Below are 115,343 nucleotides of genomic sequence, written 5' to 3'. Positions count from 1 at the left end.
AGGGTTTGTTTTCTCGCTCCACTCCACGGGTGAGTATTCAAGATCACTTCGTTCATTTCGACGACGGACACTTTGATACCAGAAGTAAATATTGGAGCAATAAAAACCACGTCGATGCCATTATTGAAAAACTTTCTGACAGTAACCATCGCCATGTAATGCTATATGCACACGGCGGCTTAAATAGCATAAAAGCTTCGGCTAAACGCATTGCTGCCATGAAAGACACCTTTCTTAAAAACGATATTTACCCCATTCACTTCATGTACGACACGGGTATGCTAGAAGAACTCAAAGATATTCTGGGCTTTAAGAATAAAGAGATTAGCAACAAAGTTGGAGCCTTCACTGACTACACCGACCGCATACTAGAATGGTCAACACGTAAAGTAGGCGGCGCCCTGTGGCGAGAAATGAAATCAGACGCTTGCACGCCTTTTACCCGTACCACATCAGATGGTACGTATTTCCTAACGCAATTGGCCGCCTACTTGAAAGACAATTCAGATATTAAGCTGCATGTCGTCGGTCATTCGGCAGGCTCTATTTTTCATGCTCACAGCCTATCTAGGCTGTGTAAAGTTGATGAAAACATAACGATTAAGAGTCTGCATTTACTGGCTCCAGCCATTAGCTACCCCTTGTTCAACGAAAAGCTCTCTGCGCTTATAGAAGGGAAACACATTGAATCGACCACGGTTTACAACTTATCTGAAGCGTTGGAAAAAGATGACCACGTAGCGCGCATTTACCAGAAGTCGTTGCTCTATTTAGTATCAAATGCGTTTGAATCCAAACCAGAGATGCCCTTGTTAGGTATGGCTGTGTTTAATCAGCCGCTGCCTAACGTGACGTTTAAGTACAGTGAGGGGAAAGAAGGTGAACCCACCGCTGCCACATCCCACGGCGGCTTCGATAGCGACGTAGATACCATGAACTCGGTACTTTCAGACATCACTGGCGACTCACCTAAATATCCGTTTACAAAGGCAATACTGGATTATTAAGTCCTGCTGGTTTTAAGGCAATGCAAGGGAAGTGAAAGTGCTTTTTTCGCGATTTAGCCCTTAGCTATGACGGGCTAAATCGTTCGTGCAATGTTAAGCAGCTAGCGTTAATTACACGTTATCATGCTTGAAGCGATAAACCTTCTCTAGAGGGGGTGTAAGCTTGCAAATAAGCATTTTGAATTCGGCCAATCCGTGTTTGCATCGCATTAGACTCATTTGCCTGAAAGCCTTGTGTGTCTGCTGATGAAGATTGATTATCTAACACCATATTCGCAGTGGAATCGGTTGTGGTGCCTATATTTGTATCGGGCTGCACAGCTGCCCCAGTGTCTGCGACAATGCCATTGCTTTGTGCTGAGGTAGAACCTGCTGAAGCCGTTTCTGTTTGGCCTTTGGCAATCTCGCTACGGGCCTCTGTGGCTTTTTGAGAAGCCTCTGCAGCCACTTTTAAATCTTGTGATGAAGGTTCAGCTGGTGCGAGGGCGGCTGCGCGCACTTGCTCCATTTTTTTCAGCGTTTCTTCAGGCGTTTTTTCTTCTGAAACATCAATCGACACTTCGCCATCGGTCACATAGCGTTTATTGTCAGGGCCTGTAGTGTATTCATATTGCGGAGCACCGGCGTACTGACCGCCTGTTGAAGCATGCGCTTGCTCGTGAACCCTCACTTCCTGATCCCGGGCTTTTAACTGCTCAATTTCAGCAGCGTCTTGTTTCTCTTGCTGTTCTTGTTGCCTGTCTTGCGCGCCCTGCTTGCCTGCACTCTCATCTTGCGCATTATCTTTCTGTTGCCCAAATACGTTTTGAAAGGCAGCTTGAAGTTCTGTTTGTACCTGAGGGCGTTCGTAAGTAACCGGCGCTGGCGGCTGGCCGGGGCTCTTCGCTTTATCGGCTTCTGACCCCAAGCCTTTTTGAGAAGCCCCTTGCTGGGAATCTGACGCTTGGGGAATAGTTTCACGCTGCACGTTATCTCTACGTGCAGACTCTGTATTTATGTTCGCCGTGGGATAAGCAATGGCGTTAAGGATTGGTGTAACGATATTCACCGTAACTGCTCCGCCTACGCAAGCACGTCTATGATGGTACCAAGCATCTCATCGGCAACACCTAGTACTTTGGCAGAGGCTTGAGCATTACGTTCGTTTACATTGAGCGCGATTAAGTCGTCAGTGAGACGCGTGGAGGTAGACGTTGAACTCGATGACGTGTTTGTCGTGTCGGTATTGGTCGCAATAGGTTGAGCGGGTGCTACCGCATCCTCAGCAGTTCGCTGAGCAATATTTGATGCTGCCTGCGAAATTCCATCGCTGGCATTTTGTAAACCATATTGAGCCGCTGCAAATGCAGAGCCTGCACCTAAACCATCAATACTTGTCATACACTACCCCTAACCTCTCATGTGCAATTATTAACCAATTTCACACAAATGGAAAGACATGTATCACACCCTGTCATTAACTTATTGTAAGCAGGCGATTTTTATTAAGCTGTCAAAGATAAGAAAAGCTTCAAACTATCGGCAAGCCGCGGTTTGAAGCTTCATGTCATCGCTCTATTACGACGCCTTTTGCTGGTAAACGCCAGCGGCAAAGCGAAATAAAATGTCAGCAGTTTGCTGAGGATGTGAAATAAACGGCGCATGCGACGCATGAGGCAGAACAACGGTATCAGCCTGCGGATGTAGCTCACATATACGATCTATTCCGCTGGTCGGCACTAGACTATCCAACCTGCCATACAATCGTAATGTGGGTGTAGTTATTCGCCCCACGTCTTGACGCATGTCTTCAGTAGACAATATGCGTAAACCTTTCTTAAGCGCTTCCTCGGCGGGATCTGGGAATTGGGTTACCTGTTCTCTGATCGCCTTAATATCCTGCTTTGCCGTTTCGCTGCCCATCGCTTGAATTGCCAAAAAACGTTCCAGTGTTTTCTGATAGTTCTTTTCAAGCTGAGTCTCGAACATTGAAAGTAAATCGGCAGCAATACCCGGCCAACAAGGCCCTGCTATAAATCGAGGTGTTGAAGCAATCGTTACCAGTCCGGTAAGTTTTTCTGGTGCTAACAGCGCTAATTTTTGGGCAACTAGGCCACCTAATGACCACCCAACCAACACACACTGGTCTGGCAGTTGGTTCGCAATGGATTGAGCCAATGTTTCCACGTTATACGGTGACGGGACGAACTCTGCATTTTCCCCAAACCCAGGAAGATCTATGGTGGTGACGCGAAAATTATCGCTTAAATAAGGAATAAAGGATGTGAACGCTCCGCTGTTCATACCCCAACCATGAAGAAATACCACATCTACGCCTGTACCCTGAGTACGGGTGACAAGCTCGCCGTTTGTATGCAAACTTTCCATTTACACCTCCTTAGGCAGTCACGTGTTTTTGAGGCAACACGAAATAATGAAAACAAGTCGACGTTCGACAATTCAAGGAAGTTGATGGAATCAACACTATGAACCTTTCATGCTTGCTATGTTATCAGGCAAGTCCTACGCCAGTATGTCACTGGTGTGAAGATGACATATTTTTTTTCGATGCCACGTTGCACGGAAGTAACTTACTTCAATATGGCCCTGTGGCAGGCCACGTCAAGCATAGCCACTATGACGCGTTACGCGTTTTGGGACTTCATACGTGGCCAATGTCATCGCTGGTTCACCAGTTAAAGTTTACGCATTCCCTTACGGCAGGAAAAGTATTAAGTAACTGGTTTGTCCATAAAATGCGACAGTGCACTTTATCAGTGCCCAATGTGCTGCTTCCGGTGCCAATTAGTGCATGGCGACTTGCTACACGGCACTACAATCAGGCTACGCTTCTGTGTGAAAGCATAAGCAGTGAGCTGAATATTCCAGTTAACCAGTCGTGGGCCAAACGACGGGGCTTTAGCGTGCAGCATCACTTATCCAAAATGGCGAGAGCCGAAAACGCAAGCCGTGTATTTAGCCTATCGACGCAGTGTATCGATGATGAGATAGCAATAGCGCAAGGTAATAAAGATGGCAGCAACTTCAGCGTTGCAATTGTCGATGACGTACTCACCACCGGCGTGACCGTGAATACATTGAGTAAAAGGCTCAAAAAACGCTACCCAAATTTACACATTCAGGTGTGGGTCGCGGCATTTACGCCACCACCTAAAAGCAGTCTGTATCAGAAAGCCTAGTGATCAGAAGCGGTGATACTGAAAAGCGCGGCATTCGCCGCGCCTTTCAAACTGATTTAGCGAATAAAATGCGATTGGTAGATTGCATTGGCCAGCATCTTGTTCGTGCCATACCAGTACCCTCTAAACTGTGTATTGTCGGTAAAGCCAATGACAACGCCGCGACCCATTTTTTGAGTCGTCACAGCAGTTGATTCAGCCATTAGCGCAACCATTCTTTTGTCACTAAACCCAGCCATGAGAGGCTCATCAGTGTAGCGCGCAGGCGTTATAAAGGGTGAACTACTAGCCTCCACTATCATATTATTGGTTTTAAACATGGGTAGCGTGTCGTCATCATAGCCGTAGAACAATGGATGAGTATTGTCGATATTCGCTTCAAACACAGCGCCAGCCACCAACTTTCTGGCGTATAACGAAGCGCCATCTTTATAGCTGAGTTCGCTTTCATCGAACGCGTTATCAATACTCTCTCGACTAACAATTTCTACGTCTAACCATTTATGTTGAGCGAAATAACGCAACGCGGATTTCTGCCCCACGATCACGCCACCGGCTTTCACCCACTGTTCAATTTGAGTTCTTTCACTTTCGGTAAAGCGATATCCACCGCTAGGGAATAAAAGGTGCGTATAAGTAACGCTCGGATCATTAAGCGCGCTTGTCAGATGTTGTTGCTCAACAATACTGGCAGCCAGCCCCACTTTTGTGTCGAAATAGTGCCATATTTCACCTGCTTCGTATTCACTGGTGCCTTCGCCGCCCACTATTAACACCTGTGGCAAGGTAACAGGTGCCATGCTCCGGCTACCCAAATCGTGCCCAGTGGGTGTTAACCCACTGCGCAAACTAAACACAGGCACCTGAAGTTGCTGTTGCGCATCGCGCAAAATGGCCGCCAAGTTTTCTGGCTGACCCAGCCCTTTCGGTACAACTATGCTGCCAGGCTGAAGCTCAATGCTGTTGCCATCGTATTTAATAGCGGAAAACGCTTCTTCACTACTACGCACCTTAACGCCAGCTTCCAATAACGTTTGCAGCATGGCTGGCGCATAGTACTGCTGCCATGAAAACGCATACGCGTATGCGTCCGGGTGAATATCATTAAGTGCGGGTTGTGCAAGTGCGGTGCTGTCGCTAAGTTTTAGGCTTCGCGCATCGCCCCTATCTAGAGGCGCGTAATCCAAATTGAAAGCCAAAGCCAAATTCCACGTTGATACATCGTAAAACGTGTTGTTCTCAAACGAGGTTTGGGTAGAGAAAATTGACTTTACTAAACGGTATTGAGGCTGGTTTGAAGGAATATAAATCGCGCTACCTGCACCATAGCGAACTTTGCTTACCTCAACATCTTTCGTTAACACCTCGTAATTAATATGATGCTGTTCAAGCAATGCAACAAATGCGTTAAAGCGAGCTGTGTCATTCGATGCACTAACAACAAAACCTACCTGCTCATCCTTTTCAGCCAGTGACTTTGTGCTCTTAACAAAACCCGATTGATAATCGAGAATAGCAGCCTTATTTGCCAATGCGCCTCTAAAAGTGCTTAAAGACGTAGTAATTTGATTTGCTATGGTGTCTTTGAAGGCAAGCTTGCCATTAATAGAGTCCTGAATGTGGCCCCGTGAGCTTGCTTGCTCAAAAAGAATACCCACACTGCCGTGTAAATCTGGGTAGGTCGAGCCTTTGCCTGCGTAGAAATCGTCAAACGCTTCTTGGGTAAAATAGAGCTCCCCTTGCTCATCAAACGCGGCAGCATGATACTGGGCAAGCGCTTCAGTTAGCGTTACGTTCTCATCAGGCGTCAGTGGATTTTTACGCGAGCGCACACCAGGCTGGAAAAAATAGGTGCTGTCTGTCCCCATCTCATGAAAATCGGTGAGGATATGTGGGCGCCATTTATGAAACTGTTTAATTCGCGCCTGCGACTCTGGGTGCGCCAGCAATAGCCAGTCGCGGTTTAAATCAAACCAGTAATGATTTGTTCTACCTGACGGCCACCCCTCATCGTGTTCACGATGTCGACTGTCAGAAACCAGCTGCTTGCCCTTGTGCATATTTGCCCACTGAGCAAATCGAGAAAGCCCGTCGGGGTTGAAAGACGGATCAAACAGCACAATATTGTTATTCAACAAGGCATCAATTTCTTTACCTTCAGCCGCGGCCAAATAATAAGCCAACGCAAGTGAAGCATTGGTTCCGGAAGGCTCGTTACCGTGAATACTGTAGCCCATGTAGAAAATAAGGGGAGCATCGCTACCTACTTTCTTGCCGCTTTCCATTGCATCAATGTGTTGCTGCCTCATCGCCTCAATATTGTTTCTATTTGAGGGCGCTGTGATTGTCAGTAGCAGAAGTGGGCGGTTTTCGTGAGTACGGCCGGTTTCTTCAATGGTGATACGGTCAGACTTCTCGGCAAGTAGTTTCATATAATTGACGACTTGGTCGTGACGCACATGCCACTCGCCAATGTCGGCGCCTAGTATCGATTCAGGCGTGGGAATAGCTGGGTTGTAGGATACCGTGTCAGGTAAGTATGCTGTCACCGGCTGCCCGCCTACATCAGGTGCAATAGTAACAGTTGAAGCAGAGGCGGGTTGTGCTAATGATTTCTGACTGGCTGTTGCCCCAAAGGCGATGGTACCAAGGGCTAATAATGAAACGAGTGAGAATGGATTCTTTTTGGCGGTGTAATGCAATTTCGCGAACATAGCGCTTCCCGTCTTGTTGTTATGGTTGAGAATAGTGTCGATGTGCACGCCTCTCAACAAATTCGATTCACTGGAATAATTTATTTAATTAATACCTGACTGTTTTACTCAGGTAAATTTGATACAATAATCCAAATTTCAAAATATGTAGGACTTGCTGATGATAACTATATCAGAAGAAGCCCAGGCTCACTTCGTAAAACTGTTGAGTAAACAAGAGTCTGGCACGAATATTCGTGTATTCGTCGTAAATCCAGGCACTTCGTCGGCTGAGTGTGGCGTGTCCTATTGCCCACCAGACGCGGTTGAAGAAACAGATACCCGTTTGCCATTTAATGGTTTCGATGCGGTCGTAGATGAAGAAAGCGCGCCTTATTTAGAGGAAGCGGAAATTGACTACGTTACCGATCAAATGGGCTCACAGTTAACCTTAAAAGCACCTAATGCAAAAGCGCGTAAAGTGTCTGACGACGCACCATTAATTGAGCGAATTAACTATATGATTGAGTCGGAAATCAATCCTCAGTTAGCGAGCCATGGTGGCAATGTTGTATTGACAGAACTGACTGACGATGGCTATGCCATACTTCAGTTCGGCGGCGGCTGCAATGGTTGCTCAATGGTAGACGTAACGCTTAAAGAAGGTATTGAGAAGCAAATGGTTGAGCAATTCGCTGGCGAGCTTAAGGGCGTGCGCGATGCGACTGAGCACCAAGCGGGTGAGCACTCTTACTACTAAGCGTAATATTGCACTTGCTTAAGTGTATATCTCGATAACTATCTCATGCTAAAGCAAGACATTCACAAAAGCTGGCAACGATTCAAAATAGGTCTATCTATTTTCGTTGTCGGCGTCTTGCTGTTGTTTACCTTAAGTGAACTTCATATCACGCTGCATTACCTGAGCCTTCTTATATTATTTGTCGGTTTCGCTATCGCCATGTTGGGTTACTGGGGAATTTTTATTCAGCGTTTTTCGTTTATAAAAAACAAAAAGCCACCGCCTAAATTCTGATTTCTTCCGGCTCTACGCCATACCTTCTTGCCCTATTCTTTATGTAAGCCAGTCTGATTGAACTCAGTTTTACCCATACGCCATACTCTACATTGCGCAGCTGTCTCCCGTTCATTTATGTTCGCCTAGCGCTCGTCTCGGGTTATAGGTAGATTAGAGGTTGCGCAAAGTGCCTAACAATATGAAAAGGAGCTGTGGTGAATACAACAAAGAAGCTGGGCCTGCTTGGCGGAATGAGTTGGGAATCAACGGTCAGTTACTATCAAGCCATAAACCGTGGTGTAAACGCTCGACTTGGCGGCCTTCACAGCGCACCGCTGATAATAAGCAGCGTTGACTTTGCCCACATAGAGCAGCTTCAGCATAAAGGAGAATGGGATAAAACCGCCGATATACTGATCCGCGAGGCGAAGCACTTAGAAACTGCGGGTGCAAAAGCCATATTAATTTGTACCAATACCATGCACAAAGTAGCAACAGACATAGAGCAGAAGATCACCATTCCACTTATTCACATTGCCGACGCTACGGGGTGCGTGTTGCAACAAGATAGGGTTAAGAAAGTTGGGCTACTGGGCACCCGCTTCACCATGGAACAAACCTTTTATACATCACGCCTTAAAGAGATTTTTGGCATTGATGTTGTTACTCCAAATGCCCAACAACGAGACACGGTTCATAACATTATTTATGAACAATTATGCAAGGGCGTGATTTGTGTTGAATCCCGTAACGCGTATATTGACATTATAAATGAACTGGCGGCCGAGGGTGCTGAAGGCATCATTTTAGGCTGCACAGAAATTGCCTTATTAGTTCAACAACATCACACCAAAGTTAAGTTATACGATACTACCGCTATCCATGCTTCAGCTGCGGTAGATTTTGCATTGGCTCCCTAAAGCGTTAGCAAAGGGTAAGTAGCGAAACACACATAACCTAACTTTGATAAAAGGGAATTGGCCCTACTATTTTCAGAGGACACAGCTATGTTTAGCCACGTAATGATTGGTGCGAACGACCTTGAAGCATCAAAAAAATTCTACGATGCTATTTTAGGAGTATTAGGATACGAACCAGGCGTTTTTGATGAATACGGACGGGTTTTTTACTATACGCCGAAAGGTATTTTAGCGCTAACAAAGCCGATTAACGGAGAGGCTGCCACACACGGTAATGGCACCACACTCGGCCTTGCCGCTCGAACACCAGACATCGTTGATGAATGGCATAAAGTAGGAAGCGAAAATGGGGGCGTGCCATGCGAGGACCCACCGGGTATTCGAGGCAATGGGGAACGCCAACTGTATCTTGCTTATCTGCGAGACCCAGCGGGCAACAAACTCTGTGCCACACACATCGTAAGAAAATAGCTGTAGTGCTGCCTGCTTAAATGATCACGCTCTTTTTGCAGGCTATTTGCTTTAAGCTGTCTATTTGGCCCAAAGCCCTTTGAGTAATAGCCCTTTGAGTAATAGCCCTTTGAGTAATAGCCCTTTGAGTAATAGCCCTTTGAGTAATAGCGCTTTGGGTAATGCCTAGTTAAGTCTACATATAAGCCCTAACCAAACGAAACTGCATAGGTGTTGCTGTCCGGCCGCTCAATATCCTAAACGGGTTTCGCCTTTTCTCTTCTTTGCACTTTGCACTTTGCACTTTGCACTATACATTGTTGCTAGATGAATTAACCTTGAACCAGAAAAAGCTCAGCTAACAGAGGGAATATGACACCTGAAGAAACTGGCAAGGCCTACGACACCATTACACACCTTTGGACTCGTCCTGAATTTAATCAGAAAAATGGGTTAACCGCCTACCAAAAAGCATTGTCATTTTTAGCGGACACCCCATCACAAGAGCCTGATACGGTGCCTAGCGAAGCGCTTGATAAGAGTGAAGCGCCTAATAAGGGAGAAGCGAGCAATAACGACAAACCAAAGAAACGAGGTTACGCACTAGACATAGGTTGCGGATGCACCAATCGTTTTGTGCCGATTATCGAAAGCGCAGGGCTAGCTTACGAAGGCATCGATGTTTCTAAAGATATGCTGGTCATTGCGACGTCCCAATTACCCGCTCATACCTTCTATTGCGCCGACGTGTGTACATTCACTATCCCCAAGCACTATTCGTTTATTAGCGCTTGGGATAGCTTTTGGCATATTCCCCTAACGCAGCAAGAGCCTTTGCTTAAGAAGCTAGTGGATCACTTAGACGATAACGGAGTGTTGCTTTTTAGCTGTGGGGGTACAGATGAAAGCGGCCAACACACAAACGAAGTAATGGGCCCAGAAGTCTACTACGCCTCGCTGGGGCTACATAGATACATAGAAATATTGATAGAAGCAGGCGGGTTTGTTCGTCACGTTGAATTCGATCAGCACCCTGAACTACACACTATTATCATTGTGCAAAAAAGAACTGCGCAAAAAACACAGTAGCAAAAAAATAGTACTGAATGATGCCCTAGAAAAACTGAGAGAGTAACCGTGCTCAGCACGCCTTCCCTAAGTAAGGTCAGCGAAGCGTTATAAAACACTAGCTTTGCGGTGTCGCCAGCTCACCGCGTTTATCTAAACGATAAAAGCTCCAGGCCAATGTCACACCGCGAGCAAGTAAAAAGGCAAGGAGAGCATACCAAAGGCTGACGTTACCCTGATCTTGCGTGAGATACCAAACGGGGAAATACACCCCTAACGCACTTATTATCATGGTATTTCTCATTGCGCTGGCTCGGGTAAGACCAACAAATACGCCATCGTACAAAAAACACCAATGCGCTAATAGAGGAAGTAATACCATTAAACCAAGATAAGGTAGCGCAGCTTTTACAATGTTACTATGTTCGGTAAGCAGCGCGATAATGGCCTCACCTCCAGCGAAAAATATCAAGCTATAAATAAGGGCAAAAATACTCGACCAGACTAACCCTTGGTAGGTGCGTCGTTTCACTTCGCTGCTGTCAGACGCCCCCTTGGCTTCACCGACCAGCGCTTCCACACCATAGGCTATGCCATCAAGTCCCAATGCAATAAGAACAAAGAACTGCATGAGTATGGCATTGACGGCCGCCGACGTTTCGCCGTAACGGGCACCTTGAATGGTGAGAAACGCTAAGCAGCCCTGTAATGCTAAGTTGCGCAATAGCATGTCACCATTAAGTTTCATCAGTACCTTCCGAGCTGCACGGTTAAACCACGATGCACTCACCGCCACACCGCCGACGCGCTTAAACGCCACCGCTAGCGCCATTATAGCCATGGTATACTCAGCGATAACACTGGCCAGCGCCACGCCAGCTACAGACAAACCCAGCCCGAACACAAACACTACATCGAGTCCCGCATTCAATAAATTTCCCACAATTTGAATAGCCATGACGCTGCGCGTTTTTTGCTGCCCTACTAACCATCCAACTAATGCCAGATTAAGCATGGCAGCTGGTGCGCCCCATACCCGCGTCGAAAAGTAGTCTTGAAGATGCAGGGCAACTTCACTGTTTGGCTGAGTTAAAGCTAAGCCTATAGACAAGATAGGAGATTGAAGAGCGAGTACCACAGCCCCCAACACTAGAGCAACCGCCACCGTTTGCCACAGCACTTTTGCTGACTCTAATGTATTGTTCGGTGAGCCTTTAGCTTGTGCACTCAAGCCTGTTGATGACATGCGAAGAAACCCGCACACCCAGTATATTTGCGTTAAGATAAGTGCGCCCACCGAAGCCCCTGCAAGCATGGCTGGTAAAGACATGTGTCCCAAAACCGCGGTATCCACCAAACCTAATAGAGGCGTAGTAATATTCGCTAAGATCATGGGAAGCGCTAACGCCAACAGACGGGAATGGTCGTCAAAAAAGGAGCGCTGAGTTAGTTGAGCAGGGGACATAAATGATCTCAGTAGGGGTTAATTTCGCTATATACTATCAACCTATGCAGCGGCATAAGTGAAATGCGTACCAGCTTGACCATGTATAAGATTGGCCAAGTCGCATTATTTGGAGTTTACCATGCTATTGAATTTGATTAGGCACTCAGTGGATGATGATATGAAAACCAACAATGTAATTCAAAATAGAACGACGAGTCGTACGCGTTTGAAGATCTTATCTTCAATGCTTGCGGGAATTTTCAATGTTTTGTTGGTCTCACCTAGCATTGCTTCAGGCTCAGATGCAAACCCTGTTGCTGATGCGACTTCCACTACAAAGGAACAAAGTGGTAGTAACATCGACTCTAGTGTGAGCACCACGCCTAACGCCGCCATTTTGCTTTATCACCATGTGTCGTCTTCAACACCAGCCAGTACCAGTATTTCGCCTGAAGCCTTTAAATCGCACATGGAATACTTGGACGCACACCACACTGTTGTTTCGCTTCAGGACGTTGTTTCTGCGATACAACACAACACTACACTGCCAGAAAATGCGGTTGCGATTACGTTTGACGATGGCTACGCAAACATTTTAGACAATGCTCACCCAATACTGGCTGACCTAGGTTTTCCCTATACCGTGTTTATCAACCCTGATGAAATTGGCGTAGGTCCTAAGCAGCTAACATGGGAGCAAGTTATTGCTATGCATAACGATGGCGTTGTTTTTGCCAACCACACGCTAGACCACCTTCATATGCTAAACGGTGAGCAAGCAATGGGCGAGCGCGCATGGCTGGAGAAAGTTTGGCAGAACGTAGAAAGTGCTGAAAAGAAAATTGAAGATAAACTGGATATTAGCCTTAAATATTTAGCGTACCCGTTTGGTGAATACAACACGGCGCTCGCTAATAAGCTCAAAGCTGAAGGTTACATTGGGTTCGGGCAGCATTCCGGGGCTGTGGGCCCATCTAGCGACATGCAGGCACTACCGCGCTTCCCCGCGGCCGGTCCTTACGCCAATTTGGCAACGCTAAAGACCAAGCTTAATAGTCTTGCCATGCCAGTGACACAAAGTTCACATAAAGACCCTCGTATGACAGCGCGAAACCTGTCATCGCCCATTAGTTTAACGATAGACAGTGACGATGTTCGCCTTACACAAGTAAATTGTTTTTTCGGCGGCGACCCTATCGAGACTAGCCTAGAAGAAAATGTGCTTACGTTTACCCTTGATGAAACCCTTCCAGTAGGACGTTCACGTGTGAATTGTACAGCACCGTCTAATGCGCAATCAGGGCGTTATTATTGGTACTCTACGCCCTTCTTTGTGGCAGATGAAGACGGCAATTACCCAGACTAGGGCATGCCGATAAAGCACATCCAGGCTTGAGCGCGAGCGCATATCGATTGGGCTCGCGCTTATATAAGGAAACGTTTACCTATACAGGTTTAGAAAATCGAATAAAGCCTTTATTTATCGACTCTTCCACAAAACTATGGCGCTGATAGAAACGAATGGCTGGCACGTTCGACACTTCAACATCTAGTACCACTTTACGTTTATTCAGTTTTTCTGCTCGCGCTTGCATAGCATCTACCAGTATCGTTCCCACGCCCGTTCGACGGGCACTTTCTTCAACAGAGAGATGGCCTATCATGAGTTCGGTATTAGTAGGCGGCGTAAGATTGATGGCCACGGTCTGATTGCGCATGAGCACTGTCATAGCCTCATCGAGGGTAAAGTACGATGTGATGCTATCAAGGGTCGCCCTATCAAATGTTGCACCGAGTTTGCTGTGCCAAGAGGTCACAACACCGAGTACTTCGTCACCGCTACACGCCACCCAATGATTCTTAAAGCCATATTGCCCGCCACCGAGTTCCCATGCATGAGACAGGTAGCCCTCAGCTGTTTTATTTTTATTTTGTCCAAAAATAGACGTTAACAAAGACTGCGCCGCATTCAATATAAGCGGCGTAGTTTGCGCAGCATCAGATGCTACACCTTGCCTTATTTTGATTTCCATATTACTGCTTCGAGATTATTATTGGCATATCAGCCAATATTTGCTGGGAATCACTTATCGATAGCTTTCCTGGCTCTCTTTTTGGTTTGAATCTTCCTATCACCCTAGCTTCAGGGTCGACAAGTACGACAGATGCACTGTGATCAACTAAATAGTTGGGGTTATCGGTACTTTCAGCAATGGCATACATCATTCCTAAATTACGTACAAACGGGAATAGCGCCTTGTGCTCTCCAGTTACGGCAATGAACTCCTCATTAAAATAGCTCACATACTCTGAAAGTCTTTCAATTGAATCGCGATTTGGATCAACGGATACAAAAACAATTCGAATAGGTTTGACACTATTTAATGCTTTTAGTTCAGGATATATACCGTTCAACTCAGCCATGGTAGTTGGACAAATATCGGGGCAGAAGGTATAGCCCACAAATACTAAGCTCCACTGCCCTTCAAGCGACGAATTATCAAACACTTCACCTTCATGAGATGTAAGTGAAAACGGTGATAATGCTCTCGGCTCTGGGTAAGTCTGAAAGTATTCAGGCTGACTTTCGACATTTGGGGGCGCGATATACAGCGCCCCTACGATGCCTGCACATAGCGCTAAAAATGCAACAAGGCCGACGGTAGTTCGTTGATTCATAAACTCAGTGGTATGTAGTGATCTAAGAGTAATACGACAAACAATACCATGAGATGAATAATTGAAAACCTAAAAGTTTTCATTGCAGTTTGTGGCTCTGCATCGAATTTTAACTTTAATGCATAGTATAAAAACCCAATGTTAAGCACACTTGAGCCAATCAAATAAATGAGATCGCTCATGCCTGTAAGGTAGGGCAGCAAACATACCAGCCCCAACAATACTGTATACAGCAACACTGACGTTTTCGTAAATGACACACCGTGGGTTACCGGCAGCATGGGCACCTTCGCTTTGGCGTAATCTTTTTCTCTATGAATAGCGAGCGCCCAAAAATGCGGCGGCGTCCAGGTAAAGATAATCAGCACTAAAAGCAGGGCATGGGCATGTATTTCCCCTGTAACCGCGGTCCAACCTAGAAGCGGTGGAGCAGCCCCTGCTAAACCGCCAATCACGATGTTTTGCGGTGTCGCTCGCTTTAAATACATCGTGTAGATAAACGCGTAGCCTACTAGACTTGCTAAGGTTAACCACGCGGTTAGCATATTCACAAAAAGAGCTAACACTACAAATCCAACCACACCTAAAACGCCTGCGAACCACAGCGCGTTGTTTACGCTAACCTTGCCTTTTGCGACGGGGCGATTAAAAGTACGCGCCATCACACTATCTATCTTATGGTCGACAACGTGATTAATAACGGCAGCAGACGCAGACAACATACCAATACCCAATAAGCCACAGATAAGTACGGTTGCGTTTACCCACGAAGGTGTAGCTAAACACATGCCTACTAACGCGGTTAACAGCAACAACATGACGACATTAGGTTTAGTCATTTCATAGTAATCTCGCCACGTGACTACATTGTGCTGACGTGAAGTGCGCGCATGTAAAGAGACCGATTTAGCCATGGAAACCTCCTGGAGCTTTAGGGAGAATATGAGAAGACGTTGACGCGTTTAAAGGGTCGTGCAAAGGCGCTTCGTGGATGCTAAATGCACCTGCACCCTGCAGTGGTTTCGAACTTGAGAATGAGCCTGTATTTCGTTTTTCTGTACCGAAGACGTTATCGCTTTCTAGTGCCAAAAATACGGTAAAAATGAGGTTGAGTAGGGAGAGAAGTAACACGGCTGCGACCGCGTTATGCATTACAGCGACAGCCAGTGGCAGCATAAAGATAATGTTGCTAAGTCCTAATGCCACTTGCGTGCACAATGCTACCAACATAAACGCACCCACATATTTTTGTTTACTTGTGGTGTAGCGGCTTACCAACACACTTATACCTAGTGCTAGCAAGTATAAAAACGTGATGACCGCGCCGAGCCTATGCACTATGTGCATGGTAACTCGTTCGCCATAATCGTGAGCACCAAACTCATAGTTGTCTGCATCAGGCACACTGAATGCACCTGCCAAATCAATTCTTTCCTGCCAACCGCTTTCACAGACCGGCATTTCCGTACAGGCCAACGCAGCATAATTGGCAGAAGTCCATCCACCAAGAGCAATCTGGGTAACAAGCACGCCAAGCCCAATGAAGGCGAAAAGTTTAAGGTTTCGCTGAAAGACTTTGGCTTGAGGTAAGTCGGTAATATCCTGATCATGCATAGCTGACGCTATGGGCGTTTGTTTAGTTTTCGACGCATCGCCTGCGGTGTTGCGCAAGCGGAGGTAGAGAATAAACAGGCAAGAGAGTACAGAGAAGCCCCCCAGCAAATGCCCCATAACTACGACGGGAAGCAGATTGAGCGTCACGGTCCACATACCAAGTGCTGCCTGGAAGATAATAAGCCCCAGCAGTAACAGAGGTAATTTAACGGGCGTGCCTTTGTCGCGCTGCCGAATAGCAATAATGGCAATAGCCAGTACACACAGCCCCAGCGTTCCTGCAAAATAGCGGTGAATCATTTCATTCCACGCCTTAAACGCCTCAACTGGACGTTCGGGAAAAGCGGCGTTGGCTTGTGCCACTTTTTCCTCACTCAAAGGCACGGTTAAATTACCGTAGCATCCAGGCCAGTCGGGGCATCCTAGCCCCGCGTCGGTCAAACGCGTATACGCACCGAGAATAATAACGACCGCCGCCAAAAAAATACTAAATAGGGTTAATTTTTTCATGGCCATTATCCTATACGCGATAATTTAAGGAGCTTTCTCATATCTGCAAGCATGTTGCGGCTTTCCATCACGGCGTCTTTTCTATCGTCTTTAATGTCGTAAAAGAGCATGGCGTTATTTTGCGTATCAACAATATAAACACTGCTAGAGGCGAGCGCCGTTGGTGTAGTAACGGGTAAGGTTTCGACAAAAGGGTAGTCTTCTAGCGCGGCTATCGCAGTTTGGTCGCTTGAAGCGGTAGTAACGACCACTGCTTGAGCACGGTCCGATTCTTTACCTAGCGCAAGCCACACTTGGTTAATGCTAAAAAGTGCGTTCTCGCACACTGCGTCACATTTACTTGGCATCACATACAACAAACGCCATTTAGGTTCCGCGTTTTCTAAAAGCGCACTCATGTCGATGGTCGGCGCGAGCAGCTGACCTTTATTTGTCGCGCCTTTAGTAAACCAATCGTTATCAAGTGCGAGCTTTGCCAAAACAACAGGTAAAACAAACACGGCTACCATAATAATTAATGTTTTTTTCGAAGCAGCATTACTCATAACTACGTCCTTTCTTACTAATTGCAAAGCCGCCAATGGCTGCAGCGGCAATGGCTAAACCAAACCATTGAACTGCATAGCCAAGGTGCTTTTCAGGAGACATTACGACGGCCTGATGTTCACGAATAAACGCGGGGTCAGGCGTGGTAAGGTGAAGAATAAAGGGTAAAAGTTTGCGCTCTAAGGCGTTGCTTAGTGCAGGGAATTCTATGTGTTGTACCAGCGCGGGGCTTTGCGACAAAGCCATGTTGGTTTCTTTCACTAAGGGGTTGTTACCCGGCACGCTAAGCACGCCGATTAATTCGCGCGTTTGGCTTGTAAAACTTATTTCCGGTAGCGTGCGCGTTAAGTCTGGCGCAGGCACCCAGCCAAAGTTAACCAAGAGCCACCCGACATTGGTATTTACCGGTACGATGACATCGAAACCTACCCGCTGATTGTGAATCTGATTATCTAATAGCAACACATGGTTAGCGTCTATTGCACCGCTGAACGATACGGTAATATCCCGAGGATCATCATGAGACAACGCCTCTTCTAAACTCAAGGTTCCATTACTTTGCTTTTGCGCTATGCTAGCTAAACGTTGTTGCTTTTGGACCATGCGATCAAGTTGCCAGTACCCTAAACCGCACATAATCGCCACACTAAAGCCCGTGAGTAACCAAGGAATAACGTGGCGAGTGCGAGAAAACATGATTATTTCGCACCATGCAAAATTAGAATAAAAACAGAGGTGAATATGTTGATAAAAATAGTCCTTGTTGCGTTGGTGCTGTACATGATTGTGAATTTGTTCATGGCGATGCGAATCATGATGAAAAATGACACATCAAAAGGGCCTATGAGTAAGTACATTGGTCGACGCGTGCTCACTTCTGCCGTCATTGTTATTATTATTCTTATCGCTATTGGTACCGGTCTAATTACCCCAAACCCAAGGCCTTACTGAGTTTGGGGCTCCCTTTTAAAGTACGTAAACAAAGATGTAGAGCATGACCCACACTACATCTACAAAGTGCCAGTACCAGCTCCCCGCCTGAAACGCGAAGTGGTTTTCAGGCGTGAAATGGCCTTTCAAGACCCTAAAAAACAATACAATTAGAATGATGGTGCCAAGGGTCACATGCATGCCGTGAAACCCTGTGAGCATAAAGAAGGTGTTGCCGTAAATGCCTGACTGAAGCGTAAGCCCCAAGTCGCGATACGCATGTATGTACTCTTCTACCTGTAGGAACAAGAACCCACATCCAAGTAAGATAGTGATACCCAGCATTAGGGTTAGCTGTTTGCGTTTGTTTTGCTCTAGTCCCACATGAGCGAAGTGCAGTGTAATAGATGAGATAAGCAAGATAACCGTGTTGATTGTGGGCAACCCCGCAGCACTCATTTCCTGTGTGGTAGTGCCGCCTGGCGTTGACACCAGCGGCCACATGGCCTCAAAGGTCGGCCATAAGACCTCATTGGTCATAGCGTTATTCGATGCGCCGCCCAGCCACGGAACGGAAATAAATCTCGCGTAGTAGAGGGCGCCGAAAAACGCAGCGAAAAACATCACCTCTGAAAAGATAAACCAGCTCATACCTTGTCGATATGAACGCCCCAGCTGATCGCTGTAAAGCCCTGCCATAGATTCATCTATTTGATTTTTAAACCAACCTACAAGCATAACGAGCAATACTGCTATCCCCGCTAAAAGGATATGACCGCCATAGCCTGTTTCACCTTTGGTTGCTTGCACCACATAATTGCCCGCACCTACGGCGATAAGAAATAGAGCAACGGCCCCTACGATGGGCCATGGACTTTGTGCGGGTACATAATATTTTTGGTATTCGTGATTCTGTACTTCGGGTTGCATTTTCTTCTCCTTACCCCTTCGGCCTATTCGCCATTTGATGGTGTTGAAGCCATAAAGGGATTCGGTGTTGTCGTTAGGTCACTGGCTCGCGCTGTGACGTCATAGAGTGTGTACTGCAAGGTAAAAAACGTAATTTCTTCAGGTAGCTGAGGGTCTACATAAAACTGCATGGGCATATAGGCTTCACTACCCGCATCTAATGGCTGCTGATTGAAGCAGAAGCATTCAGTCTTGTTCAGGTACAGTGCTGCCGTTCCGGGGGATACAGAGGGAATGGCCTGAGCTACGATATTGCTTGATGCAGGGTTTCTCACATAAAACGATACCGTATTAAGTTCGCCAGGGTGCACTTTCACGCGCTTGGTTTCAGCACGAAACTCCCAGGGCATACCGGTATTTGTGCGAGTAATAAACTCGACGGTCACTTCTCGCGACTCATCAATCTCAACCGATTGATAAACCGCAGCCGTGCCTTCGGTTTTTCCGTTAATTCCCGTAACGTCGCAAAATACGTCGTACAAGGGAACAAGGGCAAAGCCGAAGCCAAACATGCCAATGACAATAGCAACAAGTTTAATAACCATCTTGTTGTTTGCGCTTTGCTGTGACATCACGTGACCTCCGGGTAAATCCATAGATGAAGGTTGGTAAACGCTTACTTAGTCGTTTATCTCCCTCACCACCTGCAATGTGTGAATGTCATTCCCATCGGCTTTTGCCGGTTGAAAGGAATGACCTATTCACAACTCCACCTACCGTTACTTAACGACAGGTGGCGTTTCAAACGTGTGATAAGGAGCGGGTGATGGAATTTCCCATTCCAATCCTTCTGCGCCGTCCCAAACTTGCGCTGATACCGGCTCACCTTGCTTTTTGCATGCCTTGATAAGCAGGGCAAGAAAGATGAGCTGAGATAAACCGAATGCAAAACCACCCAGGCTTATCCATTTATTAAAATCAGCGAACTGCAATGCATAGTCAGGAATACGGCGTGGCATACCAGCCAAACCCACAAAGTGCATAGGGAAGAACAACACATTGACCGATACCAGTGAGCACCAGAAATGCCATTTAGCTAAAGCTGTGTCATACATTTTTCCCGTCCATTTAGGCAACCAGTAATACACCGCAGCCATGATGGAAAAGACCGCGCCAGTTACCAGTACATAGTGGAAATGGGCTACAACGAAGTAAGTGTCGTGATATTGGAAGTCCACGGGCGTGATCGCCAACATTAGCCCTGACAACCCACCAATGGTGAACAGCACAATAAAGGCAATAGCGAACATCATTGGCATTTCGAAGCTCAGTGAGCCGCGCCACATGGTCGCCACCCAGTTAAACACTTTTACACCAGTAGGCACCGAGATAAGCATGGTGGCAAACATGAAAAACATTTCCATGTACACCGGCATGCCCGTGGTGAACATATGGTGAGCCCATACAACAAAAGAGAGCAGCGCAATCGACGCCGTGGCGTAAACCATAGACGCGTATCCAAACAGCTGCTTTCGAGAGAAGGTAGGAACAATTTGCGAGATAATGCCGAAAGCGGGCAAGATCATAATGTACACTTCAGGGTGCCCGAAGAACCAGAAAATATGCTGGAACATAACCGGGTCGCCGCCACCAGCAGCATCAAAAAAGCTCGTGCCAAAGAACTTATCAGTTAACACCATGGTAACCGCACCGGCGAGCACTGGCATTACCGCAATCAGCAAGAATGCCGTGATAAGCCACGTCCATACAAACAGCGGCATTTTCATCCAGGTCATGCCTGGCGCACGCATATTAAAGATGGTCACAATCACGTTAATCGCACCCATAATGGATGAAATACCCATAATGTGAACAGAGAACACAAACAACGCTGTCGAATCGCCACTGTAAGTCGTTGAAAGGGGCGCGTAGAAAGTCCATCCAAAAGCAGGGCCGCCGCCTTCCATAAAGAGCGAGCTCAATAGAATGAGAAAGGCTCCTGGTAAAATCCAGAAGCTCCAGTTATTCATGCGCGGTAACGCCATGTCAGGTGCGCCGATCATCATGGGAATAAGCCAGTTTGCGAGCCCAGTAAAGGCTGGCATTACTGCACCAAATACCATGATAAGCCCGTGTACCGTAGTCATTTGGTTAAAGAAGTTTGGCTCTACAATTTGTAGACCGGGTTGGAATAGTTCAGCGCGGATCACCATGGCCATCGCACCACCAACTAAAAACATAATAAAGGCAAACCACAGGTAAAGTGTGCCTATGTCTTTGTGGTTAGTGGTAAACAACCAACGCGTTATCCCTTTAGGAATATGATCGTGGTGTTCATGGTCATCATGTAGGTGACCGTCATGAGGCGCAGAGGTATCTGGCGAAATAACTTCAGTTGCTTTGCTCATTGTCTGCTCCTAGTTTCCGTTTGCCACTGCGTTTACATCTTTGGCTTGAACCATATCGCCAGTTTTATTTCCCCAAGCATTTCGCTCGTATGTAATAACTGCGGCAATTTCCTTAAGACTTAGCATTTTTCCAAACGCTTGCATGGCCGTCCCCGACTTACCATGAAGCACTATGTCAATATGGCCCTGCTGATCCTCCAGCGCCATTTTGCTGCCTTTTAATGCCGGGAACACGCCAGGTAAACCTTCACCATTTGGCATATGGCAAGCAGCGCACGTTGCGTTGTATACTCGCTCGCCCTCTTTCATCAGTTCATCCATAGACATATTCATAGAAAGTAGACGCTGCTCTTCTTCTTTTGCTTTACGAACAATCTCTTCTTGTTCGCCCATCCACTTTTCAAACTCGGCGGGTTCTTTAGCAATTACCACAACCGGCATATAGCCATGGTCTTTACCACAAAGCTCTGCGCACTGTCCGCGATAAATACCCGGCTCATTCACCTTGGCCCAAGACTCGTTAATAAAGCCGGGGTTGGCATCTTTTTTCACGGCAAAGTCAGGAACCCACCAAGAGTGGATAACGTCGTCAGAGGTAATAAGAAAGCGTACTTTTTTCCCAGTAGGAATAACCAAGGGACGGTCAACTTCCAGCAGGTAGTTATCTGTTTTCTGAAATTTGTTTTCTATTTGCTCGCGCTGAGTGGCGAGTAAAGAATAAAACTCTACATCGCTATCCATGTACTTGTAATGCCATTTCCATTGAGAGCCTGTTACTAACACCGTCATGTCAGGCTCAGACGTGTCTTCCATAGCAATTAGGGTATTCGCTGCGGGTACCGCCATGAAAATAAGAATAAGGAAAGGAATAACGGTCCAAGCAATTTCCACCTTCACGTTTTCGTGAAAATTAGCTGGCTTGGCGCCACGGGACTTTCTATGTAGATACATTGAGGCGAACATCACGCCAAAAACTACAACCGCGATACCTACACAAATGAAGAACATCAACATATGGAGGTCGTATACCTGCCCACTGATGTCGGTAGCACCGCGTCTCAAATTAAGCGAAGAGGCTTCTTCGCTTGCTTCTTGCGCAAAAAGCAAAGGGGAAAAAAGCAAAATTGGTATACTAGAACACCATTTTGCGAAAACGGTCGTTAGTTGTTTCACTCAGCACCTCCGTAATGGCGTGGTCAAAGACGCTGATTAATTTGCGCGATGCCCTACCAAATGGTTTGCGAACGATTGACCCATAACCTCAACTTGTAAAACAAATTTAGAGTCATTGTTATTATTTTGTTAATCTCTGTATAAGAATTGCGCAATAATGTCGCGCCGTCTAGTCTTTTCTATTAAAAATTTAACGAAGTGGTTAATTTTTAATCATTTACTAAAATGGTCGCGGGGGATTTCACGTGCAAAAAGAGAAAGCCATTGCTGTGGGATGCCCTTGGAATCAAACAGGCATTTTGAACACGGGGTTAAAGTAAATGCTCGACTAACTAGTTAAGAAATCAATAAGTAATCGATGACTCAATGTCGATTTCAAACAAAATTCAAAATAAAAAATGGAAAATACTTGAAGCATTCATAGAAAGAATAACGTGAGTAATGATAAAAATAAGCGCGCAGAAAACCAACAGGTTTGCTAGGCAGGATAAAACCTAAGTTGGCAGATTGAAGAAAAAAACAGGAACAAAAGACATAAAAAAAGCGGCTAACGCGCCGCTTTTATACAAACAAGCTAAAATACTACATCCAGTCAGCGTTTCTGATCACACCCACCGCAATGCCTTCTATCGCAAAATGTTCAGTCGCTAAATCAACTTTTATTGGTGCAAACTCATCATTCTCAGCATGAAGCAATACTTCACGCCCGCGTTTCTCTAGACGCTTTACGGTGACGTCTTCATCTACACGCGCCACAACCACCTGACCGTTGTGAACATCAGTGGTGCGATGAACAGCGAGAAGATCACCGTCTAAAATACCAATGTCTTTCATGCTCATACCGTTAACGCGTAGCAAAAAGTCGGCATGGGGTTGAAACAGTGCAGGATCGACTTTGTAGTGCGATTCAACATGCTCTTGCGCCAAGATCGGCTCACCGGCTGCAACACGCCCAATTAACGGTAGGCCTTCTTCTTCTTGTGCGTCGTTATCAAGAGGGATATTGAGCTTAATGCCACGAGACGTACCAGGCAAAATTTCAATCACGCCTTTACGCGCCAATGCTTTCAAATGTTCCTCTGCTGCATTAGCAGAACGAAAGCCAAGCTGACGGGCTATTTCCGCACGAGTAGGCGGCATTCCCGTTTCTAACATGGTTGTTTTAATAAGTTCTAAAACTTCGGTTTGTCGAGCTGTGAGTGGGCGCATAAAAGACCTGTCTGTTCATACAGTTCCTGTAAGTATATACACCTAAAACTAAATAACAAGCACTTGCCGCGTCTTTTGCGATCTGCAATAGCCTACGACAAGTGCTTTCCTCTTATTTTACGAGAAGAGCCATGTTCGGGTTACTAATTTGTAACTCCAGCTCCCCATCACTATTTTGACGTGTGCGCATGCCTTCAACATTATCGAGCCCAAGTCCAGGGCTTTGCCACACCACATTGCCTTTATTATCAACCTCAACCACGCGATATGCGATGCTGTCATAATAATTGTACGAATAGTCATTCTCGTTAGGCTGGTAGATAGCGAGAATCGACTGATTAGACGACGTCGTTGGAACAGCCGCTATATACTGAGGGTAGAATGACGGTGCTATAGCGTCTTTGAGTTCTAATGCATCGCTCGCCACGTCATAAACATTGATGGTGTTGTAGTTTCTATTTAAACACGCAAATTCAAGTTCGCTATCACTATCAAAATTTACCGTGAGCAATTGGTCACAATTGGTTTCCAATTCATTCAATCCAACAAATTCACCATCCTGCATTTTATAGAGCTTGAGCGAACTATAGCCCCCAACAGCAAAATAATGCACACCGTCTTTTTCAGAGGCAGCAAGCGCATTAATTGAAAAATCGTTAATGATTGAGTCGATAAGCACCTGATTCTCGATATCAAACGCTTTAAGTCGATTGTTCTCAATAATAACTGCATCGGCGTAACTATCGTTATTTACGTCAATGGCTTCAATAAACGAAATTTCACTATTCTGATTATTGTTCAGTGTCCACTGAATAGCGTTATCTGTAAGTCTCACGACATTAAACGACGAACTATAATCCAGTGCCCCTATTAGTAACTCACCCACACCGTCATTGTTGTAGTCTGTAACGACCGGTTTGCTATAGTTATAGACATCTTCGCCAACCTCAGCACTTATCGCAAAGTTATCCTCTTTATCTACCGATAAAATCTGAATAGATGATTCGTAACTACTTGTATCGCTAACAAAGACGGCTCTTTCATCATTATCGCCATAAGGTGCCCAACCCGCGGCATGATATCTACTCGCGCGCGGCGCACCTTTTATATCTGATAAGGCATATTCACCGTTGGCATCTTGTTGCGCTACTAAAATTTGATTCTCACCAGTCCAAATAATGTCGTCCACATTGTCATTGTCTAAATCGTCAATGAGAAGTGACATGCCACTGTAAGTGTTGTGGTTAAGAGCCCACTGCTCAGAGATTTGTCCCGCTTCTAATGCAAAACCTCTAACTTGTCCCCACTGACACTCGGAGACAACCACTATTCCTTCTGTAGCTGGGCTTTCTTTACTATAGGCGATATCACAAATGTCACCATGTTCCGCCGTTGCCAAACTGCTTTTCGATACTGCTGAGTAGATTGAGATATCATTCCAACTATCGGCACCGATGATTTCATCTACACCATCGTTATTCATATCACCCAGCACAACAAATGCGTCGCTGAACCCGCTACCGTATAGCCATTGGTTGGCACCGCTTTCGATATCAAATACATAACCATTGTTCGTTACCATTTCTATCGATGCGTCGTCATCTACGTTACCAAAAGCAAGGTTATTGACGCTGTCAATATCGTACTGTTGCAACTGCTCACCTGTGCGAACATCTACAATGGCAATAGAAGTCGCATTGTAATATTCGCTCCCATATAAATAAGCAACTTCATCAACTCCGTCACCATTGATGTCGTAAAATAAGCCAGAAATAATACTATCTTCAATAATAAACACCGCTTCTGCGTTACTTTCGCGGTCTTTTATTACAGACAATCCCTGTTGAGTAAGAAGGTAGATTTCATCATTATTGTCACCATCAACATCTTGGGTATGCACGCTTCTAATTTCGCCTTTAGTTGGCAGTTTATACGGATACACATAGGTATTTTTAAGCGTATTGCCTTCTAGCGAAAATGCGCCCACGTTGCGAGCATTTACCGTGATAAGTTCACTTACACCATTGGTCGAAGCAATAGCAAAGCCGTGATTATAAATTGGTGTCATCACAGTAGTACGAGCATAAGCCGGGGCCTTGTCCGCATAAGAAGTGATTTCGAGCGTTTGTTGGGATTCAGTTCCGTCTAAGCTAGCGAAACTAAACATATAAGTTTGAGCGTTGAAAAGTTGATTCGCAGGTACATTCCAGGTCATCAGACCTTCCGCATTTAACGAAGCACCGGGAGGCGCTGAAATAAGCTCTCCCGCGACGTCATCGTCAACTCTGTCTGGGTCACTCATCGATACGGTAAACTCTACGTATCCGCCCGCAGTTACTACTTCAGGCATATTCGATGCAGTGAGCGTCATAGGAGAATTGCCGATCTCAACGAAAGTAGGCTGGGATTCAACAACGTTAATACCGTCTGACACCACCATGGTAACTTTAACTTCATCACCGAAGACTGCGCTGTAAGGTGGCAGCGTGGTACCATTAACATCGTCAAGGACTACACCATTTACATACCAGCGAAACGAAATCACCAGCTCTGAGTCGGGAGTATCTGAATCATGATAGTAGCCAGGCTCAACGGTGACTTCATCTGTGGTATAGACAGTCTCATAGGCATAGTAATAAGGCTGATTCACTACAGGAGGTACGGATATCGCATCGATATCTGAAAGCGCAAGGCCAGTATGATTTCCGCTGGCAAACGCTGTTAGATTATTAAAGTATACACCTACATCGTAAATATCATCGCCGTTGTTATCTTCGCCATAGCGAACTGCGCCATCAATAACGTCAATTCCAGCCGTTTTATCTCCTTTTACGACCAGCGAGCCAGATGACGAATAGGGAAGGTCGCCCTGATCAGAAGAATATGCAAAGTCCAATTTGCCTTTAGACGCAATGTAGATTGAACCATTAAGTTCAGACACGAAGGTGTTGTTTGTCACCCCTTCTGCTGATGTGCCACTGACCTTGTAAGTTTCACCATTGTGCGTGACAGTAAGATACTGCCTCGTCTCTTCATAAAACGTACCTGTTTGTGGGCGGTAGCGAAAATCAACACTTAAGTAGCCTTTTAATGTTGTGCGCACGCCACCGTCTAGCATAGACAAAGTAGTGAAATAAGACGTTACTTCGGAGCTGTTTTCACCTGCGTCAGTAATAACTAGCGAAAATTGTCCGTCATACCGAGTGGAGTCGTAATATTGAATGCACTGATCATAGTCTACAGTAATCGTTCCTTTACCCGTGTCTTCATCAAGCTTACCTGAGTATGTTACTGATCCTGATTCATAGCACTCGGTCGTACCTTCAACGTTGCCGTTCTCATCTAGGAAGGTGTAGATATCATATTGATCTACATAGGGTGAGCCACTTGTATTGTCACCAAAGAGCGTGATGTAAACCTCTTGTACTGCGCTGATATCCACAGTAGAGACTTTCGTTTCTCCACTGTAGTTCGCATCAGCATAGGTGGTTGCCGCCGAGTTTAGTCGTGACTCTGAGTAATCTAAAGGATTTGATAAAATTTCTAGTGCTGTCGGCTCAGGTGGAGGTGGTGGGTTTGTAGGTGGAGAAGAATCAGAGCCACCTCCACCACCACACGCAGTTAGAGCTAAAAGAGAAAAAAGGCCAGAAAAACCCAAGCGCGAAGTTTTCATACATCGTCCCTGATTTAAAAGGCATGTCGGCTTTTTAGTTAAAAGCTCAAAACAAGCCTAATTATTAAGTTTAATAAAATATTCGTTTTTTATAACTTAACTTTATCAATTCAGCAACAGCGCCTTGAGCGTATACGCTTATATTTAATGTAGGCGAAGCCACATACTATTATTATTCATTCCATACGACTTGGTTTCTGCCCTGCTCCTTGGCTCTGTACAGCGCCTTGTCAGCAAGCGATAAGAGGGCGCTGAAATCCGCCTCATAGGTGTCTTTAACAAATGTTGCGCCAATGCTGATCGATAAATTCATCGTGTCTGTCTTGTAGGTCACCCTTCCTTCTTCAACAGCAATGCGCAGTGCTTCTAGCTGCCTATGGATCTCTTCTTTCTTGTCACCTATCATGACTATTGCAAACTCTTCTCCTCCTAATCGAGCCACGACATTTGGCGCTTGATTATGTTTAGCTATTTTTCTCGCAACAGCAATAAGCGCCTGATCTCCAGCATCGTGACCGTAGGTATCGTTTACTTTTTTGAAGTGATCAATATCGACGATAGCAACACATCCACGACAATGTTGTTTTGAGAATGAGATGCACTCGTCAAGGAACGCGCGTCGGTTATAAAGGCCCGTTAAAGAATCGGTCATCGCCAAATGCCTAAGCTTCTCTTCAGCAACGGCTCGGGCTTCCTCAAGCTCTACTGCGTAGAACAAGCCAGCCAATGCATCTAAAAAGGGCTGTAGAAACTCAGCATCTTCGTCAGTGTAGGTATCAAACTTATTCGCTAAACCGACCATTCCCACTACTTTATCTTTCACTTTTATAGGTAGGCCTAAAAATCGGCTAATGCGCGGATGACCGTGCGGAACACCTTTGGAATTAGGGTGACTGTTTGGCGCATTACTAATGGTAACTTCTCCCGTTAAAATTGAGGTTCCAAAAAGGTTGTCGAAGTTACTAAAGTAGAGGTTTCGTTTTTTGTATTCTGCATATTGAGAAAAGCTACTGTTATCCCAAACAATTTCAGAAATCGCATGAATGAAAAGTCTAGATGAGCTACCGTCTCCTTTCATTTGGCCGACGAAGGCAAACTGGCTATCTGAGATATCTATGAGTTCGGCCAATACGGACTGACACGCCATCGTCAAGTCATTGTTTTGCAGATATGATGCCCGGGTTTTATTGATAAATTGAAGGAGCTGGGTTTTCTTTCTCTCATGCAGTTCGCTTTCCATTCGTTGCGTTATATCTCTATGAATACCAGCTATACGAACCGGCTTACCTTGGGCATCTGTCTCAACGGTTTTCCCATAACTTTCAACCCAAACCCAAGAGCCATCAGTGTGTTTCATGCGAAATGTGGTGTTAAAGACTTTGCTCTTACCAATTAGATGCATGTTGAGCTGCTTTTCAACTTTGACGTAATCCGCGGGATGAATGAGCTGTCTAAAAAAGCGGGAGCCACTGTCATAGTATTCATACTCAAGACCAACAATGTCGCACCAGCGCTTGTTGACTTGATTAACATCGGCGGCCAAGTTCCAGTCCCATGTTCCTAACTCTGAAGCCTCGAGTAATAAACGCATCCGCTGATTGGTTTTATTGAGCTTGTCTTCCACATACTTTTGGTCACTAGTGTCAAACAAAAATGCTTGAACCGAGTACAACATGCCGTCTTCGCGAAAATTTGCCGTTGATATCATGCTCACCCAAATAGTACGCGTTGGCGTCCTTATCTGAAGACGGCAGGTGTGCGTTTCAACACCTTCCATGTGGGCCTGCATAGCAAAGGTAAAATCACCCTCCGCCTCCTCAGACAGCACCTCACTCAATGCCACCGTTCCAGTGAGCAAATCTTGGGGTGAAACTCCCAATACACGCTCACTATTTTTCGAGATATACACCAGCCTCAACGACGTATCATAGCGCCACGTTGCCAACACAATAGGAGACTTCTCAATAAGCCCATGCTCGCGTTTAAGCGCTTCGTGTTCTCTTGAAAGCGAAATATGCTGACTAACCAAAGCACCTATTCTCTCTAAAACTTCTAAGTGTTTTGCGTCTATTTCTCTTGGCACGGTATCAATTAAACATACGGCACCGATTACCTGATCATTTATCTCGATCGGCGTTCCTGCGTAGAAACAAATGTGAGGTTCTCCGGTGACGAGAGGATTATGCATAAACCGTGGATCTTCTTGCGCGTTGCTAACAACCACCTGCTTGCGCTCTTCAACGACGTGACTACAAAACGCATGTTCACGAGTGACTTTAGAAAGAGTGGTTCCGTAGTGTGCTTTAAAGGTTTCTTCAAACTCTCCGACGACGCCAATGAGTGCGATCGGCACCTTGTATGCCTCTGCGAGCACCATCATTAAATCATCAAGATCTAACGGCACTTCGCTATTGAGCATAAAGTCATCAATTGTCTTTAACCGGCTTTGATCATCCACTACTGCTTGCTCATATTCATTTGCTCTTATAAAAGTAGTAACAGTCCGGCTGTACCGCAATTAAATACAGCTAATGTTACGTTCTCTGTATTCGAACCCATTATAGAAATGGCTGTGACTCACAAGAAAAGGAGAAGGGCGCTTTTGAACTTCCCATGTTATGGATAGTCATTACAGCATGAGAAGCGATGAAATTGGCTTGTCGCGAGATTGTGACGCGTTTGTGTTACACTTCACCCGTTTTTATTTCATAGGATTACATAATTCATGTCGTGGATGCGAAAAGCCCTTCTGTCGGTATTTCATTATCCTGTTAAGTTACTGGTTAAAGCCCACAGCATTCCAGTTAACGTTGAAACCGAATTAGGAATAGATAAAAGTAAACCTATCGTTTATCTACTCCCCACCAACTCAGTGACAGACCAACTTGCACTGAGAATGTCGACTAAAGCGCTAGGTTTACCTAGTCCTACAGAAACCCTCACATTAGCGGGGCGAGAGTATTCGTCGACCTTATTTTTACGCAAAACCCAGCCTCTTTTCCGTTCTTCGGCTAAAGATACGGGAATTGAAGACGTTTTTACTGACCTCTTTCATTTGCATAGAGACCATGAAAACCTAGATTTACAAGTTGTTCCTGTCTATGTGACGTGGGGCCGTGCCCCGGGTCGTGGTAAGCCAGGCTTAAGCGATCTTATTGCTGATAAAGCGGCGCCAAGTTGGCTTCGTAAGTTGTTCATTGTGCTGTTTTTGGGCCGCGACAACTTTATTAACTACTCTAAAGCCGTTTCTGCACGCGCGATGTCCAATCAACATGGTAGTGACCAAAGTATTGCACATAAGCTTGTGCGCGTAGCAAGCACTCACTTTCAAAGAAAGCGCCAAAGCATGACTGGCCCTACGCTGTTAGAGCGCCAAGAACTCAATAATAGTGTGTTGGGCTCTGATGCAGTGCGTCGCGCTATTGCTGAGGAATCACGAAGCAAGAAGGTGTCTCATGAAAAAGCGAAAGAGACTGCCCAAACCTACATCACAGAAATCGCGGCAGACTACCGCGAAGGGCTAATTCGTTTTGGCGACAGGCTACTTACCCGTATCTGGAACAAAATTTATAACGGTATTAGTGTAGGTCATGCCGATCGCATTCGTGAATTGGCGGCTAATGGTCATGAAATCATCTACGTACCGTGCCACCGTAGTCACATGGATTACCTATTATTGACCTACGTGATTTATCACGAAGGTATGGTTACGCCACATATCGCTGCAGGTATCAATCTGAACTTTTGGCCGGTTGGAAAAATGTTCCGTCGTGGCGGTGCTTTTTTCTTACGCCGCAGTTTTGCAGGTAACAAGCTCTACACAGCTGTATTCAGAGAATATCTAGAGCTGCTGTTTAACAAAGGCTATTCGGTAAAATACTATCCCGAAGGTGGCCGCAGCCGAACCGGCCGTTTGATCCCACCGAAAACGGGCATGCTAGCCATGACCATTCAAGCCATGCTCAAAGGCGTTAACCGTCCAGTTAGTATCGTGCCTGTCTATATTGGCTATGAGAACGTGATGGAAGTGAAGAGCTACTTGAACGAACTCAAAGGCTCTAAGAAGAAAAAAGAATCTAACCTTCAGGTGTTCTCAGCTATTCGTAAACTCAAGAATTATGGTCACGGATACGTGAATTTTGGCGAACCCATTGCGCTTAACCAGTTTCTTGAAAATCATGTGCCTAACTGGCGAGATTGTCGCGATGCCGAGCCAGAGAAAAAACCAGCGTGGCTGACACCTGCGGTTAACGAACTGGCCAATAATGTCATGACGCGAATTAACCGCGCGGCGGCATTAAATGGTATGGCGTTAGCGTCGTTATGCTTACTGTCTTCTAAACGACAGACCATGAGTGAAGCTGAGTTAAAACAAGCAATGGGCGATTTCATGGACTTGTTTAAAGCGGTACCGTTCAGCGATGATGCCACCATTCCAGATTCATCAGCGGAAGAGCTACTGCGCGATACGCTGAAATTAGGCCGCTTTGACGTAAAAGAAGACGATTATGGGCGTTTGATCAGTCCTCAACCAAAATCAGCGGTATACCTTACTTATTATCGCAACAACATTTTGCATTTATTCGCGATCCCAGGTCTTATTATGGCATCTATCTTCGCGAAGAAAGGCACCACGAAGAACAGTATTTTTCAGCTTATTGCGGCGCTTTATCCGTTGCTGCAAAAAGAACTGTTCTTGCACCTTACCCAAGATGAAGCGCTTGCGCATACTGATGCGCTTATAACAGCGCTACTAAACAAAGGATTGTTGCGTCAGGAGGGCGATGAACTGTTGCCGCCAGATGCACACTGCAAACAATTCCACTCAGCATGGCTGTTAAGCCGATGTATGCAGGAAACGCTTCAGCGTTACGCGGTGGTATTGACCATTCTTGATAAAGAAAAAGTGATTAGCCGAAGTGCGCTTGAGCGCGAAAGTAAGCAAGTGGCTGAACGCTTATCTGCTCTCTACGGGCTAAGCTCACCAGAGTTTTACGATAAGAATGTGTTGTCTAGCTTTATCAGTGCATTGAAAGAAAACCACTGGCTGGACTCTGAAAAAGATGGCAGCTTGAAGTACTCAGAAGAGTGTGAAGCCTTACGTGCTGACGTTATGGCCCTGATTTGGCCAGAAATGATGCAGCATTTGGAGAACGTTACACTAAACGCTTCGAATTAAGGCGACGCTAGCTGGCTGAATTTGCCAGCACTACGGAGCTTAGGTAAAAAGAGAAAGCCCATGCTACTGCATGGGCTTTTTATTGCGCGTCAATCTATCTAGGCAGGCATTGAAAATCCCCATACTTCATTGATAGATAGACGCTAGATAGTGCCGCTTCGTATCGCTCCCCGGTAAACCTGCGCTTAACGCGAAGCAATACAAAGCGAAAACGGGAGATAGGCTCGTTTCGCCTGTTTCGCTATTTAAACCTTCGCTGGTTGCGACAGGAAAAAACGATAGGCGGGGTTGTCTGTTACTTCTTCAACCTTATAGCCTAACTCAGCAACATGCTGGTTAAAGTCATCTCTACTTTCTGGTGCGATATCAAAGCCTGCCAATACCAAACCTTCTGCTGCGCCATGGTTGCGATAGTGAAATAGGGTAATATTCCACTGTTCACCTAACGTATTTAAGAAGTTCAGTAGCGCACCCGGACGCTCAGGAAATTCAAAGCTGAAGACTTGCTCGTTGAGAATAGTTGGCGGACGGCCACCAACCATGTGGCGAACATGGAGCTTCGCTAACTCATTATCGGTTAAGTTAACGCAGTCATACCCTTTGCTTTCAAGGTCGCTTTGCAGTGCCGCGAACTCTTGCTGCCCGCCTTTGAGCTTAACGCCCACGAAAATATGTGCTTCGCTCTCACTGGCATAGCGATAGTTAAATTCGGTGATTGCTTTTGCCCCAACGCACTCGCAAAACTGTTTAAACGCACCTTTGTTTTCAGGAATTTTAACCGCAAAGACCGCTTCTTTCTGCTCACCTAATTCACAGCGTTCAGACACATAGCGAAGGGTATGAAAGTTGATGTTTGCGCCACACAGAATGCCGCCTAACTTCTTACCTTTGAGGTCGTGTTGCTTAGCGTACTTGCGAATTGCCGCCACCGACAATGCGCCCGCAGGCTCTGCAATAACACGGGTATCATCAAAGATATCCTTAATTGCTCCGCATATTTCATCATTAGTAACCGTAATGGTTTCATCAATTAAACGATTACACAGACGGAAAGTTTCCTGCCCCATCACTTTAACAGCAACGCCATCAGCAAAAATGCCGACGCTTTCAAGCTCGGTAGGCGCGCCTTGCGCCTTTGCTTTAATGAAACAGGCCGATTCTTCCGACTCTACCGCAACGATTTTTATGCTTGGTTTTAGTTGCTTTAAGTAAACCGCAATACCAGCGGCTAAACCACCGCCACCCACAGCAATAAATAAGATATCGAGGTGTGGGTTTTGCTCTAGCAACTCTCGCGCGACTGTACCTTGCCCTGCAATGACATCGGGGTCGTCAAAGGGCGGAACAAAGGTATAACCGTGGGTCTCACATAATGCTTTTGCATGGCTACTTGCTTGATCAAAGCTGGTGCCATGCAATACCACATTTACGTTTTCACCGCCGAAGCGTCTTACTGCGTCTACCTTGATATCAGGCGTGGTTTCAGGCATGACAATAGTCGCCTGAATACCTTTCATTTTTGCACTGTACGCTAAGCCTTGCGCATGATTACCCGCCGAGGCGCCAATTACGCCAGCTTGCAATTGCTCGTCGCTTAGTGAGCAAATACGGTTATAGGCACCGCGCAGCTTAAAGCTTTTTACCGGCTGCTGATCTTCGCGTTTCAGAAAAATTTCATTGCCAAGCTCGGCTGAAAGCAAAGACATATAGGAAAGTTCACTTGCCACTGCTACATCGTAAACAGGGGCAAGTAAGATCTTCTTCAAATATTCATGATCGCTAACGTGTTCGGCTGCCATTACAGATTTTCCAGCTTAGTCACATCACGCACTGCACCTTTATCGGCACTGGTTGCTAACGCCGCAAAGGTTTTAAGTGATGTGGAGACTTCACGAACGCGATCTTTCGGCTTCCAAGGCTTATCACTGGCTTCCATTTTCGCGCGACGCTCTGCTAGTTCTTCATCGCTAATAGCAATATTGATACTTCTATTGGGGATATCTATTTCAATTTTATCGCCATCTTCCACTAGGCCAATGCCACCACCACTGGCGGCTTCAGGTGAGCAGTGACCTATAGACAACCCACTGGTACCGCCACTAAAGCGTCCGTCTGTTACCAAAGCGCAGTGCTTACCTAACCCTTTAGATTTCAAGTAAGACGTTGGGTATAGCATTTCTTGCATACCCGGGCCCCCGCGAGGACCTTCGTAGCGAATGAAGACCACATCACCGGCTTTTACTTCATCGCCCAAGATACCTGCTACCGCGTCGTCTTGGCTTTCGTAAATACGGGCAGTACCGTTAAATTTAAGAATAGACTCATCTACGCCAGCCGTTTTTACAATACAGCCATCTTCAGCCACATTACCGTAAAGCACGGCTAAGCCACCTTCTTGACTGAACGCATTCTCGATAGAGCGAATGCAGCCGTTTTCGCGGTCGTCATCGGCTTCATCCCAGCGACAATCTTGGCTAAATGCTTTTGTCGTGCGAATACCCGCAGGACCCGCGCGATAAAAGGTAATAGCGTCTTCGTTTTCAGGGTTAGTGATGTCCCACTCGCTGATAACGTCGGTAAGCGGTTTTCCTAAAACATGATTAACATCGGTGTTCAGCAAGCCAGCCTTATTTAGCTCGTTCAAAATACCCAAAACGCCACCCGCTCGGTGTACGTCTTCCATGTGGTATTTGGGTGTTGAAGGTGCCACTTTGCATAGGTGAGGCACTTTGCGAGACAATCTGTCGATGTCTGCCATAGTAAACGGCACTTCGCCTTCCATTGCCGCTGCTAACAGATGCAAAATGGTATTGGTCGACCCACCCATGGCAATATCCAAGCTCATGGCATTCTCAAAAGCCTTAAAGTTAGCGATATTACGTGGTAATACACTGTCATCATCGTCGCCGTAGTAACGCTTGCACAGCTCAACAATTTGTTTGCCCGCTTGTTTAAATAAACCTTCACGGTCGGCGTGGGTAGCCAGCATAGAGCCGTTGCCCGGCAAGGATAAACCTAACGCTTCGGTTAGACAGTTCATGGAGTTCGCGGTGAACATCCCTGAACATGAGCCGCAGGTAGGGCAGGCTGAGCGTTCAATTTCGTCGGTATCAGCATCGCTAACTTTGTCGTCAGCAGCCGCTACCATGGCGTCAACCAAATCTAGTTTAATAAGCTGGTCTGAAAGCTTGGTTTTACCCGCTTCCATTGGGCCCCCAGACACAAAAATGACCGGTACGTTCAAGCGCATAGACGCCATTAGCATTCCCGGGGTGATCTTGTCGCAGTTAGAAATACAAACGATGGCATCGGCGCAATGTGCGTTCACCATGTATTCCACTGCATCAGCAATGATTTCTCGAGATGGTAAGCTATACAGCATACCGCTGTGCCCCATGGCGATACCGTCATCCACTGCGATAGTGTTGAATTCTTTCGCCACACCACCCGCTTCTTCAACGCTGCGCGCCACTAATTGGCCGAGATCTTTTAGGTGAACATGCCCAGGTACGAACTGCGTAAATGAGTTCGCAATAGCAATAATAGGCTTGCCGAAATCAGAGTCTTTCATTCCAGTTGCTCGCCATAACGCGCGAGCTCCCGCCATATTTCTACCTTGGGTGGTAGTTGCTGAACGTAACTTGGGCATAAATCCTTCCCGTTAATTTAAGGTTCTAGGTTTTGGCGCTAGACCTTTTTGTGAAACTAAAAAACAGTGGTAAACCAGTAATGCTTTGGCTTAACTTCCAATACGCGCTGTTTTACTCAAAATTGCATGTCATACTGATGATGTAACACATCATCTAAGGTCGTTCAAAGCGAGGAGCAACAAAGCCTAACTGCTAACACATCAGTAGCGCTTTGTTTTATATGATATATTTGACATACAATACCTATATCCATTGGCATTGTAATTATGAAATGTTGTTCGTTAGAGGTTATGGCTTTACCTCATCACTCAATATCACGAACCGTAATATCAACAGTACGTTTCGATATTGGGCAAAGAAATAGCATGAAACATAAGGCCTGATCAAGTATTTTGCGGTAGGAATGGCGAGTTTTTAAGGGTAGTAAAAGGGTACAAGAAGATGTTTGATTGGTTTCATTGGTTAAACTTAGCGGGGGTTGCAGTGTGCGCAATTTCCGGCACCCTGATGGCCTATCAAAAGCGTATGGATGGATTTGGCGTGGTCGTGCTTGCCAGCGCAACCGCCATTGGCGGCGGAACACTGCGTGATGTCATGTTAGATGTCCCGGTCTTCTGGATTGCCGATACCGATTATTTATACACCACACTGATAGCCGCCTTTATACCCATTATCTGGCTGCGTATTAGTCCACGCTTTCCTTTTCACTATTTATTAATTGCCGATGCTTTCGGGCTGGCGCTTTTTAACGTAGTAGGCATAGAGAAAGCCTTGGCAAACGACACAGGCATGGCCGTGGCGGTTGCCATGGGCACCATTACCGGCGTGTTTGGCGGTCTGTTACGGGACGTTATTTGCCGAGAGGTACCGCTGGTACTCAACGGCGAACTGTATGCAATGACCTGTATTGCAGGGGGCGTGGTTTATGGAATAGGCATGCAAATGGAACTCGCCACACAGTGGTGTGGTATTGCGGCCCTTGTAACAACCGTACTGTTTAGGCTTGGCGCCATGCGCTGGCATTGGCAGCTGCCCGTTTTCTACAACGACCACCACTAGCACTAGCCTAAGTTTGCTGAGCAGGATCATTACATGCCAAGCGTTTTATGCACTCTCAGTAAATCCCATCGTTAGTACAGTTACATCTTATCCCGACTCTCTCTAAAGTTTACGCCGACTGCGTTGGCTTACATTTTTACCGCGCTGACACGTTTGCGTTTCATAACCACGAATCATAAGTATTCAGCGAGAGGAGGTTGTTTAGATTATGGGGATGGCTGTTGTTAAAACCTTTGCAGGGCAGGGCGTGGCAGCGCCAGAGGTAAGTGTAGAGATTCACCTAGCTAATGGTTTACCTGCTTTTCAACTGGTCGGCATGGCAGAAACCAGCGTTAAAGAAGCGCGAGAAAGAGTACGCAGCGCCCTGATAAACAGTGGTTTTGAGTTTCCCGCAAAACGAATAACCGTCAATTTAGCGCCAGCAGATATTCCCAAGTTTGGCGGGCGGTTCGACCTTCCCATTGCCGTAGGCATTTTAGCTGCGTCGGGCTACATCTCAGACATTAGCCTACTTAACATTGCCTTTGTGGGCGAGCTTGCATTAAACGGCGAAATAAAGCCAGTAAACGGGCTGATTCCTGTGGTAATGGCAGCTGCAAACGAAGATATTGCGCTCGTATATCCGGGGGATAATGACGTAGAGGCTGCATTGGTTTCTCACGCAACGCGCTATCCCGCTTTCGATTTACTGTCTGTTTATGAACACCTTACCGGCAACAAAAAGCTCGCCAAAGGCCAGCCGTTTACCTCACGGGCGCCTAACAAAACCTTAACAGGGTGGGATGACATTATCGGCCAAGAGCAGGCCAAACGAGCGCTTATTATCGCGGCAAGTGGTGCACATAATCTTTTGATGGTTGGCCCTCCAGGCACAGGCAAAAGTTTACTCGCCAGCCGAATGCTATCGCTATTACCCGATATGAGCGAGGAAGAAGCGTTGGAAGTGGCTGCCATTCACTCTGTGAAAGGCGAAAAACTGCATGCAGAGCGTTTTCTAACTCGCCACCTCCGCTCGCCCCATCATACTAGCTCTGCGGTGGCGCTTACTGGCGGTGGCTCAAACCCTGTACCGGGTGAAATATCGCTGGCTCATAATGGTATTTTGTTTCTAGACGAACTGCCTGAATTTGGGCGAAAGGCACTGGATGTATTGCGCGAGCCACTTGAAACCGGCGACGTGCATTTGTCTCGTGCTTCAGGAAGCGCCACATACCCCGCCAACTTTCAACTAGTAGCGGCGATGAATCCAAGCCCGACGGGTGATATTGATGATAACCGACTAACCCCGCAGCAACAGCTCAACTACTTGAACCGGTTATCGGGACCACTGCTTGATAGAATTGATATACAAGTCGAAGTGCCGCGCCTACCTGACTACGACCTGCCAGAGCGTGCCAATAGACCTGACGACTCGTTACACGCAACGCGAGAGCGAGTCATTGCAGCTCGTCACAAACAAGGGCTACGGCAAGGTAAGCCAAATGGTGCGCTGCACGCAGGTGAGCTTGCCGATATATGTCTGCTAGATGACGCTGATTTGCAGTTTCTACAAGCCGCTGCTAAACAGCTTAATTTGTCTATGCGGGTGTTTCATCGCACGTTAAAAGTGGCAAGAACCATTGCAGATCTTGAAGATGAGCACGCCGTATCGCGGGCGCACATTGCAGAAGCATTGGGCTATCGCGCCCTCGATAACCTTATTAAACAGTTGAGCACTAGCTAAGCACCAGCTATGCCTTAAACTTACCCACGAGTTTGCAAATTAAGCTGCATAAAGGCGTTTATAAGCGGCTCGTTTTGCTTATCCTGCAAGCAGCATAAACCTAAAGCATAAGGCTCAATATCTTCAACAGGTATTTGGGTTACAGCATTGGCCATACTGGAGTGATCAAGTACCACTTTAGGCACAAATCCCACGCCACATTCAAGTGCCACCATGCTCACGATGGCCTCGTTACCGCCGACATAAGCATACACATTTGGACGAATGCCATGCTCAGCAAACCAGTGGTAGGCAGTACGACGGGTTGGGCCAGTTTCAGGCATAATCACCTGATGTTTAGTCCAGTCCAACTGGCTTAGTTGAGTAAGTCGCCACTCTCTTGGGGCAATAAGTACCAAAGGCACATTATCAAGCGCGGTGAAATGCAAATCTGTCGGCATATCAGGGGTGTAGATAGCAATAGATAAGTCGCACTGTTTGCCTTTCACTTTTTCTATCGCAAGGGCAGGATCGCCGGTAATTAGGCGTATATCAACACCCGGGTGCTGTTGCCTGAACTGTCTAAGCATAGCGGGTAAGTGGCTTTGACTAGCGGTAACCGAGCAAAATACGCTGAGCTCACCCTGCAATGCGTCGTTATCTTCTTTTAAGTCGACCTTTAGCTGTTGCCAATCTTTCAGCGCTTGCTTTGAAAAAGACAGCAGCTTGTGCCCACTGTGGGTTAGCGCCACTTTGCGGTTATCACGTTTAAACAACGTGCAGCCTAACTCGTCCTCAAGGCGTTGAATAACCCGGCTTAATGTAGAAGGCGACACATACATGGCCTCGGCGGTAATGCCAAAATGTAGGCTGGTAGCTAGGTGATTGAACAGCTGTAGACTGCGAAAATCCATAAACATTTCACTTTATGCAATATTATCTTGCAAATATATCATTTTCCAAAACAAAAGAAATCTTTTAGTCTCAATATCAAGTCGTCATAGACGAGGTCTGTCAACACCAAGGTCGGTGTTTGATATTGACAAAAATGAATGTTGTTCGGAAATTTTTATGGCTAATTATTTCAACACCCTGTCACTTCGCCAGCAGTTAGATCAGCTTGGCCGCTGCCGTTTCATGGCACGCGATGAATTCGCTGACGGTTGTCAGTTCTTAAAAGGCAAGAAAATTGTCATTGTAGGCTGCGGCGCGCAGGGCCTTAACCAAGGCTTGAATATGCGTGACTCAGGGTTAGATGTTTCTTATGCGCTGCGTCAAGCAGCCATTGATGAGCAACGCGACTCATATAAGCGCGCAACCAGTAACGGATTTACCGTTGGTACTTACCAACAGCTCATTCCAGAAGCAGACGTAGTATATAACTTAACACCTGATAAGCAGCACGCTAGCGTAGTCGAAGCCGTTATGCCGCTTATGAAAGAAGGTGCAACGCTAGGTTACTCTCACGGTTTCAATATCGTTGAAGAAGGGCAGCAAATTCGTAGCGATATCACAGTAATCATGTGTGCGCCGAAAAGCCCGGGTTCTGAAGTACGTGAAGAATATAAGCGTGGCTTTGGTGTACCAACTCTGATTGCTGTACACCCAGAAAACGACCCTGAAGGTAAAGGTTGGGATCAAGCCAAAGCACTTGCAAGTGCAACGGGCGGTGACCGCGCAGGTGTACTTGAGTCATCATTTGTGGCTGAAGTTAAATCTGACCTCATGGGCGAGCAAACCATTTTGTGTGGTATGCAACAAGTTGCAGCGGTACTTGCGTTTGAAAAAATGATTGATGACGGTATCGAGCCAGGATACGCAGGTGCACTTATTCAGTACGGCCTAGAAGCTATTACTGAAGCACTTAAGATTGGCGGTGTGACTAACATGATGGACCGTCTATCAAACCCTGCAAAAGTGAAAGCGTTTGAGCTTTCTGAGCAGTTAACTGATTTACTTCGTCCGCTATTTGAAAAGCACCAAGACGACATCATCAGCGGTGAGTTCTCTCGCACCATGATGGAAGATTGGGCCAATGGCGATGCGAACCTGCTTAAGTGGCGTGAAGAAACCGGTGAAACCGCGTTTGAAAACGCACCGGCTTATGAAGGTGAAATCAGTGAACAAGAATTCTTTGACCACGGCATCTTACTGGTTGCCATGATCAAGTGTGGTGTTGAAGTTGCGTTCGACGTAATGGTTGAAGCCGGTATTTTACCTGAGTCTGCGTACTATGAATCACTGCATGAAACACCGCTTATTTCTAACACAATCGCACGTAAGCGTTTGTATGAAATGAACGTGGTTATTTCAGACACAGCAGAATACGGAAACTATTTGTTTGCTAACGCAGCAATTCCAATTTTGCGTGAGAAATTTATGCCTACCATTGATACCAGCGTTATCGGTAAGGGTTTAGCCGCTACTTCTAATCAGGTAGAGAACAAACGCCTTGTTGAAATTAACGAAGCCATCCGCTCACACGGTGTGGAATCGGTAGGTAAGACCTTACGTGGCTACATGACTGACATGAAGGCCATCATAGGTTAGGACAGTTTCTGTCGTTAGGTGCTTAACTAAGCCCTCTTGCCCGACCATTTTGGTCGGGCTTTTTTATGTCCGTAAGCCTGCTAATAAGTATCTTTCTTACGCAACTGACCTCTGCGACACGCCGATACACCTTCTAAATAGAACCTTCACGAACGCGCTCAGCATAGCGTACGGATACGTAAGATAAAGCAAAAAAGACGAGAAATCCCCAGCCGATAGGCATTAAATTTCCATTTAAGAAACTGTCGACGAACAGTGCAACAGGCACCGAGAAAAGGCTAGAAAATGAGCCAATTATGGCCGCGCCTAAACCTGCCATATCGCCAAGCGGCTGCATCGCCATGGCGTTTAAGTTACCAAACAGTATGCCCACAAAGAAAAAGCCTACAAACATAACCGCAACCGTAGGAATTAAAGGCGGCAAGCCGTCGTACGCCAACAGCAACACTAAATACACAACGGCAAACCCGTTAACCCCTTTAAGTGCAAAACGACAAAGCTTGCGCATCCCAAAACGCATTACCATTTTGCCGTTAAAGTAAGAGGCGAGACCAATTGAAAAAGCAAGCGTTGCAAAGATGTAGGGAAACCATTCACCTACGTTGTAAAACACAGTAAATATGGTTTGCGAAGCACTTAAATACGCCAAGAATGCGCCAAAAATACAGCCCATGGCAAAGGTGTAACCCATCACTGCTGGGTTAGTTAGAATGAACTTTGAAGATGCGAAAAACTGCGCCCATGAAAACTTTTTACGCCTTGCTCTTGGCAAGGTTTCCCCTTGACGAGAAAAAAACCAAATGCCGGCCATGGTAGCCACAATGAGAAACATAGTGAAAATATGGAACCATGAGGTCAACTCCATCACCGTTTGCCCAATAATAGGCGCCAACATAGGCACTAATATAAACACCATCATGATAAACGACATGACTTTTGCCATCGCATCGCCAACGTAAAGGTCGCGAATAATTGCCATAGAGGCTATTCGTGGCCCAGACACCCCAAATGCTTGAATAACGCGACCTACCAGCATGGTCTCCAAATTGGTGGCCATCATGCAAACAAATGTACCTAAGGCGAAAATACACAGGCCCACTAATATAGTTAAGCGACGGCCGCGGCTATCGGAAAAAGGCCCAAAGAACATTTGACCCAGTGCCATGCCTAAAAAGAACACGGTAACGATTAAGTGGGTTTGATGCGCCTCGGCGACCTGTAGTGACTCGCCAATTTGAATCAACGCAGGCAGCATAGCGTCAATGCTCAACGCGACAAGGGATGTCATCGTAGCCATTAGCGCAACAAATTCAACAAGGCCAAGCGCTGGCTTTTGCACAACTGCAGTATCCTCAGATACGCCATTAGAAGTCTGGGGCATAAAGTCTCGAATATGAAATAAAGTGGGGGAAATTAAAAAGGCGCGAAATTAACGCGCCTTGTTGAGTATACCTGAAACTTGGTTAAAAAGCCGCCAGCCAAGTAAAATCTTGTCGTAAATACTGGTGCATTTAACGGGTGTTACTCGGAAGCTGAAACGTTTGCCGTTGCAGCACGCGCTTTACTCGCTGGCTTAAGGTGTTGGTCTAAAAATGCATCCATTTCCTTAAAGAAAATATGACGATTTCGCTGAATAGACAAATTGTGGTCGCCACTTTCAAGCTCTACATACTTGTAGACCTTGTCGTAATCATCTAACTCGTCAGCCATGTAGCGACTATGAAGTGGAGGGACAACTCTATCTTCCTCTCCATGTACCAGCAAAATTGGCGTCTTTATCCCTTTCGCATTGTAGTAAGGCGAGCGCGCTTCAAGGTCATCATAATCATCCCCAATTTGGTTTTTCACAAATTCGTTGTTCAGGAAACGGCGAGAATGAATAATGACGTGTTTAAGTGAACTTACGCCAGCAAAGCTCACCGCACACTTAAACAGATCCGGGGTTTTAACAGTTGCCATCAGGGCGGCGTAACCGCCATAGCTAGCGCCCACAATACACATGTTGTCTTGCTCAGCGTGCCCCTGCTCTACCATCCAGTTTGCCGCATCGGTGATATCATCTTGCATAGCCAAGCCCCAGCCTTTCATTTGGCTTTGCGCAAAGCTGTACCCATACCCTCTAGAACCTCTAAAGTTAGGCCTTAGTACTGCATAACCTTTCGACGTAAAATACGCTGTCCAATAGTCGAAACCACTGAAATCTCTTGCTCCAGGGCCACCGTGGGGATGAATAATGGTAGGAAACGGGCCTTCGCCTTTTGGTAAAGTCAAATACGCTTCGATTTTGATGCCGTCTCTGGCTTCATAATCAATTAACGTATGCTCAGATAATTTTGCCGGGTCTATTTGAGCATATTGCTCAAAAAGCATCACTAACGTGCCTTCTTTACGGTCACCCAGCAAATAAACTCCTGGTAAGGTGTCAGACTCTGAATAAACAATATATGTTTGTTCGTCGTCGCTAAAGCTCACTAAGGTATTGTCGTAATCAGGAAGACCAGCATCGATACCATTTTGAAGAGCGACGTAACGTTCATCCCAATAATGTCGACCGTCATGGCGTACTCCTATTGCATCTCGGGTAACCGGTGAATAGATAAGGCTACCATTAACATCGTACCCTTCATCAGCATACACCTCTGTTCGCTCATTAGTAGTAAGGTTCAAGGTGTACAATGCACGGAAGTCTCCTTTATAACCTTTGAAATAAAGAATATTTGGGTCTTTTGCAAAGCCAACTGGGTATTCACCCTTGTCAGACATAGCGTTGTAAGCAAATAAGGTGCGCCAATCGTCTCCTTCTTTTAGAAAGACTTCTCGCTCCCCTGTATCGTAATCAAGCGAAACACCTATACGAACGTTATTTTGTTGGTCCGTCATCCAATCTCTAATGCGTTTTTTCCCGCGAATAATGCGACTTACGCCACCATCATTAACATTGATTTTGTAAACCGACGGCAGCCCCAACACCTCAGCGTCTAAGGCAATTAGAATATGTTCTGGATCGTCAGGCAGCCAGTCGATAACGTCATCGTGAAATTGAGGAATGTGGTTCGGGTTACCTGCTCGACGCTTTATTCTCTCCCATTCAACCAAGTTGAATGCACCGCCTTCACCGTCAAACTTAATGCTTAACAACCGTGTGTCGTGAACTTTCGTGGTGCCACGGCGGGTTTCGTAACGAGCGCTAACCACCAGCCGTTCATTGTTCACCCAGTTGTACCAGTTAATTTTTACGCGTTCATTGTCCGATCGCAGTAGGTAGTGCTTTTCACCCTTTTTTAAGTCGTAAGTGGCAAGCATGGCAAACGCTTCTTCTTGCTCAACGTTTTGAACAAAAGCGATTTTTGAGCCATCGGGTGACAGCGACGGAGTCCAATAAGTTGGCAAAGAACTGAATTTTTCGTACTCGGGTTCTGCCTTAGTTTGATCTGCGCCCAGTGTGGAGAAAGAGCAAACCAACAGTAGCAAAGTAACTAGTGTCGTAGGTAAGAGAGCCTTATTAGAAGACATAACATTCCCTTGTTGTTTTTTATTGTTAGTGGAACTTAGCTTAGGCAAAAAACTCAAAGTTAAGTTACACAGAGTATACTCACTCATGCCCAGATGTACAAAAACAAAGCAATGCTAGGCTCTATGTTCAGTGAGTGGATGTGCCAGATATGTTCTGAAGAAGAGCATTCTAGTCAGGAAAATACGTTGAGTGCATTCTATACCAATCCGCATAGATCATTACCCACTCAGCGAGAGTTAAAATGTTCGTAATCGCGGCGTGTTACCGCAGGTATAGTGGTCTACATCAAGGTGACACAACAAAGAGTACGGACATTTTAAACTCGCCCTTCGGGAAGGTCTGGCAAGCTTCCTAGCTTCATTCTGGGAATTTGAAAGGGAACAGCCACTCCTGCATTCCCACGCTTTGCTAGGAAACTTGCCAGCGCCTTCTGAGTGGGTAATGATCTATGCGGATTGGTATTATTTACCGACGTCAGCGCAATTATTTGATCTCTCGTCGTAGTTTGCGGATACAAATTGCAAATGTGGTATCATTAACCACAGACATAATATGGATTTTACCATCAAGCGGTAAGCTTCACAGCCCAGCGTTACCTTAAGGACTTAGCCTTTTCATGCCTTCGATTTGGAGCGGGCTTGCCAGTTTGCAAGACCATCTTTTCCGACAATTTATGTTTAGAATCACCAAAGCAGTCCGAGTTTTGGTGGGCAGTACATTGTGCACGCTAGTGTGTGCTCTCTTTACTTTTTCACATGCCCAAGACCCTATTTCCTATAACATTCAGGGCGTAGAAGACGACAAACTGCGTAATAATATCCGCCTGCATTTAAACAGTCTCGACGTGGAAAAATCGTTGCTTACTGACCCTTACTGGCAAGATGAAGTGGGTGAAACGGTAGCGACAGCGGTTCAACCCTATGGTTATTACAACAGCGAGACCAAGGTAAGTATTGAAGAGGGCGACAAGGTTACAGTGAACGTTGCTTTGAATGCGCCGCTTACCATAAATAAGGTTACTCGCGAAATAATAGGTGCGGGACGTGAAGATAAGGCTTTCAGAGAACGTTTTAATTCACTAAAGCTTAAAGAAGGCGACGTGTTAAACCAAACCATTTACGAGTCGTTTAAGTCGTCCATGTTTAACTACGCCTTATCTAATGGCTATTTTGATTATTTTTGGCAGGCGACGCGCCTCGACCTAGTGCGTGACGAAAAACAAGCAAACGTACTTTTGATTGCGCAAAGCGGGCCCCAGTACCAATTTGGAGAGCTAAAATTTATTGGCGATGACAAGGCGAAAGCCATCATTGAGCGGCTAAAGCCTTTTCAAACAGGCGATGCGTACTCTTCAGCAACACTTGCCGATTTCAACAGAAGCCTTAATCAATCTGGGTATTTTACCCGCGTTATTGCACGCCCGGTTGTAAGTGAGGCTGATGGTTTGCTGGTACCGGTTGAGGTATCGTTACTTCACAGACCCACAGACGCATTTAACGTTTCTGTTGGCGCAGCCACTGACACGGGCCCACGGGTTCGCTTGGGATGGGAGCGTCCTTGGGTGAATAGTAAAGGGCACTCTGTTTCATCTGATATTTTCATTTCAGCGCCAGAACAATCAGTGACTGCCGACTACCGTATACCTATGAGAAACATAACGCGGGATTACGCGAGTATAGAGGCGGGTTACCAATTTATAGAGTACAGCAACACTTCCTTTGAGAGTGAAACCTTATCTTTGTCTGCACACCGATACTGGCAACATGACAATTCACCATGGCAACACGATGGCTCGGTGACCTATCTACGTGAAACTTATGATCAAGGGGAATTGAGTACAAACACCACGTCCCTAGTATTACCCGGGTATTCGTTAACCTATCGCGATAAAGACAGTGAGCTCAACATTAATAATGGTACCTACCTTCAAATGCTCACTCAAATAGGCAAAGAAGGTTATGGTTCTGATATCGATTTTGCAAAGGCAGTAGTTGAAGCCACGCTTATCCGTACCTTTAACAATGTGCACAGAATAACCATACGCGGTGAAGCAGGGGTTATTAAAACCAATAGTTTTGATGAAGTGCCAACGTCGTTGCGTTTCTATGCAGGGGGCGATAAAAGTGTTCGCGGCTTCGATTATCGCGAAATTTCTCCGACAGCTGAAGTCATTGATCCAGAAACAGGAGAACTTATTGTTGACTCTATCGGAGGGAAGTACCTTGCTACATCGAGTGTAGAGTATGCCTATCAAGTGGCAGATAATTGGAGAGTGGCAGCGTTTGTCGATGCAGGTACAGCAACAAACGACACCAGCACAACGCTGACATATAGCGTTGGACCTGGTGTACATTGGCTTTCACCAATTGGTCCAGTCAGACTTTACGTGGCAAGAGGCTTTGCGCCAGACGAGAATACATGGCAGTTACACATTTTGTTGGGGCCTGAGCTATGAGAAAACGTACGCTTTCGGCTATTTTACTTTCACCGGTTCTTATATTGGTCGCGTTGTATGCCGTTTTGATAAGTCCTCTAGGCGGCCCTACCGTTAAGTTACTGGCCAACACGTTTGTTGAAAACCTTTCCATCGATGCCATTGACGGTGGGTTTGCTGACACACTAGAAGTGCATAACGTGGAGTGGGAAAACCCGCAATGGAAGGTGTCTGCACAATATGCCTACATTGATATTACCTGGCGTTGTTTGTTTGAGCCTAGAGTATGTGTCAATGAAGTCACGCTGGAAAACGCTACGCTTACACAGCGCTCAAACGCGCCTGCCTCTTCCGATGATGCATCTTCAGGTGGCCAGATTGAATTACCGCTGCCTATTGATGTTGGGTATTTAGCGCTAACGAATATCAAACTTGCTCTACTTACGACAACAGTAGAAATTGATGAACTAGAGCTGACCGATTTTGAAGGAAATAGCGACCTCATACTTGACAGCATAGCCGCAAAAGGTGTTCGCATTGCTCTGCTAAACCAAGATGAAGCTGCCAGCTCTTCACCGGCAGCCATGACCAATGCATCGGAAACTAATAGTGAGCAGCCTGCTCCCAAAAAAGAACAGGCACCAAGTACTGATAGCGCTTTGCCTACGTCATACTCACTAAGCTACGACGTCCCCGTACTACCAAATATAGCTACGCCTATTCCTTTGTCTCTTGGTACTTTTTTAGTAGAAGATCTACACATAATTCAAGGGGAGAGCAAACAACACATTTCACTCATCTCGCTGTTAGAGGCTCACTTTAAGGGCAGCGATGTCGCTATTGAAGAAATGACCGTTGTACATGAACAAGGTAAGGTGAAAGGAAAAGCGAGCGCAACACTTGACGGAAACTTCCCATTAAATGTGGCTATTAACGCGAAAACGAAGCTTGGTGACACACCACAAGAACTGAGTGTAGCGGCCGCGGGTGCGTTGGACGATTTAACGCTGTCAGTTGTTGCCAGAGGCGCGGTAACCGCAAATGCCAACCTAATGGCCAACATTCTAGACAGCAACCTTCCCATAGAATTCACTGCGAACTGGCAAGAACAAGCCATACCGACACTGGAAAACACTACGCTCAAAGAAGGACAGTTAACGCTTTCCGGCACCATGGGTGATTACGTACTTAAAGGAGCTGGCGCAGCTACATTGCCTGACATTGGCAATGTACCGGTATCGCTTGATGTGGTGCTGAAAAAGAACAATATTTTTGTTAATCAAGCCAATATAAACGCTTTGGAGGGGAGCTTAACCAACACAGGTACCCTTTATCTAAATGAAAGTATCGCGTGGGAAGGTAAGACAACGCTTAAGAATGTATCAGGGCGGCAATTCAGCACTTATGCGCCTGAAAAAATTAGCGGAGAAATAGACAGTATATTGCAATACTCTGAGCGCGGCGGATTACACATGAGCCTAAGAGATATGACTGTCTCGGGTATACTTCAGGGCAAACCGCTTCAGGTGAAGGGGAATGCGGTTTATGCTGGCCCCAGCGACTTATTCGTTACTAACGTCAATATCATTCAAGAACACGAGCAAGAGCGAAACACGATACGCGCCATTGCTCAAGTACTGAATAAGCGGCATTTAAATGCAAATATTGCGATAAACATTAACGCTATTTCAAGCCTATACCCAGAAGTGACAGGTGCGGTAAGTGGCAATATCACAGCCGCCGGTCCTTGGCAAAATCCAACTGCTAACGGCACACTCGCCCTATCTAATATCGCTGTGTCACCCAATTTAAATGCCTCTGCCGCGCAGCAAGGACCATTGAACGGCGAAATCAAAGTTAACGGTACCTATCGCGATCACACCGCAGATATTGACCTAGCTGTGCCCAACAATAATATTGGGCTGTCTTTAAAGGGTGCATGGACTAACAATCACTGGGTGGGGGAAATTAGTGATACCGCATTGAAGCTCGCTAATATGCAGTGGACGCTATCAAGCCCGTTCAGTGTAGACATAGGCACCACACCTATAACGGCTAAAATAGGTCAGCACTGTTGGACCTCTCGAAAGGAAGGTGAGCTGTGTATTTCAAACGTGAATTATCAACAAAACAAAGCCAGTTGGGATATCAGCGCGACGGCGCTGCCCATCGGGTTATGGGCGAACGAGTTAGCGCCTACTGTTGTTTCAAGTCCCTCACAGGCAACACTTACCGTAAAAACCAAAGGCAGTTACTCTGCTAACGACCCAATCGATGCCACATTTACTGCGTCTATGAGTTCTGCGCCATGGCAACTTGGTGAAACGCGCCCGCTAACGCTCACTATTAACTCCATAGAAACTAAAGGAGAGATAAAGCAGGGGCAGTTAGCATCAACATCTGTGATCTCAAGCCAAGATGTCGGGGATGCAACACTAACCTTGAATACCCGTCCTTTCGAATCGCGTATACCACTCGATGGTAAACTAGAGATGCAAGGGCTTAATGTTGCACCATTCAAACCCCTTTCCCCCGCTGTCAGAACCCTTACAGGAAAGTTAAATGGGAACGTATCGTTAAGTGGTTACATTGACGACCCTACGCTTAACGGTGAATTGACAGTTTCAAATGGCGCTATCGATATACAAGATACACCTGTGACACTGGCCGATTGGAATCAAAAAGTATCGCTTAATGGTCAAACCGCTGCACTAGACGGCACCTTCTTACTAGGCGGAGGAAAAGGGGCGTTAAAAGGCGAGTTAGACTGGTCATCCAACCCCAGTGCGACATTTAATCTAAAAGGAAACGGTTTCGAAATTCGTCAGCCAAACATTCGACTCAAGGTATCACCGAATATCGATATCGCCGCCACAAAAGAAAAAGTGGACGTGAGTGGCGAGGTAAATATTCCTTGGGCGAGAATTGAAATAGAGTCGCTACCTGAGAGTGCTGTTTCCCCATCAAAAGACGTGCACCTGCGTGGCGAACCGGATAGAGAGGAACCGCTAGATATCGTCCACGCTTCGGTATTGGTCAACATCGACAAAAACAAAACCGAAGAAGTAAAACTCGAAGCGTTTGGCCTTACTGCAAGTTTGTATGGTGGCATTCGCGTAAACACTCAACCTGCACTTGTGGGCTATGGTGACCTTCAAATTTTAAATGGTCGATACAACGCTTACGGACAACAGTTAATTATTCAAACCGGTGAAGTACAATTTAACGGCCCCATCGACCAGCCATTGTTACTGGTTGAAGCCATCCGCGACCCGGCTAAAACCGATGACGACGTAATTGCAGGTATCCGAATTGATGGCGCGGCTGACTCGCCAAGTATTAACCTGTTCTCTGAGCCTGCAATGGATCAACAGGGCGTATTGTCATATCTACTTACAGGTTCTGGACCGAACTCGGGCACACAAGATCCTAACTACGCTGCGCTGCTGGTAGGTTTTGGTTTATCCAACACCAAAACCCTGACAGGACAAGTGGGAAGCGCGCTAGGTATTGATGATTTTAGTTTAAGCACTAACGAAGATTTACTGTCGGTAAGAGGGCAGATAAACGAGCGATTATCTGTGGAATACAATGTGGACGTTGGTCTAAGTAACAACGACGCCAATAGCACGCTACGACGCAGACAACTACCGCCTGACTTGGCGGTAAAATATCAGCTTCTACCTAGTTTATATTTAGAAGCCATTCAAACCACACTGGAAGACCAATCTGAGTTCGCGTTAGACCTTTATTATGAGTTTTTCTTGGGTGATAACAGAACCCGTAGAGATAGTGATGAAGACGACAGTGAAGCTGAAGAGTCCAATGAAAGCGCAGAGCAAGATCTGAAAGATAATGTGAGCACTCCGAGCACAAGTAATAACAATTAAGCGCTCAAAGTCAAAACATCGTACTTTTGCACTCATGCGCCCTTAACGCTGCTGTGCCATCTTCTCAAGCGTTTCGAGTTGACGCTCAAAACGCTTTTGTCTTTTGCTCGCCCACACATACCACACTAGCATCACAACGCTCATGGACGTCATAACTATAGCCATCTTCATAACTTTCTCTGGGGTAAGCGCCCCATAAAAATAGCGCTCCACCAGAAAGGCACATCCAAATAACACTGCAGTCCATGTCGAGTGTTTAGTGATTACAGCAATCTTCACGTTATTCTTAATTTGCTTTATTAGCTGCGTTAGGTGGTCAGCGGTTTGAGTGTCTTTTGAAAATGCAGCCACTCTTCTTAACCACAGCTGATAAACAAGCAGGGGAAGAGCCGTGACCAGCATAAAAACAAACATCGCGTGGGCGACAAAAGTGAACTTTTCCCAAGTAACAACTAGCAAGTAGATCGCTGGGATAAACGCTAAGGAGTCAACCAACATATACCAGCGTTGCTTGGTTCGCTCGCTGCTTAAACTGGCTTTTACTTCCGAGAGGTTGATAGCCGTAACTGGCTGAGCTTGCCATAGCGCAGAAAGGCCATCATTTTGCGCATCGTCTACTGATACGGGCGGGTTCGTTTGATTCTTTTTATCTGAATTATGCATGCGGTTGCTCCTGCATGATACTTTGCTTGGCGCGCTTTAATATCACACCAACATGATTTTTAGTCAGACCACAGACGTCTGCAATTTCATCGTAACTTAAGCCTTCAAGAGAAAGCGTTAGCACTTGTCTTGACTGCAATGGAAGTGCCCGTACCGCGCGAAGTAGGCGTTCTAATGACTGGTGTTGACTAGACATTTCCTCTGGTGAGTGGGTAGTACTCGCGAACCCGTCAGAGCCCAAATCATCGTGGTCATATTGATGGGTATCGAGACGCTTCACTTGATTTGCTACGTGAGTAACTGCGCGGTTATGAGCTATCTTCAAAATATAGGTTTTCACGCTGCTATCGCCCTTAAAGCGAGACAGCCCCTGCCAAACGGCAATAGCAATTTCTTGCAATAATTCTTGCTGCATCGCTTCGTTTGCTTCATAGCTGTTGGCTACACGGCTCAATATTGCCCCGTATTGCGCAAAAACATCTTCAAAACCCTGCCCCAACGTCACATTCCTAATCACAAAAACTGTTGTTATTTTATTGTGTTACTTCTATCAGTCTGCCCCCACGAATTTTTATTACAAACTTTTTTCGTCAATGCTGTAATTTTTTTAAGCAGCAAACGACTAGTTAAAACAGTAAGTACAGTAACGTGCGTTTAGGGCATTTCCCTAAAAGCCTTCAACCTTGAAATTTGGATTAGGAAAAAATTATGTCTACGTTAAGTATAGTTTTGTTAATTGGCAGCCTGACGTCGCTTGTGCTTTTGGCAAGCTACTTAGACGCAAAATTTCAGTGGCGACTAAACGACTGGATGAACGGCGAGTGCAGCAACCCGTTCGTTAAAAGCGTGACCGACAAACAGCAGCAGCGTTTAGAGGAAAAAGATGCGCAGATTGAAGCTTTGATGGCGCGAATCGAAACCCTTGAAACCATTGTTACCGAGCCTGCTTACGAACTGAATAAGAAAATCAACGCGCTCAAATAAACGGTTTTACCAGCTCCTAGCTCGACACCGGTGGGCGACGCATAGAGCGGGGTACTTTCCCCATTGCAATGGCGTTGCCCACCAGCACAATGACCACCCCAACCACAGATAAAACGCTCCAGGTATAGCCTTCGAAAAAGGTGGAAATAACCAGTGCAACCATGGGGTATACCAAGACCACATATGCAGCCTTGTCAGCGCCCATTTGCTTTAACAGTTTCATGTACGCGCCAAACGCAAACACAGAGCCAAAGATAGCCAGATAAAGCAGCGACAGATAGAACTCGGTATGGGTAGGAATGACCAACTTACCCGGCATTGCCAGTGAGGTGATGAAAAGCAGCACCATGGCATAGCTCATGGCATAGAAGTTCATTTGGATAACAGGCGTACCCGAGGTCAAAATACGCTCGGAGATAACGTTACCTGTTGAGGCGCAGAAAAAGCTGACAAACGCTATAGCGAGGCCGGTAGCAAGCGCCGCATCCATGGAGACTTTGGAAAACTCCGGCACAAACAAACACACAATGCCCAGCAAGCCAAATGTAGCACCTATAACCACTTCTTTTCTTATAGGCTCTTTAAGCCACCAACGCCGAAGCACAACATTAATGTAGATAATACAAGAACTCATAAGGGCTAACAGCGCGCTAATTATGTGCGCTTGCGCCATATACAGCAGCGTATAATTTAAGCTGTATAAAAAGAGACCGACTGCGGCCATTTTCACATGAACATGTACCGGTAGCTTAAGCGGCAAACGCCTAATAACACAGTAAATCCCTAAACAGGCCGACGCCAATAAATAACGCAGCGCAATGGCAAACGTTTCAGAGGTATGTCCTATTTGGTAAGTGATGGCTATCCAGGTTGAGCCCCAAATCAGGCAGCACAGAGCAAATAAGGTTGCGTTATTCATAGCGGTGTTCTAGCCCTGGGAAGCTGATAAACAAGAAGATAAGTGGGCGGATAAATGGTCGATAGCACTATCTAGCAGTTTTTGCCTAGCGCCATTACCAATCCACGCATTATGCGGCGTTACCAGCAAGTTAGGTAGTGCCTCTTTAAGCAATATATGATCAACAGGCGGAGGCTCGACACTTAATACATCTAATCCCGCGCCACCAATTTGATTGTTTATAAGCGCATGATAGAGTGCCTCCTCATCAATCAAACCGCCGCGAGCCGTATTAATGAGAAAAGCGGTTGGCTTCATCAGCGACAACGTCTCGGCATTAATCAGCTTATCGGTGGCTTCAGTAAGCGGGCAATGAAGACTTACCACATCGGCATTTGGTAAAAGCGATGCAAGACTTGGACGAGGGTCGTCTTGTTTACCTGGGCGAGCAGCGATACTCACCTGCATACCCATAGCCTTAAACAATGCCTCTACACGCTTGCCAAGCTCGCCATGCCCAACAATTACCGCATGCTTACCCGCCAATTCCAACACGGGATGATTGTGTAAGCAGAAATGAGAAGATGCAGACCATGCTTGGTTGCGCATATCGCGCTGATACGTCACAAAATTGGTGGCCAAATTCAACGCCAAGGTCAACGTATGTTGAGCAACGCTATCAGTGCCGTAGCCCTCTACATTTTGAACGGTAATACCAGCCTGTTCGCAGTAATCACGGTCGATATTGTTCATGCCGGTCGCAGTTACACCAATATAGCGAAGCTGACTGGCCTGCTGTAAATCTTTGGCTTGTAGCACGACTTTGTTAACCAGCACAGCATCGGCATTTTTAATGCGCTCGGCCACATCTTCGGCTTGAGTTTGTTGATGAAGCGTAATACCTGCGCCGAGATTAGTTTGTAAGTCATCTAGTGACGAGGTATCAAGGCTGGGCAAATCCATGGTTTCGGCGTCTAGAAAGACAACCTGCTTTTGATTGCCGTTGCTCATCGTTTGTGATGCATTGTGTTTCGTCATTTTTGCCATGCTCTACATTACTTCCACAATCGACTCTAACGCTGTTTTCACATTAACAGGAATAGGAATGGCCTTGTCGGTTTTTCTATCTACAAACACATGCACAAATTGGCCGTGAGCCACGCGTCGCTTATTCTCTCCAGCATAAACTGATAGACCATAAGTCACTGAACTTCTGCCAATTTTGATAACGCGCAAGCCTACAAAAATGTCTTCAGGGTAGGCTGCCGGAGCAATGTACTGACACTGACTGCTTACCACATACGCCACGGATTGCCCGTTGTGTATATCTAGCCCACCTTCTTCAATTAAAAAGCGGTTTACCGCGGTATCAAAGAAACCATAGTACACAACATTGTTGATATGTCCGTACGCATCATTGTCTTGCCAACGCGTGGCGATAGTGACTTTGTAAGGGTAGTCGGCAAGTGTAGGTGTGATATCAGTCATGATCGTCCCTTAGTGAATAAATGTATCGCTTTGTTGTTGGCGCAAATAATGAAAATCGATGAACGACTAACGCCAATTAATGTTTAATGTGCGGTAGTCTATTGCAGCGATTCTTTTGGATAGCGCTATGAGTAAAGCACCATATCGTCACGGTGAATAGCAACATCCGTTGTTTCATAACCTAACACACTGGCAATTTCTTTCGACTTTTTCCCTTTTATAAGCGTTAAGTCTTTTGCGTTATACAGGCAAAGCCCCTTGGCAATAACTTCGCCTTGGCACACCACTTCAACAGCATCGCCTTGTTCAAACAAACCGACGACATCAACAATACCCGATGGCAGTAATGACGCGCCTTTTCGCACTAACGCCTCTTTCGCACCGCTATCAACGTCTATTCTGCCAGCGGTTTTAAGAGTATGGGTAAGCCACAGTCTGCGCGCGCTAGCGGGAGTGCTACTAGCATTGAATAGGGTTCCCGGCACTTTACCTTCAAGTAACGCATCGAAGGTTTCGCCTTTTCGCCCGTTTACAATAAGAGTTTGAATACCGCTACTGGTGCACTTGTCTGCCGCTTCAATTTTTGTGCGCATGCCGCCAGTTCCTACCGCTGTTCCAGCGCCGCCGGCAAGGCCGTAAATAGCGCTGTCTATTTTATCTACCTGTGGAATGAGTGTGGCGCTGGCGTCTTTTCTTGGGTCTGCGGTAAATAAACCGTCGATATCTGAGCAGATAATGAGGGTGTCTGCTTGGGCGACCAGGGCAGTGTAAGCACCCAAGTTATCGTTATCACCCACTTTGAGTTCGTTGACAGCTACGGTGTCGTTTTCATTCACAATAGGTAACGCATTGTGATTCAAAATTTCGCGCAAGGTATTTTTAATATTTACGTAGCGGGTTCTATCGCGTAGATCATCCGCCGTTAACAATACTTGTGCACAGGGAAAGTCGAAAAAGCGCTGCCAGTTGGCCATCATTAAATTCTGGCCAATCGCAGCCATGGCTTGTTTTTCTGCAATAGATGCGTTGTGACGAACCTTCACTTTGCTGCGGCCCGCGGCAACACTGCCAGAAGAGACAAGAATAATTTCTTTGCCAGCTTCGCGACTAGCAGTAATAAATCGAGCAAGAGACAGTAAATAACGCCCACTACACTCATTGCCTTCAGGAGCAATAAGCGCACTGCCAACTTTTATAACGGCACGTTGCCAATTAAAACGGTTCATAGGGGGAAGAAAAAAGAAAACAAGAGCTTAAGAATACGACAGTTAAAGCGCGAAACAAAACGATCTGTTACAGTTTTTTTGCGTTAAAACATGGTTAGTTTACGGTCAAAAAATTGGATTGTGACAGGCATACTTATATACTAGGCGGTGTTATCTTATAACAATTCTAACTTACAAGTTGCAAGGAACCTGCATGAGCACCGCAAAACGACACTTTTTCTGGCTAGCGCCAGTGTTGTCTATGCTGATTTCTCTTCCTAGTACCGCCGCTATTAAACAAACTAAAGGCGATTTCGAAGATAAATTCCGTCAGCTGGACGAAGTTCTTCCTACTCCAAACGTATACCGTAACGCCGCTGGTGAGCCAGGCCACCAATATTGGCAACAACAAGTAGATTACGATATTGACGTAAAGCTACTTGAAGACAAACGCCGCATTGAAGCAAGCGAAACCATTACTTACCACAACAACGCGCCAGACACGCTTAAGTACTTGTGGATCCAGCTTGACCAAAACAAATTCCGCGACGATTCAATGTCTGCGCTTACTACCACGTTTGGCGGTATCGGTAACCGCGGGCCGGGTACGCAAGCTGCTAGCGGCGATGCGCCAGCTAAGCTAAGCATGGGAGCATTGCGCCGTCAGCAGTTTGTTGACGACAACGAGCTGGGCTATACCATTTCTCGAGTTGAAGACAAAGCGGGCAATGACTTACGTCACACAGTAGTTGGCACCTTAATGCGTGTTGACTTGGCTCAACCGTTGAAGCCAGGCAGCAAAGTTACGTTTGATATCGATTTTGCGTTTAACATTGTTGAAGAAGACGCTGTTTCAGCACGTGCAGGTTACGAGCATTTCCCAGATGACGAACGTGAAGGCGGTAACGACATCTTCTTGCTAGCACAGTGGTTCCCTCGTCTAGCGGCTTACACCGACTACGAAGCATGGACCAATAAAGAGTTTATTGGCCGTGGCGAGTTCACGCTAGAGTTCGGTAACTACGAAGTAGATATTACGGTTCCGGCTGACCACATCGTATCGTCAACGGGTGTGCTTCAAAACCCGAAAGACGTGTTAACTAAAACACAGCGCGACCGTCTGAAAAAGGCAGAAAAAGCTGACCGTATCGTATTCATTGTTTCACCAGAAGAAGCAATTGAGAACGAAAAAGAAGGCACGACTAAGCTTAAAACCTGGACCTTTAAGGCAGAAAACGTACGTGACTTTGCATGGGCCTCTTCGCGTAAATTTGCGTGGGATGCGCGTGGTTATCAGCAAGGCGGTGACACTCAACCATTGGTAATGGCCATGTCTTTCTACCCGAAAGAAGGTGGCGAGCTATGGCAGAAGTATTCTACAGAATCAATCATCCACACCATGGATGTTTATAGCCGCTTTAGCTTCGATTACCCATACCCAGTAGCCCAATCAGTAAATGGTCCAGTTGGCGGCATGGAATACCCCATGATCACCTTCAACGGCCCGCGTACAGAGCTTCGTGACGATGGTTCACGCACGTACTCGCTTGCTGAGAAACGTTTCCTTATTGGCGTGGTTATTCACGAAGTAGGTCATATCTATTTCCCTATGACAGTTAACTCTGACGAGCGCCAGTGGACATGGATGGATGAAGGTCTGAACAGCTTCCTAGACGGCGTTGCCGGTCGCGAGTGGGATCCTACGATCCCTTGGGGCGTTGAGCCACGTGATATCACTGGCTATATGAAGTCTCAGACGCAAGTGCCAATTATGACCCAGTCTGACTCAGTACTTCGCCTTGGCCCAAATGCCTATACCAAGCCTGCAGTAGCACTTAATATTCTTCGCGAAACTATTCTTGGCCGTGAGCTGTTTGACTTCGCGTTTAAAGAGTACGCGCAGCGTTGGATGTTTAAACGTCCTACACCATCAGATTTCTTCCGTACTATGGAAGAGGCGTCAGGCGTTGACCTAGACTGGTTCTGGCGTGGTTGGTTTTACACCACAGACCATGTAGATATTAGCCTAGACAGCGTATACAAGCTTCGTTTAGACACTGAAGATCCAGATATCGATTTTGCTCGCGAGCGCGAAGCAGAAATGGAAAAACCGAAGTCACTTACCGACCTTCGTAATAAAGAAGAAGGCAAAAAGCTTTGGGTAGATCGCTTTGAAGATATCAGTGACTTCTACGACGAAAACGATCGTTACACCGTAACTAACAAAGAGCGCAACAAGTACAAGAAATTCTTGAAAGATCTTGAGCCTTGGGAGCGTAAAGCGTTTGAGCGTGCGGTGAAAGAAGACAAAAACTACTACGTGCTAGATTTCAGCAACAAGGGTGGGTTGGTGATGCCAATCATTCTTGAGCTAACGTTTGAAGACGGCACAAAAGAAGAAATGCGTATTCCTGCGGAAATCTGGCGTCGTACACCTAAAGCGGTAAGCAAGCTTATTGTTACCGACAAAGACAAAGAGCTGGTAAGCGTGACGGTTGACCCGCATTGGGAAACAGCAGACGTAGATGTGGAAAACAACCACTACCCCCGTCGTATTATTCCTTCGCGTATTGAAGCGTACAAGAATAAGCCGCGTAACACTTACGAGTACCGCGACCTTATGCACGACTCAAAGACCGAACTGAAAACCGACGACGAGGACAAAGATGACGAATAAGTTGTCTTTGGCTCGCTTGCAGCAGAGCGCTCATGCTCTGCTTGCAAGCGTAAGTGTATTCGCAATTACGGCTGCGCTATTAGTTAGCGCAATGTCGTACAGCACTGCAGCCCAAGCGCATCAAATAAAAGCAGCGATTACCACGGTACTGTTCAATCCTAGAACAGAAAATATTGAGGTGATGCACCGCTTTAATTTGCACGATGCTGAACACGCGGTTAAGGCGCTGTTTGACAAGCACGCAGATATTATGGACGACATAGAAACGCAGCAACAATTCGCTGATTACGTCGCCCACCACTTTGCAATTTTAAATGCAGCAGGCGAGCCATTAAAGCTTGCTGATGTTGGCTTTGAAGTTGAAGGTAAGCACTTTTGGGTTTATCAGGAAACTGCTGAGCCGCCTGTACTTGAAGGCATTAAAATTCGCCATGATGCATTGCGTGACTTGTGGCCAAAACAAGTGAATACGCTAAATGTAGAAGGCAAGGGTGATATCAAAACCCTGACATTTGCTGATAGCGTAAATTTGCTGGAAGTAAGCTTCAAAAGCCAAAATAGCGACCATCACTAATACCTAACGGTGTAAGTTTGTGAAAGCCCACCCGCATTCCTTGTCAAACGGCAGTGATTGCGGGTGGGCTTTTTTGTTTGCGTGCTTCACGGTGTTCTTGTAGATAATGTATGCCTACCTCAGCCTTTGCCCCCTCTAATTCGAGCGCCGCATTCGAATAGGGAAAATCTAAAACACGTTTTCTAATTGTCGTGTGAGACCGAAGTCGTATAGTCATCTTGGCATGCATGCTCTACCTTAACTATGGACAAACAGTTACTAAATTCAGTTAATGAGGTACATCATGACCCATAGCGCTGCATCACCGTTGCCTTCACAGGTCAAGAAACCCCAATCAAGAAGTGAGCGTAGTGCACGAAAACTACGTGCATCCAAAGCAGCTCAGTGCGCTGTTCAAGCAGAAGATGCGCAGCAAATGCAAGATGCCGATGCAAAGAACGTCAAACAAAACAATGCGTTCGCTGATAAGAAAAATATCATGTGGGTGCTGTTAAGTGGCGCAATGGCGCTAACCTTTGTCGTCATGCTGTTTTTGCCAGATACAGGGATGGGCGGCGGCCTTGTTTCCACCTATTCTGCCATGCTTTGGTGTGGCTTTTTTGGTGCAGCACTTTGGCGTTATAGAGCGACAAGTGGCTGGGCTGGGTTTGCTTATGGAAGCGTTGTTGGACTAGTGATTCAATTTATTTCACAGATAATCTAGCACACAGTGTTTATACAATTGCCTTGTACAACTTGCCTAGTTAGAAACCGCTGAGCGACTAGGAACGGTAAGTACACATTTCTTTTAAGTACATTATGGGCAATCTAAACGGCGCTTTTAAATCAGACTTCTGTTTAAACAGAAGTCTTATCCGTTGATCGCCCTGTTGGCAACCTCACTTCCTAAACATTAAGTCCTGTTGATCTTTGATGTACAGCAATGGTCAACAGATCCTCAATGACTTTGAGCTGGAAACCCGATCCAGACGTTTTGTCCGACAGTATAATTTATAAACTCTAGTTACTTTTTTAGGTTATGTTTAGCCAATAACAAACCAAACGTTCCCCTTCGTCTTTAATAAAACTGAGTGAGCCTATGGCAGAGAAGCCCAATAAATCCGCTGAATCACCAACCCGTTCTAGTAGAGCGGTACCGTCGTCGCGTTTATCGCGCATAGGCCGCTTGGGCTCATTGGCAGGTAGAATTGCAGGTAACGTAGTATCACAAGGTGCAGGGCAACTGTTAAAGGGCGAGAAGCCCGCGTTGTCTTCGCTGCTCTTAACGCCCAAAAACATTTCAAACATTGCAGATCAGCTTGCCAGTATGCGCGGTGCAGCTATGAAGCTCGGGCAGCTTATTTCAATGGATGCAGGAGATTTTCTCCCCGAAGAACTTGCGGTAATTTTAGGGCGATTACGGGACGACGCTGACCCGATGCCAAAAGACCAGTTAATTGCCACGTTGAATCAGTCTTGGGGCGAAAAATGGCAGCATGACTTACTTTACTTTTCCTTTGCCCCTATAGCTGCGGCCTCTATTGGTCAGGTGCATAAAGTCGTTACGATGGACGGTCGGATGTTAGCAGTAAAAGTGCAGTATCCTGGCGTGAAAAAAAGCATAGATAGCGATGTAGACAACGTAGCTACACTTATAAGACTTACTGGCTTGGTACCCAAATCATTAGATATCAACCCACTTTTACAAGAGGCGAAAACACAGCTTCACCAAGAAGCTGATTACGTGCGAGAAGCTGACATGCTCAACCGTTATCGCGCGCTGGTTGAAAGCACCGACATCCTATGTAAAGGGAATAATGCGTTTGTCATCCCGCAAACCTTTGCTCCCCTTACCACCAGTACCGTGTTAGCGATGGATTTTATAGAGGCGCAAGACTTAGATGCGCTATTAAATGAGCCTCAGGACGTCCGAGATGCTGTGATGACGGCGCTAATGACTTTATTTTTTAATGAAATTTTTCATTTTAAGCTGCTGCAAAGCGACCCTAACTTAGCCAACTATCGGTTTAAACCCGATACAAAAGAAATCGTTCTGTTAGATTTTGGTGCTACACGGGATGTGCCTGACGCCATTTCAGCTCAGTATCAAGCGTTACTCAACAGCGCCGCAGCCAACGATAGAGCGATGATGCAGCAAGCCGCGTTTCGCATAGGATTAATTGACGAAAGCCACTCTCAAACGCAAGTCGACGCCGTCATAAACATTGGTATGGAGGCGTGTGAAGCGATTCGCTGCGAGGGCGCTTATGACTTTGGCCAAAGCGATCTCATTGCAAGGCTTCACGAAAAGGGAATGGCGCTGACTATGGAGCACAATTTTTGGCATACGCCGCCAGTAGATGCCCTGTTTATACACAGGAAGCTAGGTGGCTTATTTCTGTTGGCTAAACGATTGAAAGCTAAAGTAGATATGCGAAAGGCAGCAGGCACATGGCTGAATCTATAACCTGCACTTCGTTGGTGTGTTAAGCGAGTAAGAAACTACTTATTACGCAGCTTATATATCGTTTGGATCGGTTTTGCGGTGCTGTGCCATGTTTTACTGTGAAAACGTTGCGCTGCAACCTTACAGAACTCAAATAGGACCCACTTCAAGAGCCTATAGCACTCGTACAACAGTCTAGTAAGGCAAATCCATGCTGAACGGTAACGCCATCTGCTCTTTACTTTTTGGCGGGTTGCCAATCATTTCATCGTAAGGCGTATCGTGCTTCATCACCGCCTGCTGAACATGACAATGCGCGAAGGCTTCGCGAATGTGGCCGGCACTAAAAAAACGCATGGGCTTATCTTTGTTGTCGTAAAGCATGCCACTTTGACTGCCGATAGTGAGATAAACCAGGTAAACATTCATCTCATACGACTGAACTTCCAGATAATCTATCGCGGTTGGCGACTCTTCAATATCTCGAAAATAGAACTTCTGCATTTTTCTACCTCATGAACCAAGTATGCACCTTGCACGCCCTATATTCTTATTTAATGATGGAAGTTAGGGCTAAAAAGCAGAATATATACGTTAGGCAAGGTGCTCAGGTTCATTAGATAGATCTAGCGGAGGTCGATGGTTTTTAAACCGTACTGCATTTGCCAACACCAGTAAGGATGCAAGAGAGCAGGCACTGTATAGGAACGCCGCCGTTCCCATTCCAGAAGCAATCCATAGTAATGGAAATACCAGCAACCTAGGGCCTTCAACAGCTAAAGCGACTTTCGCTTTAGACAGTATAAAGCCATTTTGTATACTCATAACAATGACAGTCGCTACAGCAATGATCTGATGCTTAGTTGACAAGTTATTGATATTTAAAAGGAGATAAAGCATTACTCCCAGCATGATTAGATGCTGCATAACACTGTAGCGTTTTACTGCTCGGTGTAATTTAGGGTGATACTGTCTAAATTTACTCACGCTAATTATCCTATAAGGGCACATTTAAGTTGAAACGGGGTCGTGAGGCTCGAAATATTCACTAATTATTATAGATATCAACGAGCTAGCATTTGCTTTTCAATGACTAATCAACACATTAGTACACAAACCCAATTTGTTAAACATTTGTTTAAAAATAATTTTTGCATTTACATAATATCGAATGTGAATGAGAAGAAAAAATGAGGGTTTTCCACTAAATTTGTATAAAAAGAAATCGGAAAGTGACTTTTTTACGTTAAAAAGTGTTCAAAATAAGGAATTTACAATCTAAGGGAACATTTCTCTTGATTGATTTTCTAAATTTGGGTGTTATCTCTGGTAGTATTACCAAAAGGATAGTTTTGTAGCGGAGTCATTATGAGCGAATCGTCGGAAAAGAAATCGTTAGGCCCACACTTTATCATTGTAGGCATCCTTCTTGTTGTTATTCTGGCTGTTGTGTTTTGGCCCAGCGACGATGAGCCTGAGCCTGTAGTTACTCCTGAGCCCGAAGTGACTGAACCTGAAGTGACTACGCCAGAAGAGCCTGAAGTATTTGAGCCTACTCAGCCAGCCCCAACAGTAGAGCTTGAAGAAAAAGACGAGGTTGAGCCGCTTCCTGAGCCAGTTGAACCAGAACCGGAACCTCTGGATACCAGCGATCCTGCTGTGAAAGCTTCACTTATTGAGAGTTCGTCTGCGAGCGAAGAAACCGTTAACCGCATGCTGGTTGACGAAGGTCTAATTCAACGCTTTGTGGTGTCGGTTACGAATCTAGCAAATGATGAAATGGCGCCTAATCACCAGTTACTAACGCCACCTGAGCAGAACTTCCGCGTATACTCTCAAGCAGGCAAGCAATGGATTGATGCAGCAAGCTATAAACGTTATACACCATACGTAGATATGTTGGAGTCATTCAATAACGAAGCACTGCTTAACATATACGGTATTTATAAAGACGACATTCAGGCGAAGTACGCCGAAATTGGAAGCCCTGACCAAGACTTCAACAGCGTATTGCTTGAAGCGATTGATCAGCTTCTTGATACACCTGAAGTGCCGGTTCCTGTAGAGGTTTACACCGACTCGGTCGCCTACAAGTATGCTGATGATCGTCTAGAGAGTTTAAACGAGCCACAGAAACAACTTCTTCGTACTGGCCCAGATAACATGCGTCGCATAAAGGCAAAGCTACGCGAACTGAAAGTATTGGTTGAAGAGCGTGGATCTAACTAGATTTCAGCAGCAGCTTAAGGGCACGTCGTCAAAAGCGCGCCCTTTACCTCCTGTTGAACAATGGAACCCCGATTTTTGCGGTGACATTAATCTAACTATAGCGCTTGATGGAAGATGGTTTTATGAAGGCAGTCCAATTGGGCGCGCAAGCTTGGTTCAGCTTTTTGCTTCGGTGTTAAAGCGGGAAGGTGACAAGTACTTCTTAGTTACTCCCGTAGAGAAAGTAGGCATTACCGTTGAAGACACACCTTTTCTTGTAACTCAATGGCATAGAGAACAGGGTGAATCAGCAAGTGACAGCACCTATGTGTTTACCACACAAACAGGCGACATTGTAAGGTTAGAGCGTGCTGATCAGCTCGAACTTCGCGTTCCGCCTAAAGCCATACAAGATCCAGAGGCAACGCCCATTCCCTACCTATGCGTTCGCAGAAACTTGTGGGCAAGACTACATCAAAATGCCTATTATCAACTGCTTGAACAAGCTGATGAAAAACCGGATGAAGCCGGCACGCAATTTAGTATTCAGTCAAACGGCATCACCTTTATTTTAGGTGAAGTAAGCAACTAGCCTACTTTGTTGCTTCTGTCTCTTCGAACATATCAAAACGTAATTCATCTTCAATAAAGCACCGTTAACAGCGCTTTGTTTTGCGTTATACCTCTGACTGCATTACATTCGATATAGTCTATAAAACAATCAACAAGAAGACCTATATCATGAAAAAGCCTCTGATTACGCTGGCTGTTGCCAGTGCCTTACTCTCATCGCCCTTTTCCACTGTAGCCGACACGCTGATTCATGCAGGAAAAGTGTTTACTGGCACATCAAACTCTCTTCAGGAAAATGTGACTATTGTTGTTGAAGACAACAAGATCAAAGCGGTAAAAAAGGGGTTTGCTGAAGCCCAAGAAGGCGATACTGTCATCGACTTGAAGACGTCAACCGTTATGCCAGGTCTGATGGACATGCATGTTCATTTGTCTTCTCAACATGGTGGGCCTCAAACGTATCTGGAGCGCTTTTCACTAAATGAAGCCGACTATGCATTACGGGCAGCGAACTACGCTAAGATTACGTTAGATTCGGGCTTCACCACGGTTCGCAACTTAGGGGATGGCTACAACGAAACCGTTGCGCTAAGGAACGCTATTAGTAAAGGCTATGCAACAGGCCCGCGTATTTATACCGTTGCTAAATCTATTGCTACTACAGGTGGACATGCCGACCCAAGTAACGGCTTATCTCATTTACTTCGCCCAGACGTAGGCCCTAAGCAAGGTGTGGTTAATGGCGAAGCTGAAGCCCGTGAAGCAGTAAGAACTCGTTACCAAGATGGCGCGGACTTGATCAAAATTACGGCAACCGGCGGTGTATTAAGCGTTGCCAAAAGCGGCCAAAACCCGCAGTTCATGACCGATGAACTAGAAGCAATTGTTGAAACGGCAAAAGACTACGGTATGACAGTAGCAGTGCATGCTCATGGGAAAGAAGGCATGAAGCGGGCTATTGAAGCCGGTGTAGATTCTATCGAACACGGCACTTATATGGATGACGAAATCCGCAAATTAATGAAGAAGCACGGCACCTACTATGTACCAACAATACTGGCAGGAAAGTTTGTAGCAGACAAAGCCAAAATTGATGGCTTCTTTCCGGAATTGGTGCGCCCGAAAGCTGCCGCTATCGGCCCGCTTATCCAAAATACCTTTGAACAAGCGCATAAAGCAGGCGTAAAAATTGCTTTTGGTACAGACAGTGGTGTATCAGCCCACGGCGACAATGCGCAAGAGTTCTCATTAATGATTGAAGCCGGTATGAAGCCTGCCGACGCGCTGCTAAGTGCTACCGTGAATAGCGCGAGCTTACTAGGCATCAGCGATATTCTTGGCACCCTAGAAGAAGGAAAACTGGCTGACATTGTCGCGGTTAAAGGCAACCCGCTTGACGATATATCGCTTATGGAAAGCGTGTCTTTTGTGATGAAAGACGGAGTTGTTTACAAGCAGTAGAGAAAATAAAGTGGTAGGGATTACATGGAACTAGGTAAAAAGGTTAAGCACAAAACCAAAAAACTTGTCGATTCTAAGCATATGTTAAAGGGCATCACTCTTGCCTCATTTTTAGAATCAACCATTGTTCCCATACCACTAGAAGCTGTTATGGTGCCGTTGATGCAAGCCAGGCGAGAGTCGCTATGGAAAATCGCATTAATGGCCACCGTAGGCTGCGTGATTGGCGCAGTCTTCGGCTATGCACTCGGCTATTACCTTTTTGACCTTGTTGGCCAGTGGGTTATCGATACCTTTTTTAGCCAAGAACAGTTCGAAAGCGTTAAACAACAAATGCAGAATCAAGGCTTTTGGTTTGTGATGACCTTAGGTATTGCCCCAATTCCTTTTCAGGTTGCGATGCTTGCGGCAGGTGCAACCCAATACTCACTTCCACTTTTTCTTTTAGCCACTGTTATTGCACGTTCAATTCGCTATTTTGGGCTCGCAGCTGTGGTGTATTACACAGGAGACAAAGCTGAGCAGCTCATTAAGCGCTACAAAATGAAAGCGGTTATTGCTATCACAGTTGCAGTGCTTCTTTTATGGTGGCTTTCAAATTTAATCAGCCAATAAGCTTGCCTGTACTAGTGACTCAAAGCACTTAATAGGCGAAACAAACGATGCCGTTGGTTCACGACAACGTAAATATCAAATCAACCCAATAGATTTTTTGAACTTTACATTTGATAATGATTCTTATTTGCACTAATGTAATAAAAAACAGGAGGTGCTTATATGAATGTTCAGCGGCTATGCCCAGTTTACAAAAAGTGGCTACAGCTAAACCCTTCAAACGCGCGACAGCATCGCTATGCTATGCAAGCGCAGACGCAGCAAGCCCATCAACAGGGTAGATTGGATTATGCGAGAGAGTTAGGCTATCAGACCTTTGAGGCCGCAAAGGTTATCCTTAATGCGCTTCAGCCTACCTCTTTGCAGAAAGTCAGTGTAGTTCAAGAAGACGTACTCGCTTTTTCCACTATGGGAATGTACTTATCTTCTCTGCTTGCCGAAGAACATAGGAAGCGAGAATCTCACGCTATTTTACAAGAATGTCAGCAACAGCTTATTGCCATATTACCCCTGCATGCCACCAATCCTTCTATATGCAGGCTAATCGCGGCCATTCAGCATACCCTTGAGCAAACCTATGTCCCCCAAGCAAGCAAACGACTCGCTTCTGTGGCCGTGCATTAAATACTTTAGATAAAAGGAGATAGTTATGGCGTCGAAACAAATTTCAAGCGAAGACGGCTTTGTCTCATTAAACGTTAGAGCTTCTGTACTTCAAAAAATGCTTAATGGTGAAGTGCTACACATGACAGATATTCACTGTACCTGTTCGCGAAGCAAGCAGGTTTTGAAGCAACTTTTATTGCAGGCTGCTAGCGGTCGCGAATAGAAACAGTAACAAAAAAGGCGCTCAAGCGCGCCCTTTCTTAATAACGTATTGGTAAGGCATGGTCTCGGTTTGAGACGCAACCAGCGTGTGGTCCATAAAGCGGCAAAAGCTAGGAATATCTCTGGCCGTTGAGGGATCGTCAGCCGTGACCGATAAAGTTTCCCCATCGGCCAACTTTCGAATATTCAGACGCACCATCATTACTGGCTCTGGGCAACGCAATCCTAGCGCATCTAAATGCTGACTAGCCGCGCTAAATGCGCTGTCAAAATCAGATGCCATAATTTTCACGATAGGTGTTAATGGCGCTGATTTCGCTATCAAACCCGCCTTTCTCGGTCAGATAAGCCACGACATCGGCAAGCGATACAATAGAGATAACCTGAGTGCCAAAATCGCGCTCGACCTCTTGAATAGCTGACAGTTCGCCATTACCGCGCTCTTGTCTGTCTAGCGCAATCAGCACGCCAGACAAGCTAGCCTGCTGCTGCTCGATTAAGGTCATCGATTCGCGAATAGCCGTACCCGCAGTGATCACGTCATCCACCAGCATAACCTTACCTTCTAGTGGACTACCAACTAGATTACCGCCTTCACCGTGGGTTTTCGCTTCTTTGCGGTTGAAGCAATAAGGCACGTCAAGATTGTGGCTATCTGCCAGTGCGACTGCGGTAGTAGTCGCAATAGGAATGCCCTTATAGGCTGGACCAAAAAGTACATCGAACTCAACGCCAGCGTCCATTAACGCATCAGCGTAAAAACGCCCCAACTTAGCCAAATCGCCACCGCGATTAAACAAACCTGCATTGAAAAAGTACGGGCTAACGCGGCCTGACTTTAAAGTGAATTCGCCAAATTTCAGTACGCCACGTTCAATGGCAAACTCAATAAAATCACGCTGAAACGCTTTCATGATGACCTCTTAATTTCTAATTTACGCGTTGGTTCTAACTACGTGTCGATGACTCGCTTACGCTAGCGCCGCTTTTTGAATGTCGAACAGTTCACGTAAACCGTGCTTACCAATTTTCAGCATCTCGTCAAGCTCTTCAAACGAGAACGGTTCGCCCTCTGCAGTACCTTGAACTTCAATCAGCTTGCCGGTTTCGGTCATCACGATATTCATGTCTGTCTCTGCCTCAGAGTCTTCGGTGTACTCAAGGTCAGCGATTGGCGTACCTTCGTAAATACCTACTGAAAGGGCGGCAATCATATGTTTAAGCGGGTTAGTTTTGATAATGCCTTTCGCACGCATGTAAGTAAGTGCATCAACAAGAGCTACACACGCACCGGTAATTGACGCTGTGCGCGTACCGCCATCGGCCTGAATAACGTCGCAGTCCAACGTAATGGTGTTTTCACCCAGAAGTTTTAAATCTACCGCTGCGCGTAGTGAACGCGCAATTAGACGCTGGATCTCTAACGTGCGGCCGCCTTGTTTACCGCGCGCCGCTTCACGGCCGCTTCGCGTATGGGTAGCACGTGGAAGCATGCTGTACTCAGCTGTAATCCAGCCTTTCCCTTGGCCCTTCATAAAGCGTGGCACACCTTCTTCTACCGTCGCATTACACAACACCTTAGTGTTACCAAACTCTACAAGAACAGAGCCTTCTGCGTGACAAGTGTATTGGCGAGTAATTGTAACAGGGCGAATTTGACTGGCGGTTCTGCCGCTTGGACGCATAGTGTTCTCCACAACGTAAGTGCTTAAAAAAGGGTAGCGTTTTACAGGTTTTATTGGCGATATGTGAATAGAAAGCCCAGTTCGCGGTCAAAACCTATAAATTCGATGTAGCTACGAAATTGCGCCTAAGTATAACGCAATACCCGCGGCCGTTAAAAACGAACTTTACATGTTTGCTTATTGAATTACGTAAATGTGCGCTAATATACAAAATACAAGAAAACCTGCTGTAGATATTCACGTATACAACACGATGTTCGGGTTGTTTTTGCAGGCTTTCAGTTAAATTTAAAGGATATTTATGATTTACAGCATGACAGCGTTTGCGCGCGTAGAAACCAAAAAAGAGTGGGGCTCAGCCGTGTGGGAAATACGCTCGGTCAACCAACGCTTTTTAGAAACTTATTTTCGCCTGCCGGAGCAGTTTCGCTCATTGGAGCCGGTTTTACGTGAACGATTCCGTAAAAAGCTAGCTCGAGGTAAGGTCGAATGTGCGCTGCGTTTTACTGCCAACGATGCTGCTGTAACTAAGCTAAGCTTAAACGAAGAGTTGGCTAAGCAAGTGCTTCACGCCGCTGACTGGGTGCAATCCCATGGCCAATCCACGGGGGTTAACCCGCTAGACGTTTTGCGCTGGCCTGGGGTAATCGCAGCGGAAGAGGCCGATATGGACACCATCCACGCTGACGTAATGGCCGCGTTCGACCAAGCACTTAACGATTTTATTAGTGCCCGCGCTACCGAAGGGGAAGCCCTTAAAGGTATGATCACACAGCGCCTAGATGCCATTGAAGTGGAAGCTGAAAAAGTGGCCGCACGTATGCCTGAAATCATGGTGTGGCAGCGAGAAAAAGTGCAAACCCGCTTTGAAGAGGCAAAGGTTGAACTTGATGCAGGCCGTTTTGAACAAGAAATGATCATGCTGGCGCAAAAAGTAGATGTGGCAGAAGAGTTAGATCGTCTAAATGCTCACGTTAAGGAAACCCGCAATATCCTTAAGAAGGGTGGAGCAGTAGGCCGCCGTCTTGATTTCATGATGCAGGAGTTTAACCGCGAATCGAACACGTTAGGTTCAAAGTCTATCAGCACCGACATCACACAATCGGCGGTTGAACTTAAAGTCCTGATTGAGCAGATGCGCGAGCAAATTCAGAATATTGAGTAATTAAAAGCAGACTCTAACTCATTCAATAATTAACACCAAGCCCAGCTTTCTAGCTGGGTTTGATACTTCTGTAGGGCGTTTGGTAGCTCGTCAGTTACGAGCTGCTTGAGTCACTGTTGACGCGCTACCTGCCGCCAACATCTAACGCTTCTAATAACTCATTTCAGATACTGTGTTAAGAAGGCCTCATGCGAGGGGAGTTTAGCCACGTGATTATCCACCTGCTGCTTTAATCCTGCCATAAACTGCTTAAGTGACTGTTCACTCATCTCATCGGCAACACGATGATACTGGCTAGGTGTCATGCCTTGGCCCATTAATACTTGGGTCCAGGAATCAACACGGAAAATATCTCCGTCATCTAAAAATACACGGCCAGATTCAGCAAACAAATCCAATTTATGTTTAAGAGAAGACGGAATATCCATGCGTTGACACTGCTGCCAAAAGGGGCTGTCCTCGCGCTGTGTCACCTTGTAATGCATAACAATAAAATCGAGTATGGCCGACATTTCGCTATCAAACTTATTATTGTATTCGTCGATTGCGCTTTGGGTTATGCCATCGAAAGGGAATAGGCGCATTAAGCGTATAAGGCCAGTCATGATTAGATGGATACTGGTCGACTCTAAAGGCTCAATAAAGCCACTGGATAGCCCTAGCGCCACGCAGTTTTTATTCCAACCACGCCTGCGTTTTCCAGGAGTAAAACGAATCACTCTCGGCTCATTAATGGGCGCGCCTGTCACCTGCGATTTAAGTGTATTGATGGCGTCTTCATCGCTCATAAATCGGCTACAAAATACCAATCCATTACCCATTCGTTCTTGAAGAGGTATTTGCCAGCACCAACCGGCCTGATGTGCCACACTTTTGGTGTATGGCACAGGTGGGGCTGTAAGCTCAGTTTGCATAGCTACCGCACTATCGCAGAAAAGATAGTGTCGCCAATCGTCGTAACCGGTGTGAAGGGCTTGTTCAATAAGCAGCCCTTTAAAGCCTGTACAGTCTATGAAAAAGTCGCCATCTATGACTTCATCGCTTGCTAATCGAAGGGACTGGATGTTGCCTGATTGCGGGCATACTACGACCTTTTCTATATCTCCTTCCTTGTGAGTTACCCCAGCATCACACGCTAGAGACTTTAAAAATCGACCGTAAGCAACGGCATCAAAATGATAGGCAAAGTTAAGCGGCATGGCTTCTGATGTGGCGAACTTGCTCTGTTTAGCGGCAATAAGTTCCGGGCAATAATCACCAAATTCACCACCAAATCCGTATTCTTTAGCCCTCAGCCAAAAATGGTGAAACTCGCCAGCCCAACACTCTCTTCCGGTTATACCAAAAGAATGAATATAGCTGTGACCTTGTTCACGCCAATTTTCAAACTCAATACCCAGTTTGAACGTGGCTTGTGTGGCACGCATAAATGCTTTTTCGTCGATGCCAAGCAACTTGTGAAATGTTCTAATAGGCGGAATAGTCGCCTCGCCCACACCTACAATACCAATATCTTTCGACTCGACTAACGTAACGTTTATTGACTTACCCAAAAGCCGTGACAGCGCTGTGGCCGCCATCCATCCCGCAGTACCGCCACCCGCAATGACTACGTTCTTAACGGGCGTTTGATTTTTACTGCTATCTAAACCCGATACGGTCATAAGAGGTGTCCTTTTTATCTGAAGTATTTTTTATGTCATTACAACTCGAAGCTGAAGCGTGCTCGTTCTTTTCACGTTGAGCATGCGAGGGCACGTGTTGTTTTTCGTTGCTGTAGCGCTTTGCAATATCATTGAGCAAAACTCTGTTAGACGGCAATCCCTGCAGATAAGCGTTTTTAGTTTGTTGTAAGGTTTCGCGAATGTGAACTGCTTTACGCTTATGCTCTTCATTTAGCCGTAAAGGCGATGTAGAAGAAGAAAAGCCCATTCCATATAGTACATACTGATAGCTAGCAGAGGGGAAAATCTCTTCGTTCTCGATAAGATCTAAGCGTGAAGGGCTTTGATACTTCCACAGTTCAAGCAATTCAGCGAGAGAATCGGGTATGGACGCCTTATCTCTTTGCGCTAACCAATACGGCTCTTCTCTATCGCTTAAAGCATAATGTAGTTTTAGAAAGTCGATAACGCGCTGCCAGCGATATGCAAAGCGCGAGTTGTAGCGCTTACTGACTATTTCCATGTGTGCTTTGTTTTGCGGAAAAGCCTCACAGAGCATACGTAAGCCAAGCTCGACCATAGCAATGGCTGATGCTTCAAGCGGTTCAACAAACCCCGAAGACATACCTAAGCTCAAACAGTTTTTTACCCAAAACTGTGATCTATAGCCAGGCTCAAAGGAGAGTGTACGAAAAGAAAGCTCTGCATCTTGTGCACTAGGGTAACGTTCACGAACGTAGTCAATCAGCACCTGCTTTGCTTGATCTTCATCTGTGAATTGAGAAGAGTAAACTAGGCCTACACCTCGGCGGTGCTGCAACGCAATATCCCACGTCCACCCACAGGTTTGTGCAGTGGCCACTGTGGTACTTTTTATTTCAGCATCTTCGTTTGAATAAGGCACTTGAAGCGCAACAGCGCGATCATTGAGCATTGTGCGCTTAACGGGTATCCAAGGAATAGCAAAGTGTTTATTGATGAGCAGGCCGCTGTGGCCTGAACAGTCAATAAATAGATCGCCAACTATTTTTTTCCCGTCCTTTGTTGATACGCTTTCAATATCTCCGTTTTGATGAGAGTGAACACTGTCAACATGACCAACGACGTGAGCGACATTTAACTTGTCTACGCAATGATTTTTTAACAGCTCAGCAAACTTTGTGGCGTCGAAATGGTAACCGTAATTGAGCACATGGGCGTAGTCCGGCGTAGCAATTTGCTTTGGCGCCTTGCCTGCGGCACACATGGCGGCTTGTAACGAAAACACATCTTCGTACGATGTGTTTGGTGCGATTGATTTCCAACATGTATAAATATCGAGCTCGTTGTAGCCTGTTGGAACGGTAAATGGATGATAATAGCAGTGCCCGCCTTTACGCCAATTAACAAAGCTGGAGCCTTGCTTGAAAGCGCCATGACACAGCGTTAAGAATTCCGTTTCACTAATACCAATATCAAGAAGGGTATCGCGCAGTGACGGCCAAGAGCCTTCGCCCACACCTAAAGAAGGGATGTTGGGTGACTCTATCAAGGTAACGGTGTGATTCGCGCTTAGTTTTGCGGCAAGTATCCCTGCTGCAAGCCACCCAGCCGTACCACCACCGACAATGACGACCCGATGCATACTGCTATGACTTTCGTTATCACTCATACGTTAAGAACCACGATATGCCCCACTGCACTTCTACAAACATGTTCAGTCGTTTTTCTGGTTACTATTCAAACAGCACTATGACAAAAAAACCCGCTAAAGCGCAACCCTAAGCACTTTAGCGGGTAAACACACCCCAATCGTTAAAACTTGTAGCGAACTCCCAGTGCATAGCGAGCGCCAAGCTCATCTAATTTCCACAACATAGCACTTGTTCTGCCGTGTCTACGGATATTTTCATCTGTGATGTTTATCCCTTCAAATGACACCGTAAGATCTTCAGTGATGTCGTAAGAAACATTGAAGTCTATTTGTGAATAGTCTTCGGTATAGCCCGGCTCATTAATGTACTGAGAGGTTGTATCAAGGAACTTATCACGCCAGTTGTAGGCAATACGCGCTTGCAAAGCATCTTTCTCATACATCAAGATGAGGTTTGCTGTGTCACTTAGTCCCACAAGGGCAAACTGAGTTATCGATGGATTTGCGTCATTATCAAAACCAATATCACCTTGCACTGTGGTGTAGTTAGCCAGTACCCCGAAGCCGCTATCACCAAAGAAGTGCTGCGCAGCAAGTTCGAAACCGTAAATATTCGCCGCTTTATTGTTAACAGGTTTAGAGTTAATGAAGGTAATCAACGGATCTTCGCTATTGGGCAGCACATCGAATTGCTGCTCAAACTGCTCGTCAGTCAACGAGTCATACTCGATACCGTTTTCCATCGCAGCAACCATGTTAAACAATGACGTGTCATTAATTGGAATACCACGCGCCTCTAATTCAGCGCGAGCCGCCTCTGCACGCGGTCCATTGGTAACGTCTCTCAACCCAAAGATATTTTCTTCAACTTGTTCATTACCGATAAAGTTCTTAACACGCTTATCGTAAAAACCAACCGACACATAGCTTGTCTCATCGAAATAATATTCGAATGAAAGATCAAGGTTGTCTGATTCTAATGGTATCAGCGATGGGTTACCTGAACTCGCGGTGGCGGTAATGCTGTCAGTAAGAATTGTCGGCCCGCTTTGAGGCGATACTGTCGCAGCGGCGCTCAAGTTGTTGTACGTGGGTCGCGCTATTGTCTTACTGTAAGAGAATCGCGCAATCATGTTTTCAACAACTTCGATATCGAAATCTAATGCAGGAAGTACATGGTCGTAACTTGATTCAACTTCAACATCTTCCATGTCGCTTCCAAAGCGGACGTTGAAGTCATTATTACCTTCCCACGCAATGCCGCTAGGTAAACTTATATTTGCAATTGAAGTTACATCGGTATTTTCGTAGCGTACACCTGCCAACAGGTTGTACTCCATGCCGTTTAACTCGCCAGATAAATCCAATTCGAAATAAACCGCTGTTATGTCTTCTTCAATAGTACGGTTAGTTGCAAACGGGTTGTTGGCAAGAAAATCAAAACCGTATTCTTGAGCAGCAAATGCACCAATTTGCGCAACGCTACCGGTAAAGCCCTGAGAGAACATCCCCTCAGTATTGAAATCGCTAAACTCACTCGCCAAATCCAGCGGTGTTAACGAACCAGCAGGAAGCTCACCCGGGTTCTCAATTCCCCAGTTGCCCATGGTGTGGCGGGTTAGAGATTGGAGCGATGTGCTCTCCATTGAGCGTGACTCAATACCAAAGTTAATGCTTCCGGTATCCATAACGTAAGAGCCATCAAGACGAGCTTGAGTAATTTCGGTGTCTTGCGACGAGAAATTCATGTCCAATATCGATGTACCTACGTCATCTTGGTCAAGCACGCCATTACCGTTAAGATTATCACGAGCTTCATCGTCAAAATCGACGAACATAATAGGGAAGTCGCCTCTGAAATCGACACCTTGCCCTTTAACTACGTTTGCGCCTAAACCAAGATTTGTCCACGTTCCATAGGGCGCATCTGGGCGTCCTTCTGCCGTCGAATTATGAAGGTCGAAGACTAGAGTTAGCTCGTCATTTACGAAGTACTCAAGGTTTAAGCCGATCGACTTGTTTTCGTTGACTTGGTTTAGTTCTTGAAGCGCCAAGCCTAGATCACGAGGTAGCAAATCTCGGCGTTCTTGAGTTATCAATACTGGCGTTTTTACCGTTTCATCATCAAAGGTTAGTTCGGTGAAGTACCTATCATCCATCCATATCGATTGCTCGGCTCGAGCTTCGTATAAGTCTTGCTTTGAATAGGTGTAATCAAGCGTGGCCGTCATTTTTTCTGAAGGAGCAAACTGGAACGTTAGCTGTGCATTCGTTCTTTCACGCTCTCGGTCTGCCATGTAATAACGTAAATCTGAGGGAATGGCGAAAAGCTGTCCCATGGCTGGTGCGTTGTTCAGCACAATTGGGTCACCGCTATCTGGGTTCGCTGGATCAGGTGATTGGGGCACCGTGCCATCAAATGGATTTACGCGCCACTCGTTCACAAACGCACCTTGTGCAGCACTGTCACGCTGTTGGAATGAACCGGTAAACGTAACGCCAAAGGTATTGTCATCATTGAGGTAATTGATGAAGCCAGATACTTCAGGCGTAACATCATCACCTACACGGTTAGTCGTATCATGCAGTGCTTTTGCGCCTACACTTGCGGTAATGCCATTGTCAGATGCTTGAAAGGGACGTGCTGTTCGTATATTTACCGTAGCCCCAATCCCCCCAGTTGCAATACTCGCTCTACCTGTTTTGTACACTTCAACCGCTCTAACACTTTCAGAAGCAAGGTCAGAAAAATCGAAGGCGCGAGAATTTGCTGCTCCGCCACCACCAGGTAACGCAGAACCAGGCATCGTACGTCCATTCAGCGTTACCATATTAAAGTCAGGTCCAAAACCACGCGCTGTGACTTGGCTTCCTTCACCATTATTCCGACTAATTGAAATACCAGTAATACGCTGTAGTGACTCTGCTAAGTTAGTATCAGGAAATTTACCAATATCTTCTGCTGAGATGGCATCAACAACACCAGCAGAGTCACGCTTGATACCCATCGACTCTTGAACACTACTTCGTATACCTGATACCTGAATAACTTCTATGTCTTTTTCTGTTTCTTGCGCCGTCGCAGATGACATCACACCGCTACTCAAAGCGGTCCCGAGTATCAATGACAAACTTGCTGCGATCTTGCTTTTATTTGGTGTTGTTTGTGTCACGGTCTATCTCTCTTTAATAGTGGCTTTTATATGTGTTGTGAACCTTACGCGCCGCCAGAAAGGGCTTTCCCAAAGAGAAGCTAGAATACCCAGGCGTAAGAAAGCGCTTTCCGAACATTAATTCAACAAAAGTTTAAGATCAACACATTTTTTACAATTAATTCACAGACAACAACTATATCGGAGAACACCAAACTCCTCATAAAAAATACAAAACTATTATATTCAACAATTTATAATAAAACCAAAACTCTATTAGATTCCTGTGATAGCCATAGAAATATTATCAGTCACTTAATTCCATTAACGTAAAAATGACATAAATATGAGAAAGCGCTTTCTAATTGTTTTTTATTTGTGCTATAAACCGCTTTGTTATTTCAGATTCATTGTACTGCCAGCATCCGTTTAGAATTTGTGCAGTAAGAAAAAGGTTATCGACATATGAACAGCATTTCGCTTCCCGCAGGCAGTCCCTTACTCAAAAATTCGTTTCTTTATGGAACTGCCACGTCAAGTTTTCAGATAGAAGGGGATGTCGATAACCGTCTCGAATGTATTTGGGATAGATTTTGTGAACGGCCTTCAGCCATTGCTGATCACTCCAATGGCGATGTCGCCTGTGATCATATTGCTCGGTGGAGAGAAGATTTCGACATTTTGTTAGACTTAAATGTAGACGCTTACCGTTTCTCTATTTCTTGGCCGCGCGTTATCACTCAAGAAGGTGAGCTAAATCCAAAAGGCGTTGCCTTTTATAAAACGCTAGTTGATGCGTTAAATGAAAAAGGCATTAAGCCATTTGTTACCCTTTATCACTGGGATCTCCCTCAGCACCTGGAAGATAAAGGTGGGTGGCTTTACCGACAAACTGCTTATGCATTTGAAGACTATGTTGACAAAATAACGCAGGCGTTAGGCGAGTCCGTTTTTTCCTATGCAACGTTCAATGAACCTTTTTGCAGTGCTTATTTAGGGTATGAAATAGGCGTACACGCCCCGGGCAGAACGGGTAGAAAATACGGAAGAACTGCGGCTCATCACATTTTGCTAGCACACGGCCTTGGGATGAAGGTGCTTAGAAAAAATGTCCCAAATAGCGAAGCCGGTATAGTATTGAATTTTACGCCATGCTACCCCGCCACACAAAAGACAGAAGACCTCTTAGCCACCCGCAAAGCAGATGACTATATCAACCAATGGTATATGCAGCCTTTAATGGAGGGAAGCTACCCCGAAGTGTTATTTGATATAGACGAAGCGGATAGACCACCAGTTGAAGCTGGTGATATGGAGACAATCTGTCAGCCCATCGATTTCTTAGGGGTAAATTTCTACACGCGATTACACTATTCTGCGCCCGAAGAGAAAGGCGCATTGTATTTCGAGCATCCTCATCAAGGTCCATTGACCGATATTGGTTGGGAAATCTATCCAAAAGCGCTTTATGATTTACTTACTTCATTAAACGAACGATATACGCTCCCTCCCATTTTTATAACTGAAAATGGTGCTGCAATGGCAGACGAACTCAAAGATGGTCTTGTTAATGATGTTGATCGGGTTGATTACTACAATGCCCATTTAAACATGGTACACAACGCAGTGATTGATGGAGTAGAAGTGAGTGGTTACTTCGCATGGAGCCTCCTTGATAACTTCGAGTGGGCGGAAGGATATGAAAAGCGATTTGGGCTAGTTTATGTGGATTTTGAAACGCAAAAGCGTACGCTTAAACTTAGCGCCAATGCTTACAAAGCGCTCATAGCAAGCCGAACATAACAACAGTGGAAATAGCAATGAACCATAAGCTGACATTAAAAGAAAAAGTGGGTTATGGCATGGGCGACGCTGCGGCCAATTTAGTTTGGCGGGGCGCACTTGCATATTTGGCGGTATTTTATACCGATACGTTCGGTATTACAGCCGCTGCAGCTGCGATGCTATTTCTTGTCGTTCGTCTTTCTGACGGTGTGACCGATATTATCATGGGAATGATTGCTGACAGAACCCAGACTAAGATGGGAAAGTTTCGCCCTTGGATATTAGGCTCCACCCCTTTTCTTGGCCTTTTCATGGTCCTTTGCTTTACCACACCTGATCTCTCGTATTCAGGCAAACTCATTTACGCTTACCTGACCTACATCGGACTAACCTTAGCGTATACGGTTAATAATGTACCGTACTCAGCGCTAATGGGCGTGATGACCAGTGATGATAGAGAGCGTACAAGTTTGTCTGGCTTTCGTTTTGCTGGGGCATTCTTTGGTGGACTGCTTGTTATGGGATGTTTGCCTATGCTGGTGGACTTGCTAGGCCAAGGGAACACTGCTGTAGGGTATCAATATACCATGTGGTTGTTTGCCACGTTGCTTATCATATTAATGTGTGTAACAGTTTTTACCACGAAAGAGCGCGTTACGTTGCAGCAGGTTTCAAAGCCTCAAGACACTAAACTGGACTCTCCAAAAACAGAGACAGGTACCCAAGTAGCGCCCGCTCCTCGTTCACTAACATCTGAACTCATCGACTTGGGAAAGCAACTACCGTTAATTCTAGTTCCTCTTTCAGCAATAACCGCCTTCTTTTATTATCGAGACGCTTTAACTGGGGCAATCTTCATTACTGTTATAGCGCTTACTACTATTGCAATTAAACGGTTAATTCGCCGACCGGAAGCCGAGAACACCCGTTCTCAGCAGGATATTATCGACCTGCTTTCCAATAAACCCTGGCTAATTTTGTTAGGAATGGGTTTTCTAACCATGATGTTTAATGGCATCAAATATGGCGTTATTGCCTACTATTTCAAATATTACGTGGGCAATGAGCTACTCACAGGCTACTTTTTCATTTCACTGCTGGTGGTGTCGATTTTCGGCGCATTAGCAACGTCCAAATTAGCCGCTATGTTTGGTCGCAAGAAGCTCTTTATTATCGCGCTGTTAGCAAGTAGCGTATTGACCTCTGGCATTTATTTTGTTCCTCAGAAAAGCGTGAGCGCCATATTCATTCTAGGTTGCAGTGCAGAGTTTTTTGCCGCCATATTGCCTACCTTATTTTTCTCTATGCTAGGAGACTCGGCAGACTACAGCGAATATAAGACAGGTCGAAGAGCCACCGGACTCGTCTACTCTGCAGGCTCTTTTGTTCAAAAAACAGGGGGAGGCTTCGCAGGGGCGCTCGTCTTGTTGGTACTAGGAAGCTATGGCTATAACGGTCTTGATATCAATACAATTAATCAAACGCTTCCAGGTATGAAGTCTTTAATGAGTTGGATACCGGCCCTATTTGGCTTTGCTGGCGCGGCGTTAATCTGTCTGTACCCATTAAATGACGAAAAACAAAAAGAAGTTACACAAGCTTTACTCTCTCGACGTAGCGAACAACCGCCGATATCGGCATAATACAGTCAGTTAGAGTGATTGTTTTAGAGAACGAGGTCTTATCACGTGCCCACCATTTATCAAGTTGCCGAGCGTGCAGGTGTTTCTTTATCTACGGTATCCCGCGTATTAAATGGTAAGGCTTCGGTAAACAAAGTACTGAAAGAACGCGTAGAGAAAGCGGTTAAAGAGTTAAATTACCGCCCAAATTCTGTCGCTCGTTCATTGGCAAATAACCGCACTGACAGCGTCGGGGTACTCGTACCTGAACTCAACGCCCCGTTTTTTGGCGATCTGATGCAAGCTGTGGAGTCAACGCTGCGTGCCGCAGATAAACATGTCATTATTTCGGTAGGACGAAATTGCCTAGAAACAGAGAAAGATGCGGTAGAGTTTCTTATTAGCCGTAACTGCGATGCACTCATCATGCATGCTGAAGCATTATCCGATGAGTATTTATTGGAGTTAAACCAGTCGAAACTTCCCGTTGCTTTGGTTAACAGGCAGGTAGAAGGGCTACCTGAGGCATGCACTAGCCTCGATAATGAAAAGGGTGGATATCTGGCTACCCGCCACTTACTCGAGCTAGGCCATAAAGACATTGCATATATCTCTGGTCCGCCTGACAAGTGTGACGCGAGCTTGCGCTTGGAGGGACATAAACGCGCCTTGTCGGAAGCAGGGTTGCCCATAAACCCACAGTTGATATTTAACGGCGACTATTCTGAAGAAGACGGGAAAATTGGCTTGTTAGAGCTCATGGCACGCGATGTGCCTTTCACGGCTTTAGTGTGCGCCAACGATTGGATGGCATCGGGTGCGATAAGCTGCGCGAGAGATTTAGGCATGAGCCTTCCCCACGACTTGTCTGTGGTCGGTTTCGATGACGTGGTATTTGCCCACCATGTTTTTCCTCGTCTTACCACGGTCAGTAACCCAATTGCGGAAATGGCTGAAATGTCAGCCAAATACATACTTAATAAAGTATATGGTCAGGCTAATAACGTTCAGCTGTATTTCGAACCTTCCTTGGTTGTTCGGGAGTCTACGGTAAAACATGAAGGATGAAGCCAAGTTGGTAAGTCGTAAACCGACTTTCATCTAAACTCTTAATTAAAACTTTCAATTAAGCGCCTTTCGCTCCCAATAGCGCACTTTGCTACCCACCTTAATGATGATACGACCCACAATAGACGCGAAGGCCTGTCTTACAAGTATTTAAGCCAAGGGGCGTGGTGCTTTGATTTATAGGCGCTAAACCATTTAACAGGGAAATAAAGCACTAAACTAAGGCCAGCAGCTATTAACCATATTTGCCAAATATGGTCTACTCCCACGTATTTTCCTTTATTCGCCTCCCAAATAAAGAATGCAATACCGTACATCACCAGCAATACGTACAAATGCAGGATGTAGAAAAACATCGGGACCGAGCCAAAGGTGTCAAGAAACGCAAACTGCGTATCCTTAACGCGCTCGAAAGCAAACAACAATAGAAACATGCCGGCCAGTGTAAAGAGCAAAAATGCTAAAGACGGGGGGTACTTAGTCAAATTAAGTAATGACATCAACGTAGTGATGGCACTTTGTTGTAGCTCCCAAGGCAAGGTCTCACCATAAATATTTAAACCGCGAAGTAGGAAAAATAGGCTGAGCGACACTGCAAATAAACCAAGCAACCACCGACCGCGTCGCGCTTTATCAAGCTGTTGACTGTAAAGAGGCCCACATGCATAACCGAGCAGTATTACCCCTATCCAAGGAAGCACGGGATAACTCACTTTAATGTTTAGGGCGGCTGACTGAAGTATATATCCTCTATCGTGCAGCATTGTCCAAAGCGTATAGCCTGTTTCATGTGGAACATAGCTAATTGGCGTTAGTGCATTATGTCCAAAGACAATTAAGAGGCCTAAAATGAGCAACAGAGTTCTTGGAAGATAACTCAATACAGCCAGAGCAATCATGCTGATACCTATGGCCCACATCACCTGAAGATAAAGCGTTTGGAAACTCGCCCCCCAGCTAAACGTAATAAATGTGACCTCTAAGAACAAAATAAACAATCCACGCTTAATTAAGAACTCTCTGACATTACGTGTCGGCTTAGCCTTATTCGCTGAGTCCATTGGATTGGGATAGAGCCATGCAGACAGCCCCGTCAAAAACACGAATGTGGGTGCGCAGTAATGGGCGGCTAACCGTGTGAAAAATAGAGAAGGTGACGTAGTATCGATATCCATAGGATCAGATACCTGCAAATGCAGAAAAAAGCGCTCTCGCACGTGATCGATAAGCATAATCAGCATGACCAAGCCACGCATCATATCGATGCTTCGAATACGGTTTCGTTGAATACTAGAAGACATTTTAGCCATTACATCAAGGAGGAAATATTTGCTATCAACACAACTTCGTTCAGAATTTCGCGGTAGTTTTAGCCACTTACTGCATCGATAGTTAAACGATTAACCCAATGCTATAACATTGCAGTAAACAGTGGCAATTATTTGCTTCGAATATACTAATGATGCGTTCAACAGCATAATAAGAAATACTAGAAGAAAAACGGAGTCACTATGAAATATCTATTGTTAGGTCTGGTCATGCTTGCTGTTGCGACGACGGCCGTTGCGAACAACGACCGCGACGCAGTGAATCAGACACTTAATGCTCTACATCACAATGCGTCTATTGCAGACTTTGAGCAGTATTTTGGTTTGTATCACGACAGCGCTATCTTTATTGGCACCGACGCATCTGAGGTATGGACCAAAGAAGCGTTTAAGGCGTATGCCAAACCTCACTTTGACAAGGGCAGAGGATGGACATACCACCCGCGAGACAGGCATATCTATTTTTCCCCTAATCACGACGTAGCCTGGTTCGATGAACTGCTCGATAATGAAAGCCTGGGAGAAACACGAGGCACGGGTGTCTTAATAAAAGAGGGAGCGAAGTGGAAAGTAACCCAATACCATTTAACGATCCCTATCCCCAACGCGCTTGCAGATAGCGTTGCTAGTCAAATTAAAACCATGCAATAAAAAAAGCCCCGACGTAACGGGGCCTTTGTTTCTCTTTGTGTCTTAACTACCTTTAGGTATTAGACTGTGTGAGTGGTTGAATTTCCATCTCTACTCGACGGTTCATCGAGCGGTTTGCTGCACTATTGTTAGGTACTTTAGGTGCGTATTCGCCCATACCTACCGTCGTGATACGCGTCGGGTTAACGGAATAGTTAATAAGTAAATTCTTAACCGCTCCTGCACGACGCTCAGATAAAGACTGGTTGTACTGCTCAGAGCCAGTGTCATCCGTATGGCCTTTGATCATAAGAACAGTTTTTTCGTAGTTGTTTACAACTTTGGCAACGTCTTGAAGAACCGGATTGAAGTTAGGGCTGATGCTAGAACTGTCAGTAGCAAAGGTAATGTCGCCCGGCATGATCAATCGCAGATTATCGCCTTCTCGCACAACTTGAACGCCAGTATCAGAAAGCTCATTTCGAAGCTCTTCTTCCTGTTTGTCCATGTAGTTACCTATCGCACCACCTGCGATTGCACCTACCGCAGCGCCCCACGCATAACGACTTTTGTCGTTATCACCTGTCGCTTTACCCAGCAATGCGCCTACTACCGCACCAATAGCGGCACCTTTTTGCGTATTATTCGGATCAGTTGCGCAACCTGCTACCGTTAGTGACGCAGCAATCAAACTTACAGCAAGAGTCTTTTTCATAACTTCCTCTTATTTCAATTAAAAGCTTAATATTGATGAGTTGCATTTATCCATTGCCACTCTCAATAAGCTCAGTGTTAGTTTTGCATTAAACAACTACAGTGATAGCAATTAGCGTTCCACTGGCAAATATTCTGTATGTAAGCAACAACGAGTATCTGAGCGCCACGAGTTCGTTTCCTGCTTAACTTTTCCTTAAGATCAGCACTCAAAGGCACTACAGCACTTCTTGTTTAGAGGAGTGTAGGACATCAAACCTGAACGTTAGCTAAATGAACGTTGGAATAAAGAAGAAAAAATGCGTTGGTACACAGTGTAAATACTACACTGTGTTGCTAAAAAGTAACGTTGTAGCCTATTGAAACTGAGCGCTCAAAAAATGCGTTCACATCAATCTTATAGTCAGACGCTATGACGGCTTTGTTGATACTGACTGTTTTATCCGATGATAGGTCAACATCTTTCGGCGTTAGATAGTGGTTACTGCGAACCGAATAAAAAACCTTTACGAGTGGCGTAAGTGGGGAGTCTCTATGTTCAAGCACCATCGCTAATTTATCATTTGATAATAGAACTAGGCTCCCTACGGGGTATACGCCCAGACACTTTATAAACTGTTGAACGAGCGACTGGTCAAGACGCGTTGGCGCATCACTCATCAAAATAGAGAATGCCTTTTGGCTAGACATACCGGCCTTATACACCCGGTCCGCGGTGAGTGCATCGTACATATCGGCAATGGCAAGCATTCGGCCTGCTTGACTAATATCCTCACCTTTGGTCCCAGCAGGGTAGCCTAACCCGTCCAATCGCTCATGATGCTCACTAATCGCTTGAATCAGTGGCTGCGCAATTTCCGTACTTTTTAAATAGTCGACCCCGTGCTTTACATGACCTTTCATGATCTCCATTTCGCTGTCCGTAAGGCGGCCTGGCTTATGAAGAATTTCATCTGGAATTTTGATTTTGCCCAAGTCGTGTAGAAAGCCAGCATAGGAAAGGTCTTGCACCTCTTCTTCAGACATCCCTAAATACTTGCCAAAATTGGCGAGTAAAATAGCAACGTTCAGAGAATGCTCTAGTAAATAGTCGTCTTTTTCTCGAATTTTAGTCAGACAAAGCAACGCATCGGGGTTTCTATCTACCGACTCTACCAACTTGTTTGAAAATGCTTTGGGAATACTCGCATCAAAAGGCGTCTCTTTTTGTACATTGGCAAGTAACAACTTTTGAATTGCCTTTCCTTGCTCGTGAAGCTTTGCGGCTCTTACCAGCTCATTTTCTAGTGATACTTTTTTTGATTTTACCGGCTGATCAGAAGGCGAGTTTTGGTGCTTTTCCACAGTGGCCGATGAGCTAGGTTGCTCAACGTTAAACGCCTTATCTGTATCAATGGCGAGGGTTTTCACACCTCGCTTTCTAAGTGTTTTAACCACGTCATCAGACGTAACGCGGCCTTGGCTCGTAACCCTCAACGCACCTTTTTGCTCTAAAATTTGATGAACAAACATGCCTGGCACTAACTGATCAATAGTAATCTTTTTTATCATCTTATATGCACTGCACTATATTAATCGCCATATATTTGCTAACTGCTTTCATATAAAAAGTGAAAGCTCAGTACTCTAACTCTACTAGTATAGTGTGTAAATCTGGCTTCCAACCAAACTTCGTCATATTCACTCGGTAGTTTTTAACGACCACACCTTCCTCTGCTAATCGCTCTCGCTGCTCATCCGCTTTATCAGAGCCAGCAGGAAAAGCAATTTTACCGTCAGCACGTAGTACGCGATGCCAGTGGCAGTCAGCATTTATCTCTCTTAAACACTTTCCCATCATTCTAGCTCTGCCGGGTAATCCACACAGGTCAGCGAGCAAGGCGTAACTTATTACCTGTCCCTCAGGCACTAAAGAAAGCGTTTTCTCTACTCTAGATTGTACTGCTTCATTCGGCATGTTGTATATTATCCTATCTATTAAGTTACTTAGTTAATAAGTGCGATAAACGTTCAAAAGAGAATAAAGAAATTCAGTTATGCGCCTTTATTGTGAACACTGTGGATATCCTCAAAAAACCTGTATTTGCTCTCACATTAACACAGTAGATACATCGTTAGAGATTGTGATAATTCAACACGAAAAAGAAGCACTTCACGCCAAGAATACGGCGCGCTTAGTTTCATTGTGTATTCCTTCGACGCGAATCATACTTGCTAATGATGTCGTCGCTATGCAATCCCTATCCGAACACTGCTCACGTCGACATTCAGTGCTTGTTTACCCAAGTGAATGCAGTACACCGATAGAAAATGTCGATGCCGTTGCACGTTCTGAGATCACAACGCTAATTCTAATAGATGGAAGTTGGAAACAAGCATTTGGTCTAGTTAAACAGAACCCATGGTTAACAAAGTTACCAGCGTTTCACTTCATTTCTGCACCCACTTCTAACTATGCTATTCGTCATACGACATTAAGCAATGCACTTTCCACGCTAGAAGCAACAGCTTATGCGCTACAGTGCTTAGATCAAATCGACGTTTCTGGGCTTTACAGAGCACAGAGAGCCTTACAAGATAAGTGGCAAGGCCCTATGTCACATAGAAGGCATTTCTAGCGTAGAACTTCGTTTAGCGCACATTACGCGTTCATGGGAACGAAGCCCTTTTGATCTTTGACTAAACTTATCCAATTTCGAATGGCAGGATAGGCGGAAAGGTCAAACCCGCCCTCGTGGGCAACGTGGGTATACGCAAACAATGAAATATCCGCAAGAGTTAACGTGTCACCTAGCAAAAACGGCGTAATTTTAAGTTGATGCTCCATGACAGCTAGTGCGCGATATCCACCCGCTTGTTTAGATTCGTACTCCGCTTTCCTGTCCTCGGGTAGCCCTAAATAAACATTGATGTAACGAGCAACGGCGATATAAGGCTCGTGACTGTATTGTTCGAAAAACTGCCACTGTAAAAGTTGCGAAAAACTATAGGGAGAAGAGGGGATTAAAGGAGTGTTAGATGCCAGGTAGTGCATGATGGCATTGGATTCTGACAACACCCTGCCGTCGTCTAGTTCAAGCAACGGAATTTTCCCATTAGGGGTCTTTTCTAGGAAAGAAGGAGCGCGTGTTTCTCCTTTCATAATGTCCACATCAATCCATTCGCAGGTTTTACCTAACAAAGAAAGAAGCAGTTGGAGCTTGTAACAGTTTCCTGAACGCGTGTCGCCGTATATTCGCACAATGATATCTCTATGACCTAAGAAGATTTACCATACCAACGCAATGTGAATACGACAATTATTAATAGCTGTTAGGGTGCGAGAAGGGATTAAGCGAGCCTTGTCTAGATACCACATAGACCGCTGCGAAAAGATAAGGCAAAGAACAACAGACCCGAATAGACTAATGATAGCGAGGGAGTTGAATTAACCATTCAACAATGAACAATAGAACCCAAGAAATCGGTATTAACGCAATACACGCAGCCACTCTAGCCTTATCTCTTGGGGCAAAAACCCTCGCCCCCATTTTTAAGACTCGTTCTTTTTCGCTTTCTAGTTGCTCAATTGACGCAGCTGTAGAGAATTCTTCGTGCTTTGCACATCGTTTAATACCGTCTTCTATGTTTTCCTCAAGGTGCAGAACAGCAGCTTTCTGCTCTTTCTCAAGCATACTTTTAAGCTTTATTACCGGCCAAAATAGATAAACGCTCACTATCCCCGTGAAGAACGTCACTACTAGTACATCAATGGAAGGAATGTCTTTTTTCAACCAAAAGATAGGAAAAATGGCCAGTGCTCCCATCGCAAATATGCTGTTAGTTGTTCCTAATTTTAAAATCGTCATGATGGACTTAAGTCGGTCAATATTTCCACCGGCTTGGGGCAAAACTTTAGAAGTTAGGTACTTAATGTTGGAGGAGATCTGAAACAAAAATAAAATGGCCAAGAACCAAAAGGGGACGGCTGTGGCCGTTAAGAATAAAACGTGTATTTCTTGTTTTACCGTGATCAATCCTTCGAATATGCAGTAAACAATCGTGATCATAATAGAAATGATGATTGCATTGAAAATATGGTGTCTAAATTCAATGGCGAGTTCTCGCCTATGCGCCGAAAACTGACTAAGCTGATTGGTTTTTACAAGCAAAGAAATAAGGGTGCTAGCCACGTTTTGATGCATTAAACGAAGCGCAAACCAAAAGTATCCTGTAATAAGCGACATACCAATAGCAGAGTTGAAGTCGCGCTGTGCACGTACATTTCCCACTTCAGGCCAATCTAACGCACCCGTAAAATAATGCACTGAAAGTAAAATCAGTGTTGATAGCAGAGGAAAAAATCCAATAGAGGCACCTTTGTGCATGTTGGAATACGGGTTAAGCTTCATTTCTATAATTCGTTACAGGCAAAGGTGGCACTAGAATTAGCGCCGATTACGTTTTAATTTAAATCGGTTAAAACGCTCTAACGATAAGCTTTGTGTAGTGCGATAGCAATAAAAATAAACGTAAGAGAATGTGAACGACCACTTTTCGTTCGGCAATAAAAAACCCGCCATTTGGCGGGTTTTTTCAAAGCTGTGCTTTTTACTTGCGTAACTTCTGAATAAGACGAAGTTGAGCAATAGCTTCTGCAAGCTCGTGAGCTGCTTCAGCGTAGTTAAAGTCAGCGCCTGGGTTGGCGATGTGCTCTTCTGCACGTCGTTTGGCTTCTTCTGCTGCCTGCTCGTCAAGATCTTCAGCTCGAACCGCGGTATCAGCCAGTACGGTAACATTGCCAGGTTGTACTTCTAGTACACCACCTGCAACATAGATTACTTCTTCTTCACCGTGCTGTTTAACCAAACGCACCATACCAGGTTTAATAGCAGAGATAAGTGGCGCGTGCCCTGGGTGAATACCCAGCTCACCTTCGCTACCTGTCACCTGAATCGCTTCAACGCGACCTGAGAAAATCGCTTTCTCCGCGCTTACTACGTCCAAATGTACTGTCATTGCCATGTGAACCTCCTGATTAGGTACGTTAGCATGATGCTAGGCTAGCAACTGCTAGCCCTGTCATTATGCTTTCTTGGCTTTCTCTAGCGCTTCTTCGATAGAACCAACCATGTAGAAGGCCTGCTCTGGAAGGTGATCGTATTCACCGTCTAGAATGCCTTTAAAGCCACTGATTGTGTCTTTTAGCGATACATATTTACCAGGTGCACCAGTAAATACTTCTGCTACGAAGAACGGCTGAGATAGGAAACGCTGAATTTTACGAGCACGTGATACCACTTGCTTGTCTTCTTCAGATAGTTCGTCCATACCTAGGATCGCGATGATGTCTTTCAGCTCTTTATAGCGCTGAAGAACAGTCTGTACGCCACGTGCTACGTCATAGTGCTCTTGACCAATTACTAGCGGGTCTAGCTGACGAGACGTTGAATCTAGTGGGTCTACCGCAGGGTAGATACCTAGAGACGCGATATCACGAGAAAGTACTACCGTTGCATCCAAGTGAGCAAAGGTTGTCGCTGGAGATGGATCAGTCAAGTCATCCGCAGGTACGTATACCGCTTGGATTGAAGTGATTGAACCTGTCTTCGTTGACGTAATACGTTCCTGAAGTACACCCATCTCTTCTGCAAGAGTAGGCTGGTAACCTACCGCAGATGGCATACGACCTAGAAGTGCTGATACCTCAGTACCTGCTAGGGTATAACGATAGATGTTATCTACGAAGAATAGAACGTCACGGCCTTCGTCACGGAACTTCTCAGCCATTGTTAGACCGGTAAGTGCAACACGTAGACGGTTACCCGGTGGCTCGTTCATCTGACCGTATACAAGCGATACTTTATCAAGTACGTTTGATTCGTTCATTTCGTGATAGAAGTCGTTACCCTCACGTGTACGCTCACCAACACCAGCGAATACTGAGAAACCGCTGTGCTCGATTGCGATGTTACGGATAAGCTCCATCATGTTTACGGTTTTACCTACACCCGCACCACCGAATAGACCAACTTTACCACCCTTAGCGAATGGACAAACCAAGTCGATTACTTTGATACCAGTTTCTAGTAGTTCTACCGAGCTAGACTGATCTTCGTAGCTAGGCGCTTCACGGTGAATAGACATACGCTCTTCTTCACCAATTGGGCCAGCTTCGTCGATTGGGTTACCCAATACGTCCATGATACGACCAAGTGTCTTCGTACCAACTGGAACCATGATTGGGTTACCGGTATTTTCTACTGCAAGACCACGTTTTAGTCCATCAGTAGTACCTAGTGCGATGCCACGAACAACACCACCACCTAATTGCTGTTGCACTTCCAGGGTTAGACCTGACAAGTCACCTTCGGTAACTTGTAGTGCGTCATAAACTCTTGGTACCGCATCTTGTGGAAATTCAATATCCACAACGGCGCCAATGATTTGGACGACCTTACCTTGACTCATAATTTGTCCTCGTTATCTCTTTTAAACCTTTGCCTACACCGCTGCGGCACCGCTCACAATCTCACTGATTTCTTGTGTGATTGCAGCCTGACGCGCTTTGTTATATACCAGTTGTAACTCATCAATGAGGTTACCGGCGTTGTCGGTTGCTGCCTTCATGGCAACCATTCGCGCAGCTTGTTCTGACGCCGCGTTTTCTACAACACCCTGATACACCTGAGACTCAATGTAACGAACCATTAGTGCTTCCAAAATCTCTTTTGGATCTGGCTCGTAGATGTAGTCCCAACGATGTTGATATTCTTCGTCTTCTGACTTTGGCAAAGGCAATAACTGATTGATCACAGGTTTCTGTGTCATGGTGTTAACGAAGTCATTGAATACCAAGAATACTCGGTCAATTTGTCCTTCGTCGTACGCTTTAAGCATAACGCGTACAACACCCACTACATCGCTCACAGACGGCTTGTCACCTAAACCAGATTCAGCAGCAAGCAACTTGCCACCAAAGCGGTTGAAGAAACTGCACGCCTTAGAACCTAATGCAGCGAAATCCACTTCTACACCCTGTTCACGCCATTTTTTGACGTCTTGAGTGACGAGCTTAAATTCATTGGTGTTCAAGCCACCACATAAGCCTCGGTCAGTGGAAATCACAATGTAACCGACGCGCTTGACTTCACGCTCTTCCAAATAAGGATGGCGATATTCAAGGTTACCGTTTGCAATGTGACCAATCACTTTAAGCATATTTTGTGCATATGGACGGCCAGAAGCCATGCGTTCCTGCGCCTTTTTCATTTTAGACGCAGCAACCATTTCCATCGCACTGGTAATCTTCTGAGTATTTTTGATACTCCCAATCTTACCTTTTATTTCTTTACCGCTGGCCATGACTATCTCTCCGATTACTCAACGAATTGCGCTGGTGGTTAAACACCAGCACCATTGATTACCAAGTTTGTGTCGCTTTAAAGTTTGTTAAAGCGTCGTTCAACTTAGAGGCAATCTCGTCGTTGTAGTTACCTGATTCGTTGATAGTCTTCATAAGGTCAGCGTGTTCGCTGTTCATGTAAGAGTGAAGAGCGGCTTCAAAATCTAGGATTTTGTTAAGCTCGATACCCTTAAGGAAACCTTTTTCTACCGCGAACAGAGATACACCCATATCAGCAATTGAAAGTGGTGCGTACTGCTTCTGCTTCATTAGCTCAGTTACGCGCTCACCGTGCTCAAGTTGCTCACGAGTTGCGTCATCAAGGTCAGAAGCAAACTGCGAGAACGCCGCAAGTTCACGATACTGAGCTAGGGCTAGACGGATACCGCCACCCAACTTCTTGATGATTTTAGTCTGTGCAGCACCACCAACACGAGATACCGAGATACCAGCGTTAACCGCTGGACGGATACCTGCGTTAAACAAGTCAGTTTCTAGGAAGATCTGACCGTCGGTAATTGAGATTACGTTAGTTGGTACGAATGCAGATACGTCACCAGCTTGCGTTTCGATAATTGGAAGCGCAGTCAATGAACCTGTCTTACCTTTCACTTCGCCGTTTGTGTAACGCTCAACGTATTGTTCGTTTACACGTGCAGCACGTTCTAGTAGACGTGAGTGAAGGTAGAATACGTCACCTGGGTAAGCTTCACGGCCTGGTGGACGCTTAAGTAGTAGTGAGATTTGACGGTAAGCAACAGCTTGCTTAGACAAATCATCATATACGATTAGCGCGTCTTCACCGCGGTCACGGAAGAATTCACCCATAGTACAACCAGAGTAAGGCGCTAGGTATTGAAGCGCAGCAGACTCAGATGCAGATGCTGCAACCACGATAGTGTGGTCAAGTGCACCGTGCTCTTCTAGTTTACGTACTACGTTAGCGATAGTAGATGCTTTCTGACCAACCGCTACGTACACACATTTAATGCCTGTACCTTTTTGGTTGATGATAGCGTCAACAGCCATTGCTGTTTTACCACACTGACGGTCACCGATGATAAGCTCACGCTGACCACGACCTACTGGGATCATGGCATCAACTGACTTATAACCAGTCTGTACTGGCTGGTCTACCGATTGACGCTCGATTACGCCAGGTGCAATTTTTTCAACTGGCTCGAAACCAGCTGCGTCGATTGCGCCTTTACCATCGATAGGCTCACCTAGTGTGTTAACAACACGACCTAGTAGTGCATTACCTACTGGTACTTCAAGAATACGACCAGTAGATTGTACTTTATCGCCTTCTTTAAGGTCCGCATAAGGACCCATAACAACTGCACCTACAGAGTCTCGCTCAAGGTTTAGTGCAATTGCGTAACGGCTTCCAGGAAGCTCGATCATTTCACCTTGCATTACATCTGCAAGGCCGTGAATGCGGATAATACCGTCTGTTACTGCGACGATAGTACCTTCATTACGTGCTTCACTGCTTACATTGAACTGTTCAATTCTTTTCTTGATCAGTTCAGCAATTTCAGTGGAATTAAGTTGCATGCTCTTATCCCCGTTATGCTTGCAACGCGTCTGCTAGACGGTTCAATTTCGACTTTACGGAACCATCAATAACTGTATCGCCGGCATTAATTACCATTCCAGCGATCAGGGCAGGGTCCACGTTACAATTAAGCTTCACTTTACGTGCCAAACGTTTTTCCAAAGATGCAACCAACTCGTTTTGTTGTGCATCAGTCAGCGTAGATGCTGAGGTTACGTCCACTTCTATTTCTTTGTCGTAATCTGCTTTAAACGCATCAAACAAAGTAGAAATTTCAGGCAACGCGGCTAAACGTTTATTCTCAGCCAAAACCTTAACCAGGTTTTGGCCGTGTTCGTCGAGTTGCTCACCACAAACATTGTTAAAAATGTCGGCAAGCGTGTCAGCGGCAACCGCACCAGACAAAAGCTGGTGCATGTCATCGTTCGCTGCTACAGCGCCTGCAAAGGCGAGCATTTCTTGCCATTTTGCAACGGCATCTTTCTCGACAGCAAAATCGAAAGCAGCTTTAGCATAAGGACGAGCAACGGTTGTCAATTCAGACATGGCTCATCTCCCTATTAAAGCTCAGCGACAAGTTTTTCAACAATGTCGTTTTGTGCGTTTGCATCGATTTCACGTTGTAAGATTTGCTGTGCGCCAGCTACTGCAAGTGCAGAAACCTGCTTGCGCAAATCTTCTTTGGCACGATTGCGTTCAGCTTCAATCTCGGCATAACCAGAAGCGATAATCTTTTCGCGTTCCGCATGGCCTTTTTGCGTTTCTTCGTCAACCAATTGGTTGGCACGCTTTTTAGCCTGCTCGATAATTTCAGCTGCTTGCGCTTTCGCATCTTTCAATTGCTCAGTAGCTTTCGCTTGAGCAAGCTCTAGGTCTTTCTCTGCACGCTCAGAAGCTTCAAGCCCATCGGCAATTTTCTTCTGACGTTCTTCAATCGCTGCCATTAGTGGAGGCCATACATATTTCATGCAGAACACCACGAACACAGCGAAGGCGATTAATTGACCAATAAAAGTGGCGTTAAAATTCACAATCGCCCCTCCTCTTAAAGTTCGCTAAAAAAGTGTTTAGTAGAATTAGGCACCAACAGCGAACAATAGGTATAGAGCGATACCAACACCGATCATCGCGATGGCGTCGATAAGACCCGCTACGATGAACATCTTAACTTGTAGTTGAGGTGCTAGTTCAGGTTGACGAGCAGCAGATTCAAGGAATTTACCACCTAGTAGACCGAAACCAATAGCGGTACCTAGGGCACCAAGACCAATCAGTAGTGCAACAGCGATGTATAACATTTACGTCTCCGATTTAAGTTAAATTTAAAGTTAATGTTTAAAAGTCAAACTCTGTAAAAACGGTGTCGATTAAAAATCAAAACCGACACCCGTTAATGCTTAGTGGTCTTCACACGCCAGGCTTAAGTACACGATGGTAAGCATCATGAAAATAAACGCTTGAAGCGGAAGTACCAGAATATGGAACACAGCCCACATGAAGTGCAGTGGAAGCTGGAAATAACCAATTGTAGCAATCAAAATGAAGATTAGCTCACTGGCATACAAGTTACCGAACAAACGCAGTGCTAGTGAAAGCGGACGCGCAAGCAAAGTAACGGTTTCAAGAATAAAGTTCACCGGAATAAAGATAGGGTGACCGAAAGGCTGCATAGTCAGTTCTTTTGCAAAACCGCCAATGCCTTTCATCTTGATTGAATAGAAAAGAATAAGAATAAACACGCCTGAAGCCAGTGCGAACGTTAAGTTAAGGTCAGTGGTTGGAACTGCCTTGTTGTAAACGTCGTGTGGATCCATGCCAAAAGCCGCTTGGCCGATAAGACCAGATACCCATGGAATAAGATCAACTGGCACCAAGTCCATAAGGTTCATTAGCAATACCCATACAAAGATAGTCAGTGCTAATGGCGCAATAAGTGCGCTCTTACCATGGAAAGTGCTTTTAACGTTGTCGTCAACAAACTCAACAACAAGCTCAACAAACGCCTGCATTTTGCCAGGTACGCCGGTTGTCGCTTTTGAAGCAACGCTTCTAAAGATAATTAGGAAAAGAAGACCAAGACCGATAGACCATGCCAGTGTATCAACATGCCATGCCCAAAAACCGGCGCCAGAACACGCTTTGTTAAAAGCAATTCCGTTGTCAGTTGAGCACATGGTGGCATTGGTCAAGTGGTGCTTGATGTATTCTGAGGTAGTGTATTCAGATGCCATTGTTTAACCCAAGTTGTAAAGTGTAAAAATTTGGTGACTGGTTCTTTTGTCTCAATCGGTCGAATACGTTGTTTTCGTTATCGCAACGCCTCGCGCTGTCTTTATTCTTTCGTACCGTAATGAAACATGGCTAGCCCGTGGCTAGCGGTTGTAATCACAAATGCCATGAAAATCTCTAATGGCGAGGCGTTTAAGCCTTTAAAAGCAATTACAAATAAAATGATTGTCAGTGCCAGCTTCAATTTTGAGCCTTGGCTAAAACTTCGTGCAACAAGGTCGTTTTTACTGGCACCTGCGTAACGAAACGCGAAAGCCATAAAAACACTGTTCGGCAGAATGCTGATTAAAGCGCCTGCCGCTGCCGACATGGCGGAATGACTTCCCCCTGCGGCGCCTGCGAAAGCGGTAACGACTAGGGCTGTAATAGCCTGAAAAAGTAGCCCTTTCTTGGCGAGGTCTAACCCGCGTTTTGCTAACTTGTTCGTCACTTTTACTCGCAGCTTGTTCACGTCTTACAAAAAGCGTCAGAAGTATACTGTTTTACCGACAATTTTCAACAGTACAACGCTTTTTGAAAGTTATTCTGAAAATTTTCTATTGCTATAACCGGAAAGGAGAGTGTCCGGTGTTTGCACCGAACAGCGTATCAATTGCGGGTTGGCAAAGGGAGCTTCTCTAGTAATTTTATTTTAAACTATTGAATTTTAGAGATAATTCCATCTAATTGTTCAAGGTCGCTAAAGCTAATTGTCAGCTTGCCTTTGCCTTTCGCATTGTGGTCAATACTCACAGGAGTGCCTAAATTTTCTGAAAGTCGTGTCATAAGGTTTTGCACATCGGGATCAACTTTCTTCTCAGGCTTAGGTTTAGCTGGCTCCAAAAGCTTTTTAACAAGCTTTTCTGTATCGCGCACGGTAAGACCTTTGCCCGATACTACTTGCGCAGTTTCCGACTGGGTATCACCTTCTAGCGCTAACAGCGCTCTAGCATGACCCATTTCAATATCGCCATGCTCGACTAACAGTTTCACGTCGTCGTTCAAATTATTCAGACGAAGTAAATTTGTCACTGTGGTGCGTGATTTGCCCACCGCTTCAGCAACTTCTTGATGGGTAAGCGCGAACTCATTCATTAAACGGTCGAGGGCTTGCGCCTCTTCCATAGCATTTAAATCTTCACGCTGGATATTTTCGATAAGCGCAATGGCCACTGCCGCTTCGTCAGGCACGTTCTTAACCAAACAAGGCACTTCGTCTAGCTGTGCTAGTTGTGAAGCTCGCCAGCGACGTTCACCGGCAATGATTTCATAGCGGTGCTCGTCGACTTTTCTCACTACGATAGGCTGAATAATACCTTGCGCACGAATGGACGATGCCAATTCTTCTAATGCCTCAGGTGACATGTCTTTTCGAGGCTGATACTTGCCCGGCACTAAGTATTCAATAGGGAGCTTGCTTAACTCACCGTTGGTTGAATTTACCTCGGCGGCATCTTGTTCTTTTTGAGCAGATGATTGGCTGGTTGCGAGTAGCGCATCTAAACCGCGGCCAAGGCCTCTTTTACGTGCTGACATAGTGTCCTCTATGGCATGTGCTGATAGTGTTCAGCTTATTGTCGTTTAACTTGCTTTTGCCTGTGCAGGCGTTGTTTTGTCCCTACGACGCAGTATTTCACCCGCCAGTGCCAAGTAGGCTTTAGCGCCTGTCGATGACTTATCATAGTACATCGCTGGCGTACCGAAGCTTGGTGCTTCAGCTAGACGAACATTGCGCGGAATAACCGTGCGATAAACTTGTTCACCAAAATGGCGCTTCAACTGTTCTGAAACGTCGTTAGCAAGGCGATTGCGCGGGTCGTACATAGTACGCAATACGCCTTCAATCTTCAATTCTGGATTCACTACGGATGCCAATTTTTGAATGGTATCCATAAGGGCAGTGAGGCCTTCTAGTGCGTAATATTCACACTGCATAGGCACCATTACCGAATCGGCAGCCGCCAGGGCGTTCACAGTTAACTGGTTTAGCGAAGGCGGGCAGTCGATAAAGACAAAATCGTAGTAATCCATAACGGGCTTCAGCGCGTTGCGAAGCCTTACTTCACGGGCAAACATTTCCATCAGCTTGATTTCTGCCGCGGTTACGTCACCGTTCGCCGCGATGAGGTCATACTTGCCGCTTGTCGCTTTAACGATAACATCGTTAATTGGCTTTTCTTCAATCAACAATTCAAATGCCGTAGATTCAACGTCGTATTTATCAACGCCGCTTCCCATGGTCGCATTACCTTGTGGATCGAGATCAATCAGCAACACCTTACGCTTGGTTGCTGCCATTGACGCTGCCACGTTAACTGCAGTGGTTGTCTTTCCAACACCACCTTTTTGATTCGCGATCGCGATTACCTTAGCCACGTTAGATCCTGTTCTCGTCTATTTCTATTTTTCGGCTATTTCTTTTTTAGCCAAACCAGATGTCGTTCGCCTACCAAATTTGGCACAGTGAGGTTTTCCGTTTTGCTCACATGGAAGTGATCACTCACTTCGTCTATCTCATCTTGTGGAAACTGACCTTTAAGCGCCAAAAATTGACCTTCTGAATCTACCAGATGCTGACACCAGTGCAACATATCTTTTAGCGAAGCGAAAGCTCGGCTTAGCACAATATCGTAAGGCGTATCGCCATTGTGCTCTTCAACGCGGCTTTGCACAGGAGTTACGTTAGTTAATCCAAGCGTGTGCACACATTGGGTCATAAACCGTACACGCTTGCCCAATGAGTCAAGCAATGTGAATGATTTATCTGGAAACGCGATTGCCAACGGCATACCTGGAAGGCCAGGGCCCGTTCCAACATCAATGATATTGTTACCATCAAGAAAGGGCACAATCGCCAGCGAATCTAGAATGTGTTTCACCATCATTTGCTTAGGATCGCGCACAGAAGTCAGGTTGTACGCCTTATTCCATTTGTCCATAAGCAGCACATAGTCAACTAACTGCTGCTGTTGCTTATCACTTAAATCTAGTGAAAGGGCATCGAGTCCAGACACCAAAATGGTGTGCAATTCTTGCTGTATCGTCATCGAAAAATCTGTCTGTTCGCGTTAATGTTTTTTGCTCTACACAGTCCATACCATAAACACGCGTGGCGAATCGTTATTTGCCGCTCATTTACAGCCGTTTGTTACTGCAGCTCTTCATGCTCGATACAAGTGCGCTTGAAAAATGCACCTGAATTCATCAAAGCCGCACAACGAATGTAAATTGGTGCAATGGGACAGTGTGAAAAGCGCCGAGTTTTTCTAGTTTTCGCATAGTTTAGGCAATTATGATTATCATAATACGCGAATAAATAGGAAAAACTAAGCGCTGCGAGTAATGTGTTGAGTTAAGCGCGTGTTTTACGCACTGATTTTCTCTTGCTTGCGCAACATGCCGTGTTTTTTAAGGTAAACCAGCAGTAAAGAGATGGCCGCCGGGGTAATGCCCGAAATACGCGATGCTTTACCGATTGTTTCCGGTCTGGCTTCGGTTAACTTGGCTACAACCTCGTTCGACAAGCCGGAAATCTTGCTGAAGTCCATATCAACCGGCAACAGGGTGTTTTCGTGTCGCTGCGTTTTCGCGATTTCATCCATTTGACGGGCAATGTAGCCAGCGTACTTAATTTGAATTTCCACTTGCTCTGCAGCAACCGGATCTTCAAGACCTGGGCCAACACTTTCAATTTCCATTAACTGACCGTAAGTCATTTCAGGTCGACGGATCAGTTCTTCAAGAGAATGTTCACGACTCACCGGATTTTTCAGCATGGTATTGAGTTCCGGCGTTGCCGCGTGATCAGGGTGGATCCACTGACCGCGTAGACGCTGCAGCTCACTTTCTACCGCTTCCATCTTGTCGTTAAATTTCGCCCAGCGCGCATCATCAACAAGACCAATCTCTCGGCCCATCGCGGTTAAACGGCTATCGGCATTGTCTTCACGAAGCAGTAGTCTGTATTCTGCACGGCTAGTGAACATGCGGTACGGCTCTTTCGTACCCATGGTGGCTAAGTCGTCGATAAGTACGCCCATGTATGCTTGGTCGCGGCGTAAAATCATCGGGTCTTTTTCTTGAACTTGTAGCGCTGCGTTTGCGCCTGCTACTAACCCTTGCGCACCCGCTTCTTCATAGCCAGTAGTACCGTTAATTTGGCCAGCAAAGAACAAACCTCGAATAAACTTCGTTTCCAGTGTTTGTTTCAGATCGCGTGGATCAAAGAAATCGTATTCAATTGCATAACCCGGACGAACAATGTGCGCATTTTCAAAACCTTTGATCGAGCGGACAAGGTTCATCTGTACGTCAAATGGCAAACTGGTTGAAATACCATTTGGATAAACTTCAATGCTGTTTAAACCTTCTGGCTCAACAAAAATTTGATGCGATGTCTTATCTGCAAAACGGGTGATCTTATCTTCGATACTTGGGCAATAGCGCGGTCCGATACCTTCGATAACCCCTGTAAACATGGGTGAGCGATCTAATCCCCCGCGAATGATATCGTGGGTTTTTTCGTTAGTGTGGGTGATATAGCACGGGATCTGTGTAGGGTGCATAGTTCTATCACCCATGAACGAAAATACCGGCGTAGGATTGTCACCAGGTTGAGGCTGCATTACAGAAAAATCTAACGAGCGAGCATCAAGTCTTGCTGGTGTCCCAGTTTTTAAACGGTCAACACGAAACGGAAGGGCACGTAGTCTATCTGCAAGTGCGATAGACGGTGGATCGCCGGCACGACCGCCGCGATAGTTTTCAAGGCCAATGTGAATGGTTCCGCCAAGGAAAGTACCCACTGTCAGTACCACTGACTTGGCTTTAAACTTCAAGCCCATTTGCGTAACAACACCGCATACCTGATCGTTTTCAACAATCAGATCGTCAACGCTCTGTTGGAACAGGGTTAGGTTTTCTTGATTTTCAACAATGTCGCGAATGGCGTTTTTGTAAAGCGTACGGTCAGCTTGCGCACGCGTTGCACGAACAGCTGGGCCTTTAGAAGAATTCAATGTTCTAAACTGAATACCGCCTTTGTCGATAGCCAGTGCCATTGCACCGCCTAACGCATCGATCTCTTTTACAAGATGACCTTTACCGATCCCACCAATTGCAGGGTTACACGACATCTGGCCTATCGTCTCAATATTGTGAGTGAGCAACAGCGTATTTGCACCCATGCGAGCAGCTGCAAGTGCCGCTTCTGTACCTGCATGTCCACCACCTACAACGATGACATCAAATGCTTCAGCATAAAACATGGTTAAACCTCACTATTAACTTACGATAAGCCGATTAAAAACTAATTTTTCTCACGCAGAGACTGCTGAAAAAAGGGCGCGTATTTTATCTGACTTATTGGATAAAGAAAATGATTAAATTTTCCTCAAAACCTGTTTTTGAAAAGGTGTGATCGAATTATAAGATCTTAAGATCTCTTTTAGATCTGTTTATTTTTACTTTTATTAGGATCATCAAGATCTGTGGGTAACCGATCAAAGCACATAAAGATCATCAAGTTACGCGATCAATAACATTGGGAAACCCCGATCCATAACCCTATCTCAAACTTGTGTATAAATGGACTTTTTATCCACACCCCGAATCGTTTGAAAAGTTATTCTTTTTTCGATCAAAGCTTATGCACAGTGGTTTGTAGGATCCTATCCACAGGGGTGATCAAGATGTGATCCAACTGGGGATAAAATGTTTGCTATTTATGTATCGCGATCAAAAGATCGTGTAGATACGTGCGTTATAGCGTGATCACATTGTGGAGGAGATCTTTTCCAAAAGCTGTGATTAGATCGCCCGATCGCATTTATCAACACCTTCAAAAAAACTGCACGTTTTTATGAACGACAAGATTATTTTTTCAAAACAGCCCATTTTTCAGGAGAAAAACATAGGAGCTGACCAAAATTCAGTCACTTTTATAAGGTAGAAGTGGGTCTGAAAGAATGGTTATTTGTTTAACTGAAGGAGATCGTTGAGTGTATCTATGAATTAAAACCGTATTGTTTTGGTAAAAGCGTGATCAATAGGCTAAGTGATTCGCTATTACCTGGCACAACAGGAATATGCAATAAGGTTTAATGAAGGAAAAGACCTAGCAGAGTAAGGGCTAGGTTTCGAGAGAGAGGAAACCAGGTGCTATTAGCGCACCTGGTTGGGTTGATAGCGTGGCTGTGAAACAGAGCCTTCCATGTCTTCTTGTTCAATGGTTAAGCCTTCTCGGCGGCTTGGGCCTTGGAACCTAACCTTATAAGTATCGTATTCTTTAATCGACTCAAAACAATAGGGGCCAAGGGCATTTTCAAGTTCGGCTAAATTGTGATTGGTGATCAAAATACAGTTTTTCTTGTTTACTAAGCGCTGTCTTAGCAGGTTACCAAACCAGCTCTGCGCATTTTTCTTTAACACGCTTTCGTTTACACACACCTCATCAAGAATAAGCAGATCAACATCTAGCAGTTCCTGATTGATCTCCCTGAAGCGCTGTCCCGCGTTGTCTGAAGCCCCAAAATCAAACGAGAAATTGCGCATTTCAAGCAGTGTAGACAGTTGACGATAAAGCACTGAAATTTCGTACTGCTCTATAAGTTGATGGGCAATAGCACCGGCAATATGTGATTTACCACGACCGTAATCGCCGTAAAACAGCATCATATGCGAGCCGCTTTGACGCCATGCAGGGTCGTCATGGGCTGCAATAAAAGACTGAGCTATCGATACGGCTTCAATCACATCGTCACTGTCTTCAACTAAGTTGGCGAAGGTCCATTTGGGATTCAGATCAGAACGGCCATGAATAGCCTCTACACGCGCTTTTTTACTACGCTGCTGTAGTTGTGATACTTCTTCGTTCGCTTTCGCCTCGTACTGCTTACGCAGCGTTTTATAGTCGATGTATTCACGATTGGGATCGACGTCTTTGTTGAGCGCTCTCGCTAAATTAGCAATTTTGTCGGTTATACGATCCATAACGAATTAACTCTTCTTAGTTGCGGCATACTTTTCCACCAGCTTTCTAGCATTATCATCTGCTTCTATGCCGGCTGCAACTTTCACTTGTTGCGTTCCCACCACCTTTGTTGGGGCGTAGCCTGAAGCGAGACGCTTGCGCTTGATATTGTTGGCAAACTTTTGTGTCCATTGGAATTCGCTAAACACTGAACTTGGTCTTCCTAACCAATAGGCAATGAATTCACCCACCTCGTTGTCATCAAATGTTTTATCGATAATACCAAGTAGCGAGGCCATTTCTTCAAACAACGCTTTATTGGGCGTCCAATTAGGGGTCATGGCGCTATGACGGGCATGTAGTTGGTCGAAGTCCGATTGTGGCTCGCTTAGAAGCGGAAGAAGTAGGGTTTTCCCGTTGATTGTGTGCTCAAGATCAAGTTCAAGGGGCAGGGCAACCAAACCCACTTGTTCAAGCTGCTTAACCAAGCTATTGATTTGACGACCGCGTTGATAAGGTTCGTCTTTGCTGTCGCCGTTTAGCAAATTTAATAATTGCTTATAATCAATAGGGGCGGACGATGTCGTTGCCGCATTTGCACCTGTTCGAAGGCCAAGTAAATACAGTACCCGGCAATCGTTAGAAAGGGGAGATTGCAACGCCGCCAGTTCAGCTTGGGTAAGGTTGCTGTTCATCGCATTGGTTCCACGTAAAAACGCTTGTTAAGCATTGGCCAGCTTTTCGTCAAACCATTCTACGGCGGCCTCTTCAGGGATAGGGTGTTCCAGCACATCGATGTATAGCGCGTCGGTAATTAACGTGCCACCTGCGTTTTTAATATACTTTTCCATTTCTTTTGCGCCGAAACAAAAGGTGTCGTAACTGGTGTCACCTAGCCCAATAACGTAGGCATTTACTGCGCTTAAATCCGCGCCCTCTAGCTGTTTTGCGAACGGCTGGATGTTGTCAGGTAATTCGCCAGCACCGTGTGTTGATGTACACACGATCCACGTTGATTCTGTTTTAATCTCATCTAAATTTGGTTCAGCGTGAATAGTGTGGGTGTGCCCGCTCGCATCAAGTTTTTCCGCAATGGCATCTGCCACGTATTCTGCGGCGCCTAACATGGTGCCAACGATGATTTCAAAATGCTTGCTCATTATTAGGTTGCTTCTCTATTTACGATTGTCGTCTCAACGTAAGTACGGCTTATCCGTTACGTTATTCACCATCTTACTTGTAACTTTATTGGTTGCGCTACTTACCAATACAGAACGATGAAAAAATCTTACCAAGTAGATCGTCTGACGTGAATTCACCGGTTATCTCACATAGTGCCTGGTGAGCCAAGCGCAATTCTTCAGCAAGCAACTCACCCGCCATAGCATCATGCAGTTGTTGTTCGCCAGTGCTTACATAACTGTAGGCTTGGTCGAGTGCATCTATGTGTCGTCTGCGCGCAATAAATTGACCTTCAGTTGTAGTATCGAAGCCCATGGTTTTGGCCAGATGTGCTTTTAGCGTGTCGACGCCGCTACCTTCTTTGGCTGATAGATTGATAACTGAGATATCACCTTGCTCGGTGGCAACTGTGCTTTGTCCAATATCTAAGGTACTAAGGTCGGCCTTGTTGCGAACTACGGTAACGGGGATGCCTTGTGGCAATCGGGCCATAAATTCTGGCCATATTTCATAAGGGTCGATAACAGCAGTTGCGGTAGAGTCTACAACGAATAATACGTGGTCAGCTTCATTGATAGCTTGCCACGCCCGCTCAATACCAATTTGTTCCACTTTATCTGGGCTTTCTCGAAGTCCTGCTGTGTCGATAATGTGCACCGGCATACCATCAATGTGAATATGCTCTTTAAGCACATCTCGCGTGGTACCGGCTATATCGGTAACAATGGCGCTATCTCGTCCTGCCAGGGCGTTTAATAAGCTCGATTTACCGGCGTTAGGGCGCCCCGCAATCACCACCTGCATACCTTCGCGCAATAAGGTGCCTTGTTTAGCCTGTTCGCGCACTTTGGTTAAGCTTTGCATAATTGCGCTTAAGTCACCTGATACTTTCCCGTCAGATAAGAAATCAATTTCTTCTTCAGGAAAATCGATGGCCGCCTCTACGTACATACGAAGGTGCACGATTTGGTCTGATAGCGTTTGAATTTGTGTAGAAAACTCACCCTGTAGCGAGCGCAGCGCACTTTTTGCTGCCTGTTTAGAACTTGCATCAATCAAGTCGGCAATCGCCTCTGCTTGCGCAAGGTCTAATTTATCATTTAAAAAGGCTTGTTCACTGAATTCACCTGGATTGGCAAGCCGGGCATGGCCCGTTGCAAGCACGGCATCAATCAGCATGTCCATGACAACTTGACCGCCATGGCCTTGCAGTTCAAGTACATCTTCACCGGTAAATGAGTTAGGCCCTTTAAAAAACAGTGCTATGCCCTGGTCTATTACGCTGTTGTTAGCATCAACAAACGGCGTATAGGTCGCAAGACGTGGTGTTAGTGCGCTTGGTACTAACGCCTCTGCGATGGCTTTAGCCTTAGGACCTGAAACACGTACAATACCTACGCCGCCACGACCGGGCGCTGTCGCTTGTGCGGTAATAGTGTCGGTAGAAAGGGTGAGTGATTCCATAATTAGTCGCGGAAGTTCTTAAATTGGAAAGGTTGGCCTAAGTTAGACTCTTTAACCAGCGAAATAACTTGCTGCAAATCATCACGCTTTTTACCTGTTACGCGAAGTTCTTCGCCTTGAATAGCCGTTTGCACTTTGATTTTGGCGTCTTTCACCAGCTTCACAATCTTCTTCGCCATCGGCTGCTCAATACCTTCTTTAAAGGTAATGGTCTGACGGTAAGTTCTACCGTGTGCATCGTAGGGTTTAACATCCATAGATGAAGTGTCTACGTTACGTTTAGACATCGCCGTTCTAAACATGCTTTCCATTTGCTGAAGTTGGAATTCAGCTTCAGCTTTCATGACCACGGTTTTATCTTTGTACTCAAAGCTCGCGTCAATACCGCGAAAGTCGAAACGCGTTGATAGCTCACGGCTTGCGTTTTCAGTGGCGTTGCGTACTTCTTCCATGTTGATTTCAGAAACAATATCAAATGATGGCACAGGTTATTCCTCTTAAGACAAAACAGCCCGCATAGGCGGGCTGTATAATTCATTGATCAGCGTGTTATTTACTGCTGATGCCCCGCTTCTCCATTGAAGCATAAATCATTTTGGCTTGAACCAAGGTAATCACGTTACTGACTAGCCAGTATAGTACCAGACCTGCAGGGAACCACAGGAAGAATACACTCATTGCTACCGGCATCCACTGCATGATTTTCTGCTGCATTGGATCAGTAATGGTGGTTGGCTGAAGTTTTTGCAATAGGTACATACTTGCGCCAGTTAGAATTGGCAGCACAAAGTATGGGTCTTTTGTAGAAAGGTCAGTGATCCAAAGCACAAAGTCTGCATGACGTAGTTCAACACTTTCCATCAGTACCCAGTAAAGCGCAAGAAAGATAGGCATTTGCAGAAGAAGAGGTAAGCAACCGCCCATTGGGTTTACTTTCTCTTTGCGGTAAAGCTCCATCATAGCTTGAGACATTTTTTGTCTGTCGTCGCCAAAACGGTCTTTTAGCTGCTGCATCTTAGGTGCTAAGTTGCGCATACGTGCCATTGACTCGTATTGCTTCTTAGTTAGCCAGTACATCGCGCCTTTTACTACAATAGTGATAAGGATAATTGCCACACCCCAGTTATTAACTAGGCTATGAAGGAAGGTAAGAAGGGCGAACAGCGGCTGTGAAATCCAGAAAAGAATACCGTAATCAACGGTTAGGTCTAATCCGCGCGCAATCTTCGCTAGGCTTTCTTGATCTTTAGGGCCCATATAAAGGGTAGATGCAAGGGTTTTGGTTTCACCAGGCGCTACGCTTTCAGACGGAGACAATACACCAATTACTGCATACTGATTTTTCAGGTTACGAGAATAAAGCGTGTTAGTTTGCTCTTGTGAAGGTACCCATGCTGATACAAAGTAATGTTCAAGCATGCCAACCCAACCCGCTTTCGTGGTTTCGCGTAGGTTGTCATCTTCAATCTCGTCAAACGAGTACTTCTGGTAGCGGTCATCTTCTGTTGAATATGCAGCACCACGGTACGTTGGCATAAACATGTTGCTGTCGTCTTCAAACTCCATCACTTGTTTAAGCTGTGCATACGGCTGAACCGTTGCTGCGCTGCCAGTACCATTTTCCACGCTATAGCTTACGTTTACGTCGTACTGACCTTTAGTGAAAGTGAAAGTTTTGGTAACTGACAAGCCTTGGTTGTTTTTCCATGTAAGAGGAATAACAAGGGTGTCGCCAGTCATTTCATAATAGTCACTTTGCGCATTATACACCGGGCGGCCACTGCTGCTTGCATCAGGCCCTTGAGCACCGATTAGGCCACTTTGCGCTACATAAAGACCGTTGCCAGAGCGAAGTAGGCTGTAAGGAATATCCGAACCTTGCTCTACCGGAAACTTAAGTAAGTCTGCTGATACTACATCGCCGCCTAGCAAATCGATGCGTAAATCAAGCGTATCGGTTTTTACTTCAATAATGCGGTTTGAACTTTGCGCCGCTGCGATAGGTTGTGCAGCAGGAACGCTATCACTACTAGGTACATCTTCGCTGCCATTTTCATTAAATGACGGTACGCCTTGTGATGTCTCTTGCGTTTGTTGTTGCTCAACAGGCACAACTGGCTGTGGCCCATAATCTTTTTGCCATGATTGCCAAAGCAAAAAGCTAACTAGCGCAAGGCCAATTATCAGAAAACTACGTTGCGATTCCATAGAGGTCTCTTTATTTTGAGTGTTTATCTTGTTGTTTTTCCGGCACTGGATCATATCCGCCGGCATGCAAAGGGTGGCATTTTAATATGCGTTTAATAGATAACCAACCGCCTTTTACTAATCCGTGCGTTTTTAATGCGTCTATAGCATACCAAGAACAAGAAGGATGGAAACGACATCGTTGCCCTAACATAGGGGAAATGAACCATTGATAAAATTTTATCAATGCCAAAGGCACTACAATTAAGAGTTGCCGCAACGCTTGTTTAATTTTTTCCATAGCTTGTCCAATGTAGCGAAAACTTCTTGGTTGCTAAGGTTGTCAGCGCCAGACTTGCCAATAACGATAATATCGACATTGGGTAAGTTGTGCTGTTTATGCCTAAAACTTTCTCTGACTAATCGCTTCAAACGATTTCTATCGTGAGCTTTACGGATACGTTTTTTCGCGAGCGTAATGCCTAAACGAGGAGTTGAAAGTGTATTTTTTCTGGCTAGAACAGTAAAAGAGGGAGATACAGCTGGGGTTGCGTTATCAAACACATAGGTAAAGTGGGTGGGAGTTAACAGACGTAACTCCCTAGAAAAATTATTCTCGCCCACTTTGGCGTCTTTCAATTAAGCTGAAAGACGAGCGCGGCCTTTTGCACGGCGAGCTGCTAGTACTTTACGACCATTTTTAGTCGCCATACGAGCACGAAAACCGTGAGAACGCTTGCGCTTTAGATTGCTCGGTTGAAATGTTCTTTTCATGACCAAAGTCTCACTTATATTTAGTTAAACATAGGCGTTTTTGGTAACACATTATGCTGTTGCCAGAACAATGTGGTGTTTTCACCAGAAAAGCCCATCGAAAAAGGACGCTGAATTCTAGAGATCTCGGGGCGTGCTGTCAATGCATATTCTCGCTTTTCGGATGAATAAGTGAACAATTTTTGCATTTTCTAATCGATAGCTTAATCGATGACGCAGTTTTCGTACAAATCGTCTGTGAATAACGCATAAAATTTGGTTAGGTTATCCACAGTGCGTTGTGAAAAACACAGAGATAGATATAAAAAGCAAGGTGATCTAACGGTTTTTTAGCACAAATTTAGAATGAATTTTTCTCGTTATAGTTTGATTTGATCTAAAAGAAAAAATCTTATTTATCAGTTGCTTGTTATTTTGATCGAAAAGATCGATCGGGATCGCCATTTACATTGTGTTGATAACGTAAGATAATCCACAGCGATTAAAACGATAACTTAATTTCTCGCTGCTACCCAACACTTCCAACGCTATTTTCTTCTAATGGCGCTTTTTAGTGCCTGCTTTCTTTATGATTGGCTTTTCAGGAGTTGGTTTTTCTAGCGAGTCACGGGAGCTAACTACGTACCATGTCCTTGTGGAACCAATGCCTTGAAAGATTGCGTCAAGAATTACCAACGCAGCAGTTTAGTATGTGGATACGACCGCTTGTTTGTGAAGAACAACAAGGCGTGGTTGCACTCTATGCTCCCAATCGTTTTGTACTTGATTGGGTAAGAGACAAGTACCTGAATAACATTACTGCACTACTAAAAGAGTTTGCCGGAAGTGACGCTCCACAATTGCGTTTAGAAGTGATGAATCGTCACAGCGTAAGCCGTAGTCAGCCTGCAAGTACCAGCGGATCTTCGTCTGCTCCACATACGCCTAGTAATCAACCAAGTAAGCCTAGTGCACCTGCGGGCGGTCAAGGGTATCAGAACTATAATACTAGTAATCAGCCTGTTCACAGCGGCAGTAATGGGCAGCACACATCGTCTTATTCACCAATGTCGAATAGCGGTATGCCATCATCGGCAAGCCAAGCGGGTGATCAAGGACAAAACAATGCGTTTTCAAAATCATCTTCATACACACAGGGTATGGATCTAAATGATCGCGGTACGCAAAACCACGACCGTAATGGATATAATGCGTACGCAGATCAAGCGCCAAGATCGTCTACACCGCCGAAAGTGATCCCGATCCCTGAGGCGATGAAGCATAAAAGTAATATTAATCCGACTTATCAATTCGACAACTTTGTCGAAGGTAAATCTAACCAGCTAGCACGTGCGGCTGCAACTCAAGTTGCAAATAACCCAGGCGGTTCTTACAACCCACTGTTTATTTACGGTGGTACGGGCTTAGGTAAAACTCACTTATTACATGCAGTGGGTAATGGCATCGTAGCTAATAACGGTGACGCTAAAATTGTATATATGCATTCTGAGCGTTTCGTGCAGGATATGGTTAAGGCACTACAAAATAACGCTATAGAGGACTTTAAGCGCTTCTATCGCAGCGTTGATGCGTTACTTATCGATGATATTCAATTCTTTGCTAATAAAGAGCGTTCACAAGAAGAGTTCTTTCACACGTTCAATGCGCTTCTTGAAGGTAACCAGCAAATCATCCTTACTTCTGATAGATATCCTAAAGAGATTGATGGGGTAGAGGATCGATTAAAATCGCGCTTCGGTTGGGGTTTAACCATTGCTATAGAGCCACCAGAGCTTGAAACCCGAGTGGCTATTTTGATGCGCAAAGCGGCAGAGAACCGGATTCACTTACCTAATGAAGTGGCGTTCTTTATAGCTAAGCGATTGCGTTCAAACGTACGTGAGCTCGAGGGTGCACTTAACCGTGTTATTGCTAACGCAAACTTTACCGGTCGCCCTATCACTATTGATTTCGTTCGCGAAGCGCTTCGAGACCTTCTCGCACTTCAAGAAAAATTGGTAACGGTTGATAATATTCAGAAAACCGTCGCAGATTATTATAAGATAAAAGTAGCTGATATTTTGTCTAAACGACGTAGTCGTAGTGTGGCGCGTCCTCGCCAAGTCGCGATGGCGCTGGCCAAAGAACTTACCAACCACAGTTTACCTGAACTAGGAAACGCGTTTGGTGGACGAGACCACACTACGGTTTTACACGCTTGTAGAAAAATAGAGCAGCTAAGAGAAGAAAGTCATGATATAAAAGAGGACTATAAGAACCTCATTAGGACTTTGTCTTCCTAACACCACGACCTTAGAGGCGAGATAGCACTGCGATGAAATTTACTATAAGCCGCGAACAATTTTTACAACCCCTACAGTTGGTATCTGGTGCTGTAGAGCGTAGACACACACTGCCAATTCTTTCCAATATTCTCATCAAAGTAAGTGAGGACGCACTTTGGCTTACTGGTACAGATTTAGAGGTAGAACTAATTTCTAGCGTGAAATTAGAAGGTGAATTCACGGAAGGTGAAATTACTGTTCCTGCTAAAAAGCTGTTTGATATTATTCGCGGTATTTCTGAAGGAACAGATATTCATTTCTCGTTAGACGGCAGCAAAGCACTTATTCGTGCCGGTCGAGGTCGTTATACGCTTTCTACTTTATCTGCCAACGACTACCCAAATTTAGAAGACTGGGAAGGTGAAGTTGAGTTTGAATTATCGTGCAGTGATCTAAAACGTCTTATCGATGCAACGAGCTTTTCAATGGCTCAACAAGACGTACGTTATTACTTAAATGGTATGTCCCTTGAAACGGAAGAGAATATCATTCGTACCGTTGCAACAGACGGTCACCGTCTTGCTCTTTGTCGCCTAAACTACGAGACCGCTTTGCCATCTCGTCAGGTGATTATTCCACGTAAAGGCGTGTTAGAAATTTCTCGTCTTATTAGCGAAGATGATAAATCTCTTAAGGTGCAAATAGGCGCCAACCATCTTCGAATTTTCTCAAACGATTTCATTTTCACTTCGAAATTAGTTGATGGCAGATTTCCTGATTATCGCCGTGTTTTACCTCAAAATGGCGACAAGGAAATTATTGCGAGCAAAGCCGTATTAAAAGAAGCATTTTCACGTGCGGCCATTCTATCTAACGAAAAGTTTAGAGGCGTACGATTAAACTTGTCTTCTGGTGAGCTTAAGATAACGGCTAATAACCCAGAGCAAGAAGAAGCGGAAGAAATCGTTGATGTTCAATATCAAGGTGACGATTTAGAAATTGGCTTTAACGTTGCCTATTTAATTGACGTATTGAATGCGCTTGGATCTGATGGTGTTAAAGTGAGCCTATCAGACTCAAACGCAAGTGCGCTAATCGAAGATGATGCTGATGACGCCGCGTTATACGTTATTATGCCAATGCGACTGTAGTCACTACTACATTAAGTGTTTGCAGCGTTTCGCATATTCCACGTTATTTTGTTATTTAAATTATCAATTCAAGAAGCGATGAGTGTTGATACTCCTCGCTTCTTTTCTTTCATCAGTGTGACCTCATGAAACTGGACCGCGTCCAGATTACACAGTTTCGTAATCTTACTTCCGTATCACTTTCTCCTTCACCAGCGTTGACTATCATTAAAGGCGTGAATGGGAGTGGGAAATCCTCGTTAATCGAAGCACTTTATTACCTAGGCTTTGGACGTTCTTTTAGAACAAATAAACACGGTTCGGTTATTCAAAATGAGAAGGACAGCTTCAGTGTTTTCGCGTCATGCAAAACTGAAGAAGGGGATGAATTAAAGCTAGGTTTTCAACGAAGTAGAAATGAGACATTCACCTGTAGTATTAACGGTGAACATTCAAATAAGTTATCAGATTTAGTTAGCTTGGTACCACTTCAACTCTTTACTCCGCAGAGTACTGATCTAATAATTGGTTCGCCTTCCGAGCGTCGACGTTTTTGTGATTGGGGATTGTTTCACGTGGAACATCAGTTTCAATCACTTGCTAATCAGTATGGTAAGTTTTTAAAACATAGAAATGCCTTACTGAAACAGCAGGCAAATTTAAGCGCACCACAAAATCAATATTGGGAGTCTCAGTTCTCAGAACTAGGTGAGTCTCTATCGGCTACGCGTCAGGAATATGTGGATACCCTTACGCCTATTTTTAAGCAGTATGCGCAAGAATTTCTTCCTAACTTCGATGTGGAATTAAGTTACTATAAAGGGTGGGAAAAAGATGTCGGTTTATCAGAAAGCCTAGTTAAAAAACGTGAGTATGATGGTAAAATAGGACATACCTCTTCTGGGCCCCATAAAGCCGATTTACGGCTTAAAGTAAATGGGGTAAACGCCCAGGAGCTTTTATCGAGAGGACAGCTTAGAATGGCTGTGGCAGCGCTTCAAATGTCACAAACTAAGCTATTTAATAAGGCAACGCAGCGTAAAAGTATCTTTTTGCTTGATGATGTAGGTGCCGAACTAGATGCCGATAAAAGAGAACAATTTATTGATGGGTTGCTCAAAATGGATACGCAGGTTTTCGTTACTGCAATAGAATCCACGCAACTCGCTTTTATACAAAAATACAACGAAAAGAAAATGTTTCACGTGGAACATGGAAGCGTGAAAGAGGAGTAAAAGCTAGTATGTCAGCAGAGAACAACTACGACTCGTCCAGTATTAAAGTACTTAAAGGATTAGATGCCGTAAGAAAGCGTCCTGGTATGTATATCGGTGATACTGATGATGGTACCGGATTACACCACATGGTTTTCGAGGTGGTCGATAACTCTATCGATGAAGCACTTGCTGGACATTGTTCTGAGATTACTGTGCTCATTCACAGCGATGGCTCAGTATCTGTGTCTGACGATGGACGTGGTATACCAACTGAATTGCACCCAGAAGAGGGTGTGTCTGCAGCTGAAGTTATCATGACGGTTCTTCACGCCGGCGGTAAGTTCGACGATAACTCTTATAAAGTATCGGGCGGTTTGCACGGTGTAGGTGTATCAGTAGTAAACGCACTTTCAAGCCGTCTGAAGCTTCGTATTCGTCGCGGCGGTAAAGCGCATGAACAAGAATATCATCATGGTGTTCCACAGGCGCCACTAGCGGTAACAGGCGATACAGATAAAACGGGAACTATGATCCGTTTCTGGCCAAGTTCAGACACCTTCACAGATACGCTTTACCACTACGATATTCTTGCTAAACGTCTTCGTGAACTATCATTTTTGAACTCTGGTGTGTCTATTCGCTTGAAAGACGAACGCGATGGAAAAGAAGACCACTTCATGTACGAAGGTGGTATCAAAGCGTTCGTTGAGTACCTAAATGAAAAGAAAACACCTGTTCACCAGAAAGTGTTTCATTTCAGCAGTGAACAAGAAGACGGTATTGCAGTAGAAGTTGCGATGCAATGGAACGATAGTTTCCAAGAGAACGTGTTCTGTTTCACCAACAACATTCCTCAGCGCGACGGCGGTACTCACTTGGCGGGCTTCCGTGGAGCCTTAACGCGTACATTGAATAACTACATGGAAAAGGAAGGCCTGAACAAAAAGGCAAAAACGAATGCCAGTGGTGACGATGCGCGTGAAGGTCTAACCGCGGTTATTTCCGTTAAAGTACCAGATCCGAAATTCAGCTCACAGACAAAAGATAAGCTTGTATCTTCTGAAGTTCGTCCAGCAGTTGAGTCGGCAATGAATGAAAAGCTTGCAGAGTTCTTATTAGAAAACCCTGCAGAAAGTAAAATTATTGCGGGTAAGATTATTGATGCTGCTCGTGCACGTGAAGCTGCACGAAAGGCCCGTGAAATGACACGCCGTAAAGGTGCGCTAGATTTGGCTGGCCTACCAGGTAAGCTAGCTGATTGTCAGGAAAAAGATCCTGCACTTAGTGAATTATACATAGTGGAGGGTGACTCTGCGGGCGGTTCAGCTAAGCAGGGTCGTAACCGTAAAAACCAAGCTATTCTGCCGCTTAAAGGTAAAATCCTAAACGTTGAGAAAGCGCGTTTTGATAAGATGCTTTCTTCTCAGGAAGTTGCGACGCTTATCACGGCACTAGGTTGTGGTATCGGTCGTGACGAGTATGACCCTGAAAAATTACGCTATCACAGCATCATTATCATGACCGATGCTGACGTAGATGGTTCTCACATTCGTACGCTTCTACTCACATTTTTCTATCGTCAAATGCCTGAAATCATTGAGCGTGGATATGTATATATTGCACAGCCACCGCTATACAAAGTGAAGAAGGGTAAACAAGAGCAGTATCTTAAAGATGACGATGCGCTAATTAACTACCTAACATCAATTGCAATTGACGGTGCGTCTTTGCACACCAGCGATGAAGACCCAGGTATTAGTGGTGTAGGCCTAGAAAACCTTGTTAAGCAGTACCAATCGGTAGAGAAGATGATTGCACGTATGAAACGTCTTATGCCTGCATCTATCCTCTACAGAATGCTTTACACGCCTACGCTAAACCTTGAAGACCTTAAAGATGAGTCTGCACTAGAGCATGTGGCGAAACACTTCGTAGAGCAGCTTACAGAGCGCGAAAACGATGGTGCTACATACCGTTATGAAATTCGCACTGATGCTGAGCTTAGCGAGTACTACATTACAATCATTATGCGTATGCACGGTATCGATTATGAGTACGTTATCGATCATGAGTTTATCGAGTCGTCTGAATATCAGCGCCTTAAAGCGCTTAACCTTGCTATCAATGACATGATGGGTAAAGACGCTTACATCCAGCGTGGCGAACGTAGACAGCCAGTCGAGTCTTTCAAAGAAGCCCTAGAGTGGCTAATGAATGAAGCGAAACGCGGCCAATACATTCAGCGCTATAAAGGGCTAGGTGAGATGAACCCTGAGCAACTCTGGGAAACCACCATGGACCCAGAAAGCCGCCGTATGCTTCAAGTTACCATTGAGGATGCCATTGGTTGTGATCAGCTGTTCACTACATTGATGGGTGACCAAGTAGAGCCTCGTCGAGAGTTTATCGAAGCTAACGCGCTGAAAGTGGAAAACTTAGACGTGTAGAGCTTTTAGCTATTTGAAAAAAGCGGCCCAATGGTCGCT

101 protein-coding genes (1 of these 101 running past the window's edge) are annotated in these 115,343 nt (G+C 45.4%); 35 read left to right on the top strand and 66 right to left on the bottom strand.

Translation table 11 applies throughout. From position 1 onward, the window contains the following. On the top strand, positions 1-1,007 hold the 3' portion of the coding sequence (locus ACFI6J_RS04495) for a C1 family peptidase (RefSeq protein WP_156087272.1). 772 nt of this gene lie to the left of the window's left edge; 1,007 of the gene's 1,779 nt are visible here — the last part of the coding sequence; its start codon lies off the left edge, out of view; it ends in the stop codon at positions 1,005-1,007. 121 nt (positions 1,008-1,128) lie between these two features. On the opposite strand, the gene ACFI6J_RS04490 is transcribed toward ACFI6J_RS04495, so the two are convergent. The 3 genes from ACFI6J_RS04490 to bioH form a co-directional block, all read right to left on the bottom strand. Then, entirely contained in the window at positions 1,129-2,055 is a 927-nt protein-coding gene (locus ACFI6J_RS04490) for a putative metalloprotease CJM1_0395 family protein (RefSeq protein WP_156087273.1), read from the bottom strand. A 14-nt stretch (positions 2,056-2,069) separates the two neighbouring features. Beyond that, complete coding sequence (locus ACFI6J_RS04485) at positions 2,070-2,387, bottom strand: hypothetical protein (RefSeq protein ID WP_377947465.1); 318 nt, start codon at positions 2,385-2,387, stop codon at positions 2,070-2,072. 177 nt (positions 2,388-2,564) lie between these two features. Then, positions 2,565-3,374, bottom strand: a complete 810-nt coding sequence (gene bioH / locus ACFI6J_RS04480; protein ID WP_110289570.1) for a pimeloyl-ACP methyl ester esterase BioH — start codon at positions 3,372-3,374, stop codon at positions 2,565-2,567. Positions 3,375-3,472: 98 nt separating this feature from the next. On the opposite strand from bioH, the gene ACFI6J_RS04475 reads away from it, so the two are divergent. Then, the gene (locus ACFI6J_RS04475) at positions 3,473-4,186 is read left to right on the top strand and encodes a ComF family protein (RefSeq protein WP_039235725.1); all 714 of its coding nucleotides are present in this window, start codon (positions 3,473-3,475) and stop codon (positions 4,184-4,186) included. A gap of 56 nt (positions 4,187-4,242) precedes the next feature. Here the strand turns inward: ACFI6J_RS04475 and ACFI6J_RS04470 are convergent, their stop codons facing one another. Continuing rightward, positions 4,243-6,900, bottom strand: a complete 2,658-nt coding sequence (locus ACFI6J_RS04470) for a M14 family zinc carboxypeptidase (protein ID WP_462555320.1) — start codon at positions 6,898-6,900, stop codon at positions 4,243-4,245. Between the two features lie 160 nt (positions 6,901-7,060). Between ACFI6J_RS04470 and nfuA the strand changes: the two genes are divergently transcribed. The 4 genes from nfuA to ACFI6J_RS04450 all read left to right on the top strand — a co-directional run bounded on the left by nfuA (position 7,061) and on the right by ACFI6J_RS04450 (position 10,356). Then, the gene (gene nfuA, locus ACFI6J_RS04465; RefSeq protein ID WP_014951369.1) at positions 7,061-7,639 is read left to right on the top strand and encodes a Fe-S biogenesis protein NfuA; all 579 of its coding nucleotides are present in this window, start codon (positions 7,061-7,063) and stop codon (positions 7,637-7,639) included. Between the two features lie 473 nt (positions 7,640-8,112). Continuing rightward, the gene (locus tag ACFI6J_RS04460) at positions 8,113-8,817 is read left to right on the top strand and encodes an aspartate/glutamate racemase family protein (protein ID WP_061486839.1); all 705 of its coding nucleotides are present in this window, start codon (positions 8,113-8,115) and stop codon (positions 8,815-8,817) included. 87 nt (positions 8,818-8,904) lie between these two features. Next, positions 8,905-9,288, top strand: a complete 384-nt coding sequence (locus ACFI6J_RS04455; protein ID WP_014951372.1) for a VOC family protein — start codon at positions 8,905-8,907, stop codon at positions 9,286-9,288. 351 nt (positions 9,289-9,639) lie between these two features. Continuing rightward, on the top strand, positions 9,640-10,356 hold the full coding sequence (locus ACFI6J_RS04450; RefSeq protein WP_156087276.1) for a class I SAM-dependent DNA methyltransferase: 717 nt from the start codon (positions 9,640-9,642) through the stop codon (positions 10,354-10,356). Between the two features lie 97 nt (positions 10,357-10,453). On the opposite strand, the gene ACFI6J_RS04445 is transcribed toward ACFI6J_RS04450, so the two are convergent. Continuing rightward, positions 10,454-11,800: an MATE family efflux transporter gene (locus tag ACFI6J_RS04445; protein ID WP_462555322.1), complete on the bottom strand. Its 1,347-nt coding sequence runs from the start codon at positions 11,798-11,800 to the stop codon at positions 10,454-10,456. A 121-nt stretch (positions 11,801-11,921) separates the two neighbouring features. Between ACFI6J_RS04445 and ACFI6J_RS04440 the strand changes: the two genes are divergently transcribed. Further along, positions 11,922-13,148 carry a polysaccharide deacetylase family protein gene (locus tag ACFI6J_RS04440; RefSeq protein WP_462555324.1) on the top strand — a complete coding sequence of 409 codons (1,227 nt, stop codon included), beginning with the start codon at positions 11,922-11,924 and terminating at the stop codon, positions 13,146-13,148. A 79-nt stretch (positions 13,149-13,227) separates the two neighbouring features. On the opposite strand, the gene ACFI6J_RS04435 is transcribed toward ACFI6J_RS04440, so the two are convergent. Genes ACFI6J_RS04435 through ACFI6J_RS04410 form a run of 6 tightly spaced genes read right to left on the bottom strand, consistent with a single transcriptional unit; the run spans position 13,228 to position 17,827 of the window. Then, positions 13,228-13,815: a GNAT family N-acetyltransferase gene (locus ACFI6J_RS04435; protein ID WP_014951376.1), complete on the bottom strand. Its 588-nt coding sequence runs from the start codon at positions 13,813-13,815 to the stop codon at positions 13,228-13,230. A gap of 1 nt (position 13,816) precedes the next feature. Continuing rightward, positions 13,817-14,461, bottom strand: coding sequence for an SCO family protein (locus ACFI6J_RS04430; RefSeq protein ID WP_462555325.1), 645 nt, complete (start codon positions 14,459-14,461; stop codon positions 13,817-13,819). After that, positions 14,458-15,375, bottom strand: a complete 918-nt coding sequence (gene cyoE, locus ACFI6J_RS04425) for a heme o synthase (protein WP_014980735.1) — start codon at positions 15,373-15,375, stop codon at positions 14,458-14,460. Before cyoE ends, ACFI6J_RS04430 begins: the two co-directional genes overlap by 4 nt. Next, on the bottom strand, positions 15,368-16,585 hold the full coding sequence (locus ACFI6J_RS04420) for a COX15/CtaA family protein (protein ID WP_462555326.1): 1,218 nt from the start codon (positions 16,583-16,585) through the stop codon (positions 15,368-15,370). The genes cyoE and ACFI6J_RS04420 overlap by 8 nt, the downstream gene beginning before the upstream one ends. A gap of 5 nt (positions 16,586-16,590) precedes the next feature. Next, positions 16,591-17,130: a hypothetical protein gene (locus tag ACFI6J_RS04415; protein WP_014951380.1), complete on the bottom strand. Its 540-nt coding sequence runs from the start codon at positions 17,128-17,130 to the stop codon at positions 16,591-16,593. Beyond that, positions 17,123-17,827 (bottom strand): SURF1 family protein, encoded by a 705-nt coding sequence (locus tag ACFI6J_RS04410; RefSeq protein WP_014951381.1) that lies wholly within the window; start codon positions 17,825-17,827, stop codon positions 17,123-17,125. Before ACFI6J_RS04410 ends, ACFI6J_RS04415 begins: the two co-directional genes overlap by 8 nt. A gap of 45 nt (positions 17,828-17,872) precedes the next feature. Between ACFI6J_RS04410 and ACFI6J_RS04405 the strand changes: the two genes are divergently transcribed. Next, positions 17,873-18,082 carry a DUF2909 domain-containing protein gene (locus ACFI6J_RS04405; RefSeq protein ID WP_039221374.1) on the top strand — a complete coding sequence of 70 codons (210 nt, stop codon included), beginning with the start codon at positions 17,873-17,875 and terminating at the stop codon, positions 18,080-18,082. Between the two features lie 15 nt (positions 18,083-18,097). Here ACFI6J_RS04405 and ACFI6J_RS04400 read toward each other — a convergent pair whose 3' ends face one another. The 7 genes from ACFI6J_RS04400 to ACFI6J_RS04370 form a co-directional block, all read right to left on the bottom strand. After that, positions 18,098-18,991: a cytochrome c oxidase subunit 3 gene (locus ACFI6J_RS04400; protein WP_014951383.1), complete on the bottom strand. Its 894-nt coding sequence runs from the start codon at positions 18,989-18,991 to the stop codon at positions 18,098-18,100. Positions 18,992-19,014: 23 nt separating this feature from the next. After that, positions 19,015-19,602, bottom strand: coding sequence for a cytochrome c oxidase assembly protein (locus tag ACFI6J_RS04395; protein ID WP_014951384.1), 588 nt, complete (start codon positions 19,600-19,602; stop codon positions 19,015-19,017). A 147-nt stretch (positions 19,603-19,749) separates the two neighbouring features. Continuing rightward, entirely contained in the window at positions 19,750-21,378 is a 1,629-nt protein-coding gene (ctaD, locus tag ACFI6J_RS04390; RefSeq protein ID WP_014951385.1) for a cytochrome c oxidase subunit I, read from the bottom strand. Positions 21,379-21,387: 9 nt separating this feature from the next. Then, positions 21,388-22,551, bottom strand: a complete 1,164-nt coding sequence (gene coxB / locus ACFI6J_RS04385; RefSeq protein ID WP_462555328.1) for a cytochrome c oxidase subunit II — start codon at positions 22,549-22,551, stop codon at positions 21,388-21,390. A gap of 582 nt (positions 22,552-23,133) precedes the next feature. Beyond that, positions 23,134-23,760, bottom strand: coding sequence for a transcriptional repressor LexA (gene lexA / locus ACFI6J_RS04380; RefSeq protein WP_014951387.1), 627 nt, complete (start codon positions 23,758-23,760; stop codon positions 23,134-23,136). 112 nt (positions 23,761-23,872) lie between these two features. Next, positions 23,873-27,433 carry a COG1470 family protein gene (locus ACFI6J_RS04375; RefSeq protein ID WP_462555330.1) on the bottom strand — a complete coding sequence of 1,187 codons (3,561 nt, stop codon included), beginning with the start codon at positions 27,431-27,433 and terminating at the stop codon, positions 23,873-23,875. A 172-nt stretch (positions 27,434-27,605) separates the two neighbouring features. Beyond that, positions 27,606-29,891: a sensor domain-containing diguanylate cyclase gene (locus tag ACFI6J_RS04370; protein WP_462555331.1), complete on the bottom strand. Its 2,286-nt coding sequence runs from the start codon at positions 29,889-29,891 to the stop codon at positions 27,606-27,608. 267 nt (positions 29,892-30,158) lie between these two features. Between ACFI6J_RS04370 and plsB the strand changes: the two genes are divergently transcribed. Next, positions 30,159-32,612, top strand: coding sequence for a glycerol-3-phosphate 1-O-acyltransferase PlsB (gene plsB / locus ACFI6J_RS04365; RefSeq protein ID WP_014951390.1), 2,454 nt, complete (start codon positions 30,159-30,161; stop codon positions 32,610-32,612). A 245-nt stretch (positions 32,613-32,857) separates the two neighbouring features. Here plsB and ilvA read toward each other — a convergent pair whose 3' ends face one another. Next, positions 32,858-34,411, bottom strand: a complete 1,554-nt coding sequence (gene ilvA / locus ACFI6J_RS04360) for a threonine ammonia-lyase, biosynthetic (protein WP_014977809.1) — start codon at positions 34,409-34,411, stop codon at positions 32,858-32,860. Then, the gene (gene ilvD, locus ACFI6J_RS04355; RefSeq protein WP_283626660.1) at positions 34,411-36,261 is read right to left on the bottom strand and encodes a dihydroxy-acid dehydratase; all 1,851 of its coding nucleotides are present in this window, start codon (positions 36,259-36,261) and stop codon (positions 34,411-34,413) included. Before ilvD ends, ilvA begins: the two co-directional genes overlap by 1 nt. Before the next feature lie 442 nt (positions 36,262-36,703). Here ilvD and ACFI6J_RS04350 point away from each other — a divergent pair, with 442 nt between their 5' ends. Then, positions 36,704-37,321 (top strand): trimeric intracellular cation channel family protein, encoded by a 618-nt coding sequence (locus tag ACFI6J_RS04350; protein WP_014951393.1) that lies wholly within the window; start codon positions 36,704-36,706, stop codon positions 37,319-37,321. Positions 37,322-37,529: 208 nt separating this feature from the next. After that, the gene (locus ACFI6J_RS04345) at positions 37,530-39,044 is read left to right on the top strand and encodes a YifB family Mg chelatase-like AAA ATPase (RefSeq protein ID WP_239217880.1); all 1,515 of its coding nucleotides are present in this window, start codon (positions 37,530-37,532) and stop codon (positions 39,042-39,044) included. Positions 39,045-39,064: 20 nt separating this feature from the next. Here the strand turns inward: ACFI6J_RS04345 and ilvY are convergent, their stop codons facing one another. Next, positions 39,065-39,937: an HTH-type transcriptional activator IlvY gene (ilvY, locus tag ACFI6J_RS04340; RefSeq protein WP_014977812.1), complete on the bottom strand. Its 873-nt coding sequence runs from the start codon at positions 39,935-39,937 to the stop codon at positions 39,065-39,067. Positions 39,938-40,094: 157 nt separating this feature from the next. Here ilvY and ilvC point away from each other — a divergent pair, with 157 nt between their 5' ends. After that, positions 40,095-41,573, top strand: a complete 1,479-nt coding sequence (gene ilvC / locus ACFI6J_RS04335) for a ketol-acid reductoisomerase (protein ID WP_423083539.1) — start codon at positions 40,095-40,097, stop codon at positions 41,571-41,573. Positions 41,574-41,706: 133 nt separating this feature from the next. On the opposite strand, the gene ACFI6J_RS04330 is transcribed toward ilvC, so the two are convergent. Both ACFI6J_RS04330 and ACFI6J_RS04325 read right to left on the bottom strand, forming a co-directional pair. Further along, positions 41,707-42,954 carry a multidrug effflux MFS transporter gene (locus ACFI6J_RS04330; protein ID WP_061096227.1) on the bottom strand — a complete coding sequence of 416 codons (1,248 nt, stop codon included), beginning with the start codon at positions 42,952-42,954 and terminating at the stop codon, positions 41,707-41,709. A gap of 140 nt (positions 42,955-43,094) precedes the next feature. Then, positions 43,095-45,086, bottom strand: a complete 1,992-nt coding sequence (locus ACFI6J_RS04325; RefSeq protein WP_462555333.1) for an alpha/beta hydrolase family protein — start codon at positions 45,084-45,086, stop codon at positions 43,095-43,097. A gap of 617 nt (positions 45,087-45,703) precedes the next feature. Here ACFI6J_RS04325 and ACFI6J_RS04320 point away from each other — a divergent pair. Next, entirely contained in the window at positions 45,704-47,542 is a 1,839-nt protein-coding gene (locus tag ACFI6J_RS04320; RefSeq protein ID WP_239300904.1) for an autotransporter assembly complex protein TamA, read from the top strand. Beyond that, positions 47,539-51,411, top strand: a complete 3,873-nt coding sequence (locus ACFI6J_RS04315) for a translocation/assembly module TamB domain-containing protein (RefSeq protein WP_462555335.1) — start codon at positions 47,539-47,541, stop codon at positions 51,409-51,411. Before ACFI6J_RS04320 ends, ACFI6J_RS04315 begins: the two co-directional genes overlap by 4 nt. Before the next feature lie 42 nt (positions 51,412-51,453). Here the strand turns inward: ACFI6J_RS04315 and ACFI6J_RS04310 are convergent, their stop codons facing one another. Then, positions 51,454-52,074: a hypothetical protein gene (locus ACFI6J_RS04310; protein WP_462555336.1), complete on the bottom strand. Its 621-nt coding sequence runs from the start codon at positions 52,072-52,074 to the stop codon at positions 51,454-51,456. Beyond that, complete coding sequence (locus tag ACFI6J_RS04305; protein WP_014980752.1) at positions 52,067-52,573, bottom strand: RNA polymerase sigma factor; 507 nt, start codon at positions 52,571-52,573, stop codon at positions 52,067-52,069. Before ACFI6J_RS04305 ends, ACFI6J_RS04310 begins: the two co-directional genes overlap by 8 nt. A gap of 209 nt (positions 52,574-52,782) precedes the next feature. Here ACFI6J_RS04305 and ACFI6J_RS04300 point away from each other — a divergent pair, with 209 nt between their 5' ends. Next, positions 52,783-53,058, top strand: coding sequence for a hypothetical protein (locus ACFI6J_RS04300; RefSeq protein ID WP_014951413.1), 276 nt, complete (start codon positions 52,783-52,785; stop codon positions 53,056-53,058). Between the two features lie 16 nt (positions 53,059-53,074). Here ACFI6J_RS04300 and ACFI6J_RS04295 read toward each other — a convergent pair whose 3' ends face one another. From ACFI6J_RS04295 to proB, 4 genes are all read right to left on the bottom strand, one after another. Further along, a complete protein-coding gene (locus ACFI6J_RS04295) occupies positions 53,075-53,977 on the bottom strand; it encodes a DMT family transporter (RefSeq protein WP_462555338.1) in 903 nt (300 codons plus the stop codon). A 9-nt stretch (positions 53,978-53,986) separates the two neighbouring features. Continuing rightward, the gene (locus ACFI6J_RS04290) at positions 53,987-55,003 is read right to left on the bottom strand and encodes a D-2-hydroxyacid dehydrogenase (RefSeq protein ID WP_462555339.1); all 1,017 of its coding nucleotides are present in this window, start codon (positions 55,001-55,003) and stop codon (positions 53,987-53,989) included. Between the two features lie 3 nt (positions 55,004-55,006). Then, entirely contained in the window at positions 55,007-55,444 is a 438-nt protein-coding gene (locus tag ACFI6J_RS04285) for an acyl-CoA thioesterase (RefSeq protein WP_014951416.1), read from the bottom strand. Between the two features lie 125 nt (positions 55,445-55,569). After that, on the bottom strand, positions 55,570-56,670 hold the full coding sequence (gene proB, locus ACFI6J_RS04280) for a glutamate 5-kinase (RefSeq protein ID WP_462555341.1): 1,101 nt from the start codon (positions 56,668-56,670) through the stop codon (positions 55,570-55,572). Between the two features lie 193 nt (positions 56,671-56,863). On the opposite strand from proB, the gene ACFI6J_RS04275 reads away from it, so the two are divergent. From ACFI6J_RS04275 to ACFI6J_RS04260, 4 genes are all read left to right on the top strand, one after another. Continuing rightward, positions 56,864-59,326, top strand: a complete 2,463-nt coding sequence (locus ACFI6J_RS04275) for a M1 family aminopeptidase (protein WP_014980757.1) — start codon at positions 56,864-56,866, stop codon at positions 59,324-59,326. Continuing rightward, the gene (locus tag ACFI6J_RS04270) at positions 59,316-59,900 is read left to right on the top strand and encodes a DUF6702 family protein (RefSeq protein ID WP_342341100.1); all 585 of its coding nucleotides are present in this window, start codon (positions 59,316-59,318) and stop codon (positions 59,898-59,900) included. Before ACFI6J_RS04275 ends, ACFI6J_RS04270 begins: the two co-directional genes overlap by 11 nt. A gap of 283 nt (positions 59,901-60,183) precedes the next feature. After that, positions 60,184-60,603, top strand: coding sequence for a hypothetical protein (locus ACFI6J_RS04265; RefSeq protein WP_014951420.1), 420 nt, complete (start codon positions 60,184-60,186; stop codon positions 60,601-60,603). Positions 60,604-60,978: 375 nt separating this feature from the next. Continuing rightward, entirely contained in the window at positions 60,979-62,346 is a 1,368-nt protein-coding gene (locus ACFI6J_RS04260) for an ABC1 kinase family protein (protein ID WP_462555342.1), read from the top strand. Positions 62,347-62,520: 174 nt separating this feature from the next. Here the strand turns inward: ACFI6J_RS04260 and ACFI6J_RS04255 are convergent, their stop codons facing one another. Further along, positions 62,521-62,829, bottom strand: a complete 309-nt coding sequence (locus ACFI6J_RS04255) for a DUF6482 family protein (protein WP_014951422.1) — start codon at positions 62,827-62,829, stop codon at positions 62,521-62,523. 90 nt (positions 62,830-62,919) lie between these two features. Beyond that, positions 62,920-63,312 carry a hypothetical protein gene (locus ACFI6J_RS04250; protein WP_014951423.1) on the bottom strand — a complete coding sequence of 131 codons (393 nt, stop codon included), beginning with the start codon at positions 63,310-63,312 and terminating at the stop codon, positions 62,920-62,922. A 381-nt stretch (positions 63,313-63,693) separates the two neighbouring features. Between ACFI6J_RS04250 and ACFI6J_RS04245 the strand changes: the two genes are divergently transcribed. From ACFI6J_RS04245 to ACFI6J_RS04220, 6 genes are all read left to right on the top strand, one after another. Continuing rightward, on the top strand, positions 63,694-64,554 hold the full coding sequence (locus ACFI6J_RS04245) for a DUF3014 domain-containing protein (RefSeq protein ID WP_014977825.1): 861 nt from the start codon (positions 63,694-63,696) through the stop codon (positions 64,552-64,554). After that, positions 64,541-65,125, top strand: a complete 585-nt coding sequence (locus ACFI6J_RS04240; RefSeq protein WP_202941495.1) for a DUF1285 domain-containing protein — start codon at positions 64,541-64,543, stop codon at positions 65,123-65,125. The genes ACFI6J_RS04245 and ACFI6J_RS04240 overlap by 14 nt, the downstream gene beginning before the upstream one ends. Positions 65,126-65,274: 149 nt before the next feature. Then, entirely contained in the window at positions 65,275-66,567 is a 1,293-nt protein-coding gene (locus tag ACFI6J_RS04235; protein WP_462555344.1) for an amidohydrolase family protein, read from the top strand. A gap of 24 nt (positions 66,568-66,591) precedes the next feature. Beyond that, a complete protein-coding gene (locus ACFI6J_RS04230) occupies positions 66,592-67,182 on the top strand; it encodes a YqaA family protein (protein ID WP_458730816.1) in 591 nt (196 codons plus the stop codon). A gap of 162 nt (positions 67,183-67,344) precedes the next feature. Then, on the top strand, positions 67,345-67,806 hold the full coding sequence (locus ACFI6J_RS04225) for a hypothetical protein (RefSeq protein ID WP_014951428.1): 462 nt from the start codon (positions 67,345-67,347) through the stop codon (positions 67,804-67,806). 25 nt (positions 67,807-67,831) lie between these two features. Then, positions 67,832-68,011: a hypothetical protein gene (locus ACFI6J_RS04220; protein WP_014951429.1), complete on the top strand. Its 180-nt coding sequence runs from the start codon at positions 67,832-67,834 to the stop codon at positions 68,009-68,011. Between the two features lie 21 nt (positions 68,012-68,032). On the opposite strand, the gene tusA is transcribed toward ACFI6J_RS04220, so the two are convergent. Genes tusA through rph form a run of 3 tightly spaced genes read right to left on the bottom strand, consistent with a single transcriptional unit; the run spans position 68,033 to position 69,695 of the window. Further along, complete coding sequence (gene tusA / locus ACFI6J_RS04215) at positions 68,033-68,293, bottom strand: sulfurtransferase TusA (RefSeq protein WP_014951430.1); 261 nt, start codon at positions 68,291-68,293, stop codon at positions 68,033-68,035. After that, complete coding sequence (pyrE, locus tag ACFI6J_RS04210) at positions 68,283-68,924, bottom strand: orotate phosphoribosyltransferase (RefSeq protein ID WP_039221293.1); 642 nt, start codon at positions 68,922-68,924, stop codon at positions 68,283-68,285. The genes tusA and pyrE overlap by 11 nt, the downstream gene beginning before the upstream one ends. A 57-nt stretch (positions 68,925-68,981) precedes the next feature. Beyond that, positions 68,982-69,695, bottom strand: coding sequence for a ribonuclease PH (gene rph / locus ACFI6J_RS04205; protein ID WP_014951432.1), 714 nt, complete (start codon positions 69,693-69,695; stop codon positions 68,982-68,984). A 301-nt stretch (positions 69,696-69,996) separates the two neighbouring features. On the opposite strand from rph, the gene ACFI6J_RS04200 reads away from it, so the two are divergent. Continuing rightward, positions 69,997-70,860, top strand: coding sequence for a YicC/YloC family endoribonuclease (locus ACFI6J_RS04200; RefSeq protein ID WP_039221292.1), 864 nt, complete (start codon positions 69,997-69,999; stop codon positions 70,858-70,860). Between the two features lie 158 nt (positions 70,861-71,018). On the opposite strand, the gene ACFI6J_RS04195 is transcribed toward ACFI6J_RS04200, so the two are convergent. The 3 genes from ACFI6J_RS04195 to ACFI6J_RS04185 all read right to left on the bottom strand — a co-directional run bounded on the left by ACFI6J_RS04195 (position 71,019) and on the right by ACFI6J_RS04185 (position 77,249). Next, entirely contained in the window at positions 71,019-72,524 is a 1,506-nt protein-coding gene (locus tag ACFI6J_RS04195) for a tryptophan halogenase family protein (RefSeq protein WP_156079075.1), read from the bottom strand. Next, entirely contained in the window at positions 72,502-74,175 is a 1,674-nt protein-coding gene (locus ACFI6J_RS04190) for a tryptophan halogenase family protein (RefSeq protein WP_014977830.1), read from the bottom strand. The genes ACFI6J_RS04195 and ACFI6J_RS04190 overlap by 23 nt, the downstream gene beginning before the upstream one ends. A 143-nt stretch (positions 74,176-74,318) precedes the next feature. Next, positions 74,319-77,249, bottom strand: a complete 2,931-nt coding sequence (locus tag ACFI6J_RS04185; RefSeq protein ID WP_014977831.1) for a TonB-dependent receptor — start codon at positions 77,247-77,249, stop codon at positions 74,319-74,321. Positions 77,250-77,774: 525 nt separating this feature from the next. On the opposite strand from ACFI6J_RS04185, the gene ACFI6J_RS04180 reads away from it, so the two are divergent. Genes ACFI6J_RS04180 through ACFI6J_RS04170 form a run of 3 tightly spaced genes read left to right on the top strand, consistent with a single transcriptional unit; the run spans position 77,775 to position 81,784 of the window. Next, positions 77,775-79,112, top strand: coding sequence for a GH1 family beta-glucosidase (locus ACFI6J_RS04180; RefSeq protein WP_061486866.1), 1,338 nt, complete (start codon positions 77,775-77,777; stop codon positions 79,110-79,112). Positions 79,113-79,129: 17 nt separating this feature from the next. Next, positions 79,130-80,737, top strand: coding sequence for an MFS transporter (locus ACFI6J_RS04175; protein WP_061486868.1), 1,608 nt, complete (start codon positions 79,130-79,132; stop codon positions 80,735-80,737). A 45-nt stretch (positions 80,738-80,782) separates the two neighbouring features. After that, on the top strand, positions 80,783-81,784 hold the full coding sequence (locus ACFI6J_RS04170) for a LacI family DNA-binding transcriptional regulator (protein WP_462555347.1): 1,002 nt from the start codon (positions 80,783-80,785) through the stop codon (positions 81,782-81,784). A 140-nt stretch (positions 81,785-81,924) separates the two neighbouring features. On the opposite strand, the gene ACFI6J_RS04165 is transcribed toward ACFI6J_RS04170, so the two are convergent. Further along, the gene (locus tag ACFI6J_RS04165; RefSeq protein WP_239247344.1) at positions 81,925-83,094 is read right to left on the bottom strand and encodes a DUF1624 domain-containing protein; all 1,170 of its coding nucleotides are present in this window, start codon (positions 83,092-83,094) and stop codon (positions 81,925-81,927) included. 201 nt (positions 83,095-83,295) lie between these two features. Between ACFI6J_RS04165 and ACFI6J_RS04160 the strand changes: the two genes are divergently transcribed. Continuing rightward, complete coding sequence (locus ACFI6J_RS04160; protein WP_061486872.1) at positions 83,296-83,763, top strand: nuclear transport factor 2 family protein; 468 nt, start codon at positions 83,296-83,298, stop codon at positions 83,761-83,763. Between the two features lie 52 nt (positions 83,764-83,815). Here the strand turns inward: ACFI6J_RS04160 and ACFI6J_RS04155 are convergent, their stop codons facing one another. The 3 genes from ACFI6J_RS04155 to ACFI6J_RS04145 form a co-directional block, all read right to left on the bottom strand. Next, positions 83,816-84,457, bottom strand: coding sequence for an OmpA family protein (locus tag ACFI6J_RS04155; protein ID WP_014951442.1), 642 nt, complete (start codon positions 84,455-84,457; stop codon positions 83,816-83,818). A 335-nt stretch (positions 84,458-84,792) separates the two neighbouring features. Further along, entirely contained in the window at positions 84,793-86,007 is a 1,215-nt protein-coding gene (locus ACFI6J_RS04150) for an HD-GYP domain-containing protein (protein ID WP_156087303.1), read from the bottom strand. 67 nt (positions 86,008-86,074) lie between these two features. Further along, entirely contained in the window at positions 86,075-86,413 is a 339-nt protein-coding gene (locus ACFI6J_RS04145; RefSeq protein WP_014951444.1) for an MGMT family protein, read from the bottom strand. 79 nt (positions 86,414-86,492) lie between these two features. Between ACFI6J_RS04145 and ACFI6J_RS04140 the strand changes: the two genes are divergently transcribed. After that, positions 86,493-87,074, top strand: a complete 582-nt coding sequence (locus ACFI6J_RS04140; RefSeq protein ID WP_014951445.1) for a tRNA-uridine aminocarboxypropyltransferase — start codon at positions 86,493-86,495, stop codon at positions 87,072-87,074. Between the two features lie 23 nt (positions 87,075-87,097). Here the strand turns inward: ACFI6J_RS04140 and ACFI6J_RS04135 are convergent, their stop codons facing one another. From ACFI6J_RS04135 to ACFI6J_RS04015, 25 genes are all read right to left on the bottom strand, one after another. Continuing rightward, positions 87,098-87,697, bottom strand: a complete 600-nt coding sequence (locus ACFI6J_RS04135) for a glutathione S-transferase family protein (protein WP_014951446.1) — start codon at positions 87,695-87,697, stop codon at positions 87,098-87,100. 163 nt (positions 87,698-87,860) lie between these two features. Then, entirely contained in the window at positions 87,861-88,847 is a 987-nt protein-coding gene (locus ACFI6J_RS04130) for a hypothetical protein (RefSeq protein WP_348670324.1), read from the bottom strand. A 199-nt stretch (positions 88,848-89,046) separates the two neighbouring features. After that, the gene (locus ACFI6J_RS04125) at positions 89,047-89,460 is read right to left on the bottom strand and encodes a F0F1 ATP synthase subunit epsilon (protein ID WP_014951448.1); all 414 of its coding nucleotides are present in this window, start codon (positions 89,458-89,460) and stop codon (positions 89,047-89,049) included. Between the two features lie 60 nt (positions 89,461-89,520). Continuing rightward, the gene (atpD, locus tag ACFI6J_RS04120) at positions 89,521-90,906 is read right to left on the bottom strand and encodes a F0F1 ATP synthase subunit beta (protein ID WP_039221268.1); all 1,386 of its coding nucleotides are present in this window, start codon (positions 90,904-90,906) and stop codon (positions 89,521-89,523) included. A 33-nt stretch (positions 90,907-90,939) separates the two neighbouring features. Beyond that, complete coding sequence (gene atpG, locus ACFI6J_RS04115; RefSeq protein WP_012520217.1) at positions 90,940-91,800, bottom strand: F0F1 ATP synthase subunit gamma; 861 nt, start codon at positions 91,798-91,800, stop codon at positions 90,940-90,942. Between the two features lie 58 nt (positions 91,801-91,858). After that, positions 91,859-93,400, bottom strand: a complete 1,542-nt coding sequence (gene atpA / locus ACFI6J_RS04110) for a F0F1 ATP synthase subunit alpha (protein ID WP_014951450.1) — start codon at positions 93,398-93,400, stop codon at positions 91,859-91,861. Between the two features lie 13 nt (positions 93,401-93,413). After that, positions 93,414-93,947 carry a F0F1 ATP synthase subunit delta gene (atpH, locus tag ACFI6J_RS04105; RefSeq protein ID WP_014951451.1) on the bottom strand — a complete coding sequence of 178 codons (534 nt, stop codon included), beginning with the start codon at positions 93,945-93,947 and terminating at the stop codon, positions 93,414-93,416. A gap of 14 nt (positions 93,948-93,961) precedes the next feature. Next, positions 93,962-94,432, bottom strand: coding sequence for a F0F1 ATP synthase subunit B (gene atpF / locus ACFI6J_RS04100; protein WP_014951452.1), 471 nt, complete (start codon positions 94,430-94,432; stop codon positions 93,962-93,964). A gap of 45 nt (positions 94,433-94,477) precedes the next feature. Then, positions 94,478-94,699, bottom strand: coding sequence for a F0F1 ATP synthase subunit C (atpE, locus tag ACFI6J_RS04095; protein ID WP_012520222.1), 222 nt, complete (start codon positions 94,697-94,699; stop codon positions 94,478-94,480). A gap of 99 nt (positions 94,700-94,798) precedes the next feature. Continuing rightward, on the bottom strand, positions 94,799-95,632 hold the full coding sequence (gene atpB, locus ACFI6J_RS04090; RefSeq protein ID WP_239247346.1) for a F0F1 ATP synthase subunit A: 834 nt from the start codon (positions 95,630-95,632) through the stop codon (positions 94,799-94,801). 101 nt (positions 95,633-95,733) lie between these two features. Next, a complete protein-coding gene (locus ACFI6J_RS04085; RefSeq protein WP_239247348.1) occupies positions 95,734-96,120 on the bottom strand; it encodes an ATP synthase subunit I in 387 nt (128 codons plus the stop codon). Positions 96,121-96,326: 206 nt separating this feature from the next. Continuing rightward, positions 96,327-97,205 (bottom strand): ParB/RepB/Spo0J family partition protein, encoded by an 879-nt coding sequence (locus ACFI6J_RS04080; protein ID WP_014951454.1) that lies wholly within the window; start codon positions 97,203-97,205, stop codon positions 96,327-96,329. Between the two features lie 45 nt (positions 97,206-97,250). Further along, positions 97,251-98,045 carry a ParA family protein gene (locus ACFI6J_RS04075; protein ID WP_014951455.1) on the bottom strand — a complete coding sequence of 265 codons (795 nt, stop codon included), beginning with the start codon at positions 98,043-98,045 and terminating at the stop codon, positions 97,251-97,253. 35 nt (positions 98,046-98,080) lie between these two features. Beyond that, the gene (rsmG, locus tag ACFI6J_RS04070; RefSeq protein WP_014951456.1) at positions 98,081-98,716 is read right to left on the bottom strand and encodes a 16S rRNA (guanine(527)-N(7))-methyltransferase RsmG; all 636 of its coding nucleotides are present in this window, start codon (positions 98,714-98,716) and stop codon (positions 98,081-98,083) included. A gap of 318 nt (positions 98,717-99,034) precedes the next feature. After that, positions 99,035-100,936 carry a tRNA uridine-5-carboxymethylaminomethyl(34) synthesis enzyme MnmG gene (mnmG, locus tag ACFI6J_RS04065; protein WP_014951457.1) on the bottom strand — a complete coding sequence of 634 codons (1,902 nt, stop codon included), beginning with the start codon at positions 100,934-100,936 and terminating at the stop codon, positions 99,035-99,037. An 895-nt stretch (positions 100,937-101,831) separates the two neighbouring features. After that, complete coding sequence (locus tag ACFI6J_RS04060; protein ID WP_171337482.1) at positions 101,832-102,659, bottom strand: ATP-binding protein; 828 nt, start codon at positions 102,657-102,659, stop codon at positions 101,832-101,834. Between the two features lie 6 nt (positions 102,660-102,665). Then, positions 102,666-103,334 carry a DnaT-like ssDNA-binding domain-containing protein gene (locus ACFI6J_RS04055; protein WP_039234413.1) on the bottom strand — a complete coding sequence of 223 codons (669 nt, stop codon included), beginning with the start codon at positions 103,332-103,334 and terminating at the stop codon, positions 102,666-102,668. Between the two features lie 27 nt (positions 103,335-103,361). Continuing rightward, the gene (gene mioC / locus ACFI6J_RS04050; RefSeq protein ID WP_171337483.1) at positions 103,362-103,799 is read right to left on the bottom strand and encodes an FMN-binding protein MioC; all 438 of its coding nucleotides are present in this window, start codon (positions 103,797-103,799) and stop codon (positions 103,362-103,364) included. Between the two features lie 97 nt (positions 103,800-103,896). Next, entirely contained in the window at positions 103,897-105,285 is a 1,389-nt protein-coding gene (gene mnmE / locus ACFI6J_RS04045) for a tRNA uridine-5-carboxymethylaminomethyl(34) synthesis GTPase MnmE (protein ID WP_071816526.1), read from the bottom strand. A 2-nt stretch (positions 105,286-105,287) separates the two neighbouring features. Further along, complete coding sequence (locus ACFI6J_RS04040; protein WP_014977844.1) at positions 105,288-105,770, bottom strand: YajQ family cyclic di-GMP-binding protein; 483 nt, start codon at positions 105,768-105,770, stop codon at positions 105,288-105,290. Between the two features lie 64 nt (positions 105,771-105,834). Beyond that, positions 105,835-107,493 carry a membrane protein insertase YidC gene (yidC, locus tag ACFI6J_RS04035; protein ID WP_171337503.1) on the bottom strand — a complete coding sequence of 553 codons (1,659 nt, stop codon included), beginning with the start codon at positions 107,491-107,493 and terminating at the stop codon, positions 105,835-105,837. A gap of 10 nt (positions 107,494-107,503) precedes the next feature. Continuing rightward, positions 107,504-107,752 carry a membrane protein insertion efficiency factor YidD gene (gene yidD / locus ACFI6J_RS04030; protein ID WP_081765860.1) on the bottom strand — a complete coding sequence of 83 codons (249 nt, stop codon included), beginning with the start codon at positions 107,750-107,752 and terminating at the stop codon, positions 107,504-107,506. Then, a complete protein-coding gene (gene rnpA, locus ACFI6J_RS04025) occupies positions 107,737-108,096 on the bottom strand; it encodes a ribonuclease P protein component (protein ID WP_015000154.1) in 360 nt (119 codons plus the stop codon). Before rnpA ends, yidD begins: the two co-directional genes overlap by 16 nt. Positions 108,097-108,111: 15 nt before the next feature. Next, complete coding sequence (rpmH, locus tag ACFI6J_RS04020) at positions 108,112-108,246, bottom strand: 50S ribosomal protein L34 (RefSeq protein ID WP_014290886.1); 135 nt, start codon at positions 108,244-108,246, stop codon at positions 108,112-108,114. A gap of 20 nt (positions 108,247-108,266) precedes the next feature. After that, positions 108,267-108,434 (bottom strand): hypothetical protein, encoded by a 168-nt coding sequence (locus ACFI6J_RS04015; protein WP_155279887.1) that lies wholly within the window; start codon positions 108,432-108,434, stop codon positions 108,267-108,269. Positions 108,435-108,872: 438 nt separating this feature from the next. Between ACFI6J_RS04015 and dnaA the strand changes: the two genes are divergently transcribed. The 4 genes from dnaA to gyrB all read left to right on the top strand — a co-directional run bounded on the left by dnaA (position 108,873) and on the right by gyrB (position 115,304). After that, on the top strand, positions 108,873-110,528 hold the full coding sequence (dnaA, locus tag ACFI6J_RS04010; protein ID WP_014977846.1) for a chromosomal replication initiator protein DnaA: 1,656 nt from the start codon (positions 108,873-108,875) through the stop codon (positions 110,526-110,528). 32 nt (positions 110,529-110,560) lie between these two features. Further along, positions 110,561-111,661 carry a DNA polymerase III subunit beta gene (dnaN, locus tag ACFI6J_RS04005; protein WP_239247352.1) on the top strand — a complete coding sequence of 367 codons (1,101 nt, stop codon included), beginning with the start codon at positions 110,561-110,563 and terminating at the stop codon, positions 111,659-111,661. A 125-nt stretch (positions 111,662-111,786) separates the two neighbouring features. Continuing rightward, positions 111,787-112,875, top strand: a complete 1,089-nt coding sequence (gene recF / locus ACFI6J_RS04000; protein ID WP_171337505.1) for a DNA replication/repair protein RecF — start codon at positions 111,787-111,789, stop codon at positions 112,873-112,875. A gap of 8 nt (positions 112,876-112,883) precedes the next feature. Further along, complete coding sequence (gene gyrB / locus ACFI6J_RS03995; RefSeq protein WP_462585740.1) at positions 112,884-115,304, top strand: DNA topoisomerase (ATP-hydrolyzing) subunit B; 2,421 nt, start codon at positions 112,884-112,886, stop codon at positions 115,302-115,304. Positions 115,305-115,343 lie beyond the last annotated feature (39 nt).

This window comes from Alteromonas sp. G4i13 (genome assembly GCF_054960505.1).
This window is presented reverse-complemented; position numbering and strand designations above follow the sequence as displayed.

Coding starts and splice junctions, on each gene's coding strand:
- ACFI6J_RS04485 (WP_377947465.1), bottom strand. CDS start 2,387: ATGACAAGTATTGATGGTTTAGGTGCAGGCTCTGCATTTGCAGCGGCT.
- bioH (WP_110289570.1), bottom strand. CDS start 3,374: ATGGAAAGTTTGCATACAAACGGCGAGCTTGTCACCCGTACTCAGGGT.
- ACFI6J_RS04475 (WP_039235725.1), top strand. CDS start 3,473: ATGAACCTTTCATGCTTGCTATGTTATCAGGCAAGTCCTACGCCAGTA.
- ACFI6J_RS04470 (WP_462555320.1), bottom strand. CDS start 6,900: ATGTTCGCGAAATTGCATTACACCGCCAAAAAGAATCCATTCTCACTC.
- nfuA (WP_014951369.1), top strand. CDS start 7,061: ATGATAACTATATCAGAAGAAGCCCAGGCTCACTTCGTAAAACTGTTG.
- ACFI6J_RS04455 (WP_014951372.1), top strand. CDS start 8,905: ATGTTTAGCCACGTAATGATTGGTGCGAACGACCTTGAAGCATCAAAA.
- ACFI6J_RS04450 (WP_156087276.1), top strand. CDS start 9,640: ATGACACCTGAAGAAACTGGCAAGGCCTACGACACCATTACACACCTT.
- ACFI6J_RS04445 (WP_462555322.1), bottom strand. CDS start 11,800: ATGTCCCCTGCTCAACTAACTCAGCGCTCCTTTTTTGACGACCATTCC.
- ACFI6J_RS04440 (WP_462555324.1), top strand. CDS start 11,922: ATGCTATTGAATTTGATTAGGCACTCAGTGGATGATGATATGAAAACC.
- ACFI6J_RS04435 (WP_014951376.1), bottom strand. CDS start 13,815: ATGGAAATCAAAATAAGGCAAGGTGTAGCATCTGATGCTGCGCAAACT.
- ACFI6J_RS04430 (WP_462555325.1), bottom strand. CDS start 14,461: ATGAATCAACGAACTACCGTCGGCCTTGTTGCATTTTTAGCGCTATGT.
- cyoE (WP_014980735.1), bottom strand. CDS start 15,375: ATGGCTAAATCGGTCTCTTTACATGCGCGCACTTCACGTCAGCACAAT.
- ACFI6J_RS04420 (WP_462555326.1), bottom strand. CDS start 16,585: ATGAAAAAATTAACCCTATTTAGTATTTTTTTGGCGGCGGTCGTTATT.
- ACFI6J_RS04415 (WP_014951380.1), bottom strand. CDS start 17,130: ATGAGTAATGCTGCTTCGAAAAAAACATTAATTATTATGGTAGCCGTG.
- ACFI6J_RS04410 (WP_014951381.1), bottom strand. CDS start 17,827: ATGTTTTCTCGCACTCGCCACGTTATTCCTTGGTTACTCACGGGCTTT.
- ACFI6J_RS04405 (WP_039221374.1), top strand. CDS start 17,873: ATGTTGATAAAAATAGTCCTTGTTGCGTTGGTGCTGTACATGATTGTG.
- ACFI6J_RS04400 (WP_014951383.1), bottom strand. CDS start 18,991: ATGCAACCCGAAGTACAGAATCACGAATACCAAAAATATTATGTACCC.
- ACFI6J_RS04395 (WP_014951384.1), bottom strand. CDS start 19,602: ATGTCACAGCAAAGCGCAAACAACAAGATGGTTATTAAACTTGTTGCT.
- ctaD (WP_014951385.1), bottom strand. CDS start 21,378: ATGAGCAAAGCAACTGAAGTTATTTCGCCAGATACCTCTGCGCCTCAT.
- lexA (WP_014951387.1), bottom strand. CDS start 23,760: ATGCGCCCACTCACAGCTCGACAAACCGAAGTTTTAGAACTTATTAAA.
- ACFI6J_RS04375 (WP_462555330.1), bottom strand. CDS start 27,433: ATGAAAACTTCGCGCTTGGGTTTTTCTGGCCTTTTTTCTCTTTTAGCT.
- plsB (WP_014951390.1), top strand. CDS start 30,159: ATGTCGTGGATGCGAAAAGCCCTTCTGTCGGTATTTCATTATCCTGTT.
- ilvA (WP_014977809.1), bottom strand. CDS start 34,411: ATGGCAGCCGAACACGTTAGCGATCATGAATATTTGAAGAAGATCTTA.
- ilvD (WP_283626660.1), bottom strand. CDS start 36,261: ATGCCCAAGTTACGTTCAGCAACTACCACCCAAGGTAGAAATATGGCG.
- ACFI6J_RS04350 (WP_014951393.1), top strand. CDS start 36,704: ATGTTTGATTGGTTTCATTGGTTAAACTTAGCGGGGGTTGCAGTGTGC.
- ACFI6J_RS04345 (WP_239217880.1), top strand. CDS start 37,530: ATGGGGATGGCTGTTGTTAAAACCTTTGCAGGGCAGGGCGTGGCAGCG.
- ilvY (WP_014977812.1), bottom strand. CDS start 39,937: ATGGATTTTCGCAGTCTACAGCTGTTCAATCACCTAGCTACCAGCCTA.
- ilvC (WP_423083539.1), top strand. CDS start 40,095: ATGGCTAATTATTTCAACACCCTGTCACTTCGCCAGCAGTTAGATCAG.
- ACFI6J_RS04330 (WP_061096227.1), bottom strand. CDS start 42,954: ATGCCCCAGACTTCTAATGGCGTATCTGAGGATACTGCAGTTGTGCAA.
- ACFI6J_RS04325 (WP_462555333.1), bottom strand. CDS start 45,086: ATGTCTTCTAATAAGGCTCTCTTACCTACGACACTAGTTACTTTGCTA.
- ACFI6J_RS04320 (WP_239300904.1), top strand. CDS start 45,704: ATGCCTTCGATTTGGAGCGGGCTTGCCAGTTTGCAAGACCATCTTTTC.
- ACFI6J_RS04315 (WP_462555335.1), top strand. CDS start 47,539: ATGAGAAAACGTACGCTTTCGGCTATTTTACTTTCACCGGTTCTTATA.
- ACFI6J_RS04310 (WP_462555336.1), bottom strand. CDS start 52,074: ATGCATAATTCAGATAAAAAGAATCAAACGAACCCGCCCGTATCAGTA.
- ACFI6J_RS04300 (WP_014951413.1), top strand. CDS start 52,783: ATGTCTACGTTAAGTATAGTTTTGTTAATTGGCAGCCTGACGTCGCTT.
- ACFI6J_RS04295 (WP_462555338.1), bottom strand. CDS start 53,977: ATGAATAACGCAACCTTATTTGCTCTGTGCTGCCTGATTTGGGGCTCA.
- ACFI6J_RS04290 (WP_462555339.1), bottom strand. CDS start 55,003: ATGGCAAAAATGACGAAACACAATGCATCACAAACGATGAGCAACGGC.
- ACFI6J_RS04285 (WP_014951416.1), bottom strand. CDS start 55,444: ATGACTGATATCACACCTACACTTGCCGACTACCCTTACAAAGTCACT.
- proB (WP_462555341.1), bottom strand. CDS start 56,670: ATGAACCGTTTTAATTGGCAACGTGCCGTTATAAAAGTTGGCAGTGCG.
- ACFI6J_RS04275 (WP_014980757.1), top strand. CDS start 56,864: ATGAGCACCGCAAAACGACACTTTTTCTGGCTAGCGCCAGTGTTGTCT.
- ACFI6J_RS04270 (WP_342341100.1), top strand. CDS start 59,316: ATGACGAATAAGTTGTCTTTGGCTCGCTTGCAGCAGAGCGCTCATGCT.
- ACFI6J_RS04265 (WP_014951420.1), top strand. CDS start 60,184: ATGACCCATAGCGCTGCATCACCGTTGCCTTCACAGGTCAAGAAACCC.
- ACFI6J_RS04260 (WP_462555342.1), top strand. CDS start 60,979: ATGGCAGAGAAGCCCAATAAATCCGCTGAATCACCAACCCGTTCTAGT.
- ACFI6J_RS04255 (WP_014951422.1), bottom strand. CDS start 62,829: ATGCAGAAGTTCTATTTTCGAGATATTGAAGAGTCGCCAACCGCGATA.
- ACFI6J_RS04245 (WP_014977825.1), top strand. CDS start 63,694: ATGAGCGAATCGTCGGAAAAGAAATCGTTAGGCCCACACTTTATCATT.
- ACFI6J_RS04235 (WP_462555344.1), top strand. CDS start 65,275: ATGAAAAAGCCTCTGATTACGCTGGCTGTTGCCAGTGCCTTACTCTCA.
- ACFI6J_RS04230 (WP_458730816.1), top strand. CDS start 66,592: ATGGAACTAGGTAAAAAGGTTAAGCACAAAACCAAAAAACTTGTCGAT.
- ACFI6J_RS04225 (WP_014951428.1), top strand. CDS start 67,345: ATGAATGTTCAGCGGCTATGCCCAGTTTACAAAAAGTGGCTACAGCTA.
- ACFI6J_RS04220 (WP_014951429.1), top strand. CDS start 67,832: ATGGCGTCGAAACAAATTTCAAGCGAAGACGGCTTTGTCTCATTAAAC.
- tusA (WP_014951430.1), bottom strand. CDS start 68,293: ATGGCATCTGATTTTGACAGCGCATTTAGCGCGGCTAGTCAGCATTTA.
- pyrE (WP_039221293.1), bottom strand. CDS start 68,924: ATGAAAGCGTTTCAGCGTGATTTTATTGAGTTTGCCATTGAACGTGGC.
- rph (WP_014951432.1), bottom strand. CDS start 69,695: ATGCGTCCAAGCGGCAGAACCGCCAGTCAAATTCGCCCTGTTACAATT.
- ACFI6J_RS04200 (WP_039221292.1), top strand. CDS start 69,997: ATGATTTACAGCATGACAGCGTTTGCGCGCGTAGAAACCAAAAAAGAG.
- ACFI6J_RS04195 (WP_156079075.1), bottom strand. CDS start 72,524: ATGACCGTATCGGGTTTAGATAGCAGTAAAAATCAAACGCCCGTTAAG.
- ACFI6J_RS04190 (WP_014977830.1), bottom strand. CDS start 74,175: ATGAGTGATAACGAAAGTCATAGCAGTATGCATCGGGTCGTCATTGTC.
- ACFI6J_RS04185 (WP_014977831.1), bottom strand. CDS start 77,249: ATGTCATCTGCGACGGCGCAAGAAACAGAAAAAGACATAGAAGTTATT.
- ACFI6J_RS04180 (WP_061486866.1), top strand. CDS start 77,775: ATGAACAGCATTTCGCTTCCCGCAGGCAGTCCCTTACTCAAAAATTCG.
- ACFI6J_RS04175 (WP_061486868.1), top strand. CDS start 79,130: ATGAACCATAAGCTGACATTAAAAGAAAAAGTGGGTTATGGCATGGGC.
- ACFI6J_RS04165 (WP_239247344.1), bottom strand. CDS start 83,094: ATGGCTAAAATGTCTTCTAGTATTCAACGAAACCGTATTCGAAGCATC.
- ACFI6J_RS04160 (WP_061486872.1), top strand. CDS start 83,296: ATGAAATATCTATTGTTAGGTCTGGTCATGCTTGCTGTTGCGACGACG.
- ACFI6J_RS04155 (WP_014951442.1), bottom strand. CDS start 84,457: ATGAAAAAGACTCTTGCTGTAAGTTTGATTGCTGCGTCACTAACGGTA.
- ACFI6J_RS04150 (WP_156087303.1), bottom strand. CDS start 86,007: ATGATAAAAAAGATTACTATTGATCAGTTAGTGCCAGGCATGTTTGTT.
- ACFI6J_RS04145 (WP_014951444.1), bottom strand. CDS start 86,413: ATGCCGAATGAAGCAGTACAATCTAGAGTAGAGAAAACGCTTTCTTTA.
- ACFI6J_RS04140 (WP_014951445.1), top strand. CDS start 86,493: ATGCGCCTTTATTGTGAACACTGTGGATATCCTCAAAAAACCTGTATT.
- ACFI6J_RS04130 (WP_348670324.1), bottom strand. CDS start 88,847: ATGAAGCTTAACCCGTATTCCAACATGCACAAAGGTGCCTCTATTGGA.
- ACFI6J_RS04125 (WP_014951448.1), bottom strand. CDS start 89,460: ATGGCAATGACAGTACATTTGGACGTAGTAAGCGCGGAGAAAGCGATT.
- atpD (WP_039221268.1), bottom strand. CDS start 90,906: ATGAGTCAAGGTAAGGTCGTCCAAATCATTGGCGCCGTTGTGGATATT.
- atpG (WP_012520217.1), bottom strand. CDS start 91,800: ATGGCCAGCGGTAAAGAAATAAAAGGTAAGATTGGGAGTATCAAAAAT.
- atpA (WP_014951450.1), bottom strand. CDS start 93,400: ATGCAACTTAATTCCACTGAAATTGCTGAACTGATCAAGAAAAGAATT.
- atpH (WP_014951451.1), bottom strand. CDS start 93,947: ATGTCTGAATTGACAACCGTTGCTCGTCCTTATGCTAAAGCTGCTTTC.
- atpE (WP_012520222.1), bottom strand. CDS start 94,699: ATGTTATACATCGCTGTTGCACTACTGATTGGTCTTGGTGCCCTAGGT.
- atpB (WP_239247346.1), bottom strand. CDS start 95,632: ATGGCATCTGAATACACTACCTCAGAATACATCAAGCACCACTTGACC.
- ACFI6J_RS04080 (WP_014951454.1), bottom strand. CDS start 97,205: ATGTCAGCACGTAAAAGAGGCCTTGGCCGCGGTTTAGATGCGCTACTC.
- rsmG (WP_014951456.1), bottom strand. CDS start 98,716: ATGACGATACAGCAAGAATTGCACACCATTTTGGTGTCTGGACTCGAT.
- mnmG (WP_014951457.1), bottom strand. CDS start 100,936: ATGTTTTATGCTGAAGCATTTGATGTCATCGTTGTAGGTGGTGGACAT.
- ACFI6J_RS04060 (WP_171337482.1), bottom strand. CDS start 102,659: ATGGATCGTATAACCGACAAAATTGCTAATTTAGCGAGAGCGCTCAAC.
- ACFI6J_RS04055 (WP_039234413.1), bottom strand. CDS start 103,334: ATGAACAGCAACCTTACCCAAGCTGAACTGGCGGCGTTGCAATCTCCC.
- mioC (WP_171337483.1), bottom strand. CDS start 103,799: ATGAGCAAGCATTTTGAAATCATCGTTGGCACCATGTTAGGCGCCGCA.
- mnmE (WP_071816526.1), bottom strand. CDS start 105,285: ATGGAATCACTCACCCTTTCTACCGACACTATTACCGCACAAGCGACA.
- yidC (WP_171337503.1), bottom strand. CDS start 107,493: ATGGAATCGCAACGTAGTTTTCTGATAATTGGCCTTGCGCTAGTTAGC.
- rpmH (WP_014290886.1), bottom strand. CDS start 108,246: ATGAAAAGAACATTTCAACCGAGCAATCTAAAGCGCAAGCGTTCTCAC.
- ACFI6J_RS04015 (WP_155279887.1), bottom strand. CDS start 108,434: ATGCAAAAATTGTTCACTTATTCATCCGAAAAGCGAGAATATGCATTG.
- dnaA (WP_014977846.1), top strand. CDS start 108,873: ATGTCCTTGTGGAACCAATGCCTTGAAAGATTGCGTCAAGAATTACCA.
- dnaN (WP_239247352.1), top strand. CDS start 110,561: ATGAAATTTACTATAAGCCGCGAACAATTTTTACAACCCCTACAGTTG.
- recF (WP_171337505.1), top strand. CDS start 111,787: ATGAAACTGGACCGCGTCCAGATTACACAGTTTCGTAATCTTACTTCC.
- gyrB (WP_462585740.1), top strand. CDS start 112,884: ATGTCAGCAGAGAACAACTACGACTCGTCCAGTATTAAAGTACTTAAA.